An 88,476-nucleotide genomic window follows, 5' to 3' on the forward strand; every position below is an offset into this window, starting at 1 on the left:
GCTTGGTTCAGGATTATGAGCAGTTGCCTGAAAACGCTGAGGCCATGCTCCAAATTGCCATGATTCGCATCATGCTTAGGCGCTTGGTCTAATTGGCTACACTCCTACCCCTTTTCAAACGTCCTCTCAAAGGAGGTAGCTTCTGAAACTCCTGGTCATTCCACATCCTTAACAGATCTTGCTGATACATTTCGGCCCAGTCGATCACCATCTTCTGAGCACGTCCCAGGAGATCGCCCTCTATGATCTCTAGGGATTCGATACTTACTAAAGCGTTGTACTCGCCGTAGATTGCATGGAAGTAAGGTGGTGGATGATCACCAAAGAAAACCTTGATGATTCCGTAGAACCTTTGTAATCTCTGGCATTGCTAATTGATATCTCTTGCTAGGTCTGTGTCCATGCCTTTGAGAAAGCCCCTGAGTGCCTGTAGTCGGCGAATGGAAATTAGCTCAATGCGGTCTTGATACCGCACCACCTGAAAGCGCTGCCCCTCAGATAGCCCCAATGACTTACCTACCGCACCTGGAATAGTAATCTGAAGATCAGCCGATACAGTGACAGCAGCGCCAGTAAAAGGATCTTGACTCATAGCTCCCATTCTAATCCCATCCACCCCCTACCCATCCACCCACCCACTCCACTCCCCCTTAACCAACTCTTACCGAATAAAACTTCACAGCCTTGCCAGAGTATTGAATGATGGAGGTAGTGGATTTTTGCTATCCAAACTTGAGCGGTGGACTTGCTCGCTATAAAAAAACTCGCTTTGCTCCACGCTTCCCTGTCACCAGCCTATAGGACGAAACACTATGACAAGCTTTCCCATTGACCTAGGCGCATACCAGCGAATTTCGTTAGACGCGTCTAACCCCACCCTCACCGACGAGCAGCGCAGTGCCCTCAAGGCCAACATTCAGCTGTGTCGGGATGCGATCGTGTTCTTTACCGCCACGGGCGCAGCGCGGGGTGTGGGCGGTCACACCGGCGGCCCCTACGACACCGTGCCCGAGGTGATGATTCTCGACGCGCTGTTTCGCGGTGCGGGCGACAAGTACGTGCCCATTTTCTTTGACGAAGCCGGGCACCGGGTGGCTACCCAGTACCTAATGTCGGTGCTCAACGGCGACATGCCCGCCGAGCAGCTAATGCAGTACCGCGCCGCCAACGAAAAGCTGCCCGGTCACCCCGAGCTAGGGCTCACCCCCGGCGTCAAGTTTAGCTCGGGTCGTCTCGGCCACATGTGGCCCTACGTCAACGGTGTGGCCCTAGCCAACCCCGGCAAAGTTGCATTCTGCCTGGGCTCTGACGGTGCCCAGCAAGAGGGTGACGACGCCGAGGCGGCGCGCTTTGCGGTGGCCAACCACGTTAACGTCAAAATTCTCGTTGACGACAACGATGTCACCATTGCCGGTCACCCCTCCCAGTACATGGGCGGCTACAGCGTCAAGAAAACCCTGGAGGGCCACGGCCTGACGGTGCTCGAAGGCGACGGCGAAGACCTCGACGGCCTCTACGCCAATATCTGCAAGGCGATCAACACCCCCGGCCCGGTGGCGGTGATCAACAAGCGGGCCATGGCGGTGGGCATTGAGGGCATTGAGGGCAGTACCCACGGCCACGATGTGATCTCGGTGAAGGCGGCGATCGCATACCTCACCGCCAAAGGCCACACCGCTGCGGTTGAAATTCTTGAAGCCATCGAGACCCCCAAGAACACCTATGAGTTCATGGGCTCTAGCAAGAACGTGGGCGCGAACCGCAACGTGTTTGGCGACGCGATGGTCGAAGTGCTGGGCGAGATGGATGAAATGGCCCGCAAAGAGAGCGTGCTGGTGGTCGATAGCGACCTGGAAGGCTCCTGCGGCCTGGCTCAGATTCGCAAGGCCTACCCTGAGATCTTCATCAGCGGCGGCATTATGGAGCGGGGCAACCTGTCGGCGGCGGCGGGCTTTGGTATGGCCGAGGGCAAGCAGGGCGTGTTCGCCACCTTCGCGGCTTTCCTGGAGATGTGTATTTCTGAGATCACCATGGCCCGGTTGAACTACTCCAACCTGCTGTGCCACTTCTCCCACTCGGGCATCGACGATATGGCCGACAACACCTGTCACTTCGGCCTCAACAACTTCTTTGCCGACAACGGTCTCAACGACGGCTACGACACCAAACTCTACTTCCCCGCCGACCCCAACCAGATGAAGGCCTGCGTTAAGAAGGTGTTCCACGACCCCGGCCTGCGCTTTATCTTCTCGACTCGCTCGAAGGTGCCGATGATTCTCGATGCCGACGGCAACGAGATGTTTGGCGGCGACTACACCTTTACCCCCGGTAAAGACGAGGTGATTCGCGAGGGCACGGCGGGCTATATCGTCACCTTTGGCGACTCGCTCTATCGGGCGCTGGATGCCGTAGAGCGGCTGAAGCAGGAGGGCATCGACGTAGGCCTGATCAACAAGGCCACCCTCAACGTGATCGACGAGGAGACTATGGCCAAGGTGGGCAAGGCTCCCTTTGTGCTGGTGACTGAGGCCTTTAACCGCAAGACGGGTCTGGGCAGCCGCTTTGGCTCCTGGCTGCTGGAGCGGGGCTACACGCCCAAGTTTGCCTTCATGGGCACCAATCACGAGGGCAGCGGCGGCCTGTGGGAGCAGTTCATTCACCAGGGCATTGACCCCGACGGCATCATGGCCAAGGTGAAGGAACTGGTGGGCTAGATCCGCTTTGATACCTCCAGATCCCCGAGTTCTTGAAGAACTCGGGGATCTTTTGCTGTAGGAGATTCTCGAGATGACCAAAACTGAGCGGGAGAAGATGCTCGCGGGAGAACTGTACCTAGGATTCGATCCGGAGCTGGTGGCGCTACGGCGACAGACCCAGGAGCAGCTGTACGAGTTCAACCACGCTCGGCCAGCAGAGCTGGAGGTGCGGCGGTCGGTGGTGCGATCGCTCTTTCACACCATCGGTCCCAACTTCGAGATTACGCCCCCCTTCTTCTGCGACTATGGTAGCCACATTCGGGCGGGTAAGAACCTCTACCTCAACGCCAACTGCACTATTCTCGACTGCAACTGGGTGACCCTGGGTGATAACGTACTACTCGCGCCCAACGTGCAGATCTATGCGGCCTACCATCCCACCGACCCGGCGGTACGGCTGACGGGCTTAGAACTGGCGGCCCCGATTACCATTGGCAGCAATGTGTGGATTGGCGGCGGCGCGATTGTTTGCCCTGGGGTAACGATTGGCGACAACACCACCATTGGCGCGGGCAGCGTAGTGACAAAATCGATCCCTGCCAACGTTGTGGCGGTGGGCAACCCTTGCCGAGTGATTCGCAATATTTAGCGACGTTAAAAATTTACGGGTTTGTATCGTGGTTTAGCGAGCTATTTGGGTCTACTTCCATCACGCGAGTTTTCCTGAGCCAATTCAACTAAAATCTGCGCCATATAGCTTAACCTGTGGCTCTCCCTATACCGAGCGGGGAATACTGAATCCACGCGTCGATGATTGTGGAATTGAGCTATGGGAATCCCCGCCTCTAAAACATGTGCTTGTCATAACGTTAGTCGATGTCGAGCAGGAGAAGCAGGGCGGCTGTTTCTCTGGTTTCCGGTTCCTCATACCTTAGCAAAAGTAGTTCCTTTCCTAAAGCAAGCGTCTTTTGAGTTTGAGCTAATGCAGGAGCGACCCGGTTTGAGCGTGGCCTGCAAAGCCGGGCAAGCTCAAGAGGTGGCTCGCCGCTTAGCTCAGCTCGTGGCTCCTAGAGAGTTAAAAGAAACCCAAGTTCTATTTGTGCGCGGTGCTGTTCAGCCACAGCTGCAAGATTTCAGCGACATTGCTTCGCTACAGCGATTTATTAAGGTGAGTCAATCCGATTGGCTGGTAGATATGTTGGCGAGCGATCGCTTTACCAGTCATTTTCAGCCCATTGTTTCTATTCAAGATACCTCTCAGATTTACGGCTACGAGTCACTTTTGCGAGGGCTAGACGAGCACGGCAATTTAGTCATGCCTGGGACAATCTTTGAGCTGGCCACCGAAGCCGGCCTGCTGCCGCAGCTCGATCGGGCGGCGCGGCTGAGCACGATCGCTCAGGCCAGCCAGCATCAGCTAGATGGGCGTATTTTCATCAACTTTACCCCTACAGCTCTGTATGATCCGGTGTCCTGCCTGCGCAGCACCGTAGAGGCCATCGACAAAGCCGGAATTTCCCATGCTCAGGTGGTGTTTGAAGTTGTAGAGTCAGACAATCCGCAGGATTTAGACCACCTGAAAACGGTGCTGAACTATTACCGGGAGGCTGGCTTTGGGGTAGCGCTAGACGATTTAGGATCAGGCTATTCTGGTCTAAATTTACTGCACCAGCTGCGTCCCGATTTCGTCAAGCTAGACATGGAGCTGATTCGGAATGTGCATCTCGATGTCTATAAAGCCTCTATCACCGAAAAGCTTTTAGAGATTGCTCAAAAGCTGAATGTTCAAACCGTTGCAGAAGGGATTGAGTGTGTTGAAGAACTGAACTGGCTTCAGGAGCGGGGCACCAACTTTGCCCAGGGCTATTTGATTGCTAAACCCAGCGCAGTACCGACCAAGACAACCCCCCACTTTGCCCCCAAACCGGTAACCCTAGACCTGGAGCCCTGGCAGCCAGGAGCACCGCAGGTACAACACCAAAGTGAGTCCGAACGCATTGTCGCGGCCGTCACCCAGCGCATTCGGCAGTCGCTAGATCTAAACGAAATTCTTCAAACCACAGCCGATGAAGTGCGGCAGCTGTTTGAGGTAGACCGAGTGGTCATCTATCGCTTTGAACCCGACTGGAGTGGGCTAGTGGCGGTAGAGTCTTTGGCGGCGGGAAGTCCATCCATTTTGGGTTTTCACGTAATGGATACCTGCTTTCAAACCACCCATGCAGCTTACTATCAGCAGGGCAATACGCGGGCAATCGAAAATATCGAAACCGTCGGGCTGAAGCCGTGCCATATTGACCTGCTGAAGAGCTTAAGAATTCAAGCCAATTTGATTGTGCCGATTTTGCAAAAGGAGCGGTTGTGGGGGCTATTGATTGCCCATCAGTGCAGTCATCCGCGGCAGTGGCAGCAGTCTGAGGTGAATTTGTTCTATCAGCTGGCCAGTCAGGCGGCGATCGCCATTCAGCAGTCCGAGCTTTACCACCAGCTGCAAACGGCCAACCAAGAGCTTCAGCGCCTCGCCTCGGTGGATGGCCTAACCCAGGTGGCCAATCGGCGCTGCTTCGACCATAGATTGAGCACCGAGTGGCAGCGACTGGCCCGCGAACAAGCGCCCCTATCCCTAATTTTGTGTGATGTTGACTGTTTCAAACTTTACAACGATACCTACGGACACCTAGCCGGAGACGATGTGCTGCGGCAGGTGGCCATGGCCATTGCGCAGGCCTGTAAGCGCCCTTCCGATCTAGTAGCGCGCTACGGGGGCGAAGAATTTGCGGTTATTTTGCCGAATACCACAACCGACGGGGCCATCGTCGTTGTTGAAGCCATTCAGACGAGTATCGAAGCGCTTCAACTTCCCCACACCAACTCTCAGACCAGTCGCTTGATTACGCTCAGCTTTGGGATCGCAACGACTATTCCCCATCAGCAGTCGTCGCCTGAAACGCTAATTGCCGCTGCGGATCAGGGGCTCTACCAGGCGAAGGCCCAGGGGAAAAACGGTATGGTGACGGTCAGGGTTCTTGATAGCTGACGACGCGCACCGTAGCGCTCGAAGGGTCTTGGCTAAAGATCAGTACGCCTTCGGCATCGGAGCGGGCGGGAACGAAATCGAAGGTGGTGGTGGCGACTTCCTCGGGGCTGGTAGTGTCTAGCGTGCCTTCGACGGTGACCTCGGCAGCGGTGGCATCGCCTTCGTTTTTGATGGTCACAGGCAGGTAGTAGTGGTTGTTGGCGGCTCTAACTTTGCCAGGTTCTACCGTAAACTCGGCGGGTTTGAGCGACGGGTTGAGCCACAGCGACGCTACCGTGGCAATCACCGCCGACAGCAGCGTGAGGGAAATGCCAAGGGAAAACCATTCGGCTGGATTGCGGATGGGTTGTTCAGACATTAAACGTTTAAGGGTTATACAGCTAGGCGGCCGGCCGCACCACCAATGGTACAGGGCAGGCCCAATACGATGATATAGCTCACCCACTGGTTAACTGGGTCACCTACGCGAATCACCTGAAACAGCCACAGCATGAGCGTTGCAGCGGCTAGCGCAATTAGGTAAGCGGCCACGGTCTCGCTGATTGGGCCCTGGAACAAACCGGACTGCGATCGCCGCTGCCGCTGAGCGCCAAAATTGGCCTCGAATACAATGACGTACGACAGCAGCAGCGAACTAGCCATAATCAGCAGCAGGCGAGCGGGCTCCAGCGAACTGGAGATCATGGGAATTTCATCGGTAGGCGCGATCGAGGATCCGACGACGATTGCACCCAGGAGGGCAGCACCAGCATCTGACAGCGTGCTTCGCCAAGGATGGCCGCGCTTTTTGGCGGAGTCGGCAGCGTTGTCATCGGGGGTTTTCAGCAAAATGTTGTTGGCAATGCCGACCCCGATCGAGAAGGGCAGCGACAGGGTGATCAGTCGGCCCATAATGGCATCTATGCCGGTCTCAACGTGAAGAATGTCGAGCAATATCAGACTGAGGGTGGCGGTGAAGAGGGCGATCGCCAGCCCCTCAGCACTTTCGACTAAAATTTGGGTGCGGCTGCGGGGCTGCTGAGCCCGAAACCCGCCTTTAATATTTAGCAGCACCAGGGCCAGGTAAGCCATGCTCAAAATCAGCATCATTCGAGGCGGTGAGGTAAAGTTGCCCTTCCACCAGACCTCCATAGTGTAGAGAAAGGGCGCACCAAACAAAAATGCCCCAGCAATTCCGCGCATGAGGTCATCCAGTTCTGTCCGCCATTCATGGGCTTTGGGTCGTGCCATTGATCACCTAAGTTGTACCCAATTTTAGCTAATTGTCAGCGATCGCCCTAGAGGTGCTTGAAGCCAATTTGCAGGGCTGCTACCCGCGATCGCGCGGGCATCGACGCCTGCGCCCCCGTTGCCATCACCGAGGCAGCGGCAACGGCACTGGCAAACTCCACGGCGGCGTCCAGGGCCATCCCCTCCGCCAGGGCCACAGCCAAACCGCCATTAAAGGCATCCCCCGCCGCTACGGTATCAACCACTTTCACAGGCAGGGCTGGCTGATGAAACGTGCGCTGGCGATCGGCCACCACCACGCCCAGCTCCCCCAGCTTGACAATCGCGATCGCGACCCCGCGCTGCACTAGCTGGTAGGCAGCTTCGCTGGCGGTGGCGATGTCGGTAACGTTCAGCCCCGTCAGCTGACTCGCCTCGACTTGGTTGGGCGTGAGGATGTCCAATGCCCTAAAAAACTCAGCGGGCAGGTCGGCTCGAGCGGGGGCCGGGTCTACGATCACGGTTACATTCTGGGCCTTAGCGGCGTTGGCGGCGGCTATAACCGTGGGCAGCGGTACCTCGAACTGCATTAGAAGACTGTCTCCCGGCCGCAGCCGGGCCACCAGTCGGTCGACATCTCGATCGTCAACGCGACCATTGGCCCCCGGCACCACCACGATGGTGTTGTGGCCAGAGTCGTTGACGGCGATCGCCGCCACCCCAGTCGGTGCCTCCGCATCCACCGCCACACCGCTGACATCGATTTCAGCCTGCTGCAAGCCGTCCAGTAGCTGCTGGCCAAAGGCATCGTTTCCCACCCGCCCCACCATCGCCACAGCGGCCCCCAGGCGAGCCGCCGCCACCGCCTGGTTCGCCCCCTTACCGCCGGGGCAGGTTTCAAAGTGGGTGCCTAAAACCGTTTCCCCCGGCTGGGGCAGACGAGGAGTGCGGCAGACCAGGTCCATATTCAGGCTGCCGAAAACGTAAAGGGTTTTGGGTTGAGGGGTGGCGGTCATAGGTAGCGACATGGCTAAAACAGATCGCCGTCGTCGTCAAGGCTGCCGTAGGGGGAAGGGGGGCGATCGCTGCTCCAGGCCCACCAGGGGGTTGCGCACTCGCCGCAGTGGTAAAATTCCTGCCACTTGCGCCGATGATCGGCCCCAAAGACCGGCGATCGCCGATTGATCCAGACCGCCTTGGCCTGGCGGCTCTCGGCCCCGCACTGGGGACAGCAAAACTGAGTGGCGTGGGTAGCGGACTGCGCCCAATCGGGCGGAAAAGGGGAAAAAGCTTCCATAGCGTGAGGCGGGGGGTCAGTTCCATTATGGAATGCATTAGCTTAGTTAAGTTCTAGAACGGCATGATTCGCAGCGAGCGTTCTTCGGCATAATCGGTGACAGGCTCGTGTTTTGGGCCAAAAGGAGAATGGGCAAGCGATGGCACTGCGTTTAATTTCGCTGCTGGGAATTTTTGGTCTTTGCTTCATTGCTTGGCTCGGTTCAGAAGATCGGCGGCGGGTGCCGTGGAAGGTGATTCAGTGGGGGATTGGCATTCAGCTGTTGGTAGGGCTGCTGGTGTTTCTGCTGCCCTTTACCCGTGAGGTGGTGGTCTGGCTCAGCGCGCTGCTCAATGCGCTGATTGACGCGTCAGATGCCGGGGCGCGATTTTTGTTTGGCCCCATTTTTGTGCCCGACTTCAACCAATCGGTTGGCCCTGCTGGAGCCGGTCGCTGGATTGCCCGCGCTCTGACGCCGCCGTTTACCGCTGTACCCGGCGATCGCCTGGGGGCCGACAACCTCAATCTGGGCTACATCTTTGCCTTTCGCTCGCTGCCCCAGGTGGTGTTTTTTGCCTCTATTTTTGCGCTGCTGTACAACCTGGGGGTGGTGCAGCCCGTCGTGCGACTGTTTGCCCGCTTCTTTCGCTGGGCCATGACGATCAGCGGAGCCGAGGCGCTGGCGGGGGCGGCGAATATTTTTGTCGGCATTGAGTCTGCGATCGCCATCAAGCCCTTTTTAGAGCGCATGACCCGCAGCGAGCTGTGCGCCATTCTAGCCTCCTGCTTTGGCTCGATTGCCTCCACGGTGCTGGGGCTCTACGCGGGCTACCTGCGGCCCATCTTTCCCTCCATCGCCGGGCACCTGATGTCGGCCTCGGTGCTGACGATTCCGGCCTGTTTTGTGCTGGCCAAAATTTTGGTGCCCGAAACGGAAACCCCCGAAACCCTGGGCAAAGTGCCCGCGATTGCCCTGGCCGATGACGAACGCCAAAGCCCGATGGATAGCCTGATTATCGGTGCTCTCGACGGGGTCAGAATGGCCGTGGGTATTGTGGCCGCCCTGATCGCAATTTTGGGCCTGATTGCCCTGCTCAACCTGGTGTTTGCCAATTTGGCTAACCTTGCCACCAGCGAGTTTGCGCTGTGGCGAACCGTTGGTCAGGTGTTTAGCGTCATTACCCTGCAAAACATCATGGGAGCGCTGTTTTTGCCCCTCACCTTTCTCACCGGGGTTTCGCTCGACTGGCAAGAGCTGTGGCTGTCGTCGCAGCTGATTGGTCGACGGTTCTTAGAAACGGCCATACCGCCCTACATTGGGTTGGCCAACGCGGCGGCGGCAGGAACCCTGAGCGATCGCGCCCTGGTGATCGTCAGCTACGCCCTCTGCGGCTTTGCCCACCTGCCCTCGGTCGGCATCTTTGTCGGCGGCTTGTCAAACCTGGTGCCCTCCCGCCGCAAAGACATCAGCGATGTGGCCTGGAAAGCCCTCTGGGCTGGCACCCTCGCCACGCTGATGACGGGCTGTGTAGCCGGCATCTTTTTCTACGAAGGGGCCGCCGTGCTGGGTCGATAGCCACGGTCGGGAACCTGCTGCATCTATCAACAAATAGAGCATTTGGCCGCAATGGCGAGTCTGTAGACGGGCTAACCGCTGCGGCACTGGTCAGTAGTATCCTGCGATCGCTAATCAACGCTGCGTAGACTCACCGATGCAAACCGAATCAGACGGTGTTATACACCGAAGGACAGCCCATCGCCGAGAGATTTTTTGCAAATGAAGAAAAATCCTCCAATTTGGCTTGATACGGCTATTTATTAAGGATTTGCAAAGCTTGAATAGACCTTGCGTAAAGGGGCTAAAACCCTGCAACACCAGCAGTTCTAGTACGTCTCTGGAGATCAGCAATCAGCAGCACCGTGATTTTGGCCGATAAAGCGGGAAAACTGCGAAAGCCGCCCACTGAGCGGTGCTGCGGGAGTGGCTATCTACCATTTATCACCACACTCCGAACGACTCTACAGGAATGAACGAGAATGACTCAAACTAACTGGGCTAAGCTGCTGCGTTTAGCACCTCTTTCGGCTGTCCTTGCGACCCTAACCCTCGGCAGCGGGGCCGCGATCGCGCTGGCCGGTGAGCTATCCAGCGGCCCTATTCAAAACTTTGACTGGCTCAAAGACGAAGCTTTACTAGACCAGGCCGTAGATGCTGCCCACACCAAGGACGACGACGATGACGACGACGACGACGATGTAGAATCGGGCGAAGTTATCTATCAGCGCCGCACCACCACCACTACGACCACCGTCAACCAGGTCAGCTTTAGCGATATTTCTACTAATTATTGGGCTAGTGGTTTTGTCTATCGCCTGTCTGCCCTTAACGTAGTCAGCGGGTTTCCCAACGGCTCTTTTTTACCTGCCAATAACCTCACCAAAGCCCAGTACGCGGCTATGATTGCCCAGGCCTTTGATCGGCCTGCCACTCGCCAACTGGTCACCCTGCGCAACGTATCTAGAAGCTACTGGGCCTATAGCGCTATTCAAAAAGCCTACACCATGGGCTTTTTAGACGTATCCAACGGGGTTTTTGATACCAACGGCACCATGACCCGCCTGGATATGCTGGTGCTACTGGCCCGCGGGTTGAATATTACCGAAGTTACCTCGGGCCAGTCGGTCGATAGTCTGCTCAGCATCTTTAGCGACGCCAACCAAATTCCGAGCCAGTATCGGGTTGTGATTGCGGCTCTGGTAGAACGGGGCATTTTGGTGAACTACCCCACCGTCACCGAGCTCAACCTGTTCCAAGTGGTTTCGCGCTCCGAAGCCTGTAGCTTTGTCTATCAGGCATTGGCCTACCTGGGCAAGGTTGAAACCATCGAGTCAGCCTACATTGTTAACAGCAGCAACTTCTCCAGTTTGAGCGAGACCATCACCACCACTGAAACTACCACCACCGAAACCACCGAAACCAGCGGCGGCGAAGTGGACGACGATGACGACGACGACGATGACGACGACGGCGGCCGTAGGCAAGCCTGTAACCAGGGCATTGGCAACGGTGCCGAGGGCTGTGATCCCGGCAACTCGCGTCCCCACGGCGGCAGCAATGACGAGGGTGGCCGCACCCCCGGCAACCGCTAGACCCCTGTTTCAGTCCTTTTGAGCGATAACCAAGGCGTCCTGCGGGGCGTCTTTTTTTTGCTTCACAGCCATCGCCAAAACGGTTAGGACATGACTTATACCCTCCGAAGCGATGGCTCTACGCCACGGCGCTGTCCCAGCTTTTGCCACTGGAAGAGGCCGATGTCCTAGGCGCGATGGCCATCGCTACATATACCCATCGTCCATGCTGACAATGCGGCACGGACGATAGGTATAACTCCTGCTGGTGCGATCGCCCCAACCAGTTCAGGGTTGAGTCTAGGCCCCCGGCCAGTAGCTCGCTTCCCCAGGCTGTGTTACACCAAAAGTGCGAAGCAGAATACCCGTGCAGCCCATGCGAAGCCCACTGCCCTGGGGCTTAACCAGCTACCACATCAAGCTTATAGCGGCGCTAACCATGCTGGTAGACCACATCGGCGTGGTGTTTTTCCCCGATGCCATCGGGTTTCGTATCTTTGGGCGAATTAGCTTTCCGCTGTTTATCTGGCTGCTCGTTCAAGGGGAAACCCACACCCGAGACATCGGCCGCTATGGCCTCAGGCTGGCGATCTTGGGCCTAGTATCTCAACCGATCTATCAGCTGATTTTTGATACAACGCGGCTGAATATTTTATTTGAGCTGCTGCTGGGGCTGGGGTGTTTACGCTTAGACCGCAAGTTTCCCCAGTTTCGGCTCTTCATCTGGTTAGGCGGTGCCGGGCTGAGCGAATTGCTCAGCATGGGCTACAGCAGCTACGGCATCGTGCTGATCTTCCTCACCCGGTACTTTCGCCCCAGGCTGTCGTGGGTAGTAGCCTGGGTTGGGTTTCACCTGGTTTGGTCTGCGATATCGGGGCCATTTCAGCTGCCGGCGATCGCCGTGCCGTTAGTGTTTTGGCTAGCCGATGGCAAACGCGGGCCAAAGGCCCGCTGGTTCTATGCCTTTTACCCCGGCCACCTGGCTCTACTGTGGCTGATTCAACTGTGGCTGACGCAGGCGACTTAGACGCTGGGCTAGCATCACAGGGGGCAAAAAGCCTCTTAGGCCCTACAGAAAATGGTCAATCGCTACGGCTGAAACCGCAGCAAAGGCGGTGATTGCGAGGCCTACCAGCGGGTTTTGCCCCTGGGCTACCGCAAACGAGGTGATAATGCCAGCGCCCAGGGCCGCGATCGCAACAGAGCCAATCCAGTCTTTTTGTAGGTTATGCATGGGGTTTTAAAGGCAGGATATAACGCAGAAGAATGAGTTTGTAGCCTTTAAGGAACACAGCCCTTAAAGAACGCAGCTCCTAGGGAAACCACGTATCTACCCCAAGGGGTAGGTTACTTTTCAGACCTCACGCTACCACCCTGCCCTCAGCCAAAACAGACCGTTTTGAAGAACTGATACCAAGCTTAAGGCTTAGTTAGATTAGTTAACATTTTCCCCAGGAAAAAGGTAGCGCCTACAGGAAAATCAGTTCCAAATCAGGGGTTGGAGTTATTCTGTGCGACGAGTATTGCCCGCTTTAACCCAGCCTTCCTGGCCGTTAGACACCACCCGCACCTTGACCCAATCCTGGTCAGCGGGCTCTTCTAGCACCACTACCGCTTCATTGTCGTCTACGCCACCCACCTGAGGAAATTCAACCCCAGGCCCTTCGCGCATAACCAGGCCAATGGGCTGAGCTACCACTGCCTCATAGGCACCGGGTTCAAGGGCTGGCTCAGGTGGTGGTGCTGGCGCTGCGGCTGCCTCTGGGGCTGCTTCTGGGGCGGTTTCTGGCACTACTTCTGGCGCTGCGGCTGGGGCCGTAGGCATCTCATCGCCGTAAAGCGGTTTAGGCGGCAGCACCGAGAGGCGACCCATGAAGTAGCGGGCCGTGGCTACCCCGGCCATCGACAGCAAAATCAGGGCGATCGCAACGCCCAAAATCAACTTAGATAGGCCAAGGAAAAATCCTTTCATGGGCGGAACAGGCCAAACATCATCTACAGCTTGCTAATGGTACAGCACCCCCGGCCAATCGGCATCGACCTGGCTAATCGGTATCGGGCAAAGTCGGGCGCAGCCTGGGGTCTAGGCCGCTGCGAGAGGCCATTCGGGCTTTACCCGCCGCCGCCCAGGCCTGTAGGGCCTCAATTTGCTCCTGGGCGGTACGAGCCAAAGGAACCATTTCGCTGGCGGCGGTGAGAATATCGTCGGTGGTAAAGTCGCGGTTTTGGCTAAAGCCCAGGTGCATGGCCTCGACAATCGCCTGCTCAATCTCTGCCCCAGAAAAATCGGGAGTTTCGTAGGCTAGCCGGGGCAGGTCAAAGCTCTTGAGGGTGTGGGGCCGCAGGCGCGAGAGATGCACCTCAAAAATAGCCTGGCGATCGCTTTGAGTAGGCAGCCCAACAAAGAAAATCTCGTCAAAGCGTCCCCGCCGCAGCATCTCGGGCGGCAGCGCCTGAATGTTGTTGGCGGTAGCGACCACAAACACCGGCGAGGTTTTCTCGGCCATCCAGGTAATAAACGTGCCAAAGACCCGGCTGGCGGTGCCTGAGTCCCCCCGGCCGTCCATACCCGCAAAGGCTTTGTCGATCTCGTCAATCCACAGCACGCAGGGAGCCAGGGCTTCGGCCAGCTGAATCATCTGGCGGGTGCGGGCCTCAGACTCGCCCACCAGACCGCCAAACAGTCGTCCCACGTCGAGCCGCAGCAGGGGCAGGTGCCAGTGGTGGGCGATCGCTTTGGCGGTCAGCGACTTGCCTGTGCCCTGAATGCCCAGCAGCAGCAGCCCGCGCGGGTGGGGCAGACCGTACTGGCGCGCCTTTTCTGAGAACGCTGCCCCCCGCTTAAGCAGCCAGTCCTTGAGGTTGTCCAGGCCGCCGATGTCGGAAATTTGCTCTTTGGCAGGGTAGTAATCCAAAATTTGGGTCTGACGAATGCTCTGGCGCTTTTCGTCGAGAATCAGGTCGAGGTCGTTGGGGTCGAAGGCCCCGTGGTAAGCGATCGCCCGGGCCAGCACCCGCCGAATTCGCTCCAGCGATAGCCCCTGACAGGTGCGCACGACTTCCTCTAGCATGTTTGACGGCAGGTTGGTGCTGGTGGCGCTCAAGAGCTGCTGCACCTCCTGGCGAATGGCGGCGGCATCGGGCAGGGTAAACTCCAGCACCGTCACCGTTTCGCTCAGCTCGTCGGGAATGGTGAGCTGAGCCGAGAGAATCACCAGGGTCTTGGGCTGGGCCTTGAGCCGGCGAGCCAGATTGCGCAGCTTGCGCGAAATGGCCACGTCGTCTAAGAAGCGATGAAAGTCGCGCAGCACAAACACCGCCGGGGCGGTAGCGGGCAGCTTTTCCACCAGTTCCAGCGCCTGCAGCGGGTTGCGCTTGCCAAAGCCAGCGTCGTTGAGGTTGCCCTGGTAGCCATCGACAAAATCCCAGGTGTAGAGGGCGCGATTGCCCTGGGCCGCTGCACAGGCAGCAATGTCGGTCTCGGCTCGCTCCTCCTCGGCGGTGGCAATGTAAACAATCGGGTAGCGGGCTCGAATTAACAGCCCCAGTTCTTCGGTGAAACCCATGTCAGCACAACTCAGTTATTCCACAGTGCTTGGTTATGCTTCCAGCCTATCGAATTTTTCGATCTACAAAACTTCTACAGTAAAGTCCTCAGTCTCTTTTTACCTAAATCAGGCCATGGTATTTGCGCCCCAAACCACTTGGGCAATCACCTGGGAAAAACCACCTGACGACTTTGTCTTGCCCGATGCCCCTGTAGACAACGTCAACCAGCCTGCGATCGCCGCTGCGAGCAACTGGCAGAACAGCTGAGGGGGGCGGGTATTGATCCAGTGGAGTAGGCGCAGCGGCTCTAGACTTCTGGTGGGTTGAACTGCTGCTGCAGCTGGGCCAGGGCTGACCAGCGATGGTCTACAGGTTTGGCCGGGGCCGACTCACCCATGTCGATGCCGGGGCAGTCTTCGTCGCAGATTTGGGGCTGGGGTAAGGCCAGACAAATCTGCTCGTAGAGCCAGGTTTCGGGGTAGAAGTGGCCGTTGGGGGGCAGGGTTTCGACCAGGTCGTCTACGGCTACCTCGCGCTCTAGGGGTAAGGTAGCGGGGTCGGGCTCATGCTCTAGCCAGATCAGCTCTTGGGGAGCAATGACCACCCGGTGATTGTAGGTCTTTAGGCAGCGATCGCAGGTGAGGGTCACGATAGTGTTGGCCCTGGCCTTGATTTCCAGATAGGTGCCCTGGTGGGTAACGCTTAGCTCGCCCCGCACGGGGGTCAGGGTTTCCAGATCGCCCAAGTGAGTGTCTAGATCAACGGCGAGGGTTTTCTCAGGCCGCTGCAGCAGGTGAGGTATATACACTTTGTCCATAGCTCATCCCTCCCATGACTCGCATCTCAATCGCTTTGCAGCGGCTACTCAGGGGCTTGGCCCGCCAGACACACAACCAACCGACGGTCGGGCTCGCGGCCTCGACTGAACGTAGCTAAACCCTCGTGGGCCGACAAAAAGTGGTGCATCTGGCGGCGTTCGGCAGAAGATAGCCCCTGCATTTCGTACTCTTCACCACTAGCCAGCACCCGCTCAGCGGCGTCTGCCGCCATAGCTTTGAGTTCTTCTAGGCGTTTGGCCCGGTAGCCCGCCAGCTCAATCGTAAAGGCCTGCTGCTCATCCTGGCCCTTACCCAGATTTAGGGTGGTATTGGCCAGGTACTGAATCGAGTCGAGCACCGCACCGCCCTCGCCAATCAGCGCCTGTACCTGCTCTTGCGTCAGCGACTCTTCGGCGATCGTGAGCCAGCAGCTTTCCCCAGACTCATCCTCGACCGGATGGGCGGTGACGGTAGAGGTCAACCCCTGCATCGTCAGCAAGTTGGTTAACCAGTTCACGCCAGCGGTAGCAGCATCAGTGACCATAGGTTACGCCTTTTTCTTTTTGCTGCGCCCGGGCTCAAAGGGCAGGGTCTTTCTGTCGTCTTCGGCCTTGGTTTTAGTCTCGGCATCAACAATTTTTTGCAGGTTCTCAGGCAGCGGCTCCCGAGACAAAATGAAGGTCTGCAGGGTCTGAAAGATGTTGGCAATCAGCATGTACATCAGCACCCCGGCGGGCAGCGGAAAGAAGAGAAACATGCCGGAGAAGATGATCGGCGTGAATTTATTCACCGCCGCCTGCTGGGGATTGTCGCCGGAGGTAGACCCCTGACCTGAGAGCACCTGGTTGAGGTAAAGGCTGGCTCCAAAGCCCAGGATCATAATCAAAATGTCCCAGTGGATAGCGCCGTCGTCGCCGGTCACACCGATGCGGCCCAGGGCTTTGATAAAGAGAAAGCCCTTGTTAGCGGCCAGACCGGGAGCCTGTACCCGTACTGTTGCTTCGCCAGGAGCTAGAGCGGTAATGTGGCCCGCTTCGTCTACCGAAATGACTTCGTCGCCTTTGGTGACTTCCCAGCGGGGCTTGAAGCTGTCGATGTCGTCGTTGTATTGGGTGACTAAAGATTCAATTGTTTCGCCCTCGGCGGTTTGCAGGCGCACGTCGGTTTTCTCGCCAACCACGAGCTTGTTGCCGCCGGGCACAACCGCAGAGATAGGAAAGTGCGAGCCGTCAGAGACATAGATTGCCTTAGGCGGGGTGCTAAACACCTGAGGCTGAATCTGCTCGATTTTCTCCTGAGGGAAAACCTGAACGTTGACGTCGTAGTTGATGTCGGCGAACGGCGACCCCCGCAGGGTGGCAAACAGGGCAAAGAGAATAGGCATTTGCAGCAGCACCGGGAAGCAGCCCGCCAGCGGGTTGCCAAACTCTTTGTAGACCCCGCTCATCTCCTCCTGGAGTTTGGTGGGGTTGTCCTTATAGCGCTCCTGGATTTCTTTGACGCGCTTTTGCATCAGGGGCTGCGCCACCTTCATCCGCCGCATGTTGCGAATAGAGCCCGCGTTGAGGGGATACAGCGCAAACCGAATCACCAGGGTGAGGGCCACAATGGCCAACCCATAGCTGGGCACGATCCCGTAGAAAAAATCTAGGATCGGCAACATGATGTTGTTGGTCAGAAATCCAATTCCAAAATCCATGGGCACCAAAACCCTGCTACAGGGGATACGACGTTAACTGCTCAGTTACCTAATCTACCCCATAGTCGGGGAGGCAAGCCGCCCGGTTGTTGGCGGATTGCCGTAGTTTCAAACTAGCCTTAAACTTCGCCGACGGCACCGCTGACGGCCTTAGCCGAGGGGGAAATGCGCTCGTTGATATATTCGTAAACCTCACGAAAGCGAGGCATAGAGCGCAGTTCTAGGCGGCTGCCGTCTTTGAGGGTAACCACCATGTCACCCCAAAGGCCAATACCCCGGGGCACTGTGACGATTTTACTGATTTCGTTGTAAATCAAATCGGTGCGATCGCGCCCCATCCAGCCGCCAGTCACCGAGATGCGTCGATTCGTGATGCGGTAGCGCAGCCATAGGGCACGGGTAATTGCCCCAACCGTGAGGGGAAGGCAAATAATGGTGAAGCCCAGCAGCAGGTTGATGATTAAATCGCCGATGTGGGGGCCGCCCTCGTAGAATACATCCTCACGAATGCCCATGAATTACCTCTAGCTTGGTGAACAACTGCTCTAATTCTCGCAAAAATTCACCATATTCGCACTGGGTAGCCTCGGGCTTGAGGTTGATCACGATCCAGAGGGAGGGGCTGAGCTGGGGCAGCAGGGTTCTGAGGGCCGCGCGCACCTGGCGCTTGAGACGGTTGCGCACCACCGCCCGCTTGTGCACCTTTTGACTGATGACAATACCGATGCAGGGGCCACCGCCAGTCTCGCTGGCAGCAGCAGGCAGCGACCAAACCCGCATGATCAAGTGGGCCGAAACGGCTTTTTTGCCCTGCCGATAGACCTGGGAGAACTGCCGCGATCGCCGCAGTCGATTGTGTTTGGGTAGCATTTATTGCCCTGCCTACAGCAATAGCCCTGGAGCTTGAGCCCCAGGGCTAAGAATGCCTACATCGATGGTCTACACCAACCCGCTTTGGGCTAAACGGCGAGCTTAGCCCGCCCCTTACGGCGACGAGCCTTGATCACATTTTGGCCGGTGTGGGAGCGCATACGAGCGCGAAACCCGGAAGTTCGCTTTTGCTTGCGGTTGGTGCCCTCTAGGGTGCGCTTACTCATGGCGTTGCCTGTTGCTGGTAAAAAGTCACAGTCTACAATAATAGCACTAGCTGGCGACTAGCGAGTGCGCTGATTGTTGTCGGTAGCAATTTCCAGAGGCCAGGTGCCGGTGTACTGGTTAATCACATCGCCCTGGTACATCATGCGCAGGTTGAAGTAGTGGTAGCCGTAGCGACGGGGGTTGCGCACGTCGGAGAGTACCACCACCAGGCTAGTGTTGGCCGGGATAGGCTCTTCGGGGATAATTTCAATCCGGTTTTCATCTGGGTAAAGATCGACCACCTTCAGCGGAATGGCCTCTCCGCCGCGCCAGTCGCCGCTGCGAAGTTCAATTTTATCGGGATTGATGCGGCCGCCAATTTCATTAAAGGTGTCGGGGTAGTCAATTTCGAGGGAAATAACATCGCGGGGCAGCTTGGTCCGCATGATGTTGAGGTAGTAGCGGGCGTTGGTGCTGTACGGGGTGTTGAAATCAATCAGGTAGCCGAGGCGGTACTCGGGTTCAACGCCACCAAAGATAGTCAGCCCAGTTTGGGCCTGGGTGGGCTGGGGTAGAGCCGTGCTGAGACCCACGGCAGCAGCCACGGCGGCTAGCCCTAGGGCGGCAAATTTCAGCGATTGCTTTAGGGATGTCATGGTGTACCTCCAATGAAAACTATCTGGCCGGGTAGCTTGGGGTAACCAATCTAGGCCACCCACTACGATACTCCCGGCGACCCAGCGTAGCACTGTGATCTGTGCCAGTGGTGCAACCGGGTTGTCCGATACGGTTGGCGATCGCGCCGCTAGTAGCGGCTTGGGGGATCATTCGTCGCTGCCGGCTTGATCCTACCACTTGGCCTTTTCTAACCTGACGAGAGCTACTCACCATCGTCGTCGATGATGGCGTTGCGATCGAGCAGCAGCAGGTTGCGCAGCTGGTCAGTGTCGAACTCGGTCAGCCAGCCTTCGCCCGCGCTGACCACCTGTTCGGAGAGGGCCTTTTTGCCCTCAATCATCTCGTGGATGCGCTCCTCCAGGGTGCCGGTGGTGACAAACTTGTGCACCTGCACGTTGCGGGTCTGGCCGATGCGAAAGGCGCGGTCAGTAGCCTGGTTTTCGATCGCCGGGTTCCACCAGCGATCGTAGTGGAAGACGTGGTTGGCGCGGGTGAGGTTGAGGCCCACGCCCCCTGCCTTCAGCGACAGAATGAACAGACGCGGCGCAGCGGGGTCATTCTGAAAGCGATCGACCATGGCCTCGCGCTGGTTTTTGGTGGTGCTGCCGTAGAGAAACAGCGCCTCTTGCCCCAGGTACGACCTTAGGTGCCGCTGGAGCAGTTTGCCCCACTCGGCGAACTGGGTAAAAATCAGAGCGCGATCGTCTTCGGCAATTACCTCCTCCAGCATTTCGTCGAGCCGCTGCAGCTTGCCCGATCGCCCCTTCAGCCCCAGGCTGGGCTCCTGCAAAAACTGGGCCGGGTGGTTGCAGATCTGCTTTAGCTTAGTTAGCAGGGCGAGAATTTGGCCCTTGCGCTGCACCCCGGTGGCCTCATCAAGGGTTTCGAGCGCCCGATCGACGGTCTGCTGGTAGAGATTGGCCTGCTCCGCCGAAAGGCCGCAGTACACGCTCATTTCCTGCTTCTCGGGCAGGTCTTGAATGATGCTGCGATCGGTTTTGAGCCGCCGGAGAATGAATGGCTGCACCAGCCCCTTGAGCGCCCGCAGCGAGGCCGTGTCGCCATAGCGCTCGATGGGGGTGGCAAAGCGGCGCTGAAAGAAATTCTTTGGCCCCAGGTAGCCGGGGTTGAGAAAATCCATGATTGACCACAGCTCGCCGAGGCGGTTTTCCACTGGAGTGCCGGTGAGAGCAACGCGAAACTGGGCCTCAATCTGGCGGGCCGCTCTCGACTGTTTGGCGTCGGAGTTTTTGATGTTCTGAGCTTCGTCAAGCACCAGGCATTGCCAGTTCACCGACTGCAAAGGTTTAAGATCGCGGTAGATCAGGGCGTAGCTGGTGATCACCAGCTGTTTATCCTGCACGGCTTTGGCCAGAGCGCTGCCGCGAGGCCTGCGATCGCCGTGGTGCACCAGGGTTTTAAGCTTAGGCGCAAACCGCTTGACTTCCTTCTCCCAGTTGCCCAACACGGAGGTGGGGCAGACTAGCAGCACCGGAGACTCCAGCCAGCCGTGGTCTTGCAGGTGGAGCAAAAAAGCAATCAGCTGAATCGTTTTGCCCAGGCCCATATCGTCGGCTAGGCAGGCCCCCAGGCCCCACTGTTCTAAAAAGGCCAGCCACGAGACCCCGCGCGCCTGGTAGGGTCGCAGAGTCCCTTTAAAGCCGCTGGGGGCCTCAATTTCCTCTAGGGTTTGGTTGCCTGTCGTCAGGGTTTCGATCAGGGTTTGCAGCGCTCCGGTGGCCTCAAAGCTGACCACCGGCAGCTTGTCGATCAGCTGGGTGTCGCCCGTGCTGATCCGCAGAGCGTCTTCCACTGAGAGGGGGGTAGCGGTTTTTTGACCCGCCAAAAACTGTCGGGCCGCCTTCACATCCTGGGGCTTGAGTTCGACCCAGCGGCCGTTGATTTCGACCAGCGGCGAGCCCTGGTTGATCAACTGCTCAAACTCAGCGGCGGAAAGGGTTTCCCCCGCGATCGATAGCTCCCAGCGAAAGTTGAGCAGACTCTTGAGGCCGAGGCGCTGCCGTTGGTTCTGGGGTGGCACTTCAGCCTGCACCTTGAGGCCCAGCCGCCCGCTGCCACTCTCAGCGGTTTGAGCTAGGCCGGGGGGCAGCTCGACCTCAACGCCGTTGTCTTGCAGCTGCCAGGCCGAGGCCTTGATGAATTGGTAGGCTTGGATGGGGTCGAGGTCGCAGTGGGTGGGGTGCTGCTGGCGCAGGCTCTCGCGGATTGGGTCGTAGAGTCGTGCGGCGCGACCCAGGGCACCCAGCAGGGTTTCTTGCGGAGCTTTGAGAATGGCCTCCTGGTGGTGTAGCTCGGCCACCGGATGCTGCCAGATCAGGTCGGCCCCCAGCCGCCAGTCGGGATTGGCCGCCGATTGAAGCTGGTAGCTCAATTGCCAGGGCTGGTCGAGATCCGGAGGGGGCTGCAGCACCAGCCGCAGGCGAAACTGGCGGGACGGGTCTTCGGCCAGGGTTTGCAGCGGCGTGGTCCAGGTAGTCAGCGCTTCCTGGAGGCGGGCGGCACTGGCGACGCTGGCGTCTAAAGTACCTACCGGCTGGCTGAGAGCCTGAAGCCAGGGCTGCAGCGGCAGTTCCTTGCCCAGGTTGGCCAGGCCGTTGGCGGGTTGCGCCTGGGCTACCTGGCGCACCTGATCGTCAATTAAAGCGGTCAAAAACTGCAGCAGCAGCGGTTGGGGGTCGAGCAGGGGAAACCCGCAGGCCAGCGGTAGCGATCCCTTAGGGACGGCGGGCAAATGGGTCCGACAGGCTGGCGGCATGGCCAGGGCAAAGTGGCGCAGACGCTCCTGGTCAGGGGCGCTGTCGAGCAGGGGGTGCCAGCCTGCCGCCAGGGTTTGGCTGGTGAGTTCTAGAGCGGGTAAAAACTTGCCTCGGGCCAGCAAATTCAGACCCCAGCGGGCAATGTGGCCCCAGTAGCGCAGGTCGGCCCCAATATCGCCGGGGCCAGTGGGGGTGTGCTGCCCCAGGGGCAGGGCCAGCAAAATGGGCAAAAAATCGGCCATGCCTAAATGCCAACCCTGCAACCGCCAGGGATGCAGCACGGTTTCGGCGTCGGGTTCAGACTCTGCCTGAGCATCTAGCTTGGCCGAATGCACAGGCGCTAGCGCGGTGGCTAGCAGGCGAGCCGGTAGCGGCAGGGTAATCTCACCCCAGACCGGGCCAGCGGCCCCGCGAGCTGATTTTGCAGCGCGCGATCGCCGACTTCCCCCGGCTGCCTTGGTTGCACTCTTACCTGCAGCGATCGCGGCCTCAGTCAGCACCGCTGGAAACATATCCCCCGCTGAGCTAGCCCGTCCCGCCAGCTGTTTTTGCATGCCGGCTAGCACCTGAGCCAAATCGGCCTGCCCCAGGGCGTAGGGGTGGAGATGCAGCCCCTCCCACGGGGCTAACCCCTCCGCTGGCAGCGGTTGCCAGGCCTCAGCCCAGAGAAAAAACTGCTGCGCCTGAGGAACCCAACTGACGTGTAGTATTGCCATTGCCCTATATCTACGACTCGCTCAAAGGATTGGGTGCGCTGGGAGCAGGTATAGGGCCTTGTCACACCTGGACCTCGGGTAAAACTTCAGGCATGCCCCAGTGGGTAAACCCTTACCCGAAGCCCCAACCCCGGTTACTCCTGGTGTGCAGAAAACCTGCTTAATGTGCCTATCTTACTCCCTTAGGAAGGCTCTAGCAGGGGATTTGCCCTAAAGCCTTACGCGTACTCTATGGTAACGGGGGTATGGTCGCTGGGTTTTTCCCAGCGGCGGGGTTCGAGGTCGATGGTGCAGCTGAGGGCGCGATCGCCGAGGGCCTCTGATAGGTAGTGGTGGTCAATGCGCCAGCCCATATTGCGTTGAAAGGCGGCGGTGCGGTAGTCCCACCAGCTGAAGTGCCCACCCTCATCGTTAAACAGGCGAAAGCCGTCCCTGAGTCCGACAGACAGTACTGTCCGCAACGCCTCCCGCTCCGTTGGGGAAGACATAATGTGTTTCTCTTTGCCCTCAGGGTTATAGATGTCTTTGTCTTCTAGGGCAATGTTGAAGTCGCCGCAGACGTTGAGGTTGGGATACTCCGCCAGCAGTGCCGTTAGATACTCCCTAAGGCAGGCCAGCCAGCGCAGCTTGTACGCGTACTTCTCGCTGCCGATGGCGCTGCCGTTGGGCACGTAGAGATTCACAATATAGATGTCGCCCCACAGCCCGGCAATCACCCGCTTTTGGTCGTCTAGATCGCCAACGCGATCTTCTCCCAGCACCGCAGCAAAACCGTACTGCACCTCCTCTAGGGGCTGCCGACTGAGCAACGCCACCCCGTTGTAAGACTTTTGCCCGTGGATGTAAGCGGTGTAGCCCAGCTCCGCAAAGGCCGCAGCAGGAAAGGACTCATCTACCACCTTGGTCTCTTGCAGACACAGCACGTCCACGGGGTTGGTTTGTAGCCACTGAGTCGCGTGGTCGAGGCGTGATCGAATGGAGTTGACGTTCCAGGTAGCGATTTTCATCGGCGGCGGCGAAGGCAGTCACAATGGTTTAGCTTAAAGAGTGTACCGCCTCTGCGTTTCCGCAGGGTGGCCAACAGCCAATTGCTCTCCCATGTCAGATCAACCCCCGGAAGGCAAAGCCTTAGTCAAAGAAGTCTGTCGCCGCATTCGCCTCGCCCGCAGCTACTGGGATGCCCACAACAACGCCGCCTGTCGGGGTGAGCGAGAAAAAGCGCTGGCCCTTTACAACACCCTAACGAAAGAGCAAAAAGACCAAATCCCCCAAACCCTGCGGGTGTGGCTGCGCTACCGCAGCGAAAAGTATTTTGGTGCCCATCAAACGCCACCGGGAAATAAGGGGCGATCGGCCAAAGGGCGAAAGCGATAGGAGACGGTCGGTTTTTGGTAAGATACTGGCAGTTCTTAGGAGGATTAGCTAGTTAGTAGAGCCCTGCGTTCTCGCAGGTGGCCGAAGGCCAATCGCACCGCAACGGTGCATCGCATACAAAGTAAGGGGAATTAGCTCAGTTGGTAGAGCGCTGCGATCGCACCGCAGAGGTCAGGAGTTCGAATCTCCTATTCTCCATTCCCAAAAACACCTCAAACCACCACACAGCAGGGATTGTAGCCTTTGTTGCTGTTGTTATACTTTGGCCATTTTTGGATCGATTTAGGCGTTTTTAGGGGAAGGAGATGGTGCGCCGTTCGCCCTCAATGGTGAGCACAGTATCGCCGTGGGCCTCAACCAGACTGGCCCCAGCGCTCACTGACTGGTATATGCACCAATGCCTCAGCCTATAAGGGCCAGCACGGCATGAACCGTCAGGTGGGCGATCATGGCGGTCTCTAGCCCGTAGCGCCAGAATAAATACCCCGCAACCACTGCAACCAAAGAATTTTGGATCAGCAAGAACCCCAAGAGAGGTGGGGTTAACGGCAGTCCTAGGGCGATCGCATAGGGTAAGTGGGCCATAGCAAACATCAGGGAGGAGACGGCAATGGCGACGACCACCCATCGGGTCTGAGGTTTACCCTGGCGCTGCTGCCCCAATCGCCAGCCCAGCCAGACCAGCAGCGTCATCAGTCCCCAGCGGATCAGAATTTCTTCGGTGATACCGCCGTAGAGAAATCGCACTAGCAGCGGGGTGGGCTCAGCCGCCCCATAGGCTGGTGGCAGCAGCGGGCGAGACAGCAGGGCGATCGCCGTCAGTAGTCCGCCGCTGATTAACCCACCCACCACACCGGGCAACAGTTGAGGAACCATGGCTTGCCGCCACGATCGCCCATCGGCCAGCGCCTCTGCCCCCGGTGCCATTAGCCCTAGCTGGTGAGCTAGGAGCACACCTGTCAGCACCGCTACCGACACCAAAATCGTGGGCTGCACCAGCATCAGTAGCCTGACCACGGCGGCAGGTGGGGCGCCCTCTGGGAGCAAGGGTAAGGGCAGCAACACCAGAGTCATCACCCCAGCCATGCCCGCCAACCACAGCAGCCCAAACAGTCGCAGCCGAGTGTTTTTATGCTTAACCATGACTCTGTCCTCAACGTCATTCTAGAATTGTTATCAAGCGTCCGCGAACTTATCGTCATAGGGTGCAGGTCGTCCCTTCGTCGGGCAGATTGATATTGATTAGGTAGTCGTCGATGCAGGCGTTTCCGGCGACGAAGACCACACCGTGCTGTTTGCCCTCGACGGTGAGCAAGCAAACATGGTTTTCCTCCTCGTGGAACTATTGGCGCTAGGTCGTGCGTACTGCACAACCCAGCATAGGATGTGGGTCAGCGGTCTCCCGTCGGCAGGGTGAAGCTCGGAGTGCCGGGGGACAGCTGCTTCGCGTAGAGCCGCCGGTAGGTGTCCAGCCATGTGGCCGGGTCGCCAGGTGTCGGTGTGTCGTTGGCCGGGTCGTCCAGGGCGATCTCGAGCCGCACGTCGCTGACGGTGATTGTTTCAAACGACGGTGTATCGATCCAGTCATTGTCGAAGGCTAGCGAGGGCTGAATGGTGCCAATCTCGATGGCCAACGCGTGACCAGCCAGCAGCGTCCAGTCGGTTGATCTGAGGTCGAAGCTGGTCGTGCCGGGGGGCAGCACCGCCACCTGCTGATCGAACATAACGGCGCTGCCATCGGGGGCAACGTCGTAGAGTGCGACCATGACGTTGCCGTAGCCCTCGATCTCAAGCGATACCCGCGGCGCGCCAGTAATGCGAACTGGCTGCTCAAGCGGCTCAGACCAGACGAAGAAGCTGTTGGATGCCTTGGCTGCGGGGTCGGCGACCGCGCCGTCGTCGAGGTACGACCCGCCGCCGAGCGCGATGGTGGCGGCGTATTCCACGACCGGCCAGGCGTCCTGGGCGCGCCAGGTGCCGGTGCTGCCCTGAACCGCGTAGGCCGGGTAGGCCACCACCGGTTCGATACCCTTGAGATACTGGTCATAGAAGGACATAACTTCTTCAAACCAGCCTTCGCGGCCCATCTTCAGTTTCCCATCGTCAGTACGCTCATTGCCCCGTACGTGGTCCCACGGGCCGAGCCAGCCGCGCTGCGGCCCCTGGTGGTTCGTGAGAAACTCCTCGATCGCCTCGGCTTCGGTGTTCCACTCGAGGAAGCCCTGCGTGACGAACAGCGGCGTGTCGGTGCCCTTAGCCTGTTCCGCCAGGTCACGGGTCATCCAGTGATCGGACTCGGGATCGGCGATCTGGTACTTGAGCAGATTGTCAAATTGGCATACTAAGCCTGGGGTCGTCTTCTCGTACTCGGCATTCGTCCGGTAACGCTCGTCGTCGTCCGGCATCTGGGGCAACGTCGCAAGGGTGTTATAGAAGCTGGGGATGCTGACAATTGTTGCGCGGGGGACGCCGTTCGACCAGAAGTTGCGGTACACATCCCAGATGGGTTCCTGCGCGACGACCGCCTTGAGTGCGTCGTGGTTGAGGTTGTTGCCGATCAGGCCGGTGATGGCGTCGGCGGACTTGCCGTACATCCCGACGGCACCCGTTGACCAAGGCTGCGTCGCGGCCCAGTCGATTGCGGCCCTGACATCGGCCTGAGCACCCGGCCCCACAAAGTCCATGCATCCGGTCGAGCCGCCGAAGCCGCGCAGGTCCACCATGACCAAGGCGTAGCCGCGCTCGAACAGGTCGGCCCCTTCGATCAAGTCATTGAAGCGGTTGGAGGGGCCGGTGTGCGCGTGGTTTTCTAGTTTCTCTTGGCCGGAGTGCCCCAAGTATGGCCCGACCACCAGAATCACCGGCACCTGCTCGTCTGGGGCCAGTCCTTCGGGCAGGAGCACATCGGCGTGTAGTTCAACGTCGGAGCCATCCGAGGACGGAAAGTAGTGCTGCGTCCAGGCCGCGCCTTCCGGGACGCGGTCATTCTCGGCGTGCGTGACCGCTCTGTCGGCGGTGGCAACCGCAGCAGTCGCGATTACCTCTGGCCTGGGTGGCGGCGTGGCTGTGGGTTGCCGCGCGGGGGCAGGTTGCTCTGCCGGAACGCTCCCCGGCGCGGGCTGCTGCGCGGCTGCGAACTGGCCGCAGGCGCTAAAGACAAGCAGCAGTGCCCCAAGCAGGGGCAGGCTTCGGACGTAGGTCGTTCCTTTGTGCATGGGTTTCCTCCAGGCGCGTGCGGTTGGCGCGGGGTTGTGTGTGCGTTCCACGGAATTGGGCAGATGGCTCGAAAACAAGCGAGTCATGGGTAGACACTCCTTTCGCACGATGGTGATTATTCAGGCCGCTTTGGTGAGCACCAACACGAAGACCGTGGGCAGGTTGTTGGACAGCGTGGGCGATGACACTAGGCCGGCCGACCCACTGCGGCGATGTAGCTCGGCAAAGACAAGACCCACCACCACCGCCACAACAAAAATGACATTGAGGCCGTGAGCGAGAGCGAAGATCAGGGTGCTGCCACAACGCCAATCAACGGGCCGTAGCGCAGCAGCGCGTTATTGATAACACCCCGAAAGATCAGTTCCTCGACGAGGGGCACGAGAAGACCGATAAACAGCGTGGCCAGAACCAGCGACAGCACCCCGCCGCTGCCACCCTCTAGCAGGGTAGGAATCCAGCGTCCTTCTCCCCCTGTGGCCGCAATTAGCTCCTTCAGCGGTCTGTCAACCGGCGCGTCGCTAGGGGCAGCGCACCGAGCGGGGTTTCCATCTCGATGGTGCGCCCGTCAGCACCCTCGATAAACCTGAACACATAACCAATCAGCGGCTGGGTGGTCGCGATAAAGCGGTTCTCGCCCAGAGGAAGCAGTTCTGCTGAGAAGCGAATCGATTGAAAGCCGGACTCGAGCATCAGGGTGCGGCCACCAACCACGCTCACCTGGGTCGGCTGAGGATCCGCGAGGCCCTCGTACGTGCCTGCCAAAGGCACAAACTCGTCCGGTTCGGGCTGGTAGCTGCGCGCCGCCTCCAGATCAGCCTTACGGCTGGCGTTGTCTTGACCTAACACCTTGAGTTGCGCCTGTAAGGTGGCGTTCACGTCGGGGCTGGAGCGACCGAGCAAGAGTTGGGCAACGTGCAGGCGCACGGTCTCCATAAAGATGTTGGCCCCTTCGGCGTTGGCGAAGACGACCACGCCCGAACGGCTTTCGGGCAGGAGGGTCACGTTAGCCGTAAGGCCGTCCACGTTGCCGCTGTGCTGCACCAGCTTCTCCCCCAGAAAGCGTTCAACGCCCCAATAGAAGCCGTACTCGGCGTCCGTGACGAGCGCGGGCGGCACGTCCTCCGGGCGCGCGGCTACCGCACGTGCTCGGGCGGCGGAGGTGCCCGGCAGGCTGAAGTCGGGGGCGGCAACCTGGCCCTTGTGCATCTCCGTTAGGCTCGCTTGAGTCACGAGTGGTGCGCCGTCGCCGAGCTGGAAACGCACGTAACGGGCCATCTCGGCGGCGCTTGCGTTAATCGCTCCCGCCGGGGCGTCGGCCCCATAGTTCAGGAAGTCGGCAGTTTGCAGGCCGTTCAGCACGTCAAGTACGTGCGGTAGGGCGATGTTATCCTGCCGTTTAAGCTCCTCTACAGAGAGCGTCGCCGTGCTCATGCCTAAGGGCTCGAGTATGCGCTCGCGGGTGAAGTCTTCCCACGACCTTCCCGTGGTCCGTTCGATGATCTCCCCGGCGATGATGGTGTTGACGTTGCTGTACACGAACACTTCACCTGGTTTACCGACCAGCGGAGTGGTGGCGGCGGCCTTGATGACGTCCGCGGCGGTGACGCTCGTGTCGAAAGTAGAGGCGTCGGTCCGCACCAGGCCGGTGGTGTGGCTGAGCAGGTGTCGGACCGTCGCCGTGCGGGTGGACTCCGGGTCGGAGAGCTTAAACTCGGGCAGGTAGGTCTTGACAGGCGTGTCGAGGTCCACGCGGTTCTCCTCAACGAGCAGCATCATGCCAAGCGCCGTGAACGACTTGGTGGTCGAACCGATGGCGAACTGGGTGTCGGGCGTGACGGGTGCTCCAGTGGTCACGTCACGGACCCCGTAACCCCGGACGTAGCTAATTTCGCCGTCTTCGACGACCGCGAGCCCGACGCCGGGAACGTCGTAGGCGCTCATCATCTCCTTGACGAAGGTGTCGAGCTGAGCCGTGTCGAACGAAGGCTGGGCGAGGAGGGGAAAGCTTACAACTGAACTGACGAGGACCGCGACGATAGTGAGCATCAAGTATCGAAACGTTCCGCGGGAGAGCGCGTATATGTGCATGACAAACCTTATTTAAACTTTGAATATGGTGCGGTGGGCGGGGTGTTTAAGGTGCTGCAGACCGACTAGTCGTAAGCGGAGTGTAGTCAACGCCTCCTTAGACAGCCTTTCCTACCTCAGCCGCTGATTATCATCAGCAAAATTGCTTCCGACTATTAACTCTATGCTGTCGATTTCATCATCAGCTTGTGCTGAATAGGATTGTTTCAGCAACTCAGCGACTTCCTGCGCGATCGCAATCAAGGCGTAATTAACGTTAGAGTCATGGAGAGAATCAGTCTGAGATATATCCCCATGCTCAAAACCATTCTTGTGCTGTAATCCTGAATGCATCATCGGACTACTCTCAATGAAATGCTGATTTTTCATCAACTGGCTTATTCGATACCGTCAGCGCAGAACGCCAAAAATCCTTCATGGTTGCCTAAGTGCGATCGCCGCGTCTGCCGCTTCTAAGATGGCTTTAATTCTGCTTCGGTAGCCAGCGCGGTACGCACACCGGCATCAAGATTCATCCGGTCTATAACAACTCAAGCTCAGCGACCCGGCCAACAGTGACAGCGTGGATTGCAACCGGAGCGCGAGAGCCGGGTTCGCTGCAGTGCCTTGTTAGGCAGCAAAATCACCGCGCACCCCGGCTGACGCGACGAAACCAGGCCCCACTTGCTGCTCCTGCTAAAGCGATTGTGGAGTAAGCCGCTACAAAAGCGACTCCAACAAGAATGAACGAACTGCCGGGCAGAACTGGAATAAAAAGCATATACGTCAGTTGACCAAGCATAATACCGGCATAGTGTGACCAAACATGTTTAGGCCGAGCAAAGCCAACGGTAAGGCCAACAATAAGAAGTGCTGCAGAATAATAAAAACCTTCCGCATCCCACGGCTCGACCTGCTCGGATAAAGATGGTGACAAGGCCCAGATCATTGCGCCGCCCACAAACGAGAACAAAAAGTTTATCGCTAACTCTCTTTTCATTGGACTTTCTCGGTAATAAAGTACTCAGAATCTCAATGGACAAATAGGCTACAAGAAGATTTGGAATCGGCTTAAGAATTGATTGCTTTTCTTAGTTCCGATCAAGTCTATTTTTCACCCTCGCTGCCTAACGACCAAGCTCACCGGACGCAGATAACCTTGAAAACTCAACTGATCAAGTTGTAGCGTTCCGGTGCAGCGCATGATTAGGCGTCGTAGGCTGCTATTACAATCGACTATTGCGCTACATACCCGCCATCTACCATCAACGTCTCACCTGTTGTGAACGATGCCAGGTCAGATGATAAAAACAGGACTGCATTTGCAACTTCAAGCGGTGTTCCAATTCGCCCGATCGGGTGAAGTCCTGCCATGTAAGCTCTAACTTCATCCTGCCCACCTGTCGCTGCTTCAAACATATCTGTTTCGATTACCGCTGGTGCAACGACATTGATGCGAATCCCCGCTTTGGCATATTGAAGCGCAGCCGCTTTTGTTAAGCCTATTACTGCACTTTTACTCGCGGTGTAGAGGGGGAAGGTAAGAAATGCAACGACTCCATTTGCAGATGCCGTATTGACGATCGCACCACTTCCCTGTTTCAACATCTGAGCGATTTCATATTTCATCGACAGCCAAATGCCCTTGACATTGACGTTCATCGTGCGATCGTATTCCGCTTCTGTTTGCTCAATCAGTGAAGGGTTTTCGCCGATCATTCCTGCATTGTTAGAAGCAATGTCCAACCGACCAAAAACGTCAACCGCTTTATCAACCATTGCTTTAACATCGGCTTCTTTCGTGACATCTGTTTGCACAAAGATAGCCTCTCCGTCAGCTTCCTTGATCAATCGAACCGTTTCTTCACCTTCATCAATTCGACGGCCAACAACAACAACCTTTGCTTGTTGCTGGGCGAAAGCGATCGCAGTTGCTCTGCCAATGCCCGATGTGCCACCAGTCACTAAAGCCACTTTATCTTGCAGTATCATTCTGTTTCTCCTGTTTCAATCAACATTGACTTTCAAAAATTGAACTTCGATCGCATCTCAGCCCATACCAGCGATTGCCATCACCGGGATAGTGAGCAAGTTGAAAACGACGTGAACGACGACGGCGGGTCAGACCGAGGTTTTGATGACGAAAGCCCTTAACTCGACCATCTTGTCGCCGCGAAAGCGCCAGACATCGCAGTACGAGTAATGAGCCGCCTTCCCGTCTTCGTCCTTCAGTGTGATGTCGCCGAGTGCCGTGACAAAATCACCCTCAGCGATTAAATTGGTGACTGTAAACTTTGGCGGTTCTATGTATGTCTCTGCCATATATTGGCGAACGGCTTCTTTTCCGTTGAGGGTCCTGTCGCCTACAAACGTCCATTGCGTGTCGTCGGTGCAGAATGACAAGAATTCTTCATAGTTGCCTGCTGCGTTCGCCGCATTTGCCGCTTCTAAGACAGCTTTATTGTTCTCTGACATCTAAATCTCTCCTCTGTTCAAGTGGATGCTTTAACGGAACGGTCTCTCTACCAGCTATTCTTCTCCTCAGCGTAGTGAGCGATCGCCCATCATCATCTGCCGCTAGCAACCTTTCGTACTCAACTAACTATCTTTGTATGGTTGGCGTGCAACGGGGTTGTTATACGAGTTCCAATCAATGTTGACCTTCAGCATAAAATCAAACTCCGATCCGTTTAGAAATTACCTGAACTGATAGGGCTGTGGTCAATCAGTACTAGAATTCTATCTTCTGGGCGAAGCAGTCCTCCTAAGCCGATTTTTGAATTTTCAGACATAGCTATAGATTTCCTTATAAAAATCGATGGTTGCAGAATTTTCTCGGCTGATAGTAACGTAAAGCAATGAAAGCTCCCACGAATGCCGCTTCAGATTCTTGCCTAACTTAACTTCAATATAATGATTTCCAAGACTCGATTCTTTCAGATTCTTATGGTGTTTGCAAATCTGCTTGGGGGTCTTTCCCGTGAATCGCTTGAAGTGCTGCGTCAAATGGCTTTAACTGGAGAAGTCTATTTGTAGGGCAACATCTGCGCTAAGCGAAGCTATCTAGGAGGGTTATCGCTAAAATCCGTTTTTACCCATTCAGCCAAACTTGCAGAACCAATTTCATACCCGTTTTCTCTGTCTTGTTACCCTAGCAAGACTTAAGTTGAACCATGCCCGCATATTTCAATTGTTTAGGAGTGGCGACATTTGCATTCCAACCAGTTCAATGGAGCGTATCAGTTGGGCGTGGTTCATCCGCGCATTGTCCATTTGAAACGTTACTCTCGAAATGCCGCCGATTGCTTACAGGATTTCGGCTTCAGTGTTCATCACAAAAGGACCATAGCGCACCACAGGTTCATTCAGCGGCACTCCAGCAATCAGCAATAGATCAAGGGGCTGGGTGGCATCCGCAGGATTGGCGATCGCCACTTTCTCACCATCAGGTGCAAAAATCACCATTTGCCCATCCTCACCCCGTTCCTGCTCAGTACCAAACAAACCAGACCCATCGAGGACATAGGTAAAGGCGTTGTACTTTTTCGGCACCGATTGAGCAATGCTTGCTCCCGCCTGTAGCGTGAAGTGCAGGTAGATAATCAGGGTGCGGGTTTCAATCACCGCTTTCGCCCCCAACGCTTTTTCCGCAATCACGCGCACCGTCACGGACCCATCCTTGGTCTGAGCTACCGGAATCTGCGCTGATGGAATTTCCTGATAGCGAGGAGCAATCATCTTGTCTCGCTGCGGCAAGTTGACCCACAGTTGAATGCCGTGCAGTCGCCCACCCGTGCGGGTAAACTCAGCTTCTGGCAATTCGGGATGCACTACGCCTGCCCCAGCGGTCATCCACTCCACATCACTGGGATTGAGCAGTCCGGCATGACCGACCGAGCCCTTGTGTTCCAGCCGTCCATCCAGGACGTAGCTGACGGTTTCGGTTTGACAGCATTCGAGAGAGCGATCGCTCAATGCCCGAACTGGAGTCGATGTGTAGGATATAGGACATGATCATCCTCCGTGTTTGTTGGTTAGCGAATAGGTAATTGAGTTCGTTTTAGGTGAAAGCGATGCCTAGCTGAAGAAAATCTTTTACGCATTCTCTATGATTAGCTTCCGAGTCAAACCAGGCTTTTCATGCAGCCTGTGTGCTTCTGCCGTTTGAGCTAATGAGAATGTCTGCTCAATTCGAGGAGATAAAATACCAAGATTCAACCATTCAACTAGCTTAGACAAGTCAGCTTGATTGGGTTTATTTTCTACCACGATTGGTTTGATGACTCGATCTTCAGTGTAAGGACCTCCTGGCTTCCACCATTCTGGAAGTACGGTTGTATAAGCTCCACCATTCTTCACGGCACTGAAAGTCTGATGGGCAATGTCTGCTCCAACCAGATCGATCGCCCCATCAACGCCTTCAGGTACTACTTCACGAACAGCATTGTTCAAGCTTTGGTCAACTGGAACCGCCCATTCAACCCCTTGGGTACGTGCTTCTTCTACTAAGTGAGGTGATACAGGGGAAATCACTTTTAATCCTAGCTGCCGTGCTATCTGACTAGCAAAGCCGCCCACTGCACCCAGTGGATTATTAATCAGAATCAGTTGTCCAGGTGATAGCGAGAGGGCTTTAACGGCTTGAAGAGCTGTAATACCGGCTAGAGGAATGGCAGCGGCAGTTACAAAGTTGATGGTTTCAGGCAGTTTTACAATCTGTGTTGACGGAACCGCAACGAGTTCTGCATGAGTACCTCTGCCGCTGGAAGGCTGCTCTGAAATCAGTACGACGCGATCGCCTCTAACAAAATCAGTCACACCATCTCCTACATCTTCAACAATTCCTGCGGCATCCCACCCCAAAATCATGGGAAAACGATGTGGTTCACTTGATAAAATACGCCCTTGTCGAACGCCAATATCAACAGGGTTCACGCTGGATGCATAGACTCGTACCAATACTTCGTTAGTACCAGGTACTGGATCAGGCATTTCAGTCAGATATAGAACATCAGGTGTTCCATAATGGTCAAGAACAATAGCTTTCATTGCTTTTTTAGGAATGAGGTGAACGAAGCTTGAGGTAGATAAATACTGACCGTTGAGAGTTGCTTGTTTGTGATGCAGAGTTTATCTGCGGTGGATGATAGACAATGCTATTGGGGAGAAAGGGTTTTAGCAACTCGCCAAGGTCACCAGAACTTCGCGCCGCTCATGGCGGCCATGAACGCCATCGGGTTCCAGTATTCGCGGTAGTTGACAATCAATCCATTCTTGAAAGTCATAAACGTGGCGTAGCTCACTTCATAGGGTATGGTTCAGTCCGGTTGTGTTGCTGTCGCTGATCGGGTGCTCCGCTCAAGCCACCCATGCAGGTATTCATCACATAGGGACCAACGCCCAGCGGCTTCACAGTCGTGAAACCCGATGCGCTTATGGCCCGCAGCCAGGGCCATAAGCGATGAAGTTTCGATGCTCGTCGGAGACTTCTTCTGCGCGATCAGATCTTGATGAAGTTGTGCGCAGCCAATGAACCAAACGGCAAAGACGCAATCGTGCCGCCAGCTTCCAGAGTGCCTAGATCTACAGGGAAGAAACCCGTGCCGTCAATGATTTTTCGCACTTGGGTTTTGGCATCGACGTCGTCACCTGAGTAGAACAGCACCCGCTGTCCACCAGATACTTTAGGCTCCTGCAATAGGTTCACCTCCAGATGATTAAAGGCTTTCACTACGCGTGCACCCGGTACGTATTGCTTGAACACCTCGCTGGAGAACTTGCCGCCTAGATCAACAGCCCTAATACCGTAGGCTGCCAGCGGATTTCTGGGGTCTTTGGCATCAGGTGAATCGGGGTCGAGGAATTCAACTGAGTTGGTGCTGTCAATAACGATGCGACCATTCCATGCAGGCAGGGCACTAAATACCTTCTCTGCATCGACCCAGCGCACAGCCGCAATGACGATGTCGGCGCTGGCGGCTTCGGCAACAGTGCCAGCCTTTATGGAGGGGCCCACTTCGGCCACAAAGTCAGCCAGCGATTCCGGTCCGCGTCTGTTGGCTATGGTGGCTGCAATGCCATTTTTTGCCAACATGCGCGCTAGGTTCGAGCCGAGGGCTCCTGAACCAATAATTCCGATACTCATATCGATGTTTGCAGAGTTTTCTTGACCAAGGGTACTGTCAGACATGGGAGGTTTCTCCTTTGTAAATCGATTTAGCAATTACTATTTTTCAATTGTTTAAGAGTGGCGACATTTGCGTGCCAATCAGTTCAATGGAGCGCATCAGTTGAGCGTGATTCATCTGCGCGTTGTCCATTTGAAACGTTACCCTCGAAATGCCGCCGAGCGATTCGCTGTGACGGCGAATTTTCTCCGCCACTTCTTCGGGACTGCCAACCAATAACGCGCCGGTCGCACTGCGCTGCGCGTCAAAAGCAGCGCGCGTAACCGGCGGCCAGCCTCTCTCTTTGCCGATTTTAGTGAAGGTTTCGGCGTAGCCCGGAAAGAACTCTTCAACGGCTTGCTCGGTCGTATCGGCGACGTAACCGATTGAATGCAATGAAACTTTCAATGTTTCGGGCGCGTGTCCGGCGTACTCTCCGGCATTGCGGTATAAATCTATGAGCGGGCGAAAGCGGTGCGTTTCGCCGCCGATAATGGCGACTACGAGCGGCAGTCCAAGCATTCCGGCGCGGCGGAAGGATTGCGGCGTACCGCCGACCCCGAGCCAGATGGGAAACGGCTTTTGCAGCGGACGCGGATAAATTGCCTGGTTTTCTAGCGCGGGGCGAAATTTGCCCGACCAATCAACCGTTTCGTTGTCCCGAATTTTGAGCAAGAGTTCGAGCTTTTCAGCGAAAATCTCGTCGTAATCGCCGAGACTAAATCCGAATAGCGGAAAGGCTTCGGTGAACGAGCCGCGCCCGACCACCATTTCGGCGCGACCTTTTGAAATCAAATCGAGCGTGGCGAATTGTTGAAACACGCGCACCGGGTCAGCCGCGCTCAGCACCGTAACCGCGCTGGTTAGACGGATGCGCTCGGTGCGTGCGGCAGCAGCGGCGAGAATAACCGCGTTTGCCGAATCTAAAAATTCATGCCGATGATGCTCGCCGATACCGAAGATATCCAAGCCGGAACGATCCGCCTGCTCTATTCTCTCCAGCAGTTCGGCGACAGACTGCGCGGCATCTGCTGCTTCACCATTTTCACTCGTTCCAACCGAGGCAAAACTGTCGATTCCAACTTCCATGTCATTTCCCATGCGTTTTGCGAATGAAACTATATTTGGGACAATTCCTGTGGGATAGCCGTCCCGGCTGTTCAATCTCCAGCAATCGCGATCACTGGATGCGCTGAATCGAGCTGATGTTGTCTTGCAAGCCTAGACCGCTCAGGTCGCTGTAGCTGCCGGTGCCTAGGGTACGGCAGTTGCCTCGGTAGCGGACGTCTGAACACAGTCGCCAGGTGCCGCTTTGAATGCGCACCGAGGAGATCTGATCGTTAAGCCCCCGAGGGATCAGGTTGTAGATTGAGTCAGAGACCGTGATGCTGCTACCACCGTAGTTAACGTCGAGGTACACCGTGATCAAGCTACCGCTAGACCCACTGCTGCCCGAGCTATCGCTGCTGACTAGCTGCATTGAGCTGATGGTGTCTTGCAGCCCCAGGGCGCTGAGGTTGCTGTAGCTGCCGGGACCTAAGGTTTGGCACCTGCCCCGGTAGTTTACGTCGGCGCACAGCTGCCAGTTGCCACCATCGATTTGGATCGACGAAATGGTGTCGTTGAGCCCACGGGGGATGAGATTGTTAATGGAAGTAGTAAAGACGGTATTGTTACCGCTAAAGCCAGGGTCTGAATAGACGGTAATGCGGGGGCTAGCGCCGCCACCGACCGACGGCGTAGTGGTGGTCTCGGGCTGCATGGAGGTAATGGCATTGGCTAGCCCAAAGGAACCCAACGACGAGTAGTTGCCCGGGCTAAAGGTTGTGCAGTTGCCTCGGGAGCCAAAGTCAGAGCAGACTTGCCAGGTGCCCGAGACCACAACCATTGATTCGGCGCGATCGTTAAAGCCCTGGTTGTTTAAGTCACGCACCCCAAAGGAAAACGATCGCTGTTCACCACTAAAGTCAGGCCCGTCAAATAGAATAATTTGGGTCGTTTGGGCGATCGCGCCGGGCTGAGCCAATAGGGCACCCAGTATGCCAACCACTATCCACAGCCAAAATGTTTTTTTCATACTTGTATTTATCAACACTCCGAACAGTTTTTGGGAGCCAACGGCAGAATGGGAGTTTCAGCCCTCTTCCACAGTGGTTTAGTCAACGAGAGATCAGGGGTTTCAGCGCTTGCCCAGACAAATGTCCGGACTATTGATGAAATAGACTTAATCCGAAATAGTAGAAAGCCTTGCTGTACGAGTTAAGTGTGGCTGTTCTCTCGCCCAGCAAAGACGCCTAACCATCGTCAACTCAGAGGGGTCACGCTAATATCGCGATCTGAATCATCAGGGAGCGGAATGAATTCAGTTTCATCGGGAACTGCCGGGAAGCGGCGGTCTTGCCAATCTCGTTTTGCCTGCTCGATACGCGCTGAGCGGCTCGACACAAAGTTCCAGTACTTTGTGCGATCGCCCACGGGTGCCCCGCCGATAATCATTGCTTTTGCCTCAGCCTCCGCCCGGATATCTACTGATTCATCCGGCGTTAAAACGGCTAAACGATATGGCTCTAACGGCTCTCCATTGACGAACAGGCCGGATGTGACGCTATAAACGGCCCTTTCTAAACCTTCTATTGGCTCTAGCTGAAATTCACTACCCTTTGTGAAAACGAGCGCTAGATAAAGAGTAGCCGAGTAGGTTTTGACGGGTGATTGGTGAGACTGGTAGCTACCGGCGATCAAGGTCGCGCTGGTGCCTGTTTGAGTCCACCTCGGCAAATCAGTCGCCGGATAATGTGAAAAGCTGGGTTCAACTTCTTCAGCGGTTTCGGGAAGGGCAACCCAGGTCTGAATGCCATGAAGAGTAGATTCTTTCTCTCTAAAGCTCTCGGGCGATCGCTCAGAATGAACAATACCTTTGCCCGCTGTCATCCAGTTCACCTCGCCCGGAAAGATCTCTTGTACTGTGCCTAGACTATCTCTATGCAGAAGGCTTCCCTCAAACAAATAGGTAACCGTCGCTAAGTTGATATGTGGATGAGGTCTAACATCGACGCCTTTTCCAGGCGGGAAAATAGATGGGCCTAAGTGATCAAAGAAGATGAAAGGGCCAACCATTTTTAGGGTTTCACTCGGTAAGATGCGCTGTACGCTGAATCCACCTAGGTCGTGCTTTTCAGGCGTGATTAATTGCTGAATACTCATTTTTGTAGGATCCATTCTTAGTTGACGTTGTGGACAAAGGTACAATCTTAATTCTGTTGCTGCCTCAGACTTTTGCCTAACTTAACTTCAATGTAATGAGTTCCAAGGCTCGATTTCTTTCAGATTCCTATGGTGCTAACGAATCTGCTTGAGGGTCTTTCCTGTGGAGCGCTTGAAGTGCTGCGTCAAATGGCTTTGACTAAAGAAGCCAACTTGTAGGGCAATGTCTGCGTTGGCGTGGCCTGTGCGTAGCACGTATCGCCAAATCTGTTTTCGATAATATCAATTTCGACTGTTACACGCGCTGTTGCATCACGTACTGACAAGGAGACATTCCCATTGCTTGCTTAAACAAACTCGCAAAGTAAGTCGGGCTAATATTGATTACTTCTGCAAGCTCAGTCAGTGACAAATCTCGATCGCGTAGCGTCAGCTCTGCCGAATCAGGGTGAGTACGAACATAGCCAAGTACTTGCTGTAATCGAGCGTGCGTTAAGCCTTTGCGCTTGGCTTCAAGGGTTGGCGTTGTAATGGTTTAGCATAGTTCAAAGATTGAAAACTTGCTCAACAAAACAGACAAAAGCTAGTTATTGCGCACTCGATCACTGCAATATTTTGCATTGCCGATCGACTACTGCGCTGCATACCCACCATCTACCATCAATGTTGTACCTGTTGTGAACGATGCCAGGTCAGACGATAAAAACAGGACTGTATTTGCAACTTCAAGCGGTGTTCCAACTCGTCCGATCGGGTGAAGTCCTGTCAAGTAAGCTTTGGCATCATCTGTAACTGCATCAAACATATCTGTTTGGATTGCCCCTGGTGCCACGCTATTGATGCGAATACCCGCTTTGGCATATTGGAGCGCAGCAGCTTTGGTTAAGCCTACTACCGCATGTTTACTCGCGGTGTAGAGGGGTATGTTAGGCAGTGCAACGACTCCAACCACAGATGCCATATTGACGATCGCACCACTTCCCTGTTTCAACATCTGAGCAATTTCATATTTCATCGACAACCAAACGCCTTTGACATTGACGTTCATCGTGCGGTCATATTCCGCTTCTGTTTGCTCAATCAATGAGGGATTTTCGCCGCCCATTCCTGCATTATTAAAGGCAATATCCAACCGACCAAAAACGCCAACCGCTTTATCAACCATTGCTTCAACATCGGCTTCTTTCGTGACATCTGCTTGCACAAAAATAGCCTCTCCACCAGCTTCCTTGATCAATCGAACCGTTTCTTCACCTTCATCCATGCGACGACCTACCACCACCACCTTTGCTTGTTGTTGGGCATAAGCGATCGCGGTTGCACGACCAATTCCTGAAGTTCCGCCAGTGACAAGCGCGACTTTTCCTGAAAGTTTTTGTGACATAATGTTCTACTGGATACGTGATTACTAATGTGATCGTCAAATCGGCAATTTACTTACCAGTAAGCCCGCGAATTGCTTCGCCCTGATGACAATGCTGGGTCGGTCGAGTGCAGTGTCGGATTGTCCCGTCGCCCGCTCCGCCTGATGAATTCAGCCTGGAATAAGTAGGTGCGCCTAATTAAACGTAGTCCTGGATCGCTGTAAGCCTTGCTGTACCGTGGCCAACATGCCGATGAATTAGGTCTACCTACTTACGGGCGATGACCTTGATCTCGAAGTCGAACCCCCCGAGCCAGTTGACGCCGATCGCCGTCCAATTCGGATAAGGCGCTTCCGGGAAGACTTCGCTTTTAACGGTCATGACCGTGCCAAACTGATTCTCGGGATTGGTATGAAAGGTCGTCACGTCGACGATATCGTCAAGCCCGCATCCACCCGCTTGCAGGGTCGCCTCGAGATTGGAGAATGCCAGGCGAACCTGAGCCTCAAAGTCCGGCTCGGGCGAGCCATCGCTGCGACTGCCGACCTGGCCGGACACAAACAGGAGGTCACCTGATCTGATCGCTGCGGAATAGGTTTGTGACGTGTAGAGGTCATGCCGACCGGCGGGGAAAACGGCGTCACGCTGGGCCATGTGGAATGCTCCTGTTGTGGGTCGCTGAAAATCTGAGAGTTTTTGTGACATGGTGTTTTCCTGGTCGAGTTTACGGAAAACGTAAGGCATGGTGATTAAGGCTTATACGTCAATCAGGCATTCTTGTGACTGTTCATCCAAGTACGAAAGTGGAATGGATGATTGCGTTTAGATGTGCGCGATAACCTTCAGGACGCAGCGCTGATCAATTCCTCGCTTTTTGCCCAAAGCTGCTTAGCCTTGTTAGCGTCGAGCGCATACGACCTGACACCGTCGGCAAACGGATTGGGCGTGTCATTAATCGGCGCGATCGCGCAATCTTCGAGATAATGTCCACCGATTTCGTCTTTATTCGCCACGACTGCTGCCCAGACCGATGTCGCGGCTGCCTGCGGGATTTCTTTCAACTCTTTCGGCGGCAGACCCGCTTCGGTGCGCGCTGCGTCAACGGTCTGCAAAAGCCCCTGCAACTCCTCTGGCGAGAAATGGCGGGGTAGGTCCGTGAGACTGTTTCCGGGCATCACCGAAGCAGCCCGAATGCCGCGATCGCGATGCCGCCTGTCAAACTCCACAGCGAACAGAGAATTGGCGGTTTTCGATCGGCTATAAGCGACCCATGGATCGTATGCCTGCTGCTCAAAATTTGGATCGTCCAAGTCGATATCGGCACCGCGATGTGAGAGCGACGACAGGACTACCAGCCGTCCATTATCGACGAGCAGCGACTCGATCCCATTGATCAGGGCGAAGTGGCCAAGATGGTTGGTTCCGAACTGGACTTCAAAGCCATCGATCGTCCGACCGAACGGAGTTGCCATAACGCCAGCGTTGGCAACGATAGCATCGAACGGTTGACCGTCAGCCAACAGTTTATCCGCACAGGCACGAATGCTTTGCAAGGATGCCAGATCGAGATTGATCAACTCCAGGCTGCCGCCCTGCGACGCGGCATCACGAACCGATGCAGTGGCTGGCTCAGCTTTAGCGAGGTTCCTGACCGCGCCGACGACGCTAGCGCCGTGAGAGACCAGTGAGCGGGCGGTTTCAAGCCCAATGCCTGATGATGCACCCGTAATGAGAAATCGCTTTCCCTTGAGATTAATGCCCGTAAGCACCTCGTCGGCGGTCGATTTTGCACCAAATTTTTCAGCCATTTCTTTTCCTTTCGTTAATTGTGAATGTAAAAGTTTTGATCTTTCGCCTACCCTACGATCAGCGTTCTTAAACCGCGACAACCACCCGTTACCAGTGCAACTTTGCCTGCAAGTATTGTCGTCATGATGGACTCATTTAGATGTATTACTGCTCAATCAAACACTGCGTACTACCTGGATACTCTTGAGGAACCAACGGTATGGAGAGTGATCGAGCGGATGATGCAGGTCGATCGCCACTTGGCCGCAACATTTTGCACTGCCGATCGACTACTGCGCTACATACCCACCATCTACCATCAACGTTTCACCTGTTACGAACGATGCCAGATCAGATGATAAGAACAGGACTACATTTGCAACTTCAAGCGGTGTTCCAATTCGTCCGATCGGGTGAAGTCCTGTTACGTAAGCTTTGGCTTCATCCTGTCCACCTGTCGCTGCTTCAAACATATCTGTTTCGATGGCTGCTGGTGCAACGACATTGATGCGAATACCCGCTTTGGCATACTGGAGCGCAGCAGCTTTTGTTAAGCCTACTACTGCATGTTTACTCGCGGTGTAAAGGAGTTGGCTAGGAACGGCAACGACTCCAGCCCCAGATGATGTATTGACGATCGCACCACTTCCCTGTTTCAACATTTGAGCAATTTCATACTTCATCGACAACCAAACGCCTTTGACATTGACGTTCATAATGCGATCGTATTCCGCTTCTGTTTGCTCAGTCAATGAGGGATTTTCGCCGACTGTTCCTGCATTGTTAAAGGCAATATCTAATCGACCAAAAACGCCAACCGCTTTATCAACCATTGCTTCAACATCGACTTCCTTCGTGACATCTGCTTGCACATAAATCGCCTCTCCGCCAGCTTCCTTGATCAATCGAACCGTTTCTTCCCCTTCATCCATTCGACGGCCAACAACAACAACCTTTGCTTGTTGTTGGGCATAAGCGATCGCCGTTGCTCTGCCAATGCCCGATGTTCCTCCGGTCACTAAAGCAACCTTGTCTTTCAGCATCATAGTAGTTACCTCTTGTTGTGAATGGTTATGTTACTTTGTCAAAAACTTAATAAGCAATACGTGTAGGAGCCAGCAATAAGAAGCACCTCCCACAACCAGGATGAGTACGATCCTGGCTGTGTGCCCCATAAATTCAGTCTCGCCAGTTCCATGCCGATCAATACTGACCTACGGCGATCGGCAACTCACGTTCAATGGTTCGCAATCGTTGCGAAAAATCATTCAAGATACGTTGACGAACTGCATCTGTTTGGCGAACGGGGGCATAAACAATCTGCGGAGCAAGAACGTCAAAACCAACGAATTGCAGCATCCCTCGCTGAATTGGGCGCAGAATAGCATGGATATCACCGTTCAAACCGCCCGCAAGATAGTCTTCTTCTGTGCTACCTGTGGTCAACGAGAGCATTGCTTGCTTACCTCGAAATCTGCCCGTTTCATAAATATGTTCATTACCGTAAACACGCCCCATAACAAAGACGCGATCGACCCATCCCTTCAAAATTGCAGGGACACTGAACCACCACAAGGGGAATTGCCAAATCATCAGATCGCACCATTCCAGTTTTTGGATCTCAGCCTCAATTTCTGGAATGAATCCTCCAACTTCAATTGCATACATCTCTTCAAGTTGCTGCTTAAAGTAGTCAGGATCTTTGACAGACGTAAAGTTGCGGCGATCGGATGCAGGGTCAAATCTCATGGTATGGAGATTTGAATATTGAACGTCATGCCCAGAGTCTTTGAACGTGTCAATTGCTGTCTGAAACATTGCTCCGTTAAAGCTTTTCGACTCTGGGTGTGCAAGAACAATCAAAACCTTCATGTGAGTTATCTCGTTTTCTAAGTTTCTAAACTTTTGCTAGGGCTGGATAATCCAGATAGCCTTTTTCACCACGGGTATAGAACGTAGCTGGGCCAGGCGAGTTGCGATCCTGGTTGCAAAACGGCGGGTTTAGGCGTTGATATTTGCTGGCTCCTACACTTAGTCGCGATCGATTAGTGTGTTTGAAGGCAAGTTGGGATCGATTACCTTACGCGCACTGTCAACGCCCACGACGGGAAGTGTACTCGGATCGAGCAAGCCGACTTGAACCAATACACTTGCCTGATCCCAGTAAATGTGTTGGTGGACTATTTTGCCGTCACGAAACCGAATAATCGCAACTACTGGCACTTCCACCCGTTTTTCGGTGGGAGCAACGCCAGGTAGCATCCAGTCAATCTGGATCGTATGAGTGAACTTAGCCACCATTTCATCCACGAGTTGATCTGTCCCGATCGTGCGCGAGATTGGGGTCAATTCCATGTCCGGCGGCATCTGTGGAATGAGGTATTTGGAGTAAAACTCGCGCAGTGCTGGTTTCCCGACTCCCCCAATCAGTACCGGGATGTGGTTAACGTAAGCATCTTCAACCATCATAGCGAGGGCATCTTCAGTACTGTGAGTGCCAAACTCGTACTGTAAATGCTCTTCCCAAAGTGTTTGCAAAGACTCCTGGGCTGGTGTCAACTTGGTAGTTGCTTGTAAATTTGCTTGTCCGTCTACAGTTTTCTCTTTGACCATGATTAAATACTCCTGGTTTTATTTATCTAAAGTGCCTTGAATTCCAATGCTTGACTGCTTTCAGATTCTTAAAATGATTTGTCAGTTTCTTGTGGTGTTAGTGAACTTGTTTCAATGGACGTATAAGCATTCAGCGTCTGTTTCGCGAATTGGTTTGGCGGTTTTTTCACCTTCTGCGTCGCGTCTACCGGAGAACACGTCTTTTGCTTCAGCAGCACCGAGCGCGCGCTGCTTCGCTGATACCGTAAGGGTTGCAGTTGCACGACCAATTCCTGAAGTTCCACCAGTGACTAACGCCACTTTATCTTGAAATATCATTGTGCTTTTCCTAGCATTAATTTTGTTGCATTGATCTGAAGTGTACTAAGCTCCAATGCTTAATTTCTTTCAGATTCTTAGGGTGAAGAGCAAGTTCGTTTCAGGATCTTCTGATTTAGACACTAACGTTCAGAATTCATTTGCCATGTAATCACAATGATTTCTACAAACAGTAAGACAGCTATTAGCCGTGAAAGCGCTTGTAAAATGGCTTCCATCGTCCAGTTCTGACTCTGAACTTCCCAGATCATCCAAACAATATTGAACCCAATCACCAACCAGGGTAAAATTACCGCTGAATTCCGTCCGCGATAGAGGCGGATCGTCGTCTCGCGCCAAAATGGGAAAGTGCTGAGGAGACAAGAAATGTAGGAAGCTCCTGCACTGATGAATAAGCTAGTTTGAAGACCCGAGGGCAGATTTGGGTATCCAAGCGCGATCGCCGTCAGACAAACTCCGAGCGCCAGATACAGGAAGGTAAACAAGGTAAAACGTTTCATTCTTTCTCCAATAGAGCTTATTCTCTGTACCAGACACGTACACATTGAAAGCAATTGATCGTAACGCCTTGACTGATTGTCACTGGGTGGGAACTATTACTGACCGTCAATCCGTAGTCGCCATTCCTTGTGCCTTCTATCCGATCGGGTAAAACGACAGTTTCAACATTGATCACCTGTATCGTTGTACTTTCGATCCACCGATTGATAGCACTCACAACCTCAGAGAAGGATTCATAATCAGAAGCTCCGCCGAAGGGTCCCCGTTCAGTAATGCGAGGCACAAAATCTTTGTACTGAATCATTTTTCCACCACCTTAAAACTGTAGAGTTGGCTTAGAGTCTCCGTGGATAGTCGCTCCCGCCCTGCGGAGTTCATTCAAAAACCATTCGGTATCCGAGAGCAGTTCGGGTAGGTAAAGTCCAGGGCGGGCAGGAGCGCGGTCGTTCAGTCCTAATACCGACACGAGAGAAAGAACGACGCTCAGACCCGTTAGTGAGGCTGCGCCATACTTGAACTCCAGCATCGATCGCGAACGCTGCGTTCGACCATCGACTTCGCCCTCAATTTCGACGACGATCTCGGTCGCGGCCTCACCGCCCCGGTGGCGACTGGATGATTTGTCAGTCACTAGGTCGAAACGTACATTTGGTGCCCCAGTGGCAGCATGGAGGCTAGCGATATCGAACGTGGAAAATGCGGTGGCATCAAGTGAGCGACCGTCAATTGATTCGATCTTGCCCTTTGCTGCGTCGCCGGACAGCCATACGCGCCGCCCACCCTCGAATACCATTGCGGAGGGAGCAGCCCCGTGTACCCGTTCCATATCTTCGAGCGATGCTGGACCTGCTGGATCATTCTCGTCGAGAATTGCTCCGATCTGGATGGAGTGAATAACCTCGAAGCCTTTGACACTGTTGAGTGCCAGAAACACAGCCGCACCAGCCATCCAGTGACTGGCGAGCACGACGGGTGCTGCGGCCGCACGATGCGCGAACATCGCCAACTCAGGTCCGATTTCGGTGAGGGCAGCGTTGATGTTCAGGTAAGGGATGCCCAAATCCTGCGCGTAGCTCAATCCTTTGAGCCCGGCTTCGGGAGCCAACATGACCACAGCAGCTACTGTGACATCATCACCGAGACCCAAGTGGGGCTTATCGAGATCTATGGCAACGGCTTCGGCAGTGCCCACTTCCTGGGCGACTTCACCTGCCGATTGCAGGTTCCGTCCTCCGACGAGCACTCGAACGCTGGGGTGGCTCTCGCGGAACCACCTGACGGCATTGCGCCCCACGAAGCCCGATCCTCCGGCAAAAAGTACCTGTCCTAAAGCCACCTGATTCTCAAGTATCATGATTTTTACCTCTTGTTATGAAACCAGTTTCATTTACTTGAGTGTGATGACTTCCAACACTCAGTTTCTTTCGGATTCTGATGGCGCTTCTTTCAGCAATAGTGAATCTGTGTCGGGGTCATTTCAGCAAATCGCTTAGAAACCACCTATTCAGAACTGCGATCGCAATAAAGATATCTGAAGGCAAATCGCGATTTAGCCTGCTGTACGTCCACCATCGATCGCGCTTGGGTTGCCCAGTGATATAGCTAGCAGCATCAGAGCAGAGAAACACAACCGCTTGAGCAATTTTCGTTGAGTTTACGGGTTGTTTACTACTCGCTAATTACAGGTTTCATATACAAGCGTGTCTACTTGATCTGATCCGCTTGTACACCAACAATACTCACGCCGCGCATACCAAACTGCGTACCATTACGATGGGTGCCGAACCAGTACCACTCAGCCCAAGCCGTGTCACTCTCTACTACTGAACGAAGCAACTCTGAGTGAAAGTCTGGAATGGTTCGTATCTGTTGAAACGGGTGCAGTGAGTCTTCTGTCGATTCATGATTTGGAAAGGAGGCTAACCCACACTCGCTTTTACTTCTTCAAACGCTGTATTCATCGACACGTCTTTCCATGCCTCTAATTCAGCTTTCATCGATTCAAGTTTTTGAGTAATTAAATTCACCGAATCTTCGCCTAATGCTAAGCGCAAGGGTGGATTGTCACTCTCAACCACTTGAATCATTGCTGCTGCTGCCTTCGCCGGATCATTAGGTTGTTTGCCATCCCTTTCCTGAAGCCGTTGGACGATTTTGCCGCTTGTTTGAGCATAATCATCAATTTGATGGGGTAGTGTGGAAAGCGCTCGACTACTAAAATTCGTTCGAGAGGAGCCAGGCTCAATAATTGTGACTTTAATCCCTAAGGGCTTCACTTCTTGTGCCAGCGCTTCAGAAATTGCTTCTAAAGCAAACTTTGTTGCACTATAGATTCCCACTCCTGCAAACGCGCTAATCCCATTCGCCGAAGAAACGTTGAGGATGTGACCACTTCGTTGTTCACGCAGGGTTGGCAAAATTGCCCGAGTCACATTAATTGCACCAAATAGGTTCGTGTCGAACTGCCGTCTGATATCATTGTCGTTCACTTCTTCTATTGCGCCTACTGTACCGTAACCCGCATTGTTGACGAGTACATCAATGCGATTGTAAGCGTTCAATGCAGCTTCTACAGCTTGCTGAATCGATTGAGCATTAGTGACATCAAGCGCGATCGTCGTGACCCGATCCGGATAGCGATCGCTCAGTTCTTTTAATTGTTCAGGCTGACGGGCAGTTGCAACTAAATGATATCCACGCTCTAGCACGGCTTGCGCCAAAGCACGCCCCAATCCCGTGGAACTGCCAGTAATCAACCAAACTTTATCAGTATTGTTCATTTGCTTCTTTTCCGTTGATAACTTGTAATCTAGATCTACACCGCTCTAAACTATGGTCTATTGGAGGTTAGCGAATCTGTTTTGGGGTCATTCCCGTAATGCGCTTGAATTGTTGGGTCAGATGGCTTTGGCTGGAGAAGCCGACTTGTAGAGCAATGTCTGCGATCGCAAAATCCGTCTTCTTCAACATTACTTTTGCTCGTTCCACGCGCTGTTTAATCACGTACTGATGGGGCGAAATTCCCATTGTTTGTTTAAACAAACTCGCAAAATAAGTCGAACTAACGTTGATCACTTCTGCAAGTTCAGCCAGTGATAATTCTCGATCGAGATGGGTCTGAATGTAGTCAAGTACTTGCTGCAATCGGGTGTGCGTTAAGCCTTTATAATTGGCTTCGATAGTTGGCGTTGTAGTTGTTATCATGGTTCAAAAAATGGCAAGCTATTAAACAAAACAGGCAAAAACTAGCGATCGCGCATTCGATCGCTGACTAGCACTAACCAACAAGTCAGATATAAATTGGGATTAGGGATCGGGGAGCTTAACGACTTGCAGCAATCATGGCCGCCATCAACTCCGTCGTGTTCCAGTGCCCGGTATACCGAATTCCATTGATAAATAGGGCTGGGGCAGTCGTTACTCCGCTCTGTATTCCGCCTTCAATGTCTTCATTGATGCGATCGACATGCACTTGTTTGGACAACTCTTTGAGAAATTGAGGCATGTCAAGCCCTAAATCATTGGCGTACTCGATCAGATAACCGTTCTCCAACCTTTGTTGATGGTCAAATAAAGTGTCGCTCATCAACCAAAACTTTCCTTGGGCGGCGGCGGCAACGGCGGCTTGGGCTGCTCGTTGAGCACGAGTATGAATCTGCGTTTGCGGAAAATGGCGGAAGATAAAACATAAATAATCTTTTCCAAAAGAAGTACTAAGCTCTCGTTGGATCGCTTTAATCAGCTTGTAAACGTCTGCACTTCTGGGGTCTTGATAGTCTCCGTACATGACCAGCACTACCTTGGCATTCAAAATACCTTGAATCCAATCTTGAGTTGAGGGTGGTACAAGTAAGGATCTGTAGCTAGGATCGTCGCTCATCTTTTTACATTTACATCAAGCATCGAACCGTGCAATTTACTTGCTCGATTCATTTGCATGACTGTTTGCATAAATTCAATATAGGTGATCGCTCTCAAGCTGTCGCCTATAGCAAGTCAAATTTTTTGTAGTGCAAATTGATAGACTAACCGTGCCATCGTGAAGTAGAAGGCTGGCTCTAACTTAAGTTAGAATCCGAACTTGAACGAAAGTACATCTTACAAACTGACAATGCCGCGCTTAACGGCAACAATCACGGCTTGGGTGCGATCGCTGACATCTAGCTTATTCAAAATCCGGTTGACATGAGATTTAACCGTGCCTTCGCCAATACTCAAAGCAGCCGCAATATCGGCATTGCTCATCCCCTGTGCTAGTGAGCGGAGTACCGCCAGTTCTCGTTCACTCAGTTCGGGATTGCTGAGCCGTTGAACTAACTTTGCTCCCACATCTGGCGGAATATACTGCTGACCCCGATGAACGGTACGAATGGCATTCAGAAGCTCGTCCGGTTCAGTTTCTTTCAACAGGTATCCCTTTGCGCCTGCCTGCAATCCCCGGTAGATATCCTCGTCACTATCATAGGTGGTCAGTACAATAATCCGAGCCGATTTAGCCGTCGCATAAATTGCACCAATGGCAGCAACTCCTTCTACTTCGGGCATTCGGAGATCCATGAGCGTGACATCCGGTTGGTGTTCCTCAAATAGAGCGATCGCCTGTTCCCCATTTTCGGCTTGTGCAATCACTTGCATATCAGGGTCACGGTTAATAATCGTGGCTAATCCTTGCCGAAAAATAGCATGATCGTCTGCAATCAGAACCCGAATGGTCGTGGCTTGGCTCATCGTGATGCTACTCCCGGTTGACGGTGACAATAATTTCTGTTCCCTGTCCAGGTTGGCTCCGAATCGTGAGTTGTGCACCGATGCGCTCTGCCCGTTCGCTCATGCCGAGTAAGCCAAACCCCTCAGAGGCCGGGATACTTCCAACTCCAAAGCCCTGTCCATTGTCTTTCACGCGCAAGCAAACCTGATCGCGATCGTAGGCTAGCTGCACTCGAATTTCGTCAGCATTGGCATGTTTAATCGCATTGGTTAATGCCTCCTGCCCCATCCGTAGGAGGTTGTTCTCGACTTCAGTGGGTAAAGCATATACCGCACCCTCGATCTCGTAGTGCAAAGTGGTATCCATTGCGGCAGCTCTAGTCTGAGTGACGAGACGATGGAGAGCGCTCTGTAGACTGCCCTCCTCCAAAAGCTGAGGCCGGAGCGCGACGACCGAGCGCCGCGCTTCAGTCAGTCCAGTGCGTGCCAATTCTTTGATCAGGTCCAGGTGCGCCTGAGTTGCTTCTACATCATCGGTTAGCACCTGTTTTGCCGCTCCCACCTGAGCCAGAATGCCTGTAAACGACTGAGCAAGTGTGTCGTGAATTTCGCGTGCCATGCGGTTGCGCTCCTCTAAAATTGAGGCTTCTTCTGCTTGCTTCTGCGCCGTAATATCTCGCGCCAGCCAAATCACCTGATCGTGGTCGATTGGGGCAATGCGAGCCGAAAACCAGGCTTCTCGTCCATTTAGAAACACACTGTACTCGACCGTGAGGGTTTGTTGGGTTCTCAGCACCTGCTGAATATAACCTAGAAATTCATCAGCTTGTTCCTTTCCGATTTGATGCATGGTTTTACCAATCATCTCCTCATAGGGTTGCCACAGCAGATCGGGTTCCATTACCATTATTTCAAGGAGTCGCCCTTCAGCAGACAGTACAAACAATGGATCGGGAATTGCCTCAATTAGATTCCGGAGTTTTGTCTCTGAGACTTGTAAGGCTGCTTCTGCTTGCTTGCGATCGCTAATATCTGCGACCACCCCTTCGACGTATCCATCGGCTGCATTCAGATAGGAAGAGGTAAGTCCCCAGAACAGTGTCCCATCCCGTTTTCGCATCTGGACTTCATAGCTTCGCAGTTCCCCATCACGCTTCATCACCTCAATGGCGTGTTGGCGATCGCTGGGATCTACAAAATAGTTGGCGCTGTGTTCTAGCCCAATGATCTCCTCTGGTGAATCAAAGCCCAACAGGTTGGCAAGGCGTTGGTTGGCATTGAGAATTAATCCATCCGAGAGGCGGGTTCGGTAGATGCCGACCTGCGAGTTTTCAAAGATAGTTCGGAACTTAGCTTCACTGCGTTGTAATGCCTCTTCTGCTTGTTTACGCTGGGTGGTGTCACTGCCCACCGATAAGATTTCAACGACATCTCCCTGGTCATTAAAGATGGCTTGATTCGACCAAGCCATCCAGACCCGCCGACCGTCTCGACATAGGTTTTCACCCTCGCCTTGCGGGTACGATTGAGGATTACGAAGTAAATCGTGAACCATGGGTCTCATATCGCGTCCAGAGAGTTCGGCTTCTGGAATGATGGTTTCAAATAAGGTTCGCCCTACAATCTCATGTTCTTCATAACCTAGGAGTTTTACCCCATAATCGTTGATGTATCGAATCCGTCCTTGCGTGTCATAGCGAATGATGACGGAATTCGCGGTTTGTAGCAGGTTGCGGTAATTGGCCTCACTTTGTCGTAACGCAGCAGTTCGTTCTGCAACCTGTTGCTCTAAAGTGCAGTTGTAGTCGGCTAGGAGTTTCTCGGCTTGCTTGCGCTCTGTAATGTCCTGAAAGGTTGCGATCGCATGAGTGATATTGCCCTGTTGATCAAAAACTGGTGTTCCCCGCGCCTCAACTAGAATCGTGACATTATCTCGACGAATTTCTATATCTTCAGTCCTGATGCGTTCGCCCCTTAATGCCCGCACATTGGGCAGGCTCTCCGGTGGATAGATTTGATCCGTTCCCGCTACATAAAGTTGATAAACCTCTGAGAGCTGCTCCGGTGCTACGGAAGGATCAGTTTCTTTGCCTAGGAGTTGATTGCTGCATTGGTTGGCATAGTAAGGGCAACCCGCCGCATCTACGATCGCAATTCCCACCGGAATCGCTTCGAGAAACTGGGTGATCTTGCTTTCCTTAGCCTGTAGTTCTGAATAAAGGTTGGCATTTTCGATGGCGATCGCGGCTTGAGTCGACAATAGCTGCAGGACCTGCGATCGCTCTGGTGTAAATACTCCAGTTGCCAACCGATTTTCTAAATACAATACACCAACCAGCTTGGCTTGATTTAGCAGCGGCAAACAGAAAACAGATTGAGGCTGGTTCTGTTGAATGTATGGCTCATTAATAAAATCACCTTCACGAGTCGCATCATTCAAGGTGACAGGCTTCAGAGTCCGAATCACGTATTGAATGATTGATTCTGGCAATTGATTGGCAATTGGAATAGACTGTAACACCTGAGTCGCACAAGCATCCTCATCGGCATTGAGTTCACAAGCCGCTTCAATCGACCATTCTCCTGAGTTTTCTAAGATCAGATATCCGGCTTGTGCGCCAGCATTCTCAATTAAAGTTTGCATCAGTAATCGCAGCAGTTGCTTCAGTTCAATTTCACGAGAAATCGCCTGTGAAGCTTTCATCACTGCTGCTAGATCGAAAGCAGTATGGGACGGATTAGAGATAGTTTCAGCAGTAATAGGAATTGATGTGGAAGCGGCTCTAGACGACTGAGAAAAGAACTGTGGATAGCGAGTTTCTAAGTCTTTAACTTTAGCAGTTGCGCCCCATCTTTCATAGCAGTAGTGTGCTTCTTTCATGTAGAGCTGAGCAAATTTTTCCAGACCTCGCGCTAGATAATGTTTTGCAGCCAATTCGTATGCTAACGCCTCTTCCTGAATATATTCATTTTCTCTGGCTCCTTGAATAGCCCGTTCATAAAACTCTTCAGCCTCAAGAAACTGCCCTAAAGCTCGCGCCTTCTCTGCCTCGATTAAATGGTATTTATGCAAAAAGTTCATGGGGGCGTGGTATGCCCATTTCTGCATCTTCTCCTGATTGGCATTAACGCGATTCAACCAGGATGTTTTTTCAGAGTTTGCAGCATTTGCCAACACCTTCAGAACGATTAGGGAGTCATAGAAACGAAATACAGCAACAGACATTAATCCTGTGGCTGTGTTCAAATACGGTTCTACCAAGGTAGCCGTTTTTTCAGCTTGCTCATACTCTCCGAACAGGTAGCATAAAATCAGCTTATTTAAGTAAAATAAGTGAAGGCCAGTTCCATCCTTTGCCGCGATCGTCCATGACAGTGCTTGCTCTTCGTTGTAGAGACTACCCACTAAGCGACCTGGGGTTTCAGACTGACCTCGCAGGTTCAGGATCGTTTGTTGCAACATTGCCAGCCAGGTGGCAGGAGTCTCTCGTCTAATTTGATGGGTGGCTTTCCGATAAATCGCGGTTTGTTGTTCCAGTTCTGTCAGTTCTTGTCCTGCATAAAAGGGGTAATAACATAGGCCAATCGCGGAATAACCCGCAAATTCAAACTCTCCACTTTCTATACCGCTTTGCCAAGCTTCAGCAAAGCCAGGGAACGTCTCTCTAAGGTGGTCTTTCCAGGGAATGATATGGAAACTCACCATCATCAATGCTTTACAATTACCTCTCTTGTTATTTGATTGTTTCGCTAAATTTAAGGATAATTTGCCAAATTGATAGCCCAGTTCAAAGTCTTGTTCAACGCCACATAGGATCATGCCATAGCCAACATAACCAAGCAGCGACCAGATCGCGTTTCCATGGGCGATCGATAAATTCACTATCTTGCATATAATCAGCACCATCAGAGCGGGTGTCGAAATAAAAGCCGGAGTATATATGCCTGCTAAAATGTAGATTGCTGCCAGTGACACAGGTTCAGTCATCTCTGGCAAATCAATCAAATCTTCGATTTCCCGCCCAGCCAATCGTGAAGCGGTTTCCTCTAATCCTGCTTGAACATCTAACTGACTTGGAGCTTCCACTAAACGAATTCCCAAGCGTTGCAGCACTTCCAAGCCAGTTTTAAGAGCTTCTTTAGGGTCTCCCTGCGACAGCCATGCTTGAATCCTGCTATCGTAAACTTTCACGGTATCGAGCACCGTCTTCGCACAGTTAAGCACTGCTTCTACAAGCCGCTCCATTTCGTCAAAGTGACCGCTGAGGTAGGCTGCCTCTGCTGCCTCTGAATGCAACACTAAAGTTAGGTCATACTCACGCTGCCAACTTTCCCCATCAAGCAGTTTAAGCCCTGTAGTGAAATACTTAAAAGCTGCTTCATAAGCCGTTGCTGTCTTTGCTTTCTGACCTGCCACTAAATTCAATCTGGCAATTTCAGTTCGTTCTGATCGAGCAGTGACTAGCTCAAGTCCTTGATTTAGATGATCAATGATTTCAAACAACCGCTCAGATCGTTGCTCTGGTAAAGTTTTTTCGAGCAAATTGCGGCCGATTTGGAGATGAACAACCTGTTTCTGCGATTCATCAATTAGGGCATAAGCCGCTTGCTGGACGCGATCGTGCAGAAACTTATACTCTTGAACTAACAGATCTTCGTCCAATTCAGACAGAGGCTGAATTAATCCTACTTGTATTGCTGTAAGTAGATCCTGGAAAATTGCTTTCGGTGATTTTTCGCAAACGATCGCTAACGTCTCTAAATCAAATTCAGCCCCGACACAAGCCGCGATGCAGAGAGTTTGCTGTGTTGCTCCTGGTAATTTTTGCAACTGACGCAGCAGCAACTCCACTACATTAGCCGTGATACCTTGAGCTTCAATCTCAGCTAGGTTCCACTGCCAGCTCAACTGTTGGGCATCAAAGGCCAACAGGTTTTCGCTATGCAGCAGCTTCAAAAATTCACCAACAAAGAAAGGGTTGCCCTCGGTTTTACGCAACACGACTTGGGCTAAGGAACGAACGGTATCAGGATTGTGATGTAATGTCTCAGCCACCAGTTGAGTCAACGGCTCCAGCGTTAAAGGAGTCAGGGCGATTTCCTGAAGTACTGCTCCCTGGTTTCGCATGCGCCCTAACGTTAAGACCAACGGATGCGTTGGAGTCAATTCGTTATCTCGGTAGGCTCCGATCAAAAACAGATACTGGATTTGCTCATCAAGTAAGATGAGTTCGATTAACTTCAACGTCGCAGAATCGATCCACTGTAGATCGTCTAAGAAAATGACTAGGGGATGCTCTTTTGCACAAAACGCTCGCACAAATCTTTGAAACGTGAGATTGAAGCGATTCTGCGCTTCTGTTGCTCCAACTTCGGGCACAGGTGGCTGCTTGCCAATGATTAACTCGACTTCTGGGATGACATCAATGATAATTTGTCCGTTGCTTCCCAAAGCAGTGAGTAGACGCGATCGCCATACTTCCACCTGTTCATTGGGTTCACCCAAGAGTTGCTGCACCAACTTTTGCAGGGCATCGACGATCGCGCTGTAGGGAATATTGCGCCCAAATTGGTCAAATTTGCCAGAGATAAAGTAGCCGTGCTTTGCGGTGATTGGTTTATGGAGTTCCTGCACCAAGGCCGTTTTACCGATGCCAGAATAACCGGAGACCAGTATCATTTCGCTGCATGAGGGTGTAGGGTGTAGGGTGTAGGGTGTGGGGTGTTTTTTCCGATTCCCGGCTCCCGATTCCCGATTCCCCGTCACTCTGTCAAACGCTACCCATAATGCTTCAATCTCCGCTTCTCGCCCATACAGTTTTTGAGGAATGCGGAACTGCTCGGAAACATCTTGCTGTCCCAACGATATGGCGTTAATCTGACCCCTTTCCGTCAGTTGTTGGGCACAGCGCTCTAGATCCAATTTGATGCCCCAAGCACTTTGATAACGATCCTCCGCATTCTTTGCCATCAGTTTCAAAATCAGGTTTGAAATAGGTTGGGGAATTGTTGCGTTCAATTCATGCGGGGGAGTCGGCGGTCTGGCAATGTGGCAGTGGACTAGCTCTAGGAGATCTTTAGTGGGAAATGGTAATTGTCCCGTCAACAGTTCGTAGAAGGTTACGCCCAGTGAGTAAAAGTCGGTGCGATAGTCGAGCATCCGGTTCATTCGCCCGGTTTGCTCTGGCGATAGGTATGGGGGGGTTCCTTCTAGAAGATGGAGGCTTTTGAATGTGGGATTGGTGCGACTGAAGCGAGTGGCAATGCCAAAATCAACGATTTTGACAACGCCAGTCTTTGGATTAAAGACAATGTTGCCAGGATTAATGTCTTTATGGATGACATGAGCCGCATGAATTTTGCCTAGAGTATCCGTAATGGCGATCGCTAGCCGCAGAAAAGTAGGTAAGGGCATAGGCGAGAAACCCGGTTGCTGCCGCATCCAGTATTCTAAAGACTCTCCACCAAAGTCTTCCGAAAGAAGGACCAGCGTGCGCTGGTAGTCTTGTTGGCTGTATGCCTTGACTACGCCTTCAATGTTGAGCGAGCAAGTAATTTCATACTCCTGCCGATAGCGAGTTAATTCTTGAGAAGAGGGATAATCCTGCTTGAGAACTTTGGCAATCACGGCACAGTTATCTTGCTCCCTGACGCCCCGGTATACCAAAGAAGCTAAGCTCTCATAGATTTTGCTGTGGATAGTAATTCCAGGCAGGGTAATCATTGAGTGCTCCCTTGATAAAGGATTGTCATCCGTTTCCCAAAGTATATCGCTCACAAACCAACGACCGCACCTGAGCAAACAACTCCGCACCCCAATCGGAGCAAAAGCCATGGGTGACATCGAGAGCCGTATTGCTGAAGCATTGAGACAGTCATGGTCTGTCATCGTCGGTTACGGCAATAGCTCGTAGTGACAACCATGTCATCCGGGGGGCAAACAGGTCGTCGCTCGCATCAAGGGTGTAGGACATCGCTACCGGATTTTGCATTCAGACATTTATGGTTGATCGGTTGTATGAATGTACTTTCGATCAAATTTGGAGTCTAACTTAAGTTAGAGCCAGCCTTCTACTCCGCGATAGCATGGTTGATCTATCAATTTGTACTGTAAAAAATTCAACTTGCTATAGGCGACAGCTTGAAGGCGACCACCTATATTGAACCTGTGCAAACAGTCATGCAAAGGGATCGAGCAAGTAAATTGCACGGTTCTATGCTTGAAGGCATGAATATTCAAGGTGAAACTGAATTAACGCACGCTCAAGCAGTGACGTTGAGAGCATTAGGAGCGATCGCGCAGTGAAGCGAATGCTTTTCGGGCACGCGACGCGAACGCCTTAACTCTGTGCTTAACTCGCGGATCTTAAGTAACGCTTAGCTGTACACACTGTTGGGTCAGCGCTAACCCGTCGGTTGCCCATTCGCCTCTGCTACATTTTTCATTCACAATCTGAGATTTATCCTATGACCCACATTCTTCATTTAGATGCAAGTCCGCGTGGCGATCGCTCCATCTCCCGCACACTCTCTAAAGAGTTCATTAACCAGTGGAAAACCATTCATCCCAACGACACCATCACCTACCGTGATATTGGGCATCACCCTGTTCCCTTTGTAAGCGAAGACTGGATCGCGGCGGCATTTACTCCATCCGATCAACATACCCCTGAGTTAGCTGCTGCAATTCAGATTTCCGATGAGTTGATCGATGAATTCTTAGCAGCCGATCGCTATGTTTTCAGTATTCCCATGTATAACTTCAGCATTCCTGCCAATTTCAAAGCCTATCTTGACCAAATTGTGCGTGTAGGCCGTACATTTTCTGTAGATGAAACAGGTTACAAGGGACTGGTTCATAATAAGAAGATGACGATCATTATAGCTCAAGGCGGAGCTTACCCCGAAGGTAGCCCGACCCATGCCTACGATCTACAAACACCCTATCTAAAACTCATCTTTGGGTTTATTGGGATAACGGATATTGAGTTTGTCTATGCCGATAGCTTGAATATGGGGGATGAAGCTCGTAATTTGGCGATCGCAAACGCTCAGTCTGCTTTAAGAACAGCGATCGCACATTAGCACCCATCGCGTTCCTTGAAACCAAGTTTTTCTGAGGTTATCCCTCATCCTAGAGCCAGGGGTAGTGAGTACAGATGCAGAAACTCACTAGGTAACCGCTATCATTTCTCACCTCGTCCGACCAGGGCGAGAACAGGGGTATGAGGAGTGGTTAGACGGAATTGCGATAGTTGCTCACCAATCTAAGGGACATTTAGGGGTGAGTGTAATCCGTCCCTGTGAGCACGCTCATCCTGAATATGTGGCAATCGTCAAATTTAATCATTACTTGATCAAATTCATATCTTGTACGTTCACAGGAGTCTTCTATGTCTTGTCCACACCTGAACGAACTGACGCTAGAGACTATGATTCCAAAAGCCAATTACCCGGTTTTCCGCTGTGAGGAATGCCTGCGAGTTGGCGGTCGTTGGGTACATTTAAGAATTTGCCAGACCTGCGGCAAAATGCTGTGCTGCGACTCCTCTAAAAATCAGCACGCCCGCCGTCATTACGAAGAAAGTGGACACGCAGTGATCAGTTCAGCCGAACTGGGAGAACAATGGCTGTGGTGTTTTGCCGATGAACAACGGAAGACCTATTAATCACGCACCCCTTTTTTACTCACGAGGAAACCATGATGTCAAATCAGCCTGCCCCAACAGATATTTGGCCGAGTTTACCCCTAGATGCATGGCAAGATACCTACACCACCCTACATATGTGGACTCAAATCATCGGCAAAATCCGATTGACCCAAACTCCGTGGATTAACCATTCCTGGCATACTCCTCTCTATTTAACCGTTCGGGGACTGACCACGTCCACGATTCCCTATGGTAGCCGGATCTTTCAAATCGACTTCGATTTCATTGATCATGAGCTGCTGATTCAAACCAGCGAAGGGGCAAGACGGGCGATCGCACTCTACCCTCGTTCAGTTGCTGATTTTTATCAGACTGTGATGGAAACTTTAAGAGAATTAGATTTTCACATCACGATTAACACTAAACCAAATGAAGTCCTTGAGCCAATTCGATTTGAGCAGGATGAAACTCATGCCGCTTACGATGCAGACTATGCCAATCGATTCTGGCGAGTGCTGCTCCAGTGCGATCGCGTCTTTCGAGAATTTCGCTCCCATTTTTCTGGCAAGGTCAGTCCGGTTCATTTTTTCTGGGGAAGTTTTGATTTAGCCGTGACTCGCTTTTCGGGGCGGTCGGCTCCGGAGCATCCGGGAGGGGTGCCGAACTTGCCGGACGTAGTGGCCAAGGAAGCCTACTCTCAGGAAGTCAGTAGTGCTGGATTCTGGCCCGGAGTCGGATTATCATACCCAGCGTTTTTTTCCTACACTTACCCAGAACCCGATGGGTTTAAGCAGGCTGAGGTTCGTCCCGATGCTGCGTTTTACAGTAAAGAGTTGGGCGAGTTTATCTTGCCCTATGACGCTGTCCGCGAGGCAGAATCACCCGATCAGATGTTGTTAGAGTTCTTGCAAAGCACCTACGAAGCTGGTGCCAGATTAGGCAATTGGAATCAGGAGGAACTCAAGCAATTGATGTTCAAGTGAACCCTTGAATTTAGGTAGAAGAATGAAGAAACCGTCACCTCTGCCGACTATCGCTCGATGCTGAGGGCAGAGTAAAGGCGGTTTTGTCCCCAAATTGTCAAATCACTCTATTGGCTGATCGTAAGTTTAGCTATGCTAACCAAAGACTTCCTTTACCAAGGGAAAACATTTACCTCGATCCAATCCACTGCCTGCTTGTACTTCTCTTAAGAAGCACAAGCAGGCTTCATTCATGCGTATAGAAACTATTAAGGTTACCGTATTCTAAGCTCTTCAGTCCCTTTCAGTTTTCTGCATCACCGGCTCATAGGGGTAACGAGATTTTGCGAACTAATACCAAATTCGAGTTACACAACCCCGATTCGAAACCGGTACCTCGTAGGGGCACAACCTTACAGCGCGTGACACACTGCAATGCCCCTACAAATCTGGGGTATACAGATAGGGTTTGGTATAAGAGGACGTTTGAAAAGTTGACTGGGCAGTAAAAAAGCTCACACGGTCTAGGCTGAGATTACGAACACTACAGCCCCGTGAGAGCGATGAGTAAAGCCTACACCAGCAATTTGACCCATGACCAGTTTGAGTTGATTGAGCCTTTGCTGCCAGCAGCGAAGCCGGGAGGGCGCCCCCGAACGGTCTGTCTGTGGGCCGTGCTCAACGCAATCTTCTATCTGGTGGCTCAAGGGTGTAGTTGGCGGGATTTGCCCGGCGACTTTCCGGCTTGGCAAACGGTGTACACCTACTACCGTAACTGGGTCAAAGACGGCACCTGGGACACTCTCCATGAGCGGTTGCGAGGGTGGACTCGCGCGGCTCATGACCGTCCCGAGAGCCCATCGGAAGTCATTTTGGACAGTCAAAGCGTGGCCACTGCACCGATGGTGCATCGCTCGGTGGACTATGACGTAGCAAAAGCGACTAAAGGACGAAAGCGGCATCTCGTGGTCGATACTCTGGGCTTGATGATGGCCGTTGTGGTCACCGCCGCCAGTGTTCCTGAACGGGCGGGTGGTCAACAGGTACTGCACAAGCTCCATCAGCTGGGTAAAACCGTGGCGCGGGTCTATCTAGTCTGGGTTGACGGCGGCGGCGTTGCATAATTGAGAGATGAGTTAGGGTGATCTGCGATGCAATGTCCAGAATGTGGAGCCACTCACATCCGTAAGAATGGCAAGCGGAAAGGTAAACAAAACCACATCTGTGTAGCCTGCGGTCGTCAGTTTATTGAGGCCTATGAGCCTCACCGAGGGTACTCGGATGAGGTCAGACGCGAATGCCTCAAGATGTACGTTAACGGCGCTGGGTTTCGAGCGATAGAGCGAGTCAAAGGGGTGCACCATACGACGGTCATTACTTGGGTGAAGCAAGTGGGCGAACGCCTCCCCGATGCTTACGCCCCTGAAACGACGCCAGAGGTCGGCGAACTCGACGAGTTGGAAACCTTTGTAGGCTCAAAAAAACAAGATTTGGCTGTGGACAGCCGTTGACCACTTCAAAAAAGGAATCTTGGGTTGGGTCTTAGGCGACCATAGTGCCGAGACGTTTCAACCGCTTTGGACCCTGGTTGGCAGCTGGCAGTGTTACTTCTATGTCACCGATGGATGGACGGTGTATCCCAGCTTTATTCCAGCAGGCGATCAGATTGTCAGCAAAACCTATATGACTCGGGTTGAAGGAGAGAACACTCGATTACGGCACTATCTAGCCCGTCTGCACCGCAAAACGCTCTGCTACTCCAAGACCGTAGAAATGCTGGCTCACTCTGTTCGCTTGTTACTTCACTACCTCAAGTTCGGCGATGTGCCAGTCCCGTCAAGGTTCATCTCTTGATTCAGCAACGCCGACGGCGGCTACAGCGGCCCCAACTTTCTGCAATGGGCGATGGATACCTTGGGTTTGATCGTTCACGTTGTATTGCGACCTCAGGAATCAAAGGGCTTCGTTCTGCTCAAAAAACGCTGGGTGGTCGAGCGCACCTTTGGCTGGTGGCGTTGGTCGCGTCGCTTGGTTCAGGATTATGAGCAGTTGCCTGAAAACGCTGAGGCCATGCTCCAAATTGCCATGATTCGCATCATGCTTAGGCGCTTGGCCTAATGGGCTACACCCCTACCCCTTTTCAAACGTCCTCTAAGACACTTGTAGCGTCTTGAATTTCATTCCTGTAGAACCTTCATCAACAGAGAGCATTAACAAATAAAGGTGTCGAGATCTTTGTGAGGTATGCTAAATATAAGTATGAAGACGGCATGGCCCTCACCCCAGAGACAAAAGTTCCAGCTCGGGGATGAGGGCAAATTATCTATCGATTCAGCAACGCCTAGAAAACTATCCCTGTTAGCGTTTATGCTCGGGATTTTTGAAGTTTGTCTTACAACCTGCATCCCAAACGTCAGGTTGATTCCCGTGAGGAGGAATACCTCCATTATCTTTGAGTAGTCTGGCTATATGCATACAGTTCCAAGCTAAAAAGGTGGTATTGCGATTGGTAAATTCGTTTTCCGGTCCTCCAGACCCTGGATCTAGATAGGAAGGGCCAGGGCCTACTTCGCCTAGCCAGCCTGCATCCGCTTGTGGAGGAATCGTATAGCCAATATGCGATAGGGAAAACAAAATATTCATAGCGCAATGTTTAACACCATCTTCATTCCCGGTGATCAGCGTTGCCCCAACCTTTCCGTAATCTCTGTACTGACCTTTCTCATTTAAAAGATGAGTATATCCATACATTCGCTCTAAAACTCGATTACAAACAGAGCTTTTTTCACCTAGCCATACTGAAGTACAGAGCACTAAGATGTCAGTGGCATCAATTTCTTTCTGGATCTGGGGCCATTCATCTATCTGCCACTCATCGGTTTGTGACATATCTAACCCTAGCCCAGCCGCTATCTCATAATCTACAGGTCGAATGACTTGAGTGGTTACCCCATTGGCCTCGAAAATAGCTTTGGCAATATCGATAACCCCTTGTGTATGGGATAACACTGGCGTTCTATTGAGTGTGCAGTTTAAAAAAAGAGCCTTTAAATCGCTATACTGCGCAGGGGCATTTTGGCACTGACGATCTGTGATTGTTTTGAGCTGTTGTGACATGGCTTCGGGTTCTATGTAAAACAACGATGGCTTTGTTGCATGAAGAGGTGCTGCGGAAGAGTAGGGAGATGGCAAGTTTCAGTTACCACACAAAACCGACGCCATGAAACCTCAGTACCACATCCGCAACTGGTCTGAGTATAAGGCTGGACTGAAGCAGAGGAGAAGCTTGACTTTCTGAATCGAGGAGTCCGTGCTGGAGACATGGGTTGCTGAAAATCTCAGTGGTAAACCTGGAAGAGGTATACAAGTTACCTCTAAGCAGAAGAACGACACGTCATAACGCCTTCCTTCGGGCCACTGGCATTGGGATTACTTCCCATTGCTCGAACAGCGATCGTGGGTTCATAGCCGGGATAACAGCGGATTAGAACGGTGTCTTCGGTTCTGGTTACATTCAGTACGTAAACAGGTTTGCCTCCTAAAACAGCCTGAACAAGGTCAGGGGGAAGAGCAGCAGTTGCAACAAGCGTTGACTGGTTTAGAGAGGCTACAGACGTTTCAGATAGCGCAGGTTTTGCCCCAAAAGATTGTAAACAAACCAGCACCAACGCTGTAATCGTAACTAACAAGACAGAGATTTTAGAGGATAGCTTGAACATGGTTAATATTTCACCTGTAGGTAAGGGCAACGGCACGTCCGATATTTGCGGCGCAGACCACCGGAATCTTGCGCTCAAGCGGCGGGTAGAAACTAGTCAGACATGCGCCGAGTCACTGATTATTCCTGCTGCAGAAAGTTCAGCAACGCGGGATTGACTTGGTCGGCGTGAGTCCAGTTGATGGCGTGCGGCCCGCCAGGAATTACTACAAGCTCACTGTTTTTAATTAGCTTTGGCAGTCTTGCTGCGGTAGACTCCAGCGGTAAAATGCGATCGGCATCGCCATGGATAATCAGAGTTGGTACGTCAATGCGGGGCAAATCATCACGGAAATCGGTGAGCCAGGACGGTACACAATCTAAAGTCCCTTTAGCAGAAGCCCCTGCTGCCACATTCCAGCTTGCCTGAATTGCCTCATTGCTGATGCGATCGCCCAGCAGCACATCCCCATTAAAGAATTCTCTGAAAAATGCAGAAAAGTAGGCCGGACGGTCTTCAACGATCGCTTTCATAATGCCATCGAAAACGCTTTGGTCAACGCCTTCAGGATTATCATCGGTCTTCAGTAAAAAAGGCGGTACGGGAGCCATCAGCACGGCTTTTTGCACCCGCTCTGAGCCATACTTGCCAAGATAGCGCGTGACTTCGCCTGTTCCCATTGAGAAGCCAACCAGCACAGCATCTTGCAGGTCAAGCTTGGTCATCAGCACGTTCAGATCGGCTGCAAAGGTATCGTAGTCATAGCCTAACGAAGGCTGGCTAGAAGCACCAAATCCTCGGCGATCGTAGGTAATCACCCGATAGCCCGCATCCAGCAGCACCAAAACCTGCTTCTCCCAGGAATGCCCGTTGAGGGGAAATCCATGAATGAGAACAATCGGTTGACCTGTCCCAAGATCTTCGTAGTAGAGGTCGATAGTTGCAGAATTTTCTTGACCGACAGTAACGTAGGGCATTGCAATCTCCTATGGATAACGCATTAAATTCCTGTCTGACTCGACCTGAGTGTAGTAAGTTCTAATGCTCGGTTTCTTTCAGATTCTTAGGGTGTTTTCTCAAATTCTTGCGCAATAAGTTTCTCAGCCGCCGCCGCCAAGTCAATGGCCAATGCACTAATCCCCTCGCTGATCGCCATGCCCCCACTGGTCAGCTCCAAGATCAACCGGTTAAGGGTAGGAGTTTGCAGAGGCTCCACAACGGTTGTAGCAACGACGCAGGCGATTTCGGTGAAGATCTTGGCAAGGCCCAACCCAGACTCGTTTGTCAGCGCAGACGGGCGTACGATCAACCAGTCGAGGTCGGTCAGAACCAGTTGCGGCTTAGCCTTCTGCTTCTCGACCATATAGTGGTTGTGCCGCCACTTGGCGACCGATGCCACCAGCGTGTAATACCAAATCCTGTCTGTATACCTCCGATTTGTAGGGGCATTGCAGTGCAATGCTCCCTACGAGGTACCGATTACGAATCGGGGTTGTGTGACTCGGATTTGGTATGACACAACAAAAGAGCGCCCCCCAAGGGGAGCGCTCTTTTCCTAATCAATCAATGGATTAGTCAGTCAAGACTAGCCGATGATTTCAGGAGCCTCAGCCGTAGCCAGGTCGAGGGGGAAGTTGTGAGCATTGCGCTCGTGCATCACTTCCATACCCAGGTTCGCACGGTTGATCACGTCAGCCCAGGTGCCAATCACTCGACCCTGAGAGTCAAGGATCGACTGGTTGAAGTTGAACCCGTTCAGGTTGAACGCCATCGTGCTGATGCCCAGCGCCGTGAACCAGATGCCAATCACAGGCCATGCACCCAAGAAGAAGTGCAGTGAACGAGAGTTGTTGAAGCTGGCATATTGGAAGATGAGACGACCGAAGTAGCCGTGGGCCGCAACGATGTTGTAGGTCTCTTCTTCCTGGCCAAACTTGTAGCCGTAGTTCTGCGACTCGGTCTCGGTGGTCTCACGCACCAGAGACGAGGTCACCAGCGAACCGTGCATGGCAGAGAACAACGAACCACCGAACACACCAGCCACACCCAGCATGTGGAAGGGGTGCATCAGAATGTTGTGCTCAGCCTGGAACACCAGCATGAAGTTGAAGGTGCCCGAGATGCCCAGGGGCATGCCGTCGGAGAAGGAACCCTGACCCAAGGGGTAGATCAGAAACACTGCAGAGGCCGCCGCCACAGGGGCAGAGTAGGCCACGCAGATCCAGGGGCGCATGCCCAGGCGGTAACTCAGTTCCCACTCACGTCCCATGTAGCAGAAGACGCCAATGAGGAAGTGGAAAATTACCAGCTGGTAGGGGCCACCGTTGTACAGCCACTCATCGAGGGAAGCGGCTTCCCAGATGGGGTAGAAGTGCAGACCGATAGCATTAGACGAAGGCACAACCGCACCGGAGATGATGTTGTTGCCGTACATCAGAGAGCCAGCAACGGGCTCACGGATGCCGTCGATGTCAACGGGAGGAGCGGCGATAAACGCAACGATGAAGCAGGCGGTCGCAGCGAGCAAGGTGGGGATCATCAGTACGCCGAACCAGCCCACATACAGGCGGTTCTCGGTGCTGGTCACCCACTGGCAAAACTGCTCCCACAGGGAGGCAGATTGTTGTCTTTGTAACGTCGTAGTCATGATGAAATAAGTGCAGTTAGGTTTGCTGAATGCCCGTCCCAAGGGACAAGCGGGGTATGTATGTCATTACATTAACGGAAATGTTGCAGATTGTAAACACCCTGGGGTAGATAACCCTCCGAAATGAGTCGGCAATTGCCCATCAGATAGTTTGCTCAATTGGTTACGGGGCTTTCGTTTTGGCTCAAACGCTTGGCCCAGGCTCGCTTGGCTCTAGCGACCTGGTGGGGAGCTGGGATAGATTCAAATAGATCCAGAGCGTTACAAAGGTGTGTCTGAGCTTCACAAAGGTACATGGGTAGGTCGGCTAACGTGAGGGCGCACTGCAGATGGGCTAACGCCAAATCGCCGTGGGCACCCACTTCATCGAGCAGGGCGATCGCACTTTGACAATCCTCCACCGCCTCAGCCAAATTCCCTCGCTGCCCCTTCAGTCGCCCCTGCCCGACCAGCGCATTGGCCTTAATTTGTGGGTAGTGTCCTGACTCTGCGGCCTGAATGGCTTGATTAAAAAGGGATGCAGCCGTATCGAGATCGCCTAGGTTGAGATAGGTGTGACCCAAAAGCTGCACGAAGAAGGCGTGGCGGCCGCTCTGGCCTCGACCTCGAACCTGCCCAATTACTGAGTTAGCCAGGGTTTTCGCAGATTCTTTCCCGCCCTGGTAGGAACGCACTAGGGCCAAACAGGTGGTGGCTTTGTCGGCCCAGGGCTGGTGTCGGGTGCCGGTGGCGGTGACGATCACCTGTTCAAACCAGGTAGCGGCTGCCTGTAGATCCCACAGGTCTAAATGGTAGAGACCGAGGCTGAGCTGGGAGTCGACCACGAGCATGGTGAGGTAGTAGCAGCGGTGGGTAGCGGGAGCGGGGGTTTCGGCTTGCAGACAGGTTTGGGCGATCGCCATGGCATTCTGCTGACAGGCGATCGCATCCCCCAGTCGCCCCTGTATCCAGTACAGGTCGCCTAAAATATTGGCTAGCTCGCTAGCGTCGGCATTTCCTGTCGGAATGTGGTCGAGAATGGCGGTGATCGCCTCGGTGACAGGCTGCACTAGGCCCATGCGGTAGAGGGTGCTGCCTAGGGGCAAAAACTGCTGCCACTGGTTATCGCGGCTGTGGAGAATCACCCTTGCCGCTGCGCCGTAGTCCTGAATCGCAACGTAGTGGTAGTAAGCTTCCAGCGCTTGAATGGCATCATCAAGGGTGCAGATGCGCTGGATGCGATCGCTCCAGCATCGAGCGGCGGCACGATGGGCCGATTCCCACTCGTTAGAGTCTTCAACATCGGCGGTGAGATGGGCTAAGGCCCCGGCTCGCACTACCGGATGCAGCCCGTAGCAACCCTGGCGGCACTCCAGCAGCGAGCGGTTGCGCAGGGAGGTGACGATCGCCTGGTGGCGCGCGGCAGGAATGTTGGTCATTAGACACTGCACCGATTCCCAAGGAATAGTCGGCACATCCTGATAGCGGTAGACGCCCAGACGGCAGAACAAGCGATAGGCATCTGGGTCGAGGGCTTGCAGGCGATGGATTTGGCTCTCGACCAGGTTTTTAAGATCTACGGGGCCGAGTAAATCTTGACTATGGGCTTGCCAGTAAAGTGTGAGGCTGCCCTCGAAGTCGGCCTGGACAGCACCAGCGAGGATTTCCATGGCCTTGGCGTTGCCGCCGTAGGCACCGTGCATCGCGGCCAACACATCCCCATTCTCAGGAATGCCCCGGTGGGCGAAGTAGGTGGCCCAAGCGGCGAGGCCCAACCCTGGCAGACGGTAGTGAGCGATGGGAAGGCCAGGTTCGCAGAGGCGATCGCGACTGGTCATCAGGGTCAGCGTTTGCCCGCGATGATCGGCCAGCACCCGCAGCAGTTCCCCATAGCGGCGGTGAGCGGTGATGAATTTACCCTGGGCATCGAGGGCAGGTTCCAGGTTGTCTATTAGTATGGCAACGTTTTGCTGGCGCAGTTGGCGGCGCAGGCGATCGAGCGTCACCCCAAACTCGCGCCCCGGCTCAACGCCAAAATCCTGCCGCAGCCATTCCTCGACCACCCACTCCACGGGGGTGATGTCGGCGGGGTCTTTGGCCATCAGCAGTTCCAGGGTGAGATCTACCGGCTGCCGCGCCAAAAAGTGCTGAGCCAGGGTGGTTTTGCCGAGGCCGCCTTCGCCCTGGATCACGATAGTGCGATCGCCCTGGGCGATCAGGGTGGTGAGGTGAGCGATCGCCTCCTGCCGCCCCACAAAGCTGGGGTTTGTGGGGGTGGTCGAAGTAGTTTGTTCCCCATCGCAAGGGGCCAAAGGCAGCACCTCCTGCTGCCCCGCCGAATTTGTAAAGCCGAGGGCAGCACTGGCCCCCGATACATCGATGCCCATCTTGAGCAGCGATCGCTTCAGGGCCGACTTGAGGGTAGATTTGGTTACCTTCTCCCCGGTTACCTTTGAGAGCAGCCGCCACATTTGGTAGGCCACATCTTTTATATGGCCCTCGGTGTATCCGGCGGTGTTGGCGATGTCGAGGTACTTTTGCCCCTGCCACACCTGGCGCAGAATGGTGCGCTGCAAATCGTTCAGATGCCGTCCGGTGACGGTGAAGACAAGCCGGTCTGCCAGTTCTACCGCATCTGATGCCATGGCCGTGTGTATCCTCCACGGCCACAACTCTAGCCGAGATTTAGATTTCTTTCATCCTCGGTAGACAGTTTCCGCCTTTTTCCGCCATTGGATCGTTGGGCTGTAGCGCGATCGCCGACTCTGGCCGACCGACGATGGCAGTCCCCAAGGCTATGGTGAACGTACCCAACCATAGCCCATGCAAAGGGTATCAAATATGACTGCTACACGTTTGTCACCACCAACAGTCCTTGAGGATGATTTGGCTGGCCCCTGGCAGGTTTGCCCCAATCCTGGGTTGGCAAAACAGCGAATTGCGGCTCTAACCCAGCGGTATGTAACGGTGGAGTGTTTGGGCGATCGCCTTGCCGACCTGCCCCATCAGTTCCACCATCCCCAGCCCCGCCGCTGGAACCCGGTGAATTGGGCCGATATTTCTCCCGAGCAGGTCAGCGGCATCTCCCTAGACACCTTCTGCGCCATTCTGCTGGGCACCATTAACACCGAGGCCCCCATTCGCGGCTACACCCAAGCCAGCCGCCAGTACCTAGAGCAGTTCTACCCTCAAATGGCCCAGTTCGTCGGGGGCATCGTGGATAGGGACGGGCAGGTTGTCGCCCCAGGCCTGTGGGAGCGAGAAGAAAAGCGCCACACCCCGGCGCTGATTACCCTGTACAAAAAGCTGACGGGGAAGGCTCCAGATCCTGTGCCCCATTCAGCCCGGCCCTACACCCCCAGTGGAAATCCCCGCGCCGACCTCTACCGCCACGGGCTGCACCGCATCGCCACCGAGTACGGAGCCGCCTGCCTCTACCTGTGGATGATGGCCTACACCACCGGCCCACTCCAGGCGGTGCTGGGCGAACTGCTGATCGACGAAATCAACCACATGACCAAGTTTTGGGGCTTTGGCCGCTGGGCCTATCCTGAAACCAGCTTGGGGATGATTGTCGGTACCCTATTTCAAGCGATGGTGCAAAAGTGGCGACAGCCCAATCTTCAGGGCAGCCTGATTCATACCCTGCGCCGCATGACAACAGAATTGGCCTGGGAACAATGGAATTTCAGCCATCGGCTCACCCTGCTCTACACCTTTGACCAGGTGATGCGGGTGCTATGGCGGTGGGAGCGATCGTTAACGCCCGCCTATCTAACCGCTTTATTTGGCCCCAACCCCACCCATGCGTAGGGTGAGGCACGGCTCCGCCTACGCGCGCCCAAAAAGCCCATGCCTTCTACCACCCAATAATCGAGCCGCAATGCACCGCCCACGAACAACATCTCTCAGACGGTGCATGTGGCCCCAAGGCAAATTCTGGAGCGACCTGCAGAGGTGCTTGAACCCTAACCCACCTTTAAGCCTTTGAGGAGTTTAAATCCCATGATTCAACCCGTCAATTATTCAACCCTGCCCACTGACCTCCATCCCAAAGCCCTGCCCAACCATGTAGCGGTAATTATGGATGGCAACGGGCGCTGGGCCACGCAACGGGGTATGCCTCGCATCGCGGGTCATCGCCAGGGGGCCAAAACGGTGAAAGACCTGCTGCGCTGCTGCAAGGACTGGGGTATTGGGGCGCTGACGGTCTATGCCTTTTCGACTGAGAACTGGCGGCGACCGATGGAAGAAGTCACCTTTTTGCTGCGCCTGTTTGACCGGCTGCTGCGCCGCGAACTGGCTGAAATGCAGCGCGAGGGCGTGCGAATTCAGTTTTTGGGCGACCTGTCGCCGCTGCCGGAGCGGCTGCAAGACCTGATGCAGGAGGCGATGACTGTGACCCACGCCAATCAGCGCGTGCAGTTTAATGTGGCAGTCAACTATGGCGGACGCCAGGAGTTGGTAGCGGCTACTCGCCACATTGCTCAGCAGGTGGCCTGCGGTGCCCTATCCCTGGAGCAGGTGGATGAGGAGTCCCTAAGCCGTGCACTGCTGACGTACCCGCTACCTGACCCCGATCTGCTGATTCGCACGAGCGGCGAACAGCGGCTGAGCAACTTTTTGCCCTGGCAGTTGGCCTACACGGAGCTGTACTTTACTGACTTACTCTGGCCAGAGTTCGATCGCGCGGCTTTTCACCAGGCGTTGCAGTGGTACCAACGACGGCAAAGACGCTTTGGTGGCCTCGCGCCGACACCGCTAGCGCAGGGTTCTTAGGGGGGAAACCCTGCCTAAACCCTAGAACCGGGCGCACTGGTCTTCCTTGTTGCCACGCACCACGTTGCCGTTGCCGCTGGGAACCGGGCTGTTTTCCTTGCACTGCAGGTTGCCGTTGATGCGGTTGCTAAATACGCGCAGGCCGCCTGCGTTCTCAAAGGCCTGGAGGTTGCCGCCGATGGTGTTGCCCTGGCTAAGCAGCGATCGCGTATTCTCCTCAAACTGCAGGTTGCCGCCAATGCGGCTGTCAGCCACCATCGCCGCACCCGACTGCTTGATCTGAATGTTGCCTGTCACCAGAGAGCGGGTATTAACCGTCACCTGGTTGGCGTTTTCAGCCTGAATGTTGCCCCCGACGCGCACGCTGCGAGCGACCAGCACCGCCCCCGACTCGACGGTAATATTGCCCTCCACGCGAGTGCCGTTGAGGGTGCAGGTAGCGCCATCGGGTACCCGCAGGTTTTCGACGGTGGTGTTGCCCAGGTTGCCTCGGCAAGTAAACTCATCGGCCCGGCTGGGGGCAGAGAAGGCGATCGCACTAGACAGCCCAACCATACCCGCCAAAAGAATTCTTGCCGCTCTCATCGGTGCGCTTCCTCTCAGTAGTTTCATGCAAACTACACCGAAAGACGTACACGTTGAACTATTTGTTGCTGAGCCAATTGCTCAGCCGAAGGTGGACCAAGTCTTGTGAAAACCTGGTCCACCGCCAATGAGAGCGGCGGTTTGCGCTTCAGCCCTAGGCCACCTCTACCAGCGCAGGATAGTCGATGTACCCTTCGGCCCCGCCGCCGTAGAAGGTGTCGGGGTTGGGCTCATTGAGGGGAGCCTGCTTGGCAAAGCGCTCGGGCAGGTCGGGGTTGGCGATAAACAGCTTGCCGTAGGAGACCAGATCGGCGTCACCACTGGCGATCGCCGCATTCCCCGACTCCTGATCGTAGTCCCAGTTCACCATGAGATTGCCGTCGTATAGCGGGCGAAATTCTTTGGTGGGGATGGGGGTGCCGCTGTAGCGCAGGTCGGCCTCACTGGGTTCGAGCAGGTGCAGGTAGGCCAGGTTGAACTGATTCAGCGATTGAACGGCGTAGCCAAAGGTGGCTCTGGGGTCAGAGTCGGTCATGTCGTTGAAGGTGCTGCTGGGCGATAGGCGCACGCCGACGCGTTGGCCGCCAAACACTTCCGACACAGCCTCAGTTACCTCGAGCAGCAGGCGGGCGCGGTTTTCGACCGGGCCACCGTAGGCATCGGTGCGGTGGTTGCTGCCATCGCGCAAAAACTGGTCGAGCAGGTAGCCGTTGGCCCCGTGCACTTCCACCCCGTCGAAACCCGCCTCTAGAGCATTCTTGGCCGCCTGGCGATACTGGTCCACAATGCCGGGAATTTCCTCTAGCTCAAGCGCCCTGGGGGTGACAAAGCGCTGCATACCCTCGTAGGTCATGGCCTCCCCCTTGGGCTGAAGGGCGCTGGGAGCCACGGGCGTTGCCCCATCGGGCTGAAGCGACGGGTGCGAGATGCGGCCCACGTGCCACAACTGCAGGAAAATGCGCCCGCCCTTAGCGTGAACAGCCTCGGTCACCTGTTGCCACCCGGCAATCTGTTCGGCACTGTGGATGCCGGGGGTGGCGGGGTAACCCATGCCCTGGGGCGAAATCTGACTGGCTTCAGTGATGATCAGCCCAGCGGAAGCCCGCTGCTCGTAGTAGGTAACGTTTAATGGCTGCGGCACGTTGCCTTCCCCAGCCCGGTTGCGGGTGAGAGGAGCCATCACAATGCGGTTGGGCAGTTCGTAGGCACCGAGCTTGATCGGGGTAAACAGGTTCTTTTCAGTAGCCATGAGAGTTTCCTTCAGAATGGTTAGCACTCAAGAATTCTGCAAGTTCGTACGAATCATGTAGGGGCAAGTGGCGTTTGCCCCAGCAAGAATCGGGGCCTAAGCGGGACAACGGCCTAAAGACGTTCCAGGTCAGGCAAGCGGCGATCGCTCTTATTGGATTGGGGCCAAAAGAGGTCCAATAGCGGCACAGGCGAGGAAGGGCAAACAACCGTTTGCCCCTACGGGTGGCTACGGCTCACTAGCTCAAAAACGGCTCAACAGCCTGAGAAAGAGCGGCCTTAGACACAGCCCCGACCACCTGCTCCATCTTTTCGCCGCCCATAAACACCATCAGCGTGGGAATGCTGCGAATGCCGTAGTGGGAAGCAATGCCGGGCTGCTCGTCGGTGTTGACTTTGACCACCTTAAGCTGCCCCTCGTACTGCTGGGCCACCTCATCGACCACACGGGCTACCATGCGGCAGGGACCGCACCACGGAGCCCAAAAATCAACCAGCACAGGCACGTCGCTTTTTAGCACTTCAGCTTGAAACGTCTCTTGGGTAATACTTGCAACTGCGGACATTGGCACACCTCCGCCGATTGGGCGAATTTCAATTATTCGAAAACTTCGAACAATCAAACTATAGCCTCTCCCGTGGCATAATGCAACTATGCGACCTATTCATCATCCCAACTGCCAAGACATTGCCCTGGAAGGAGTTTTGTACGCTCTGGGCGACCCGGTGCGGCTCGAAATTGTGCAGCGGCTGGCTAGCAATGACGAGCTGTCTTGCTCGGATCTCGATTTGGGGGTAGCCAAGTCAACCCTCTCCCACCACTTCAAAATTTTGCGCGAGGCTGGGGTGCTGCACTGCCGCAAGCAGGGCACCCAGCACATGAATTCCCTGCGCCGTGACGATCTAGAGGCGGCATTCCCCGGTTTGCTAGATACAATTCTGCAGGCAGCTCGGGGAAAGGTTGAACGCTAAGGCTGAGGGGCAAACAGCCAGGACGGCTATTCCACCAGAGTTCTCCCAAAGCACCGGCACAGTCGTTGGGGTCGATAAGATGGGAGGGCTCGCCACTGTCTGAGGAGCGATCGCTGTATGGGAAAAAATAGGATTGCGCTGCTTGTCACGGTGGGCGGGCTGGTAGCTGCCTGCATTAGCGTGCCACCAGACTGGTTCTTCAACCTCGTCAACTATCGCGACATGAGTATTCCTAGCTGGTCTCGGCTATGGTTAATTGCACAACCCGTACTATACGGTTTCGGTTCTTACATGACGGCCCTGGTGATTCAGCAAACGTCACGCCAAGAAACAGCAATTGAGCCAGCTTTTCTGTCATTGGGCGGCACGACTGGTTTGCTAGCAGGTGTAGGGATCATAATTCTATTGCTATCGCTTCAGCCATCAATTCAAGTGCCATATCCGCTTAGTTTGGTGGTGTTCGTTGCAACTGCACTTTTTTCCATTTTGCTTTCTTTTTTTGCAACTCGATTTGCTTGCCGATTCAAACGACGCAGATCTAATTCAAATTTGAAGGTCTTATTGCTAAGGGCTTTAGTTCCATTTGTATTTATCCTGACACTGATCTGGCTGCACTATGGCAGCTTTCCTGGTGCCCTTGCTTCTGCTGAGACGCGGCAGCAATGGGCCTATCAAGAATTTGGGAATTACAAGGAAGTTGTAGAATCAGTCAGCAGCTGTAAATTTATTCTAGAACGTGTCGGCAGCGTTGAATTTGTTGCCCCAACCTCTGGCAAGAACTATGTAATTTCTGATTCTGGAAGCTCCGGGCATAATGGAAAACTGACTTTAGAAGTGGTGGGTGAGGCAGGTACTGGTGTTGCAAGTTTTGGCTTTCATATCGACACTCATGCTTCAGCTGGTCAATTCACCTATCAAAATAAAACAGAAACAATAACCTGCCCAAGGTAGTTAAAAGTTTTAGGTGTCTCTAAAGTGGCTTAGACTCCAGAACACCGCTTTGGGGAAGCTCTATCTGCGGCTGGCGAACGGCATCGGCAACCTTTTTAATGAAGCTGGCGGTGGGTACGGCCAGCAGCAGGCCCAAAAACCCGGCAAACTTGGCCCCAATCAGCAGCACCAGGATGATAATCGCAGGATTTAACCCAGTGATACCCCCCATCAGACGTGGTGCCACCAGGTTGTCGTTAACTTGGCCCAGCACGATCGCGACGCCCAGCACCTTGAGGCCCAGCCAAATATCCTGAAACGCCAGCAGCGTACTTACCCCCAGCACCGCCGCTGTACCCCCAAAGGGAATGATGCTGACCAGGCCAATCACTAAGCCAAACAGCAGACCAAAGGGCACATTGAGCAAGATTAGGGCCGTTGACTGAGCCACCGCTAAGATCAGCGCCAGGGTAGCCTGCCCCGAAAAATAGCCCTGAAAGCTGGGTCTTAGCGAACTGCGAATCTGCGATCGCCAGGCGGTTGGCAGCCAGCTCAGCAGACCCTCCCACAGCGGGTCGCCGTTGATGACCAGCAGAATGGCCAGGACCACGGTGATCAGCAAGTTGAGCGCGCTGTCGAGGGTGCTGAGGGTAACGCTAATCGCCTGGGTGGTGGTGGCTTGTAGGGCGTTGGTGAGCTGGTTGGCAGCCTCTACCGTCAGCTGATCGAGGTTGACGGGCAGGTTTTGAAAGATAGTCCGATCTTCTAACAGCAGCAGTTGCGTTGTAGCCTGATCGATCCAGCCAGGCAGTCGTTCGGCAAAGTCGTTGAGCTGCTGCCACACCTGTGGCCCCAAAAAGACGACCAAAACCGTGGTCACCACGACAGCTAGCAGCACCACCAACGCCACCGCCAGGCTTCTGGCCAGGCCTCGATGTTCTAGCCAGTCGATGGGGTAGTCGAGCAGAAAAGCGATCACGCTGGCGGTAATCACAATGCTGGTGGCGGGTTGTAGCAGCCCACCGATCCAGTACAGCAGCCAGCCATTGAGGCAGATTAAGGGGAATGCTAGGCCCGCGATCGCCCACTTGGGCAAGTTTGAAAAATTCACCATAGGTACCGCCTACCGTTCTAAAGCCGAAATATCCAGGTTTGCCAGAGTTGCCAGGAATGCTTGCAGGCGATCGCCAATCTGAGCCACCCCGTCCACCACGTTCGATTCAATATTTAGCACCATCACCGGGTCGTGGAGCGACATGCGCACCATAAACCAGCCGTTTTCTGCGGGCGACTGGCAAGCGACGCGCACCCCTTCGTAGGTGTTGGGCACCACCGCCCAGTCAGCCTGGGTAGCGACAAAGGCCTTCAGCTGGGCCATCACCTCCGCGCCGTAGGCCTGGGGCTCGGGAGCCAAAACCTTGAGCCGATACTCCTGGCTGTCGTGGGGGTCTTGCAGGGTGGCGATCAGGTCGGTGAGGCGCTGGCCCGCCAGGCGGGCTTTGGCCAGTTCGACCAGCAGCTTGCTGACCAAGTAAGCGCCATCGTCTAAAAAGTAGTTTTCTTTCATCGCGCCGTGGCCTGAGGCCTCGATCGCAAGCCAGCTGGGCTGGCCCGCCTCATTTAGCCGGATGGCTTCGTTGATCACATTTTTGTAGCCCCGGCGAAAGCGATGGTGAATACCCCCCAGGTCACCCTCAATGAATTGGGTTAACCCATCAGAGGTAGTGGAGTCGGTGACGATGGTGGTACCGGGGTGCTCCTGCAGCACAATCGCCGAGATCAGCGCGATTAGCCGGTTGCGGTTGAGTTCGCGGCCTTCAGCGTCGACCGCCGCGCCGCGATCGACATCGGTATCGAAAATCAGGCCAAAGTCGGCTCCCTGGGCAACTACGGCCTGGCAAATTGAGGCGATCGCCGCCGCATCTTCCGGGTTGGGCACGTGGTTAGGGAAGGTGCCATCGGGGTCTAAAAACTGGCTACCGGTGGTGTCTGCCCCCAGCGGTTCGAGCACGCGGCTGGCGAAAAAACCACCCGCCCCATTGCCCGCGTCAACGATAATTTTGAGCCCTTGCAGCGGTTGATCAAAGTGCTCGGGGTGGTTGACCGACTGGCGAATCTGCTGCACCAGACCCGCCGCATAGGCCCCAATTAAATCGCGGCTTTCTACCAGGCCGGGGGCTGTCGCAGTCGAAAAATTGCCCTGCTCCGCCAGCTCTAAAATGCGCGAGATATCGCCTTTGCCAAGGCCGCCCTGGCGGGTGAAAAACTTGAGGCCGTTGCGGTTAAAGGGCAGGTGGCTGGCGGTCATCATAATCGCACCGTGGCAGGCAAACTCGGGCAGTACGGTGGCCATAAACATGGCCGGGGTCGAGGCCATAGCCACGTCCAGCACCCGACAGCCAAGGGAGGTCATACCGGCGATCGCCGCCCCCATCAGCTCAGGCCCAGACAACCGACTGTCGCGCCCGATCGCAATGGTCAACTTGTCTAAAGGATGCTCTAGTTCTGCTGACAGCCAGGTGGCAAAGGCTTTGCCCAAGGTGGCGACCACTTCAGGGGTGAGGTTGACGGTTTGACCGGCAACTCCCTCTAGGGCGACGCCGCGAATGTCGGAGCCGTTTTGCAATGTGGCCCAGTGGGTAGTTAGGGTGGATGGGGGCATAGGGGGCGATCGCTCCTGCTGTCGTCCCCTTCACCATAGAAGCCACTCCAGGCTTCTGCCGATTTCTTCAGCTTTTTTGCACCTGAGAGCGCTAAATTTCAGTCCTTGGTAGCAGCGTGCCTTGAGGAAGCCACTAAACTGGAAACAAGCCCATTGGTAACTGCTATGGTCGCCTACTCCCAACCCTGGACTACTCGCGATCTGGCCGCCATGCCTGACGACGGCGGCTGGAAGCGTTACGAAATTATTGACGGAGAACTCTACGTGACCCGTGCCCCACACATTCGCCACCAGGGTGCAGCCGGAAAGCTGCACGTACGTTTAGAAAACTGGTCTGAGCAGACAGGGTTGGGCTCTGCATTCCAGGCTCCAGGGGTGATTTTTACCCCTACAGACGCCGTGACTCCCGATGTGGTGTGGATTAGTCAGGCGCGCTTAGCTGACGGCGTAGACGATGCGGGGCACCTGATTGTGGCCCCAGAACTGATGGTAGAGGTGCTGTCTCCCGGCGACCTCAACGAGCAGCGTGATAAGGAGGTCAAGCTCAAGCTCTACTCGCGCTACGGGGTGCAGGAATATTGGATCGTCAACTGGCAGCTCAAAACTTTGGAAGTCTATCGTCGCGCTGAAGCCCAACTTCAGTTGGTCGGTACGCTCTTAGTTGACGACATGCTATCGTCTCCGCTACTAGAGGGGTTGAGCGTTCCCTTAATCGAAGTCTTTAGATGACTATGCTTAGTGGCATTTTGCTAAAAGACCTTTAGGCACAGTAGCAGTTTTACAAGCTTATCTTTTCCCTAAACTTTATGTGTAGAAAGCTGGGAAACTAATCTTTAAAGTTAGATGTTTTCCTCTAACTCAAGTTTTTCCAAGCAACTGACGATATGGAGCTGAAAATCTGACAACTTTCCCCAAGCTTTCCTAAAGGTTAAGAAGTTAGGACTTTGTAGGGCATGGGTATTGCCATCAGCATATCTTGGACTAAAGCCTAAAATTTCCTTTTGATGGGGAAGTCTGTACCAATCTTGCTGAGTGGGCATCCAAACAACCTTAACCTGACGAAAATAGCCAGAATCTGTTTCACGAATCTGCTCGTCTAAAAACTCAACGAGATGAGTTACCTTCGCTCGTTGATGCAAAATCATTACATCTCCAGCTTTAGGCAAGTCAACTCCATGAGCGCTAAGTCGCCACATCAATTCAAAGCTAGGTTCTTGAATGACTGCAAAATTACGTCGCTGCAAGAAGTCTTCAGATTCATCTCCCGATTTGGATTGTAATCGATAAGCCCATTCGCTTAGTGGATTTTTTACATTTTTAATGAAAAGAATTTTTTCGGAATTGTATTTTTTCGCTAGTCCTTCTAGGTTAGAAATCTCATTTGCTAAACTGTGCTCTTTGAAGGATGAAGACTTGGGTGAGGTCTGTTGTATGTTGGTTGTTGAGTATGGGGGGTTGGCCATTACTACCTGCAAGTTCTCAATCTTCCTTTGAGGCTTTTTTCCAGTGATGCCCCATTCCAGAGAAAATAGGGCCTTCTCATCTTCGATTCCGTCCCGAAAGAAAACAGAATGAAATTCTTGAAGAAAAATCAGTTCTTCAGGAATTTCTTCAACTCCTGGGAGCATTACAGGAATGACAGGAATATCTCGTCTAACACACTGAGTGATAAAAGCTTTTAGCTCTAAAGCTTGCCAACGGCCTAACCCGTCTTGTCCAAAAAAGATGGCTACTGTCTTGATGCGTCCGATCGCCTGCTGAATTTCATCTTGAAACTTGGTGCCAGGTGCAATCTCCTCTTCATCAAGCCAGGGACGAACTCCCAGATCTATAAGCTTGTGGTAAATACAGCGGATCAGCGGTTTATCTTTGCTGCTGTGGGCCAGAAAAACATCAAACTGCTGATCCGTCATTTGTCTTGTGCCCCGGTTGACTCCATCCTTTGCTCAATCAGAGTTTAACCTGAATTATCTGGGCTGCTAGTGCCTCCAACAATAGACATAGGTTGATCCCCAATCGGTTAAGGTGTTATTTTGCCTTAGCTTCCAGGGTTTCGAGGCGGCTCTTGAGTTCCTGGTTAGATTTTTTCAGATCGTCTAGCTCCTGACGCAGTTTTTCCACCGCTTTGTCTTTGCCGATCGCTTTCTGAACCTGCTGCACGGCCTCCTGGGCGCGACGACGCACACGACCATCGGGGGTGTGGTCAGCGAGGCTTTGCAAAATGCCGATCGCCCGCCCGGTCTCAATGCCGCTCAGGCCCACCACCGCAGAGACTTGGGTGAGGAAGAACGACTCGCTGGCAATGGTCTCTAACCTGTCTAAAATGCGCTCCACGTTGGGCTTGCTCTGGGCTTTGGAGATCGCGCCGAGGGAGCGGATCGCCGCCAGTCGCAGGGCCTGGGGAGTACCGGGTTCGGTGTACTGAAGCAGTAAATCGAGCGCGTCTTCGGAGGATTTGAACTGGCTGAGGGCGGCGATCGCCCCCGATCGCACCATCTCATTCCACCCCTGGCGCTCTTGGAGAATGCTCTCCAAGAGCCGGAGGGTTTTCTTGGCCTTCTTTTTGCCCTCCAGGTCGGCAGATCCGACTTTGCCGAGGGAGCGAATGGCGGCGGCTTCGACGTAGTAGCTGGGGTCGCCCTGTTCTGCGATCGCCTTTAGCGCTCGGTAGCTCTCAATGGTTTTGATGTCGCCGAGGGATTCAACCACGGCGCGGCGGACGCGGGCTTCGGGGTCTTGGAGACCGAGCAGCAAGCCTTCTACGGCTTGATCCAACTTCACAGAGGCCAGCTGTTCGGCGACTTCGGCCCGCACCCCCCAGAAGGGTTCGTCGATGAGGGCTTCGCTGAGGGCGGTGACGGCTTCAAGGTTGCCTTTTTTAGCAAGGGCGATCGCGGCCTCAATGCGCGAGAGGGGGTCGGGGTCGTGCTTGAGCTGGGCCTTGAGTTCCGCCACGGGATACTCTAGCTCGACGGTTTTTAGGTAGTGGTTGCCCACGTCAAAGCTAATGAAGTCAGGCTTTTTCTCCAGCGGGAAAAACAGCGCCTGCTCCCGCTCGTGGATGCGCACGGTGAAGGCTTTGACCTCAGGCGGGGAAGATTTTTCTGCACCCATATAGCCAAAACCGATGGGGATACGCAGGTCAAACAGGCCGCTGGTGCTGCTGGTATCGCCGTCTTTGGCCTGGGTTTGGGTGATGGTGACTTTGGCCAGGTTGCTGTCGCCATCCCAGCTGTAGGCGACTTTGTAGTCGGGGTGGCCGCCGCGCAGCACGTATTGGTCAAATAGGGGCCGCAGGTTGCGCCCAGTGGCCTTGTCGATCGCCCGCAGCAGGTCGATGGTTTCGACGGTGCTATGGGCGTGGTCTTGCACAAAGGTGTGGATGGCTTTCCAGAACAGGCCGTCGCCCAGCTCGGCGCGAATCATGTGGTAGACGCAGGCCCCTTTTTCGTAGATGTGGCGATCGTAGAGTTCGATTGCCTCCCGATACACATGGGTGACCATGGGGCGGCGGTAGCGGCTCTTGTCTTCGTTCAGGTAGCTGCGGGCCTCGCCCAGGCGGTAGTAGGCGGCCTCGTCTGCACCGTACTCCTGCTCGGTCCACATCACTTCGGAATAGGTGGCCATGCCCTCTTTCACCCAGGCGTGGCTCCAGTGGTTGATCACCAGCAAATCGCCAAACCACTGGTGGGCCAGCTCGTGCACTACCAAGGACTCAGAGCCGCGATTGTCGATCGCCGCCCGTTCATCCAGCAGGCAGCGATCGGTCAAGATCGTTACTGAGGTGTTCTCCATGCCGCCAAAGATAAAGTCGGCGGCGCACACCTGGGCATATTTAGGAAAGGCGTAGCGGTAGCCGTACTTTTCGCTTAAAAATTCCACCATGCGCGGCGTTTTGCCCATGGTGATCTGGCCCTGGTCCTGGCGGCCTTTCTCAACGTAATAGGTAACGGGAATGTCTTGCCACTGGTCTTGGATCACGTCGAACTCGCCCACGGCCAGGGCCATTAGGTAGGTGGGATGCACCTGCTTTTGGTGCCAGTGGTAGACCTTGTGGCCGTTGTCTTCGCGGGCATCGATCAGCTCGCCATTGGAGACCACCTGGTACTGGGCGGGCACCCGCACCTTAATTTCTGAGGTGGAGAGCATGCCCGGATAGTCGAAGCAGGGAAACCAAAAGCGGGAGTCTTCGTCTTCGCCCTGGGTCCAGACCTGGACGGGTTTATCGGGGTAGTGCTGGTCGGGTCCAATGAAATAGATGCCGCGCTCGGGCTGCACCAGGCGGTAGGCGATCGCCACCGTAAAGCTCTCCCCAGCCACAGTCGGATTTTTTAGGCGAATGTGAAGCTGCTCGCCGTCGTAGTCAAAGTCTTGCCCGGCGGTGCCCACCGTCACCGACTCAATCTGCTGGTTCACCGCGTCTAGCGTCAAGTTACTAACGCCGTCGCGCACGGGGTTGATGCGAATTTCGCAGGTGCCCTCGCAGGTTTTAGCGTCCAAGTCTAGCTTCAAGTCCAGCGCGATGTGCTCGACCTGGCCAGGGCGATCGGGGTTGTAGTGGGGTTTGGCCCCCGGCATTTCAAACGATTTATGCCCATTGTTGTCGTCGTACAGGCCTTCGATCTGAAATGTGCGGTGAGCGGTGGACATGGGTGCAATAAACCTTTTGGTGACGTTGAAGCTTCAGGGTCAAGGGGCGCTGCTACCGAGCCGCAGATACCCCGGCCAAACAGTCTACCCTGACTGCTATAAAGCCATCGTACTCTGTAACACCTAAACCGTAGTCAGAGTGACATTGTCTAAGCAAGGCCAATCAACCATTCGGCACAGAAGGTGGCTCTGCCCAAGGTGAGATTTATGTCATGAACCGCCATCATCGCTGACAAAGTTTCCTACTATCAAAGAGCCAGACTTTCAAATTAAGAACCTTGATCTAAGCAGGGCCGCAGGTTGTGTTTTAGAAGTGGCCCAATGCGCCATCGGGGTTGGCTTTAGTGCGTCAGGCTGCTTACAAAAGCACCCTGCGATCGCCCTCATTTCAGTACTGTTTACATCTTAATAATCATGCCTAATTTAAACCCTCAACAAGAAAAAACGCTGACCGCTTTTATTACCGCCCTGGGTCGACAAGACAGCGCATTGCCGGAGGGGCTGCAAAAACAGCTCCACGCCATTGGTCAGAGCCTAGAAACTCGAATTTTAGAACTGCCTGCGATCGCGGCCAGTCTACCGAACTTGAACCAGGCCTACCAGACAGCGCTATCTGATACCCAGGCCGAGGCACCGGCTGCCACCTTTGCGTCCAGCACCAATCGATCTGACAGCGACAAACAGTTCGATCGCGCCGTTGACATTCTCACCGCTGACGACCCGGTGCAGGCAGCCAAGCGCAGCCGCACCCCCATTGGGCAAATTGCCTCAAACCCGCTGAAGCGGCTCTTTGGCCGGGGCTAAGGCAACCTTTAACAAACAGTTTCCCCAACGGTGGGCAGTGCCCACCCTACAACTGCCCCGCAATCGCCCTTCCCCAGCGATAGACTCAACCTATTGATGGGTAACTACCATGGCTCACCTCACCGCCCGCCGCCCCCAAAACGTAGAGGGAGATATCTACGTCGATAGCTCCTGCATCGACTGCGACACCTGCCGCTGGATGGCCCCCGATATTTTTACTCGCGACGACGAGCAGTCGGCGGTCTTTCACCAGCCCAAAACGGAGGCCGAACGGCTGGCCGCGCTGCAAGCGGTGCTGGCCTGCCCCACGGCCTCCATCGGTACCGTCACGCCGCCTAAAGATATGAAGGCGGCCCAGGCCAGCTTTCCGATCGCCATTACCGAGGACGTCTACCACTGCGGCTACCACTCCGAGAAGTCTTACGGGGCGGCCAGCTATTTAATTCAGCGGCCTGAGGGAAACGTGCTGGTTGACTCACCCCGTTTTGCCGCGCCCCTGGTCAAGCAGCTCGAAACCCTGGGCGGCGTGCGCTACCTCTACCTCACCCACCAGGATGATGTGGCCGATCACCAGCAGTTTCATGAGCGGTTTGGCTGCACGCGCATTCTCCACACCGACGACATTAGCCGTGACACCGCAGCCGTCGAAATTCAGCTCCAGGGCACCGACCCGGTGGATCTAGCGCCCGACCTCACTATCATTCCGGTGCCGGGCCACACCAAGGGGCACACGGTGCTACTGTACGACAACCGCGCCCTGTTTACTGGCGATCACCTGGCCTGGTCAGAACGGCTGCATCAGCTCCACGCCTTTCGCTCCGTCTGCTGGTATTCCTGGCCTGAGCAAGTTAAATCGATGGAAAGGCTCGCCGCCTACGACTTTGAGTGGGTGCTGCCGGGCCACGGTCGCCGCCACCACGCCGACAAAGCCACCATGCGCCAGCACATGCAAAAGTGCATTGACTGGATGAAGGCGCAGTAGGGTTGGGGAGTGCTGACCCAGGGTACGAATCAGAAATTCAACGCCTCTCGTAGGGGCATAGGCGCAGCCAAGCCAAAGGCTTTACGGTTGTTTGCCCTTACCCAAGTTCACGCCTCAATTCAGCAACGCCGAACTGGGGATAGGGAATGAGCCATCGCCGTCTCTACACATCAAACACGTAGCGTACCGCTCCAGAATCTGGATCGTTGGTGATATCGGCATAGCCGCAGCGCAGCGCCTCCCGAACTAAGGCCTCTACCCGATCAGTGCTCAGTCCGGTGTGCAGGGCTACCTGCGCCTTAGAGAGCCTACCCCCGTTGGCGTGAGCTGCCCTTAGCAGCTGCTGCATCGAGTCGTTTTGAGTCTGTGGAATGCTCTGGGCCGCGACCAGGTTTCGTTCTATCGGCACTGGCATCACCAGGCCCTCGTCGCCCCACTCTGCCAGGTATCGCCGCCGCAGTTGCTCGTTGCGGGTTTTGACCATACCGGGCACCAGCACCAGGTCGATGAGTTGGCCAAAGCCAAACAATCCAAAGGTACACAGGTAGACGAGCCCCAATACAACCTGCCCGGTATAAAACCGATGTAGCCCGCAGAACCCCAAAAAACCTAGCGTCCAGAGCATGTAGGCTGTCTCGGTTTTTGCTCGTGCCATGATGGGTTGGTCCTTGAAGGTGCTAGGGGCTGCAAACCTAAAATCAACCTGCAGCAGTACCTAGAGCCATTATAGACAGCCGATTTTTTGGCGTGCGGTCCCTGTAACCGACCCGTAATGCCGTCGATTAAGTTGTAGGGCAGCTTTACTGGCCAGCCCCAAAGATGGCCTGAGCCGTTAGCGATAGGTCTGGGAATAGCTCAGAGCGAATAGGCTCATTGCCGCGAAACTGGCTGACCTGGTACTCATCTTCGACCAAGCGATAGATCGAAAGCGTTGGTCGCTTGGGGTTGCCAATATAGCGGCGTCCGCCCAGGCCCAGATAATCGACGATCCAATATTCGGCAATGCCCAGGCTTTCGTAATCCACAAGCTTTTTGCCGTAATCGTCGCGCCAGTTGGTGCTCACGACTTCTACGACCAGCGGTACTGAAGTCCCTAGCGTAACGGTTGAAGCCTTCTTCCAGAGGGCTCCTGAGGTAGGGCGTCACGGTTGAGCAGCAAAACATCGGGTAGGTAGGCGGTGTCTTCCCCCGGCAGTTTGACTAGCGCCTGCTTGGGCAGCATAAAAGGCTGCTGTAGCCGATGCACTTCTAGCACCAGCACCGCGTTCAAAAAGGAAATAATCTCCCCATGTTCACCAGTAGGTTGCATTTCAATCGGGGTGCCGTGGTGAAGTTCATACCGGCGGTTGTCGGGTTTCCAGTCAATGAACTCGGCAAAGGTCATCAACTGAGCATCGGGGAGGGGAACAGTGACCATGGGTATATGGCGTATGCAGACGAGCGCGGATACTTATGGGCTAGGGAGAGCACAGGGTTGAAGTACCTATAGTTTGATGTATTGAGACTTAGCAGACAAGCGCTGTAGCGCTGTAGGGTGGGCACTGCCCACCATCCCACCCAGCTATCACCAACCCATCGGGAACACTACCTTAGAGTATCTTCCCCTACCCCCAAATGCCCGATTATCAACGCGCCTACACTCTCGGCGGGGCAATCTTTCTCACCCTGGTCACCTTTAACCGCAGACCAAGCATTGGAGTGGTAGTCAGTATCCATCCTCCTGACTAGAATAAAGCCATCGCAGAGTTGTCACTGGTGAATTGCTGTATGGCGGAAGTCGTTGAGATCCCCGTTGAACTCACCCAGTTTCGATTACCTCAAGCGGTACAAGAACGATTACAGCTTTTGCTTGATCGTCAAGATGAGGGGCAGGAGCTTTCTCAAGCGGAACGCCAGGAAGCAGAAGGGCTTGTAGAGTTGGCGGAGTTTTTATCGTTGCTGCGGCTCCGGTCCCATCATGTTACCAAGCAAGCGTAGATGACTAAGATTCCAGCGTCTCTGCGTGAACTGGTTATCAAGCGAGCTGATAACCGCTGCGAATATTGCGGAATCTCTCAACTGGGGCAGGTCGCCACCTTTCATATTGATCACGTTATTCCTATCATTGCTGGTGGCAAAACGACCGCTGAGAACCTTGCTTTGGCTTGTGTGTCTTGCTCTCTAAGGAAGGGCGCACGGCAAGAGTTGCAAGATTCAGAAACAGGGTTGACAGTTCTGGTTTTTAGTCCTCGTCAGCAAGTTTGGAAAGAGCATTTTGCTTGGGAGGGCTTTCGCATAGTCGGCTTGACTCCCACAGGTCGGGCAACTGTTGAAGCTTTAGATTTGAACCGTGCGATTATGTTGGCTATTAGGACAGAAGAGGAACTGCTAGGACGTCATCCGCCGTCTTGAGCGTTTGTAGCAAAAGAACGACGTTTTTTGAAGCACACCATTCGCGATGAAACTGTTTGGGTGGGGCACATCAATTATTTGCATTACAACCCGGTGAAGCATGGGTTGGTAGAGTGCCCCCACCAGTGGAAGTTTTCGAGTTTTCGACGGTTTGTTGGGGATGGTTCTTATGGAGAGGATTGGGGATGCTGGTGCGGAGGGAAGGAGACAGCTGTTGAGTTTGAGGGGAAGGAGCTGGTGGTGGGTGAGTAAATAGGGTGGTGGGCAGTGCTCACTCTACTCGGCTAGAAATAGAAATATTGGCTAAAATTCAGTGAGCAATAAGGCTACAGTAAAAAGTCGAAAACAATGATGGAAAGCTCAAGTGCCTTGCAAAGGCTCACTCTAATACTGAAAGAAGCAGTAGAAGAATGCCAAGGGGACACATTAATGGGTCCGATCTTATTGAAAGTCATGGGATGCGATCAAAATCAATCCGATAAACTTTCTCTATTTTTCACGTTACTTGATTCAGCAGAAAGAGAAGCAGAAAGAGAAGCAGAAAGGCTAAAAAATATAAGAAAGAATGAAGATTTTCTAGGAGTTATAAAAGACATAAAGACTGTTTTTGTAAATAATCACGTTTGGGCAAGTAAGTGTAGCGTGTTTGCAAGTCACTTGAGAAAAAAGAACTCTCTGACCGTGCTCAATTTATTGGTTTCCTTCTATTCAAATCAATATCCTAAGTTGCAAATAGAAAAAGAATACTTAGATAGTTTCAAGTCAATATTTGAAAATCTTCAAAGAGAAGTTGGAAGCTCAGGTCTTTCACGAGAGTTAAGAAATTTTATCTTGGATAAAATTGAAGAAGTCTTGGCAGCAATCGGAAGATATAACACAGACGGAACTGAAGGGCTAGAGAGAGCAACAAAGGACTTTATAGGCGATTGGATAATTATTGAGAACAAGATCAGCCAAGAAGACAGAAAAACCCGATTGTTGAAAAGGTTAAAACCCATTTTGGAACCTTGAACGGATTTATCGGATTCAGTGTTTTTGGTTTGATAGGATTAGCGCCTGATATATACAATTTCTGGATACCTTCAATTGATGATTGGAAATCTACTCAAGAGAGTATTGAGTTAAAGAGCATCAGTCAGCCAATGACAATCCAAGAAATTTTAGAAGAAGCATCAGCACAGCTTGTCCTAAAAGAGATGAAAGCGATAGAGGGGAAAGAAGAACCTAAGAGATTATTACCTGCCTTGGAAGAAGAAAAAGCTGACTAATTTTTTCGGACAGTAATTGTAGGGTGGGCACTGCCCACCTTCCCATCCAGCTATCACCAACCCATCGGGAGCCTACCTTAGATTATCTTCCCCTACCCCCGATGCTCGATTGTCGACGCGCCTACACTTCCGGCGGGGCAATCTTTCTCCCCCTGGCCACCTTCAATCGCAGACTCATCTTTGCAGAATCCAACAACGTAAAACGCCTGCGTCAGGCTGCGATCGCCGTTAAAGCTGAAATGCCCTTGAGTTTGAGGGGGAGGAGTTGATGGTGGGTGAATTAATGGGGTGGTGGGCAGTGCCCACCCTACTTAGCGCCTGAGTAAGAGAGGCTAAGCGGCGTCTTTGGTGCCTGCCAAGAGTTCGGCCACTAGCGGCGTTGATTGAGCCAAGTGGCTCACCGCCAAGATCGAAAACCCCAACAGATTGCCGTCTTGGTCTACCCGCTCCATAACCGCATCATTAGCGGTTTCTCTCATATACCCAGGTGCATCAGAAAACGTAACCTCTAAAAAATCGGCTTCCCGGTCAAACCAAACCTTCACGTGCTTTGCCATAGAGTGTTTCCTCGTTTGGGTTTATCGGTAAAGTAAGCCGTCACGATAAAGGCATCACCTTGCAGGTACTTGACCACTACGCATAGCCACTTGTCTCCAATTGTAGTTTGAGTATAAAAGCGGTAGTACAATTCTGCGGTTTCGTCACTACGAGATTGGCGCACAAGTTGCGGGTTCCGCAAGGTTTCTGCAATCAGAGTTTCCATCCCCGTCATTTCAGGATGGGCCAAAATATGCTCCAATCGCTCGTTGGTTAGGCGAACCTGTCTATCCTAATAATCAATTAACACAAACCAGTTGTCTCTCATGGTCTAATCCTTACTTCCCGGCCTAACGAAGCAAGCTCTGTCCAGTACCGTAGGGCATTGCCCACCTTCCTACCCGGCTGTCATCAACCCATCGGAAACACTACCTAGAGTATCTTCCAAACCCCCCAAATACCTGATGCTCGACGGGCCTAGACTTGTGGCAGGGCAATCTTTCTCACTCTGGTCACATTCAACCACAGACCCATCTTTGCAGAACCCGGACAACGTAAATCTGGGCCAGGCTGCGATCGCCGTTAAAGCTGAAATGCCCTTGAATTTGAGGGGTTGGTGGTGGGTGGGCGTTGCTGAATCAAGAGATGAACCTTGACGGGACTGGCACATCGCCGAACTTGAGGTAGTGAAGTAACAAGCGAACAGAGTGAGCCAGCATTTCTACGGTCTTGGAGCTGTCTCTTATACACA

At 53.9% G+C, this 88,476-nt stretch carries 86 protein-coding genes, 1 tRNA gene and 5 pseudogenes; 27 read left to right on the plus strand and 65 right to left on the minus strand.

What is annotated here, in order from left to right:
- Nucleotides 1-88: 88 nt before the first annotated feature.
- On the minus strand, nucleotides 89-340 hold the full coding sequence (locus IQ265_RS25580; RefSeq protein WP_194059007.1) for a DUF4160 domain-containing protein: 252 nt from the start codon (nucleotides 338-340) through the stop codon (nucleotides 89-91).
- 30 nt (nucleotides 341-370) lie between these two features.
- A complete protein-coding gene (locus IQ265_RS25585; protein ID WP_194058864.1) occupies nucleotides 371-592 on the minus strand; it encodes an AbrB/MazE/SpoVT family DNA-binding domain-containing protein in 222 nt (73 codons plus the stop codon).
- A gap of 220 nt (nucleotides 593-812) precedes the next feature.
- Between IQ265_RS25585 and IQ265_RS25590 the strand changes: the two genes are divergently transcribed.
- The 3 genes from IQ265_RS25590 (at nucleotide 813) to IQ265_RS25600 (ending at nucleotide 5,730) form a co-directional block, all read left to right on the plus strand.
- Entirely contained in the window at nucleotides 813-2,714 is a 1,902-nt protein-coding gene (locus tag IQ265_RS25590) for a transketolase C-terminal domain-containing protein (RefSeq protein WP_194058866.1), read from the plus strand.
- Between the two features lie 73 nt (nucleotides 2,715-2,787).
- On the plus strand, nucleotides 2,788-3,345 hold the full coding sequence (locus IQ265_RS25595; protein ID WP_194058868.1) for a sugar O-acetyltransferase: 558 nt from the start codon (nucleotides 2,788-2,790) through the stop codon (nucleotides 3,343-3,345).
- Nucleotides 3,346-3,525: 180 nt separating this feature from the next.
- Complete coding sequence (locus IQ265_RS25600; RefSeq protein ID WP_194058870.1) at nucleotides 3,526-5,730, plus strand: EAL domain-containing protein; 2,205 nt, start codon at nucleotides 3,526-3,528, stop codon at nucleotides 5,728-5,730.
- Here the strand turns inward: IQ265_RS25600 and IQ265_RS25605 are convergent.
- Genes IQ265_RS25605 through IQ265_RS25620 form a run of 4 tightly spaced genes read right to left on the minus strand, consistent with a single transcriptional unit; the run spans nucleotide 5,711 to nucleotide 8,236 of the window.
- Nucleotides 5,711-6,088, minus strand: coding sequence for a hypothetical protein (locus IQ265_RS25605; protein WP_194058872.1), 378 nt, complete (start codon nucleotides 6,086-6,088; stop codon nucleotides 5,711-5,713). The two genes, IQ265_RS25600 and IQ265_RS25605, sit on opposite strands and share 20 nt — an antisense overlap.
- 14 nt (nucleotides 6,089-6,102) lie before the next feature.
- Nucleotides 6,103-6,960 carry a TIGR02587 family membrane protein gene (locus IQ265_RS25610; RefSeq protein ID WP_194058874.1) on the minus strand — a complete coding sequence of 286 codons (858 nt, stop codon included), beginning with the start codon at nucleotides 6,958-6,960 and terminating at the stop codon, nucleotides 6,103-6,105.
- 47 nt (nucleotides 6,961-7,007) lie between these two features.
- The gene (gene rbsK, locus IQ265_RS25615) at nucleotides 7,008-7,967 is read right to left on the minus strand and encodes a ribokinase (protein WP_228038503.1); all 960 of its coding nucleotides are present in this window, start codon (nucleotides 7,965-7,967) and stop codon (nucleotides 7,008-7,010) included.
- Between the two features lie 2 nt (nucleotides 7,968-7,969).
- Nucleotides 7,970-8,236, minus strand: coding sequence for a hypothetical protein (locus IQ265_RS25620; protein WP_194058876.1), 267 nt, complete (start codon nucleotides 8,234-8,236; stop codon nucleotides 7,970-7,972).
- A gap of 139 nt (nucleotides 8,237-8,375) precedes the next feature.
- Here IQ265_RS25620 and IQ265_RS25625 point away from each other — a divergent pair, with 139 nt between their 5' ends.
- The 3 genes from IQ265_RS25625 (at nucleotide 8,376) to IQ265_RS25635 (ending at nucleotide 12,371) form a co-directional block, all read left to right on the plus strand.
- The gene (locus IQ265_RS25625) at nucleotides 8,376-9,791 is read left to right on the plus strand and encodes a nucleoside transporter C-terminal domain-containing protein (protein WP_194058878.1); all 1,416 of its coding nucleotides are present in this window, start codon (nucleotides 8,376-8,378) and stop codon (nucleotides 9,789-9,791) included.
- Nucleotides 9,792-10,252: 461 nt separating this feature from the next.
- Nucleotides 10,253-11,365 (plus strand): S-layer homology domain-containing protein, encoded by a 1,113-nt coding sequence (locus IQ265_RS25630; RefSeq protein ID WP_194058880.1) that lies wholly within the window; start codon nucleotides 10,253-10,255, stop codon nucleotides 11,363-11,365.
- Between the two features lie 355 nt (nucleotides 11,366-11,720).
- Entirely contained in the window at nucleotides 11,721-12,371 is a 651-nt protein-coding gene (locus IQ265_RS25635) for a TraX family protein (protein ID WP_194058882.1), read from the plus strand.
- A gap of 42 nt (nucleotides 12,372-12,413) precedes the next feature.
- Here IQ265_RS25635 and IQ265_RS25640 read toward each other — a convergent pair whose 3' ends face one another.
- The 3 genes from IQ265_RS25640 to IQ265_RS25650 form a co-directional block, all read right to left on the minus strand.
- Entirely contained in the window at nucleotides 12,414-12,578 is a 165-nt protein-coding gene (locus IQ265_RS25640) for a hypothetical protein (protein ID WP_017296515.1), read from the minus strand.
- 270 nt (nucleotides 12,579-12,848) lie between these two features.
- The gene (locus tag IQ265_RS25645; protein ID WP_194058884.1) at nucleotides 12,849-13,316 is read right to left on the minus strand and encodes an SH3 domain-containing protein; all 468 of its coding nucleotides are present in this window, start codon (nucleotides 13,314-13,316) and stop codon (nucleotides 12,849-12,851) included.
- A 73-nt stretch (nucleotides 13,317-13,389) separates the two neighbouring features.
- Nucleotides 13,390-14,910 carry an AAA family ATPase gene (locus IQ265_RS25650; protein ID WP_194058886.1) on the minus strand — a complete coding sequence of 507 codons (1,521 nt, stop codon included), beginning with the start codon at nucleotides 14,908-14,910 and terminating at the stop codon, nucleotides 13,390-13,392.
- Between the two features lie 115 nt (nucleotides 14,911-15,025).
- Between IQ265_RS25650 and IQ265_RS29750 the strand changes: the two are divergent.
- Nucleotides 15,026-15,139 (plus strand): annotated as a pseudogene (locus tag IQ265_RS29750) (Uma2 family endonuclease); the annotation flags it as partial.
- Nucleotides 15,140-15,200: 61 nt separating this feature from the next.
- Here IQ265_RS29750 and IQ265_RS25660 read toward each other — a convergent pair.
- From IQ265_RS25660 to xth, 9 genes are all read right to left on the minus strand, one after another.
- Nucleotides 15,201-15,710 carry a YceD family protein gene (locus tag IQ265_RS25660; RefSeq protein ID WP_194058888.1) on the minus strand — a complete coding sequence of 170 codons (510 nt, stop codon included), beginning with the start codon at nucleotides 15,708-15,710 and terminating at the stop codon, nucleotides 15,201-15,203.
- A 44-nt stretch (nucleotides 15,711-15,754) separates the two neighbouring features.
- Nucleotides 15,755-16,255 (minus strand): R3H domain-containing nucleic acid-binding protein, encoded by a 501-nt coding sequence (locus IQ265_RS25665; protein ID WP_194058890.1) that lies wholly within the window; start codon nucleotides 16,253-16,255, stop codon nucleotides 15,755-15,757.
- 3 nt (nucleotides 16,256-16,258) lie between these two features.
- Complete coding sequence (gene yidC, locus IQ265_RS25670) at nucleotides 16,259-17,410, minus strand: membrane protein insertase YidC (protein WP_194058892.1); 1,152 nt, start codon at nucleotides 17,408-17,410, stop codon at nucleotides 16,259-16,261.
- A 119-nt stretch (nucleotides 17,411-17,529) separates the two neighbouring features.
- Entirely contained in the window at nucleotides 17,530-17,925 is a 396-nt protein-coding gene (locus IQ265_RS25675) for a PH domain-containing protein (protein ID WP_194058894.1), read from the minus strand.
- Entirely contained in the window at nucleotides 17,912-18,280 is a 369-nt protein-coding gene (rnpA, locus tag IQ265_RS25680; RefSeq protein WP_194058896.1) for a ribonuclease P protein component, read from the minus strand. The genes IQ265_RS25675 and rnpA overlap by 14 nt, the downstream gene beginning before the upstream one ends.
- Nucleotides 18,281-18,369: 89 nt before the next feature.
- Nucleotides 18,370-18,507: a 50S ribosomal protein L34 gene (rpmH, locus tag IQ265_RS25685; RefSeq protein ID WP_072015962.1), complete on the minus strand. Its 138-nt coding sequence runs from the start codon at nucleotides 18,505-18,507 to the stop codon at nucleotides 18,370-18,372.
- Between the two features lie 57 nt (nucleotides 18,508-18,564).
- Nucleotides 18,565-19,143, minus strand: coding sequence for a DUF2808 domain-containing protein (locus IQ265_RS25690; RefSeq protein ID WP_194058898.1), 579 nt, complete (start codon nucleotides 19,141-19,143; stop codon nucleotides 18,565-18,567).
- A 224-nt stretch (nucleotides 19,144-19,367) separates the two neighbouring features.
- Nucleotides 19,368-22,658, minus strand: a complete 3,291-nt coding sequence (locus IQ265_RS25695; protein WP_194058900.1) for a DEAD/DEAH box helicase — start codon at nucleotides 22,656-22,658, stop codon at nucleotides 19,368-19,370.
- Nucleotides 22,659-22,876: 218 nt separating this feature from the next.
- A complete protein-coding gene (xth, locus tag IQ265_RS25700) occupies nucleotides 22,877-23,665 on the minus strand; it encodes an exodeoxyribonuclease III (protein ID WP_194058902.1) in 789 nt (262 codons plus the stop codon).
- A 91-nt stretch (nucleotides 23,666-23,756) separates the two neighbouring features.
- On the opposite strand from xth, the gene IQ265_RS25705 reads away from it, so the two are divergent.
- Both IQ265_RS25705 and IQ265_RS25710 read left to right on the plus strand, forming a co-directional pair.
- On the plus strand, nucleotides 23,757-24,032 hold the full coding sequence (locus tag IQ265_RS25705) for a Precorrin-3B methylase (protein WP_194058904.1): 276 nt from the start codon (nucleotides 23,757-23,759) through the stop codon (nucleotides 24,030-24,032).
- A gap of 125 nt (nucleotides 24,033-24,157) precedes the next feature.
- Nucleotides 24,158-24,230: transfer RNA gene (locus tag IQ265_RS25710), tRNA-Ala, on the plus strand.
- A gap of 204 nt (nucleotides 24,231-24,434) precedes the next feature.
- On the opposite strand, the gene IQ265_RS25715 is transcribed toward IQ265_RS25710, so the two are convergent.
- The 31 genes and pseudogenes from IQ265_RS25715 to IQ265_RS25855 form a co-directional block, all read right to left on the minus strand.
- On the minus strand, nucleotides 24,435-25,175 hold the full coding sequence (locus IQ265_RS25715; protein WP_194058906.1) for a CPBP family intramembrane glutamic endopeptidase: 741 nt from the start codon (nucleotides 25,173-25,175) through the stop codon (nucleotides 24,435-24,437).
- Between the two features lie 55 nt (nucleotides 25,176-25,230).
- Nucleotides 25,231-25,347, minus strand: a complete 117-nt coding sequence (locus tag IQ265_RS29150) for an alpha/beta hydrolase (RefSeq protein ID WP_228038505.1) — start codon at nucleotides 25,345-25,347, stop codon at nucleotides 25,231-25,233.
- 76 nt (nucleotides 25,348-25,423) lie between these two features.
- Entirely contained in the window at nucleotides 25,424-27,247 is a 1,824-nt protein-coding gene (locus IQ265_RS25720; protein ID WP_194058908.1) for a CocE/NonD family hydrolase, read from the minus strand.
- Nucleotides 27,248-27,537: 290 nt separating this feature from the next.
- Complete coding sequence (locus tag IQ265_RS29155) at nucleotides 27,538-27,672, minus strand: CPBP family glutamic-type intramembrane protease (RefSeq protein ID WP_228038507.1); 135 nt, start codon at nucleotides 27,670-27,672, stop codon at nucleotides 27,538-27,540.
- 71 nt (nucleotides 27,673-27,743) lie between these two features.
- A complete protein-coding gene (locus tag IQ265_RS25730; protein WP_228038523.1) occupies nucleotides 27,744-29,297 on the minus strand; it encodes a serine hydrolase domain-containing protein in 1,554 nt (517 codons plus the stop codon).
- 153 nt (nucleotides 29,298-29,450) lie between these two features.
- Entirely contained in the window at nucleotides 29,451-29,675 is a 225-nt protein-coding gene (locus tag IQ265_RS25735) for a hypothetical protein (RefSeq protein WP_194058912.1), read from the minus strand.
- A 286-nt stretch (nucleotides 29,676-29,961) separates the two neighbouring features.
- Complete coding sequence (locus tag IQ265_RS25740; protein WP_194058914.1) at nucleotides 29,962-30,318, minus strand: hypothetical protein; 357 nt, start codon at nucleotides 30,316-30,318, stop codon at nucleotides 29,962-29,964.
- A gap of 236 nt (nucleotides 30,319-30,554) precedes the next feature.
- Entirely contained in the window at nucleotides 30,555-31,310 is a 756-nt protein-coding gene (locus IQ265_RS25745) for an SDR family oxidoreductase (protein WP_194058917.1), read from the minus strand.
- Nucleotides 31,311-31,439: 129 nt separating this feature from the next.
- Entirely contained in the window at nucleotides 31,440-31,793 is a 354-nt protein-coding gene (locus IQ265_RS25750) for a nuclear transport factor 2 family protein (RefSeq protein ID WP_194058918.1), read from the minus strand.
- 831 nt (nucleotides 31,794-32,624) lie between these two features.
- A pseudogene (locus IQ265_RS25755) lies at nucleotides 32,625-33,260 on the minus strand (pirin-like C-terminal cupin domain-containing protein); the annotation flags it as partial.
- A 153-nt stretch (nucleotides 33,261-33,413) separates the two neighbouring features.
- Nucleotides 33,414-34,367, minus strand: coding sequence for an NADP-dependent oxidoreductase (locus IQ265_RS25760; protein WP_194058919.1), 954 nt, complete (start codon nucleotides 34,365-34,367; stop codon nucleotides 33,414-33,416).
- 451 nt (nucleotides 34,368-34,818) lie between these two features.
- Nucleotides 34,819-35,463 (minus strand): NADPH-dependent F420 reductase, encoded by a 645-nt coding sequence (locus IQ265_RS25765; RefSeq protein WP_194059011.1) that lies wholly within the window; start codon nucleotides 35,461-35,463, stop codon nucleotides 34,819-34,821.
- A gap of 88 nt (nucleotides 35,464-35,551) precedes the next feature.
- Nucleotides 35,552-36,574: an LLM class flavin-dependent oxidoreductase gene (locus IQ265_RS25770; protein WP_194058920.1), complete on the minus strand. Its 1,023-nt coding sequence runs from the start codon at nucleotides 36,572-36,574 to the stop codon at nucleotides 35,552-35,554.
- Between the two features lie 91 nt (nucleotides 36,575-36,665).
- Nucleotides 36,666-37,562, minus strand: coding sequence for a beta/gamma crystallin-related protein (locus IQ265_RS25775; RefSeq protein WP_194058921.1), 897 nt, complete (start codon nucleotides 37,560-37,562; stop codon nucleotides 36,666-36,668).
- A 227-nt stretch (nucleotides 37,563-37,789) separates the two neighbouring features.
- Nucleotides 37,790-38,689 (minus strand): pirin family protein, encoded by a 900-nt coding sequence (locus tag IQ265_RS25780; protein ID WP_194058922.1) that lies wholly within the window; start codon nucleotides 38,687-38,689, stop codon nucleotides 37,790-37,792.
- A 135-nt stretch (nucleotides 38,690-38,824) separates the two neighbouring features.
- A complete protein-coding gene (locus tag IQ265_RS30920) occupies nucleotides 38,825-38,944 on the minus strand; it encodes an AraC family transcriptional regulator (protein WP_347405022.1) in 120 nt (39 codons plus the stop codon).
- Nucleotides 38,945-38,984: 40 nt separating this feature from the next.
- A complete protein-coding gene (locus IQ265_RS29165) occupies nucleotides 38,985-39,101 on the minus strand; it encodes an AraC family transcriptional regulator (RefSeq protein ID WP_228038512.1) in 117 nt (38 codons plus the stop codon).
- A 219-nt stretch (nucleotides 39,102-39,320) separates the two neighbouring features.
- Nucleotides 39,321-40,073 carry an SDR family oxidoreductase gene (locus IQ265_RS25790; protein ID WP_194058923.1) on the minus strand — a complete coding sequence of 251 codons (753 nt, stop codon included), beginning with the start codon at nucleotides 40,071-40,073 and terminating at the stop codon, nucleotides 39,321-39,323.
- Nucleotides 40,074-40,320: 247 nt separating this feature from the next.
- Entirely contained in the window at nucleotides 40,321-40,707 is a 387-nt protein-coding gene (locus IQ265_RS25795) for a RidA family protein (RefSeq protein WP_194059013.1), read from the minus strand.
- Nucleotides 40,708-40,895: 188 nt separating this feature from the next.
- Nucleotides 40,896-41,861 (minus strand): SDR family NAD(P)-dependent oxidoreductase, encoded by a 966-nt coding sequence (locus tag IQ265_RS25800; protein ID WP_194058925.1) that lies wholly within the window; start codon nucleotides 41,859-41,861, stop codon nucleotides 40,896-40,898.
- A 270-nt stretch (nucleotides 41,862-42,131) separates the two neighbouring features.
- Nucleotides 42,132-42,887 carry an SDR family oxidoreductase gene (locus IQ265_RS25805; protein ID WP_194058927.1) on the minus strand — a complete coding sequence of 252 codons (756 nt, stop codon included), beginning with the start codon at nucleotides 42,885-42,887 and terminating at the stop codon, nucleotides 42,132-42,134.
- Between the two features lie 157 nt (nucleotides 42,888-43,044).
- Complete coding sequence (locus IQ265_RS25810) at nucleotides 43,045-43,713, minus strand: NAD(P)H-dependent oxidoreductase (protein ID WP_194058929.1); 669 nt, start codon at nucleotides 43,711-43,713, stop codon at nucleotides 43,045-43,047.
- 159 nt (nucleotides 43,714-43,872) lie between these two features.
- Nucleotides 43,873-44,454 (minus strand): nuclear transport factor 2 family protein, encoded by a 582-nt coding sequence (locus IQ265_RS25815; RefSeq protein ID WP_194058931.1) that lies wholly within the window; start codon nucleotides 44,452-44,454, stop codon nucleotides 43,873-43,875.
- A 111-nt stretch (nucleotides 44,455-44,565) separates the two neighbouring features.
- Entirely contained in the window at nucleotides 44,566-44,772 is a 207-nt protein-coding gene (locus IQ265_RS25820) for a hypothetical protein (protein ID WP_194058933.1), read from the minus strand.
- A 122-nt stretch (nucleotides 44,773-44,894) separates the two neighbouring features.
- Entirely contained in the window at nucleotides 44,895-45,272 is a 378-nt protein-coding gene (locus tag IQ265_RS25825; RefSeq protein WP_194058935.1) for a hypothetical protein, read from the minus strand.
- Nucleotides 45,273-45,589: 317 nt separating this feature from the next.
- Nucleotides 45,590-46,627 (minus strand): NAD(P)-dependent oxidoreductase, encoded by a 1,038-nt coding sequence (locus IQ265_RS25830; protein ID WP_194058937.1) that lies wholly within the window; start codon nucleotides 46,625-46,627, stop codon nucleotides 45,590-45,592.
- A gap of 565 nt (nucleotides 46,628-47,192) precedes the next feature.
- Entirely contained in the window at nucleotides 47,193-48,053 is an 861-nt protein-coding gene (locus IQ265_RS25835; protein ID WP_194058939.1) for an oxidoreductase, read from the minus strand.
- 67 nt (nucleotides 48,054-48,120) lie between these two features.
- On the minus strand, nucleotides 48,121-48,477 hold the full coding sequence (locus IQ265_RS25840) for an AraC family transcriptional regulator (RefSeq protein WP_194058941.1): 357 nt from the start codon (nucleotides 48,475-48,477) through the stop codon (nucleotides 48,121-48,123).
- A gap of 118 nt (nucleotides 48,478-48,595) precedes the next feature.
- On the minus strand, nucleotides 48,596-49,153 hold the full coding sequence (locus tag IQ265_RS25845) for a DsbA family protein (protein WP_194058943.1): 558 nt from the start codon (nucleotides 49,151-49,153) through the stop codon (nucleotides 48,596-48,598).
- Nucleotides 49,154-49,371: 218 nt separating this feature from the next.
- Nucleotides 49,372-50,001, minus strand: coding sequence for a response regulator transcription factor (locus IQ265_RS25850; protein ID WP_194054354.1), 630 nt, complete (start codon nucleotides 49,999-50,001; stop codon nucleotides 49,372-49,374).
- A 7-nt stretch (nucleotides 50,002-50,008) separates the two neighbouring features.
- Nucleotides 50,009-56,704 (minus strand): PAS domain S-box protein, encoded by a 6,696-nt coding sequence (locus IQ265_RS25855; protein ID WP_194058945.1) that lies wholly within the window; start codon nucleotides 56,702-56,704, stop codon nucleotides 50,009-50,011.
- A gap of 417 nt (nucleotides 56,705-57,121) precedes the next feature.
- Here IQ265_RS25855 and IQ265_RS25860 point away from each other — a divergent pair, with 417 nt between their 5' ends.
- From IQ265_RS25860 to IQ265_RS25890, 7 genes and pseudogenes are all read left to right on the plus strand, one after another.
- Complete coding sequence (locus IQ265_RS25860) at nucleotides 57,122-57,286, plus strand: hypothetical protein (RefSeq protein WP_194058947.1); 165 nt, start codon at nucleotides 57,122-57,124, stop codon at nucleotides 57,284-57,286.
- A gap of 161 nt (nucleotides 57,287-57,447) precedes the next feature.
- Nucleotides 57,448-58,065, plus strand: a complete 618-nt coding sequence (locus tag IQ265_RS25865) for an FMN-dependent NADH-azoreductase (protein ID WP_194058949.1) — start codon at nucleotides 57,448-57,450, stop codon at nucleotides 58,063-58,065.
- A 308-nt stretch (nucleotides 58,066-58,373) separates the two neighbouring features.
- Nucleotides 58,374-58,649, plus strand: coding sequence for a UBP-type zinc finger domain-containing protein (locus IQ265_RS25870; RefSeq protein WP_194058951.1), 276 nt, complete (start codon nucleotides 58,374-58,376; stop codon nucleotides 58,647-58,649).
- 32 nt (nucleotides 58,650-58,681) lie between these two features.
- Nucleotides 58,682-59,614, plus strand: coding sequence for a DUF5996 family protein (locus IQ265_RS25875; RefSeq protein ID WP_194058953.1), 933 nt, complete (start codon nucleotides 58,682-58,684; stop codon nucleotides 59,612-59,614).
- A 542-nt stretch (nucleotides 59,615-60,156) separates the two neighbouring features.
- Nucleotides 60,157-60,705: pseudogene (locus IQ265_RS25880) on the plus strand (IS5 family transposase); the annotation flags it as partial.
- A 39-nt stretch (nucleotides 60,706-60,744) separates the two neighbouring features.
- A protein-coding gene (locus IQ265_RS25885; RefSeq protein ID WP_194052070.1) for an IS1 family transposase occupies nucleotides 60,745-61,447 on the plus strand; the annotation gives its coding sequence in 2 pieces (ribosomal slippage) (nucleotides 60,745-61,077 and nucleotides 61,079-61,447; 702 coding nt in all).
- Nucleotides 61,448-61,459: 12 nt separating this feature from the next.
- Nucleotides 61,460-61,711 (plus strand): annotated as a pseudogene (locus IQ265_RS25890) (transposase); the annotation flags it as partial.
- Between the two features lie 240 nt (nucleotides 61,712-61,951).
- On the opposite strand, the gene IQ265_RS25895 reads toward IQ265_RS25890, so the two are convergent.
- The 5 genes from IQ265_RS25895 to IQ265_RS25915 form a co-directional block, all read right to left on the minus strand.
- Complete coding sequence (locus tag IQ265_RS25895) at nucleotides 61,952-62,710, minus strand: NAD(P)H-dependent oxidoreductase (protein WP_194058957.1); 759 nt, start codon at nucleotides 62,708-62,710, stop codon at nucleotides 61,952-61,954.
- A 721-nt stretch (nucleotides 62,711-63,431) separates the two neighbouring features.
- Nucleotides 63,432-64,268, minus strand: coding sequence for an alpha/beta hydrolase (locus IQ265_RS25900; protein WP_194058959.1), 837 nt, complete (start codon nucleotides 64,266-64,268; stop codon nucleotides 63,432-63,434).
- Between the two features lie 86 nt (nucleotides 64,269-64,354).
- Nucleotides 64,355-64,690, minus strand: a complete 336-nt coding sequence (locus IQ265_RS25905) for a hypothetical protein (protein WP_194058961.1) — start codon at nucleotides 64,688-64,690, stop codon at nucleotides 64,355-64,357.
- A 186-nt stretch (nucleotides 64,691-64,876) separates the two neighbouring features.
- Entirely contained in the window at nucleotides 64,877-65,938 is a 1,062-nt protein-coding gene (gene psbA / locus IQ265_RS25910; RefSeq protein WP_194058395.1) for a photosystem II q(b) protein, read from the minus strand.
- Nucleotides 65,939-66,093: 155 nt separating this feature from the next.
- On the minus strand, nucleotides 66,094-68,562 hold the full coding sequence (locus IQ265_RS25915) for a tetratricopeptide repeat protein (RefSeq protein WP_194058963.1): 2,469 nt from the start codon (nucleotides 68,560-68,562) through the stop codon (nucleotides 66,094-66,096).
- Nucleotides 68,563-68,758: 196 nt separating this feature from the next.
- On the opposite strand from IQ265_RS25915, the gene IQ265_RS25920 reads away from it, so the two are divergent.
- Together IQ265_RS25920 and IQ265_RS25925 are read left to right on the plus strand one after the other, a co-directional pair.
- Nucleotides 68,759-69,730: a ferritin-like domain-containing protein gene (locus tag IQ265_RS25920; protein ID WP_194058965.1), complete on the plus strand. Its 972-nt coding sequence runs from the start codon at nucleotides 68,759-68,761 to the stop codon at nucleotides 69,728-69,730.
- Nucleotides 69,731-69,922: 192 nt separating this feature from the next.
- Nucleotides 69,923-70,696, plus strand: a complete 774-nt coding sequence (locus IQ265_RS25925; RefSeq protein WP_194058967.1) for an isoprenyl transferase — start codon at nucleotides 69,923-69,925, stop codon at nucleotides 70,694-70,696.
- Nucleotides 70,697-70,717: 21 nt separating this feature from the next.
- On the opposite strand, the gene IQ265_RS25930 is transcribed toward IQ265_RS25925, so the two are convergent.
- The 3 genes from IQ265_RS25930 to trxA form a co-directional block, all read right to left on the minus strand.
- A complete protein-coding gene (locus tag IQ265_RS25930) occupies nucleotides 70,718-71,281 on the minus strand; it encodes a hypothetical protein (RefSeq protein WP_194058969.1) in 564 nt (187 codons plus the stop codon).
- 154 nt (nucleotides 71,282-71,435) lie between these two features.
- Entirely contained in the window at nucleotides 71,436-72,530 is a 1,095-nt protein-coding gene (locus tag IQ265_RS25935) for an alkene reductase (protein WP_194058971.1), read from the minus strand.
- A 238-nt stretch (nucleotides 72,531-72,768) separates the two neighbouring features.
- Nucleotides 72,769-73,095, minus strand: a complete 327-nt coding sequence (trxA, locus tag IQ265_RS25940) for a thioredoxin (RefSeq protein ID WP_194058973.1) — start codon at nucleotides 73,093-73,095, stop codon at nucleotides 72,769-72,771.
- Nucleotides 73,096-73,183: 88 nt separating this feature from the next.
- Between trxA and IQ265_RS25945 the strand changes: the two genes are divergently transcribed.
- Nucleotides 73,184-73,501: a metalloregulator ArsR/SmtB family transcription factor gene (locus tag IQ265_RS25945; RefSeq protein ID WP_194058975.1), complete on the plus strand. Its 318-nt coding sequence runs from the start codon at nucleotides 73,184-73,186 to the stop codon at nucleotides 73,499-73,501.
- 117 nt (nucleotides 73,502-73,618) lie between these two features.
- Complete coding sequence (locus tag IQ265_RS25950) at nucleotides 73,619-74,452, plus strand: hypothetical protein (protein WP_194058977.1); 834 nt, start codon at nucleotides 73,619-73,621, stop codon at nucleotides 74,450-74,452.
- Nucleotides 74,453-74,471: 19 nt separating this feature from the next.
- Here the strand turns inward: IQ265_RS25950 and IQ265_RS25955 are convergent, their stop codons facing one another.
- Nucleotides 74,472-75,545, minus strand: a complete 1,074-nt coding sequence (locus tag IQ265_RS25955; protein ID WP_194058979.1) for an AI-2E family transporter — start codon at nucleotides 75,543-75,545, stop codon at nucleotides 74,472-74,474.
- Nucleotides 75,546-75,554: 9 nt separating this feature from the next.
- Nucleotides 75,555-77,093: a phosphomannomutase/phosphoglucomutase gene (locus IQ265_RS25960; protein ID WP_194058981.1), complete on the minus strand. Its 1,539-nt coding sequence runs from the start codon at nucleotides 77,091-77,093 to the stop codon at nucleotides 75,555-75,557.
- A gap of 165 nt (nucleotides 77,094-77,258) precedes the next feature.
- On the opposite strand from IQ265_RS25960, the gene IQ265_RS25965 reads away from it, so the two are divergent.
- The gene (locus IQ265_RS25965) at nucleotides 77,259-77,822 is read left to right on the plus strand and encodes a Uma2 family endonuclease (RefSeq protein WP_194058983.1); all 564 of its coding nucleotides are present in this window, start codon (nucleotides 77,259-77,261) and stop codon (nucleotides 77,820-77,822) included.
- A 110-nt stretch (nucleotides 77,823-77,932) separates the two neighbouring features.
- Here the strand turns inward: IQ265_RS25965 and IQ265_RS25970 are convergent, their stop codons facing one another.
- Nucleotides 77,933-79,006, minus strand: coding sequence for a toll/interleukin-1 receptor domain-containing protein (locus tag IQ265_RS25970; RefSeq protein WP_194058985.1), 1,074 nt, complete (start codon nucleotides 79,004-79,006; stop codon nucleotides 77,933-77,935).
- A gap of 115 nt (nucleotides 79,007-79,121) precedes the next feature.
- A complete protein-coding gene (locus IQ265_RS25975; RefSeq protein ID WP_194058987.1) occupies nucleotides 79,122-81,743 on the minus strand; it encodes a M1 family metallopeptidase in 2,622 nt (873 codons plus the stop codon).
- A 414-nt stretch (nucleotides 81,744-82,157) separates the two neighbouring features.
- Between IQ265_RS25975 and IQ265_RS25980 the strand changes: the two genes are divergently transcribed.
- Together IQ265_RS25980 and IQ265_RS25985 are read left to right on the plus strand one after the other, a co-directional pair.
- Nucleotides 82,158-82,547 (plus strand): hypothetical protein, encoded by a 390-nt coding sequence (locus tag IQ265_RS25980; RefSeq protein WP_194058989.1) that lies wholly within the window; start codon nucleotides 82,158-82,160, stop codon nucleotides 82,545-82,547.
- A gap of 109 nt (nucleotides 82,548-82,656) precedes the next feature.
- On the plus strand, nucleotides 82,657-83,529 hold the full coding sequence (locus tag IQ265_RS25985) for an MBL fold metallo-hydrolase (RefSeq protein ID WP_194058991.1): 873 nt from the start codon (nucleotides 82,657-82,659) through the stop codon (nucleotides 83,527-83,529).
- Between the two features lie 163 nt (nucleotides 83,530-83,692).
- On the opposite strand, the gene IQ265_RS25990 is transcribed toward IQ265_RS25985, so the two are convergent.
- On the minus strand, nucleotides 83,693-84,184 hold the full coding sequence (locus IQ265_RS25990) for a TM2 domain-containing protein (RefSeq protein WP_194058993.1): 492 nt from the start codon (nucleotides 84,182-84,184) through the stop codon (nucleotides 83,693-83,695).
- Between the two features lie 145 nt (nucleotides 84,185-84,329).
- Nucleotides 84,330-84,946: pseudogene (locus IQ265_RS25995) on the minus strand (Uma2 family endonuclease).
- Nucleotides 84,947-85,296: 350 nt separating this feature from the next.
- On the opposite strand from IQ265_RS25995, the gene IQ265_RS26000 reads away from it, so the two are divergent.
- From IQ265_RS26000 to IQ265_RS26015, 4 genes are all read left to right on the plus strand, one after another.
- Nucleotides 85,297-85,506 carry a hypothetical protein gene (locus IQ265_RS26000; RefSeq protein ID WP_194058995.1) on the plus strand — a complete coding sequence of 70 codons (210 nt, stop codon included), beginning with the start codon at nucleotides 85,297-85,299 and terminating at the stop codon, nucleotides 85,504-85,506.
- A complete protein-coding gene (locus IQ265_RS26005) occupies nucleotides 85,507-85,920 on the plus strand; it encodes an HNH endonuclease signature motif containing protein (RefSeq protein WP_194058997.1) in 414 nt (137 codons plus the stop codon).
- A 351-nt stretch (nucleotides 85,921-86,271) separates the two neighbouring features.
- Nucleotides 86,272-86,931 carry a hypothetical protein gene (locus IQ265_RS26010; protein ID WP_194058999.1) on the plus strand — a complete coding sequence of 220 codons (660 nt, stop codon included), beginning with the start codon at nucleotides 86,272-86,274 and terminating at the stop codon, nucleotides 86,929-86,931.
- Complete coding sequence (locus IQ265_RS26015) at nucleotides 86,928-87,188, plus strand: hypothetical protein (protein ID WP_194059001.1); 261 nt, start codon at nucleotides 86,928-86,930, stop codon at nucleotides 87,186-87,188. The genes IQ265_RS26010 and IQ265_RS26015 overlap by 4 nt, the downstream gene beginning before the upstream one ends.
- Nucleotides 87,189-87,520: 332 nt before the next feature.
- Here the strand turns inward: IQ265_RS26015 and IQ265_RS26020 are convergent, their stop codons facing one another.
- Both IQ265_RS26020 and IQ265_RS26025 read right to left on the minus strand, forming a co-directional pair.
- Entirely contained in the window at nucleotides 87,521-87,745 is a 225-nt protein-coding gene (locus IQ265_RS26020) for a DUF2283 domain-containing protein (RefSeq protein WP_194059003.1), read from the minus strand.
- Complete coding sequence (locus tag IQ265_RS26025; protein ID WP_228038521.1) at nucleotides 87,730-87,975, minus strand: DUF4258 domain-containing protein; 246 nt, start codon at nucleotides 87,973-87,975, stop codon at nucleotides 87,730-87,732. Before IQ265_RS26025 ends, IQ265_RS26020 begins: the two co-directional genes overlap by 16 nt.
- Nucleotides 87,976-88,476 lie beyond the last annotated feature (501 nt).

Source organism: Nodosilinea sp. LEGE 06152, from assembly GCF_015207525.1.
Classification (GTDB): domain Bacteria; phylum Cyanobacteriota; class Cyanobacteriia; order Phormidesmidales; family Phormidesmidaceae; genus Nodosilinea.

Coding starts and splice junctions, on each gene's coding strand:
- IQ265_RS25585 (WP_194058864.1), bottom strand. CDS start 592: ATGAGTCAAGATCCTTTTACTGGCGCTGCTGTCACTGTATCGGCTGAT.
- IQ265_RS25590 (WP_194058866.1), top strand. CDS start 813: ATGACAAGCTTTCCCATTGACCTAGGCGCATACCAGCGAATTTCGTTA.
- IQ265_RS25595 (WP_194058868.1), top strand. CDS start 2,788: ATGACCAAAACTGAGCGGGAGAAGATGCTCGCGGGAGAACTGTACCTA.
- IQ265_RS25600 (WP_194058870.1), top strand. CDS start 3,526: ATGGGAATCCCCGCCTCTAAAACATGTGCTTGTCATAACGTTAGTCGA.
- IQ265_RS25605 (WP_194058872.1), bottom strand. CDS start 6,088: ATGTCTGAACAACCCATCCGCAATCCAGCCGAATGGTTTTCCCTTGGC.
- IQ265_RS25610 (WP_194058874.1), bottom strand. CDS start 6,960: ATGGCACGACCCAAAGCCCATGAATGGCGGACAGAACTGGATGACCTC.
- rbsK (WP_228038503.1), bottom strand. CDS start 7,967: ATGTCGCTACCTATGACCGCCACCCCTCAACCCAAAACCCTTTACGTT.
- IQ265_RS25620 (WP_194058876.1), bottom strand. CDS start 8,236: ATGGAAGCTTTTTCCCCTTTTCCGCCCGATTGGGCGCAGTCCGCTACC.
- IQ265_RS25625 (WP_194058878.1), top strand. CDS start 8,376: ATGGCACTGCGTTTAATTTCGCTGCTGGGAATTTTTGGTCTTTGCTTC.
- IQ265_RS25630 (WP_194058880.1), top strand. CDS start 10,253: ATGACTCAAACTAACTGGGCTAAGCTGCTGCGTTTAGCACCTCTTTCG.
- IQ265_RS25635 (WP_194058882.1), top strand. CDS start 11,721: ATGCGAAGCCCACTGCCCTGGGGCTTAACCAGCTACCACATCAAGCTT.
- IQ265_RS25640 (WP_017296515.1), bottom strand. CDS start 12,578: ATGCATAACCTACAAAAAGACTGGATTGGCTCTGTTGCGATCGCGGCC.
- IQ265_RS25645 (WP_194058884.1), bottom strand. CDS start 13,316: ATGAAAGGATTTTTCCTTGGCCTATCTAAGTTGATTTTGGGCGTTGCG.
- IQ265_RS25650 (WP_194058886.1), bottom strand. CDS start 14,910: ATGGGTTTCACCGAAGAACTGGGGCTGTTAATTCGAGCCCGCTACCCG.
- IQ265_RS25660 (WP_194058888.1), bottom strand. CDS start 15,710: ATGGACAAAGTGTATATACCTCACCTGCTGCAGCGGCCTGAGAAAACC.
- IQ265_RS25665 (WP_194058890.1), bottom strand. CDS start 16,255: ATGGTCACTGATGCTGCTACCGCTGGCGTGAACTGGTTAACCAACTTG.
- yidC (WP_194058892.1), bottom strand. CDS start 17,410: ATGGATTTTGGAATTGGATTTCTGACCAACAACATCATGTTGCCGATC.
- IQ265_RS25675 (WP_194058894.1), bottom strand. CDS start 17,925: ATGGGCATTCGTGAGGATGTATTCTACGAGGGCGGCCCCCACATCGGC.
- rnpA (WP_194058896.1), bottom strand. CDS start 18,280: ATGCTACCCAAACACAATCGACTGCGGCGATCGCGGCAGTTCTCCCAG.
- rpmH (WP_072015962.1), bottom strand. CDS start 18,507: ATGAGTAAGCGCACCCTAGAGGGCACCAACCGCAAGCAAAAGCGAACT.
- IQ265_RS25690 (WP_194058898.1), bottom strand. CDS start 19,143: ATGACATCCCTAAAGCAATCGCTGAAATTTGCCGCCCTAGGGCTAGCC.
- IQ265_RS25695 (WP_194058900.1), bottom strand. CDS start 22,658: ATGGCAATACTACACGTCAGTTGGGTTCCTCAGGCGCAGCAGTTTTTT.
- xth (WP_194058902.1), bottom strand. CDS start 23,665: ATGAAAATCGCTACCTGGAACGTCAACTCCATTCGATCACGCCTCGAC.
- IQ265_RS25705 (WP_194058904.1), top strand. CDS start 23,757: ATGTCAGATCAACCCCCGGAAGGCAAAGCCTTAGTCAAAGAAGTCTGT.
- IQ265_RS25715 (WP_194058906.1), bottom strand. CDS start 25,175: ATGGTTAAGCATAAAAACACTCGGCTGCGACTGTTTGGGCTGCTGTGG.
- IQ265_RS25720 (WP_194058908.1), bottom strand. CDS start 27,247: ATGCACAAAGGAACGACCTACGTCCGAAGCCTGCCCCTGCTTGGGGCA.
- IQ265_RS25730 (WP_228038523.1), bottom strand. CDS start 29,297: ATGCTCACTATCGTCGCGGTCCTCGTCAGTTCAGTTGTAAGCTTTCCC.
- IQ265_RS25735 (WP_194058912.1), bottom strand. CDS start 29,675: ATGATGCATTCAGGATTACAGCACAAGAATGGTTTTGAGCATGGGGAT.
- IQ265_RS25740 (WP_194058914.1), bottom strand. CDS start 30,318: ATGAAAAGAGAGTTAGCGATAAACTTTTTGTTCTCGTTTGTGGGCGGC.
- IQ265_RS25745 (WP_194058917.1), bottom strand. CDS start 31,310: ATGATACTGCAAGATAAAGTGGCTTTAGTGACTGGTGGCACATCGGGC.
- IQ265_RS25750 (WP_194058918.1), bottom strand. CDS start 31,793: ATGTCAGAGAACAATAAAGCTGTCTTAGAAGCGGCAAATGCGGCGAAC.
- IQ265_RS25760 (WP_194058919.1), bottom strand. CDS start 34,367: ATGAAAGCTATTGTTCTTGACCATTATGGAACACCTGATGTTCTATAT.
- IQ265_RS25765 (WP_194059011.1), bottom strand. CDS start 35,463: ATGAGTATCGGAATTATTGGTTCAGGAGCCCTCGGCTCGAACCTAGCG.
- IQ265_RS25770 (WP_194058920.1), bottom strand. CDS start 36,574: ATGGAAGTTGGAATCGACAGTTTTGCCTCGGTTGGAACGAGTGAAAAT.
- IQ265_RS25775 (WP_194058921.1), bottom strand. CDS start 37,562: ATGAAAAAAACATTTTGGCTGTGGATAGTGGTTGGCATACTGGGTGCC.
- IQ265_RS25780 (WP_194058922.1), bottom strand. CDS start 38,689: ATGAGTATTCAGCAATTAATCACGCCTGAAAAGCACGACCTAGGTGGA.
- IQ265_RS25790 (WP_194058923.1), bottom strand. CDS start 40,073: ATGTCACAAAAACTTTCAGGAAAAGTCGCGCTTGTCACTGGCGGAACT.
- IQ265_RS25795 (WP_194059013.1), bottom strand. CDS start 40,707: ATGGCCCAGCGTGACGCCGTTTTCCCCGCCGGTCGGCATGACCTCTAC.
- IQ265_RS25800 (WP_194058925.1), bottom strand. CDS start 41,861: ATGGCTGAAAAATTTGGTGCAAAATCGACCGCCGACGAGGTGCTTACG.
- IQ265_RS25805 (WP_194058927.1), bottom strand. CDS start 42,887: ATGATGCTGAAAGACAAGGTTGCTTTAGTGACCGGAGGAACATCGGGC.
- IQ265_RS25810 (WP_194058929.1), bottom strand. CDS start 43,713: ATGAAGGTTTTGATTGTTCTTGCACACCCAGAGTCGAAAAGCTTTAAC.
- IQ265_RS25815 (WP_194058931.1), bottom strand. CDS start 44,454: ATGGTCAAAGAGAAAACTGTAGACGGACAAGCAAATTTACAAGCAACT.
- IQ265_RS25820 (WP_194058933.1), bottom strand. CDS start 44,772: ATGATATTTCAAGATAAAGTGGCGTTAGTCACTGGTGGAACTTCAGGA.
- IQ265_RS25825 (WP_194058935.1), bottom strand. CDS start 45,272: ATGAAACGTTTTACCTTGTTTACCTTCCTGTATCTGGCGCTCGGAGTT.
- IQ265_RS25830 (WP_194058937.1), bottom strand. CDS start 46,627: ATGATACTTGAGAATCAGGTGGCTTTAGGACAGGTACTTTTTGCCGGA.
- IQ265_RS25835 (WP_194058939.1), bottom strand. CDS start 48,053: ATGAACAATACTGATAAAGTTTGGTTGATTACTGGCAGTTCCACGGGA.
- IQ265_RS25840 (WP_194058941.1), bottom strand. CDS start 48,477: ATGATAACAACTACAACGCCAACTATCGAAGCCAATTATAAAGGCTTA.
- IQ265_RS25845 (WP_194058943.1), bottom strand. CDS start 49,153: ATGAGCGACGATCCTAGCTACAGATCCTTACTTGTACCACCCTCAACT.
- IQ265_RS25850 (WP_194054354.1), bottom strand. CDS start 50,001: ATGAGCCAAGCCACGACCATTCGGGTTCTGATTGCAGACGATCATGCT.
- IQ265_RS25855 (WP_194058945.1), bottom strand. CDS start 56,704: ATGATTACCCTGCCTGGAATTACTATCCACAGCAAAATCTATGAGAGC.
- IQ265_RS25865 (WP_194058949.1), top strand. CDS start 57,448: ATGACCCACATTCTTCATTTAGATGCAAGTCCGCGTGGCGATCGCTCC.
- IQ265_RS25870 (WP_194058951.1), top strand. CDS start 58,374: ATGTCTTGTCCACACCTGAACGAACTGACGCTAGAGACTATGATTCCA.
- IQ265_RS25875 (WP_194058953.1), top strand. CDS start 58,682: ATGATGTCAAATCAGCCTGCCCCAACAGATATTTGGCCGAGTTTACCC.
- IQ265_RS25895 (WP_194058957.1), bottom strand. CDS start 62,710: ATGTCACAACAGCTCAAAACAATCACAGATCGTCAGTGCCAAAATGCC.
- IQ265_RS25900 (WP_194058959.1), bottom strand. CDS start 64,268: ATGCCCTACGTTACTGTCGGTCAAGAAAATTCTGCAACTATCGACCTC.
- psbA (WP_194058395.1), bottom strand. CDS start 65,938: ATGACTACGACGTTACAAAGACAACAATCTGCCTCCCTGTGGGAGCAG.
- IQ265_RS25915 (WP_194058963.1), bottom strand. CDS start 68,562: ATGGCATCAGATGCGGTAGAACTGGCAGACCGGCTTGTCTTCACCGTC.
- IQ265_RS25920 (WP_194058965.1), top strand. CDS start 68,759: ATGACTGCTACACGTTTGTCACCACCAACAGTCCTTGAGGATGATTTG.
- IQ265_RS25925 (WP_194058967.1), top strand. CDS start 69,923: ATGATTCAACCCGTCAATTATTCAACCCTGCCCACTGACCTCCATCCC.
- IQ265_RS25930 (WP_194058969.1), bottom strand. CDS start 71,281: ATGAGAGCGGCAAGAATTCTTTTGGCGGGTATGGTTGGGCTGTCTAGT.
- IQ265_RS25935 (WP_194058971.1), bottom strand. CDS start 72,530: ATGGCTACTGAAAAGAACCTGTTTACCCCGATCAAGCTCGGTGCCTAC.
- trxA (WP_194058973.1), bottom strand. CDS start 73,095: ATGTCCGCAGTTGCAAGTATTACCCAAGAGACGTTTCAAGCTGAAGTG.
- IQ265_RS25945 (WP_194058975.1), top strand. CDS start 73,184: ATGCGACCTATTCATCATCCCAACTGCCAAGACATTGCCCTGGAAGGA.
- IQ265_RS25950 (WP_194058977.1), top strand. CDS start 73,619: ATGGGAAAAAATAGGATTGCGCTGCTTGTCACGGTGGGCGGGCTGGTA.
- IQ265_RS25955 (WP_194058979.1), bottom strand. CDS start 75,545: ATGGTGAATTTTTCAAACTTGCCCAAGTGGGCGATCGCGGGCCTAGCA.
- IQ265_RS25960 (WP_194058981.1), bottom strand. CDS start 77,093: ATGCCCCCATCCACCCTAACTACCCACTGGGCCACATTGCAAAACGGC.
- IQ265_RS25965 (WP_194058983.1), top strand. CDS start 77,259: ATGGTCGCCTACTCCCAACCCTGGACTACTCGCGATCTGGCCGCCATG.
- IQ265_RS25970 (WP_194058985.1), bottom strand. CDS start 79,006: ATGACGGATCAGCAGTTTGATGTTTTTCTGGCCCACAGCAGCAAAGAT.
- IQ265_RS25975 (WP_194058987.1), bottom strand. CDS start 81,743: ATGTCCACCGCTCACCGCACATTTCAGATCGAAGGCCTGTACGACGAC.
- IQ265_RS25980 (WP_194058989.1), top strand. CDS start 82,158: ATGCCTAATTTAAACCCTCAACAAGAAAAAACGCTGACCGCTTTTATT.
- IQ265_RS25985 (WP_194058991.1), top strand. CDS start 82,657: ATGGCTCACCTCACCGCCCGCCGCCCCCAAAACGTAGAGGGAGATATC.
- IQ265_RS25990 (WP_194058993.1), bottom strand. CDS start 84,184: ATGGCACGAGCAAAAACCGAGACAGCCTACATGCTCTGGACGCTAGGT.
- IQ265_RS26000 (WP_194058995.1), top strand. CDS start 85,297: ATGGCGGAAGTCGTTGAGATCCCCGTTGAACTCACCCAGTTTCGATTA.
- IQ265_RS26005 (WP_194058997.1), top strand. CDS start 85,507: ATGACTAAGATTCCAGCGTCTCTGCGTGAACTGGTTATCAAGCGAGCT.
- IQ265_RS26010 (WP_194058999.1), top strand. CDS start 86,272: ATGGAAAGCTCAAGTGCCTTGCAAAGGCTCACTCTAATACTGAAAGAA.
- IQ265_RS26020 (WP_194059003.1), bottom strand. CDS start 87,745: ATGGCAAAGCACGTGAAGGTTTGGTTTGACCGGGAAGCCGATTTTTTA.